This window comes from Cysteiniphilum litorale (genome assembly GCF_003428165.1).
Taxonomy (GTDB): Bacteria; Pseudomonadota; Gammaproteobacteria; order Francisellales; family Francisellaceae; genus Caedibacter; species Caedibacter litoralis.
Genome location: NZ_QLIQ01000005.1, coordinates 1 through 109,614 on the forward strand (window position 1 = coordinate 1; position 109,614 = coordinate 109,614).

The 109,614-nt window shown below is 36.6% G+C and carries 90 protein-coding genes; 68 read left to right on the forward strand and 22 right to left on the reverse strand.

Annotated features, from left to right (window positions below; translation table 11 throughout):
- Positions 1-63: 63 nt before the first annotated feature.
- Both DNJ75_RS15565 and DNJ75_RS15570 read right to left on the reverse strand, forming a co-directional pair.
- A complete protein-coding gene (locus DNJ75_RS15565) occupies positions 64-630 on the reverse strand; it encodes an ATP-dependent DNA helicase (RefSeq protein WP_206609087.1) in 567 nt (188 codons plus the stop codon).
- Positions 605-1,552 (reverse strand): helix-hairpin-helix domain-containing protein, encoded by a 948-nt coding sequence (locus DNJ75_RS15570; RefSeq protein ID WP_206609088.1) that lies wholly within the window; start codon positions 1,550-1,552, stop codon positions 605-607. The genes DNJ75_RS15565 and DNJ75_RS15570 overlap by 26 nt, the downstream gene beginning before the upstream one ends.
- Positions 1,553-1,697: 145 nt before the next feature.
- On the opposite strand from DNJ75_RS15570, the gene DNJ75_RS03380 reads away from it, so the two are divergent.
- Together DNJ75_RS03380 and DNJ75_RS03385 are read left to right on the forward strand one after the other, a co-directional pair.
- Positions 1,698-2,093 carry a type II toxin-antitoxin system VapC family toxin gene (locus DNJ75_RS03380; RefSeq protein WP_117001865.1) on the forward strand — a complete coding sequence of 132 codons (396 nt, stop codon included), beginning with the start codon at positions 1,698-1,700 and terminating at the stop codon, positions 2,091-2,093.
- A 1-nt stretch (position 2,094) separates the two neighbouring features.
- On the forward strand, positions 2,095-2,322 hold the full coding sequence (locus DNJ75_RS03385) for a hypothetical protein (protein WP_117001775.1): 228 nt from the start codon (positions 2,095-2,097) through the stop codon (positions 2,320-2,322).
- Between the two features lie 162 nt (positions 2,323-2,484).
- Here DNJ75_RS03385 and DNJ75_RS03390 read toward each other — a convergent pair whose 3' ends face one another.
- Complete coding sequence (locus tag DNJ75_RS03390; protein WP_117001776.1) at positions 2,485-2,715, reverse strand: hypothetical protein; 231 nt, start codon at positions 2,713-2,715, stop codon at positions 2,485-2,487.
- 179 nt (positions 2,716-2,894) lie between these two features.
- Here DNJ75_RS03390 and DNJ75_RS03395 point away from each other — a divergent pair, with 179 nt between their 5' ends.
- The 4 genes from DNJ75_RS03395 to dnaB are packed head-to-tail and all read left to right on the forward strand — an operon-like array spanning position 2,895 to position 7,650.
- The gene (locus tag DNJ75_RS03395; RefSeq protein ID WP_117001777.1) at positions 2,895-3,860 is read left to right on the forward strand and encodes a ParA family protein; all 966 of its coding nucleotides are present in this window, start codon (positions 2,895-2,897) and stop codon (positions 3,858-3,860) included.
- Between the two features lie 4 nt (positions 3,861-3,864).
- Positions 3,865-5,484 carry a hypothetical protein gene (locus tag DNJ75_RS03400; RefSeq protein WP_117001778.1) on the forward strand — a complete coding sequence of 540 codons (1,620 nt, stop codon included), beginning with the start codon at positions 3,865-3,867 and terminating at the stop codon, positions 5,482-5,484.
- 4 nt (positions 5,485-5,488) lie between these two features.
- On the forward strand, positions 5,489-6,295 hold the full coding sequence (locus DNJ75_RS03405; RefSeq protein WP_117001779.1) for a DUF2786 domain-containing protein: 807 nt from the start codon (positions 5,489-5,491) through the stop codon (positions 6,293-6,295).
- Positions 6,292-7,650 (forward strand): replicative DNA helicase, encoded by a 1,359-nt coding sequence (gene dnaB / locus DNJ75_RS03410; protein ID WP_117001780.1) that lies wholly within the window; start codon positions 6,292-6,294, stop codon positions 7,648-7,650. Before DNJ75_RS03405 ends, dnaB begins: the two co-directional genes overlap by 4 nt.
- Positions 7,651-7,674: 24 nt before the next feature.
- Here dnaB and DNJ75_RS03415 read toward each other — a convergent pair whose 3' ends face one another.
- The 3 genes from DNJ75_RS03415 to DNJ75_RS03425 form a co-directional block, all read right to left on the reverse strand.
- Positions 7,675-8,352 carry a hypothetical protein gene (locus DNJ75_RS03415; protein WP_117001781.1) on the reverse strand — a complete coding sequence of 226 codons (678 nt, stop codon included), beginning with the start codon at positions 8,350-8,352 and terminating at the stop codon, positions 7,675-7,677.
- A 1-nt stretch (position 8,353) separates the two neighbouring features.
- On the reverse strand, positions 8,354-8,869 hold the full coding sequence (locus DNJ75_RS03420; protein ID WP_117001782.1) for a hypothetical protein: 516 nt from the start codon (positions 8,867-8,869) through the stop codon (positions 8,354-8,356).
- Positions 8,870-8,943: 74 nt separating this feature from the next.
- On the reverse strand, positions 8,944-9,507 hold the full coding sequence (locus DNJ75_RS03425) for a helix-turn-helix domain-containing protein (protein ID WP_150468810.1): 564 nt from the start codon (positions 9,505-9,507) through the stop codon (positions 8,944-8,946).
- Positions 9,508-10,020: 513 nt separating this feature from the next.
- Here DNJ75_RS03425 and DNJ75_RS03435 point away from each other — a divergent pair.
- The 20 genes from DNJ75_RS03435 (at position 10,021) to DNJ75_RS03535 (ending at position 30,749) form a co-directional block, all read left to right on the forward strand.
- Entirely contained in the window at positions 10,021-10,407 is a 387-nt protein-coding gene (locus tag DNJ75_RS03435) for a hypothetical protein (RefSeq protein WP_117001785.1), read from the forward strand.
- Between the two features lie 164 nt (positions 10,408-10,571).
- Positions 10,572-11,594 carry an ATPase, T2SS/T4P/T4SS family gene (locus tag DNJ75_RS03445; protein ID WP_117001787.1) on the forward strand — a complete coding sequence of 341 codons (1,023 nt, stop codon included), beginning with the start codon at positions 10,572-10,574 and terminating at the stop codon, positions 11,592-11,594.
- Positions 11,585-11,920, forward strand: coding sequence for a TrbC/VirB2 family protein (locus DNJ75_RS03450; protein ID WP_157968183.1), 336 nt, complete (start codon positions 11,585-11,587; stop codon positions 11,918-11,920). The genes DNJ75_RS03445 and DNJ75_RS03450 overlap by 10 nt, the downstream gene beginning before the upstream one ends.
- A gap of 225 nt (positions 11,921-12,145) precedes the next feature.
- On the forward strand, positions 12,146-12,535 hold the full coding sequence (locus tag DNJ75_RS03455) for a VirB3 family type IV secretion system protein (RefSeq protein WP_117001789.1): 390 nt from the start codon (positions 12,146-12,148) through the stop codon (positions 12,533-12,535).
- Positions 12,536-12,551: 16 nt separating this feature from the next.
- The gene (locus DNJ75_RS03460) at positions 12,552-15,086 is read left to right on the forward strand and encodes a VirB4 family type IV secretion/conjugal transfer ATPase (RefSeq protein WP_157968184.1); all 2,535 of its coding nucleotides are present in this window, start codon (positions 12,552-12,554) and stop codon (positions 15,084-15,086) included.
- Positions 15,070-15,825 (forward strand): hypothetical protein, encoded by a 756-nt coding sequence (locus DNJ75_RS03465; RefSeq protein WP_117001791.1) that lies wholly within the window; start codon positions 15,070-15,072, stop codon positions 15,823-15,825. The genes DNJ75_RS03460 and DNJ75_RS03465 overlap by 17 nt, the downstream gene beginning before the upstream one ends.
- Positions 15,826-15,834: 9 nt before the next feature.
- Positions 15,835-17,154: a type IV secretion system protein gene (locus DNJ75_RS03470; RefSeq protein WP_117001792.1), complete on the forward strand. Its 1,320-nt coding sequence runs from the start codon at positions 15,835-15,837 to the stop codon at positions 17,152-17,154.
- Between the two features lie 52 nt (positions 17,155-17,206).
- Entirely contained in the window at positions 17,207-18,643 is a 1,437-nt protein-coding gene (locus DNJ75_RS03475; protein WP_157968185.1) for a hypothetical protein, read from the forward strand.
- Positions 18,644-18,658: 15 nt separating this feature from the next.
- Complete coding sequence (locus DNJ75_RS03480; protein WP_117001794.1) at positions 18,659-19,501, forward strand: type IV secretion system protein; 843 nt, start codon at positions 18,659-18,661, stop codon at positions 19,499-19,501.
- 15 nt (positions 19,502-19,516) lie between these two features.
- Positions 19,517-20,161: a hypothetical protein gene (locus tag DNJ75_RS03485; protein ID WP_117001795.1), complete on the forward strand. Its 645-nt coding sequence runs from the start codon at positions 19,517-19,519 to the stop codon at positions 20,159-20,161.
- An 18-nt stretch (positions 20,162-20,179) separates the two neighbouring features.
- On the forward strand, positions 20,180-21,208 hold the full coding sequence (locus DNJ75_RS03490) for a TrbG/VirB9 family P-type conjugative transfer protein (RefSeq protein ID WP_117001796.1): 1,029 nt from the start codon (positions 20,180-20,182) through the stop codon (positions 21,206-21,208).
- 10 nt (positions 21,209-21,218) lie between these two features.
- Positions 21,219-22,478: a TrbG/VirB9 family P-type conjugative transfer protein gene (locus DNJ75_RS03495; RefSeq protein WP_117001797.1), complete on the forward strand. Its 1,260-nt coding sequence runs from the start codon at positions 21,219-21,221 to the stop codon at positions 22,476-22,478.
- A gap of 10 nt (positions 22,479-22,488) precedes the next feature.
- Complete coding sequence (locus DNJ75_RS03500) at positions 22,489-24,702, forward strand: TrbI/VirB10 family protein (protein ID WP_117001798.1); 2,214 nt, start codon at positions 22,489-22,491, stop codon at positions 24,700-24,702.
- 26 nt (positions 24,703-24,728) lie between these two features.
- Positions 24,729-25,340, forward strand: a complete 612-nt coding sequence (locus DNJ75_RS03505) for a S26 family signal peptidase (protein ID WP_117001799.1) — start codon at positions 24,729-24,731, stop codon at positions 25,338-25,340.
- Positions 25,341-25,363: 23 nt separating this feature from the next.
- Positions 25,364-25,834 (forward strand): hypothetical protein, encoded by a 471-nt coding sequence (locus tag DNJ75_RS03510; protein WP_117001800.1) that lies wholly within the window; start codon positions 25,364-25,366, stop codon positions 25,832-25,834.
- A gap of 108 nt (positions 25,835-25,942) precedes the next feature.
- Complete coding sequence (locus DNJ75_RS03515; protein WP_117001801.1) at positions 25,943-26,215, forward strand: hypothetical protein; 273 nt, start codon at positions 25,943-25,945, stop codon at positions 26,213-26,215.
- A 1-nt stretch (position 26,216) separates the two neighbouring features.
- Positions 26,217-27,311 carry a hypothetical protein gene (locus tag DNJ75_RS03520; protein WP_117001802.1) on the forward strand — a complete coding sequence of 365 codons (1,095 nt, stop codon included), beginning with the start codon at positions 26,217-26,219 and terminating at the stop codon, positions 27,309-27,311.
- A 2-nt stretch (positions 27,312-27,313) separates the two neighbouring features.
- A complete protein-coding gene (locus DNJ75_RS03525) occupies positions 27,314-27,622 on the forward strand; it encodes a hypothetical protein (RefSeq protein WP_117001803.1) in 309 nt (102 codons plus the stop codon).
- A 156-nt stretch (positions 27,623-27,778) separates the two neighbouring features.
- The gene (locus tag DNJ75_RS03530) at positions 27,779-28,291 is read left to right on the forward strand and encodes a single-stranded DNA-binding protein (protein ID WP_117001804.1); all 513 of its coding nucleotides are present in this window, start codon (positions 27,779-27,781) and stop codon (positions 28,289-28,291) included.
- A gap of 25 nt (positions 28,292-28,316) precedes the next feature.
- Positions 28,317-30,749 carry a type IV secretory system conjugative DNA transfer family protein gene (locus tag DNJ75_RS03535; protein ID WP_117001805.1) on the forward strand — a complete coding sequence of 811 codons (2,433 nt, stop codon included), beginning with the start codon at positions 28,317-28,319 and terminating at the stop codon, positions 30,747-30,749.
- A 302-nt stretch (positions 30,750-31,051) separates the two neighbouring features.
- On the opposite strand, the gene DNJ75_RS03545 is transcribed toward DNJ75_RS03535, so the two are convergent.
- Complete coding sequence (locus tag DNJ75_RS03545; RefSeq protein ID WP_170137185.1) at positions 31,052-31,327, reverse strand: hypothetical protein; 276 nt, start codon at positions 31,325-31,327, stop codon at positions 31,052-31,054.
- Positions 31,328-31,701: 374 nt separating this feature from the next.
- Here DNJ75_RS03545 and DNJ75_RS03550 point away from each other — a divergent pair, with 374 nt between their 5' ends.
- The 5 genes from DNJ75_RS03550 to DNJ75_RS03570 all read left to right on the forward strand — a co-directional run bounded on the left by DNJ75_RS03550 (position 31,702) and on the right by DNJ75_RS03570 (position 47,981).
- Complete coding sequence (locus tag DNJ75_RS03550; protein WP_117001808.1) at positions 31,702-32,823, forward strand: AAA family ATPase; 1,122 nt, start codon at positions 31,702-31,704, stop codon at positions 32,821-32,823.
- Positions 32,824-33,019: 196 nt separating this feature from the next.
- A complete protein-coding gene (locus tag DNJ75_RS03555) occupies positions 33,020-34,522 on the forward strand; it encodes a response regulator (RefSeq protein WP_157968186.1) in 1,503 nt (500 codons plus the stop codon).
- Between the two features lie 32 nt (positions 34,523-34,554).
- Positions 34,555-41,016, forward strand: coding sequence for a non-ribosomal peptide synthetase (locus DNJ75_RS03560; RefSeq protein ID WP_117001810.1), 6,462 nt, complete (start codon positions 34,555-34,557; stop codon positions 41,014-41,016).
- Positions 41,003-46,318 (forward strand): type I polyketide synthase, encoded by a 5,316-nt coding sequence (locus DNJ75_RS03565; protein WP_117001811.1) that lies wholly within the window; start codon positions 41,003-41,005, stop codon positions 46,316-46,318. Before DNJ75_RS03560 ends, DNJ75_RS03565 begins: the two co-directional genes overlap by 14 nt.
- Positions 46,319-46,331: 13 nt before the next feature.
- On the forward strand, positions 46,332-47,981 hold the full coding sequence (locus DNJ75_RS03570; protein ID WP_117001812.1) for a PAS domain-containing sensor histidine kinase: 1,650 nt from the start codon (positions 46,332-46,334) through the stop codon (positions 47,979-47,981).
- A gap of 181 nt (positions 47,982-48,162) precedes the next feature.
- Here the strand turns inward: DNJ75_RS03570 and DNJ75_RS03575 are convergent, their stop codons facing one another.
- Positions 48,163-48,972 (reverse strand): helix-turn-helix transcriptional regulator, encoded by an 810-nt coding sequence (locus tag DNJ75_RS03575; protein WP_117001813.1) that lies wholly within the window; start codon positions 48,970-48,972, stop codon positions 48,163-48,165.
- A 347-nt stretch (positions 48,973-49,319) separates the two neighbouring features.
- Here DNJ75_RS03575 and DNJ75_RS03580 point away from each other — a divergent pair, with 347 nt between their 5' ends.
- Positions 49,320-50,090: a response regulator transcription factor gene (locus DNJ75_RS03580; RefSeq protein ID WP_117001814.1), complete on the forward strand. Its 771-nt coding sequence runs from the start codon at positions 49,320-49,322 to the stop codon at positions 50,088-50,090.
- Positions 50,091-50,098: 8 nt separating this feature from the next.
- The gene (locus DNJ75_RS03585) at positions 50,099-51,394 is read left to right on the forward strand and encodes a sensor histidine kinase (protein ID WP_157968187.1); all 1,296 of its coding nucleotides are present in this window, start codon (positions 50,099-50,101) and stop codon (positions 51,392-51,394) included.
- Positions 51,395-51,886: 492 nt separating this feature from the next.
- Here the strand turns inward: DNJ75_RS03585 and DNJ75_RS03590 are convergent, their stop codons facing one another.
- The 5 genes from DNJ75_RS03590 to DNJ75_RS03610 form a co-directional block, all read right to left on the reverse strand.
- The gene (locus tag DNJ75_RS03590) at positions 51,887-52,417 is read right to left on the reverse strand and encodes a hypothetical protein (RefSeq protein WP_117001816.1); all 531 of its coding nucleotides are present in this window, start codon (positions 52,415-52,417) and stop codon (positions 51,887-51,889) included.
- A gap of 24 nt (positions 52,418-52,441) precedes the next feature.
- The gene (locus DNJ75_RS03595; RefSeq protein WP_117001817.1) at positions 52,442-53,323 is read right to left on the reverse strand and encodes a hypothetical protein; all 882 of its coding nucleotides are present in this window, start codon (positions 53,321-53,323) and stop codon (positions 52,442-52,444) included.
- 18 nt (positions 53,324-53,341) lie between these two features.
- Positions 53,342-55,813, reverse strand: coding sequence for a TcfC E-set like domain-containing protein (locus tag DNJ75_RS03600; RefSeq protein WP_117001818.1), 2,472 nt, complete (start codon positions 55,811-55,813; stop codon positions 53,342-53,344).
- Positions 55,814-56,020: 207 nt separating this feature from the next.
- On the reverse strand, positions 56,021-56,515 hold the full coding sequence (locus DNJ75_RS03605) for a hypothetical protein (protein WP_117001819.1): 495 nt from the start codon (positions 56,513-56,515) through the stop codon (positions 56,021-56,023).
- A gap of 231 nt (positions 56,516-56,746) precedes the next feature.
- Entirely contained in the window at positions 56,747-57,511 is a 765-nt protein-coding gene (locus tag DNJ75_RS03610) for a hypothetical protein (protein WP_117001820.1), read from the reverse strand.
- A gap of 351 nt (positions 57,512-57,862) precedes the next feature.
- Between DNJ75_RS03610 and DNJ75_RS03615 the strand changes: the two genes are divergently transcribed.
- The 11 genes from DNJ75_RS03615 to DNJ75_RS03665 all read left to right on the forward strand — a co-directional run bounded on the left by DNJ75_RS03615 (position 57,863) and on the right by DNJ75_RS03665 (position 67,613).
- On the forward strand, positions 57,863-58,408 hold the full coding sequence (locus DNJ75_RS03615; protein WP_117001821.1) for a hypothetical protein: 546 nt from the start codon (positions 57,863-57,865) through the stop codon (positions 58,406-58,408).
- A 134-nt stretch (positions 58,409-58,542) separates the two neighbouring features.
- Positions 58,543-58,953 (forward strand): hypothetical protein, encoded by a 411-nt coding sequence (locus DNJ75_RS03620; protein WP_117001822.1) that lies wholly within the window; start codon positions 58,543-58,545, stop codon positions 58,951-58,953.
- A gap of 25 nt (positions 58,954-58,978) precedes the next feature.
- Positions 58,979-59,482 carry a DotD/TraH family lipoprotein gene (locus tag DNJ75_RS03625; protein WP_117001823.1) on the forward strand — a complete coding sequence of 168 codons (504 nt, stop codon included), beginning with the start codon at positions 58,979-58,981 and terminating at the stop codon, positions 59,480-59,482.
- Positions 59,482-60,228: a type IV secretory system conjugative DNA transfer family protein gene (locus DNJ75_RS03630; protein ID WP_117001824.1), complete on the forward strand. Its 747-nt coding sequence runs from the start codon at positions 59,482-59,484 to the stop codon at positions 60,226-60,228. Before DNJ75_RS03625 ends, DNJ75_RS03630 begins: the two co-directional genes overlap by 1 nt.
- The gene (locus DNJ75_RS03635) at positions 60,225-61,337 is read left to right on the forward strand and encodes a type IV pilus twitching motility protein PilT (protein WP_117001825.1); all 1,113 of its coding nucleotides are present in this window, start codon (positions 60,225-60,227) and stop codon (positions 61,335-61,337) included. Before DNJ75_RS03630 ends, DNJ75_RS03635 begins: the two co-directional genes overlap by 4 nt.
- 10 nt (positions 61,338-61,347) lie before the next feature.
- The gene (icmT, locus tag DNJ75_RS03640; protein WP_117001826.1) at positions 61,348-61,593 is read left to right on the forward strand and encodes an IcmT/TraK family protein; all 246 of its coding nucleotides are present in this window, start codon (positions 61,348-61,350) and stop codon (positions 61,591-61,593) included.
- Positions 61,590-64,037 carry a type IV secretory system conjugative DNA transfer family protein gene (locus tag DNJ75_RS03645; RefSeq protein ID WP_117001827.1) on the forward strand — a complete coding sequence of 816 codons (2,448 nt, stop codon included), beginning with the start codon at positions 61,590-61,592 and terminating at the stop codon, positions 64,035-64,037. The genes icmT and DNJ75_RS03645 overlap by 4 nt, the downstream gene beginning before the upstream one ends.
- On the forward strand, positions 64,021-64,329 hold the full coding sequence (locus DNJ75_RS03650) for a hypothetical protein (protein WP_117001828.1): 309 nt from the start codon (positions 64,021-64,023) through the stop codon (positions 64,327-64,329). The genes DNJ75_RS03645 and DNJ75_RS03650 overlap by 17 nt, the downstream gene beginning before the upstream one ends.
- Positions 64,307-65,368, forward strand: coding sequence for a secretion/conjugation apparatus DotM-related subunit (locus tag DNJ75_RS03655; protein ID WP_117001829.1), 1,062 nt, complete (start codon positions 64,307-64,309; stop codon positions 65,366-65,368). The genes DNJ75_RS03650 and DNJ75_RS03655 overlap by 23 nt, the downstream gene beginning before the upstream one ends.
- A gap of 187 nt (positions 65,369-65,555) precedes the next feature.
- Positions 65,556-66,110, forward strand: a complete 555-nt coding sequence (locus DNJ75_RS03660) for a tellurite resistance TerB family protein (RefSeq protein ID WP_117001830.1) — start codon at positions 65,556-65,558, stop codon at positions 66,108-66,110.
- Positions 66,111-66,131: 21 nt separating this feature from the next.
- Entirely contained in the window at positions 66,132-67,613 is a 1,482-nt protein-coding gene (locus DNJ75_RS03665) for a patatin-like phospholipase family protein (protein WP_117001831.1), read from the forward strand.
- Between the two features lie 3 nt (positions 67,614-67,616).
- Here DNJ75_RS03665 and DNJ75_RS03670 read toward each other — a convergent pair whose 3' ends face one another.
- The 4 genes from DNJ75_RS03670 to DNJ75_RS03685 all read right to left on the reverse strand — a co-directional run bounded on the left by DNJ75_RS03670 (position 67,617) and on the right by DNJ75_RS03685 (position 73,242).
- Positions 67,617-68,681, reverse strand: a complete 1,065-nt coding sequence (locus DNJ75_RS03670) for a hypothetical protein (RefSeq protein ID WP_117001832.1) — start codon at positions 68,679-68,681, stop codon at positions 67,617-67,619.
- A 159-nt stretch (positions 68,682-68,840) separates the two neighbouring features.
- A complete protein-coding gene (locus tag DNJ75_RS03675) occupies positions 68,841-69,863 on the reverse strand; it encodes a hypothetical protein (RefSeq protein WP_117001833.1) in 1,023 nt (340 codons plus the stop codon).
- 225 nt (positions 69,864-70,088) lie between these two features.
- Entirely contained in the window at positions 70,089-71,387 is a 1,299-nt protein-coding gene (locus DNJ75_RS03680) for a hypothetical protein (protein ID WP_117001834.1), read from the reverse strand.
- A 25-nt stretch (positions 71,388-71,412) separates the two neighbouring features.
- A complete protein-coding gene (locus DNJ75_RS03685) occupies positions 71,413-73,242 on the reverse strand; it encodes a hypothetical protein (RefSeq protein ID WP_117001835.1) in 1,830 nt (609 codons plus the stop codon).
- Positions 73,243-73,738: 496 nt separating this feature from the next.
- Here DNJ75_RS03685 and DNJ75_RS03690 point away from each other — a divergent pair, with 496 nt between their 5' ends.
- The 15 genes from DNJ75_RS03690 to DNJ75_RS03760 all read left to right on the forward strand — a co-directional run bounded on the left by DNJ75_RS03690 (position 73,739) and on the right by DNJ75_RS03760 (position 90,862).
- Entirely contained in the window at positions 73,739-74,899 is a 1,161-nt protein-coding gene (locus DNJ75_RS03690) for a hypothetical protein (protein ID WP_117001836.1), read from the forward strand.
- An 83-nt stretch (positions 74,900-74,982) separates the two neighbouring features.
- The gene (locus tag DNJ75_RS03695) at positions 74,983-75,582 is read left to right on the forward strand and encodes a hypothetical protein (protein WP_117001837.1); all 600 of its coding nucleotides are present in this window, start codon (positions 74,983-74,985) and stop codon (positions 75,580-75,582) included.
- A 292-nt stretch (positions 75,583-75,874) separates the two neighbouring features.
- Complete coding sequence (locus DNJ75_RS03700) at positions 75,875-77,212, forward strand: hypothetical protein (RefSeq protein WP_117001838.1); 1,338 nt, start codon at positions 75,875-75,877, stop codon at positions 77,210-77,212.
- Between the two features lie 155 nt (positions 77,213-77,367).
- The gene (locus tag DNJ75_RS03705) at positions 77,368-78,666 is read left to right on the forward strand and encodes a hypothetical protein (protein WP_117001839.1); all 1,299 of its coding nucleotides are present in this window, start codon (positions 77,368-77,370) and stop codon (positions 78,664-78,666) included.
- Positions 78,666-79,802 (forward strand): hypothetical protein, encoded by a 1,137-nt coding sequence (locus DNJ75_RS03710; RefSeq protein WP_117001840.1) that lies wholly within the window; start codon positions 78,666-78,668, stop codon positions 79,800-79,802. The genes DNJ75_RS03705 and DNJ75_RS03710 overlap by 1 nt, the downstream gene beginning before the upstream one ends.
- A gap of 147 nt (positions 79,803-79,949) precedes the next feature.
- Complete coding sequence (locus DNJ75_RS03715; RefSeq protein ID WP_224742218.1) at positions 79,950-80,783, forward strand: DotH/IcmK family type IV secretion protein; 834 nt, start codon at positions 79,950-79,952, stop codon at positions 80,781-80,783.
- Positions 80,776-81,903: a TrbI/VirB10 family protein gene (locus tag DNJ75_RS03720; RefSeq protein ID WP_117001842.1), complete on the forward strand. Its 1,128-nt coding sequence runs from the start codon at positions 80,776-80,778 to the stop codon at positions 81,901-81,903. Before DNJ75_RS03715 ends, DNJ75_RS03720 begins: the two co-directional genes overlap by 8 nt.
- Before the next feature lie 43 nt (positions 81,904-81,946).
- Positions 81,947-82,702 (forward strand): hypothetical protein, encoded by a 756-nt coding sequence (locus tag DNJ75_RS03725; protein ID WP_117001843.1) that lies wholly within the window; start codon positions 81,947-81,949, stop codon positions 82,700-82,702.
- Between the two features lie 18 nt (positions 82,703-82,720).
- Positions 82,721-85,711 carry a hypothetical protein gene (locus DNJ75_RS03730; RefSeq protein WP_117001844.1) on the forward strand — a complete coding sequence of 997 codons (2,991 nt, stop codon included), beginning with the start codon at positions 82,721-82,723 and terminating at the stop codon, positions 85,709-85,711.
- The gene (locus tag DNJ75_RS03735; RefSeq protein WP_117001845.1) at positions 85,712-86,158 is read left to right on the forward strand and encodes a type IVB secretion system protein IcmW; all 447 of its coding nucleotides are present in this window, start codon (positions 85,712-85,714) and stop codon (positions 86,156-86,158) included.
- Positions 86,155-86,781: a DotI/IcmL/TraM family protein gene (locus tag DNJ75_RS03740; protein WP_117001846.1), complete on the forward strand. Its 627-nt coding sequence runs from the start codon at positions 86,155-86,157 to the stop codon at positions 86,779-86,781. The genes DNJ75_RS03735 and DNJ75_RS03740 overlap by 4 nt, the downstream gene beginning before the upstream one ends.
- Positions 86,782-86,802: 21 nt before the next feature.
- Positions 86,803-87,240: a hypothetical protein gene (locus DNJ75_RS03745; protein ID WP_117001847.1), complete on the forward strand. Its 438-nt coding sequence runs from the start codon at positions 86,803-86,805 to the stop codon at positions 87,238-87,240.
- Positions 87,233-89,977, forward strand: a complete 2,745-nt coding sequence (locus tag DNJ75_RS03750; RefSeq protein WP_117001848.1) for a DotA/TraY family protein — start codon at positions 87,233-87,235, stop codon at positions 89,975-89,977. The genes DNJ75_RS03745 and DNJ75_RS03750 overlap by 8 nt, the downstream gene beginning before the upstream one ends.
- Entirely contained in the window at positions 89,961-90,155 is a 195-nt protein-coding gene (locus tag DNJ75_RS03755) for a hypothetical protein (RefSeq protein WP_117001849.1), read from the forward strand. Before DNJ75_RS03750 ends, DNJ75_RS03755 begins: the two co-directional genes overlap by 17 nt.
- A complete protein-coding gene (locus DNJ75_RS03760) occupies positions 90,149-90,862 on the forward strand; it encodes a hypothetical protein (protein WP_117001850.1) in 714 nt (237 codons plus the stop codon). Before DNJ75_RS03755 ends, DNJ75_RS03760 begins: the two co-directional genes overlap by 7 nt.
- Before the next feature lie 4 nt (positions 90,863-90,866).
- Here DNJ75_RS03760 and DNJ75_RS03765 read toward each other — a convergent pair whose 3' ends face one another.
- Positions 90,867-91,964 carry a hypothetical protein gene (locus DNJ75_RS03765; RefSeq protein ID WP_150468814.1) on the reverse strand — a complete coding sequence of 366 codons (1,098 nt, stop codon included), beginning with the start codon at positions 91,962-91,964 and terminating at the stop codon, positions 90,867-90,869.
- Positions 91,965-92,248: 284 nt separating this feature from the next.
- Between DNJ75_RS03765 and DNJ75_RS03770 the strand changes: the two genes are divergently transcribed.
- The 8 genes from DNJ75_RS03770 to DNJ75_RS03805 all read left to right on the forward strand — a co-directional run bounded on the left by DNJ75_RS03770 (position 92,249) and on the right by DNJ75_RS03805 (position 102,804).
- Positions 92,249-95,305, forward strand: a complete 3,057-nt coding sequence (locus DNJ75_RS03770) for a WD40 repeat domain-containing protein (protein WP_117001852.1) — start codon at positions 92,249-92,251, stop codon at positions 95,303-95,305.
- A gap of 153 nt (positions 95,306-95,458) precedes the next feature.
- Positions 95,459-96,064 carry a helix-turn-helix domain-containing protein gene (locus tag DNJ75_RS03775; protein ID WP_117001853.1) on the forward strand — a complete coding sequence of 202 codons (606 nt, stop codon included), beginning with the start codon at positions 95,459-95,461 and terminating at the stop codon, positions 96,062-96,064.
- Between the two features lie 354 nt (positions 96,065-96,418).
- On the forward strand, positions 96,419-97,555 hold the full coding sequence (locus DNJ75_RS03780; protein ID WP_157968190.1) for an SGNH/GDSL hydrolase family protein: 1,137 nt from the start codon (positions 96,419-96,421) through the stop codon (positions 97,553-97,555).
- A 298-nt stretch (positions 97,556-97,853) separates the two neighbouring features.
- Positions 97,854-98,636 carry a helix-turn-helix transcriptional regulator gene (locus tag DNJ75_RS03785; protein ID WP_170137186.1) on the forward strand — a complete coding sequence of 261 codons (783 nt, stop codon included), beginning with the start codon at positions 97,854-97,856 and terminating at the stop codon, positions 98,634-98,636.
- Between the two features lie 222 nt (positions 98,637-98,858).
- Positions 98,859-99,152, forward strand: coding sequence for a hypothetical protein (locus DNJ75_RS03790; protein ID WP_117001856.1), 294 nt, complete (start codon positions 98,859-98,861; stop codon positions 99,150-99,152).
- A gap of 90 nt (positions 99,153-99,242) precedes the next feature.
- Complete coding sequence (locus tag DNJ75_RS03795; protein WP_117001857.1) at positions 99,243-100,259, forward strand: HlyD family secretion protein; 1,017 nt, start codon at positions 99,243-99,245, stop codon at positions 100,257-100,259.
- A complete protein-coding gene (locus tag DNJ75_RS03800; RefSeq protein WP_170137187.1) occupies positions 100,256-102,340 on the forward strand; it encodes a peptidase domain-containing ABC transporter in 2,085 nt (694 codons plus the stop codon). Before DNJ75_RS03795 ends, DNJ75_RS03800 begins: the two co-directional genes overlap by 4 nt.
- A 254-nt stretch (positions 102,341-102,594) precedes the next feature.
- On the forward strand, positions 102,595-102,804 hold the full coding sequence (locus DNJ75_RS03805) for a hypothetical protein (RefSeq protein ID WP_117001859.1): 210 nt from the start codon (positions 102,595-102,597) through the stop codon (positions 102,802-102,804).
- Positions 102,805-103,246: 442 nt separating this feature from the next.
- Here DNJ75_RS03805 and DNJ75_RS03810 read toward each other — a convergent pair whose 3' ends face one another.
- The 4 genes from DNJ75_RS03810 to DNJ75_RS03825 are packed head-to-tail and all read right to left on the reverse strand — an operon-like array spanning position 103,247 to position 109,089.
- The gene (locus tag DNJ75_RS03810; protein ID WP_117001860.1) at positions 103,247-104,317 is read right to left on the reverse strand and encodes a PDDEXK nuclease domain-containing protein; all 1,071 of its coding nucleotides are present in this window, start codon (positions 104,315-104,317) and stop codon (positions 103,247-103,249) included.
- A 43-nt stretch (positions 104,318-104,360) separates the two neighbouring features.
- Positions 104,361-106,028, reverse strand: coding sequence for a DNA repair helicase XPB (locus DNJ75_RS03815; RefSeq protein WP_117001861.1), 1,668 nt, complete (start codon positions 106,026-106,028; stop codon positions 104,361-104,363).
- Positions 106,029-107,729, reverse strand: a complete 1,701-nt coding sequence (locus tag DNJ75_RS03820; RefSeq protein WP_117001862.1) for a hypothetical protein — start codon at positions 107,727-107,729, stop codon at positions 106,029-106,031.
- A gap of 4 nt (positions 107,730-107,733) precedes the next feature.
- Positions 107,734-109,089, reverse strand: a complete 1,356-nt coding sequence (locus tag DNJ75_RS03825; protein ID WP_117001863.1) for a hypothetical protein — start codon at positions 109,087-109,089, stop codon at positions 107,734-107,736.
- 275 nt (positions 109,090-109,364) lie between these two features.
- Here DNJ75_RS03825 and DNJ75_RS03835 point away from each other — a divergent pair.
- Positions 109,365-109,614, forward strand: a 250-nt coding sequence (locus tag DNJ75_RS03835) for a hypothetical protein (protein WP_157968192.1), incomplete at its 3' end; no start/stop codon positions are given.

Here is a 109,614-nt window from a genome sequence, read left to right on the forward strand (position 1 = left end):
ATTGCCTCTGTCAAGAAACTGCTAACCATCTTGCAACTAAAATAGGGGATAAAGTAGAAATTGTTATACATACATAATAGGCAAAATAATGTGGCTCAAATCAGGCAATTTAATTTGGCTCGTTACACTGTAATACTCAATACGCTCGGATAAGCGTGTTAAGCGGTTATTCTGTGTGACATTTCTTACAGCCATACCAATGGCCTTAGCCTCGCCTAGAAGAACCACTAGCTTCTTGCCACGTGTGACGCCAGTGTATAACAGATTTCTCTGTAATAACATGTAATGTTGCATAGCTACAGGGATAATAACTACTGGATATTCAGACCCCTGTGATTTATGAATGGACGTTGCATAAGCCAGATCAAGCTCATCCAGCTCATTAAAGTCATAAACGACTTCAACTCCCTCAAAATCCACCGTTACTTCAAGCTCAACATGATCTACTTTGCGAATTAATCCTAGATCACCGTTAAAAACCTCTTTGTCGTAGTTGTTAACGGTTTGCACAACCTTATCACCCATGCCAAACGTCCAGCCAAACTTGGTAATACTTGCCATAGGTTCTGGGTTGAGTAATTTCTGCAATTCGATGTTTAATGATTTAACGCCCAAACCACCGCGATTCATCAATCACTAAAAGATCAGTTTGCAAGGGATTTTCATCATTATGATTAAAGCTACCCTCTTTAGGGTTAAATTCTAAAAGACGATGAATAGTTTTGGCTTCAAGCCCAGTACTTTCGGACAAACGTTTAGCTGCTCTACCTGTAGGTGCACACAAGGAAACAGAGGCTTTTTTTGCACGTATAATACGGATAATACTGTTTACCACAGTGGTCTTGCCAACACCGGGACCGCCTGTAATACAAGCCACTTTGCTGTTAACTGCCATACCAACAGCATCTTTTTGTGAGGCAGATAGTTTTAAATGTGTGACCGTTTCCACCCACTTAAGTGCCTCAGGGATATTGATATCACGCCAGGGGCGCTCTGCATCTAAAAGACGGTTAATATGTCTTGCAACACCAACTTCTGCATAATAAAGCCAGTTAACATACAAACAGGGCTTGTCTTTGATTTCATCAGGAATCAGCTTTTCATCCTCAATTTCTGCGGCAATCGCCTCAATAATAATATGCTCAGGAATATCCAGCATTTCAACTGATTTACGAATCAACTCATCTTTAAAAATAGCGCAGTGCCCTTCGGTATTCATCTCTTGAATGACATGGACAACACCCGCTCTGGCTCTAATGATTGATTGAGAACCAATACCGAGCTTTGAAGCAAGATCATCAGCGGTTTTAAAGCCAATGCCGTGAATATCATTTGCCAGACGATAGGGATTTTTGGTGATTTTATCGATCGAGTCATCACCATAGGTTTTATAAATACGTGTTGCGCGTGAAGTCCCGATGCCATGAGATTGTAAAAACACCATGATTTCTCGCACTGCTTTTTGTTCATCCCAGGCAGAAGTGATTTTAGCAACACGCTTAGAACCAATGCCCTCAAGCTCAAGCAGCTTTTCAGGGGTCTGCTCAATCACATCAAATAGTAGAATATATTATAATTTTTTATACATCACGTAAAGTTGGAAGATTTTTACATTAACTACGTACAAAAGTACATATTTGACATTTAGATATTTGAATAGTACACTTGTACTTAATAAAATCTTTGAGAATATTAATTTGAAACTAATTGCCGACACATCAGTTATCATTGCAGTAATAACAAGTGAACATACAAAATCACAATTACTTGAATTAACATCTGGATATGAGTTGTATGCTCCTGCATCTATTCATTGGGAAATTGGCAATGCCATATCTGCAATGTATAAAAGGAAAAGCATTGGTAATAGAGATGGCTGTTTTATACTAAGCGAATACTCAAAAATACCAATCTCAACTGTTGGTATTAATATAGCAGAAGCATTAAGGATAGCCTATAACTTCAATATGTACGCTTATGATGCTTACATGCTTCAATGTGCTATTGAACAAAAAGCTGAACTCATCACACTTGATAAAAAATTAGTCGAAATTTCAAAAAAAATGAATATCAAAACAATTGAGGTAAATTAAGATGAAAGCATATAGCACCAGTGAATTTAGATCACACCTTGCAGAAGCACTAAAAATAGCTAAATCAGACGGCATTGTTAAAATATATAACAAGCGAGGCGATGAATTTACACTAACCCCATTGAAAAAGACAACTTCGCCATTTGTAAACGTCAATACCATTAATTTGAAAAATATTGATACTAAAGAAATTTTAGCTGCTATTAATGAAAGTCGAGAGCATCGTTAAAAATTCAATTTTTCATAACTGTAGTCGTCAACCCATGTAATTATTCAAAATTTAGCTTTGATTTATAACACGGAAACTTTACACATACACAAGCTTATAACTTCGTTGTTACAGAAAATTTAAAAAATGGGTAGTCAAACGATGGTTTCAATACACAACTTTTTATGGTGCTCTGCCCTTTTCATCGACGCTATCAATTCTTCTGACTAATTCCTTAACCGCTATTTTGACCATTGCGGTATTACCTGATTGTTTTGCTTGTCTGTAACATCGCGCTATTACTTCAATCAAACCAGTGTCTGACAACTTTTGTTCGCTGCCTACACTATCGAGCAACAATTGATAGTCACGCTCACGTTTGGCTTTCATTCTTTGGGTGCTTGATTTGGACATATAATTTTTATCCTCTTTCATCGTCACTGTGACATGATATAAATGTTAAAGAAAAAATTCTCAATATCAATAATAATTTTGTTGAAAATTACTATTACGCAAAAATTGAAATATTATAATTTGACTTTCAACGAATTTATGTTAAATTCTAAATATGTGTTAAAACAAAGGATTTTACAATGCACTTAAAACTTGCTCAACTCTCTGAAATAACAGGAATAAAAAGACATACTTTAAATGCTAGACTTAATAATTTATACAATAAAAATGAACTCCACAGGACGGCAGGGAACCAAATATTATTAACCCCTGAACAATCAAAAAATTTAATACATGATAAATTATGTTTTGAAGAAGGAAAAATAATATACATCGGTAATTTAAAAGGTGGTGTAGGAAAAACAACATTATCATTTTTGCTAGCAGACACTCTAAGTTCAATAGGAATAAAAACATGTATGATTGACTTAGATGTACAAGCAAATCTAACCAATCAATTTACTACAATACCACCTAATCAGCCTGTTTTTTATGACATTATACATGGAGCTAAAAAAGTTCATGAATGCATCGTTAATATAAGAACTCACTTAGACCTAATCCCCTCATCTCTTAAAAATAGTTTAATTGAAAAAGAGTTGGCATTACAATCACCAAAGCATTATCTGACTTGGTTCAACAAGCTATGCTTAAAATACTTAAGAAGTAATTATGATGTAATAATAGTTGATACACCACCAAGTCTTACTACACTAAATTCAGTATTCTCTCTATCTCTAACTGACTTCGATAACATTATCATCCCTGTTAATCCTGAAGAATTTTCAATAATGGGAGTCCAAATGTTTCTTGAAGATATTAATGACATTAGATCATCATATGAGGTCAAAAAAGATCCAAGTATTACCATTATGATGAACCGATTTTTTCAAAATCAAAAAACAAACCTAGAAATACTTTTGAAAATGGGAAATCTCTTTGGACAATCGTTATCTGAAAGTGTTATTAAGGACAGTGCCAAGCTTCGTGAAATGATTAATGAAAAATTATCAATATCTGAAGTTAAAAAAGGAAAGGATGTATATGAAACTGTCCGAGACTTATTAGTTGAGTTAAATATACTAGCACGGATCAACGAGGACTAATGGTATGTCACTTAAGCTTCAAGATTTATTGAAAACAGCAAAAAGCAAAGGATATTTAGCTAAAGATGATCAAACTTCAAAAGAATCAGTTGTAAAGCCATGGCAATCAGGAAATCTTAATCCTTTAAACAATGCAGATACAATACCGACACAAAAGGTAAACAATACAGATACAATACCGACACAAAAGGTAAACAATGCAGACACAATACCGACACAAAAGGTAAACAATGCAGACACAATGCCGACACAAAAGGTAAACAATGCAGACACAATACCGACACAAAAGGTAAACAATGCAGACACAATACCGACACAAAAGCTAAACAATGCAGACACAATGCCGACACAAAAGGTAAACAATGCAGACACAATACCGACACAAAAGCTAAACAATGCAGATACAATACCGACACAAAAGGTAAACAATGCAGACACAATACCGACACAAAAGGTAAACAATGCAGACACAATACCGACACAAAAGGTAAACAATGCAGACACAATACCGACACAAAAGGTAAACAATGCAGACACAATGTCGACGCAAGGAATTTCATATTTTAAACTAGTCGGTGGTCAAAAAGAGATTGTTGAATGGATATATGAGAATATCAAAACTAATAAGCAAAAATACACCAGTAGGCTAGCATTTCAAGACATCGTATCTAATGTAAACATTACTTCAAACAGTGTTAAAACAACAGTTCATCGGTTACTGAAAAAATTAGTTTTGCTTAAAGTAGATGAAAAGCGTGGAAGAAATGGTTGGATGATATTTTCATTAAATGATTCTGTTTATAAAGAACTAGAGTTACTGGATAAAGGTACACAATCATCTAACCAGAAAGATAAAAAGTCTCTATATAATAGTAATACTACTAATACTATAAACAAATATAGTAGCGACACAGAAGAACAAAAACCAACCAATACCCAGAATGATCAGTTAATCGAACTAATCAAACAGCAAAATGATAAAATAGCCGAACTCCAAAAACAATTTTTACAACAGGCTGCACAAGTTCAACCTGAAATAAAAAACGTCACTGTGATAGAGCCAACCGAAAACAACACCCTTGAATCAGACAATGACGACTGGGCTAACCTTGATTTTTCATCATTAACTGAATTTGGATTTACCAAGCGTCATGTTACCCAGATTAAAAACTTTAATAAAAACTTAGATGCTGATAACCAACTAACTGTCGATAGCGTCCAAGAGTCTATTGAGCATTATGCTTGGGCTTTACAAAACCGTTTAGAGGAAATGGCAAGCTATGCTCCTGCTAATAATCGCTTACGTGGATTGATAGGGGTGCTGAAAAAGGGTGGCAACTGGACGGAAGCTAATTACAAATCACCTGAAGATTTAGCGTTTGAAGCGTCATTGAAAGCAAAAGAAGAACGCTTACTTAAACTTAAAGAGCAAAAAGAGCGTGTATTTAACATTGAATTTGAACTCTGGCGTGAATCTTTAACTGCAACTGAACTTACTGACATTGAGGAAAATGGCGAACTTCAAGGCAAGATGCCACCCTCAGCTTTCAAGAATAAGGGTGACAACAAGCACTATGTAGCCGCGTTGAAAACGTACTTTAAAAACAACGTCTACAAGGGATAATAGTATGACAAATGATAAAATAAATCAAACTGAGAAAACTGACAAAACTAACAAATTAGACAAATTAGACAAACAAAAAGACAAAATCAGAAAATTGCTTGAATTATCCTTATCAGATAATGAAAACGAAGCCAGTATTGCTTTAAAACAAGCGATGTCATTGATGAACGCGCATAATATTACTAAAGATGAAGTGTATGGGCAAAATATGGCAAATAAAATCATTACAACACCTTATTACCGTATCCCTGATTGGTATGTAACGCTACATAATACGATGGCAAAGGTATCAGGCTGCTTTTCTGTGTATTGCAATGGTGATTCTTATGATGATACATTTGGCTATATTCAAATAACAGGACGACAACGTGACGTTGATAATGCGGAATATTTAATTGTTTTTCTAAGTCGAGAGATTGAGAAAAGCGTAAATCAATATAAAGCTCAGTTGAAAAAAAGAAACATTAAAACGCAAATTGCATCACGAGTAAAAGCCTATCGTATGGGTTTTATCAGCAAAATTTATAACAAGATGTATGAATGTCAAAACCAGTTTTTCAGTCGTGCCAATACTGAAAACGAAACAGATCAATCAAAAGGCAGTGAGATTATTTGTATTGATATAGCATCAAGAATTAATGATGCTAGAACTTACTATACCAATGTTTTAGGTCAGACATTTTACAGGGCATCTTCTCAAGCAAGGTATTTAAACAACTCAATGAATGACGGCTCAAAGGCAGCCGAACAGTTATCAATTAATCAGGCAGTGAATCAGCAAGAATCAATCAAAGGGTTGGGGATATTATGATGAACACCAATCCAGTTAATACTAATAAGCTTAATAATGACAGCTCATTATCAGCCGAAAGATCAGTGATTGGCTCATTGATCTTAGATAACGATGTCTATGACCGTATTAGTGATATATTAACACCACAGGATTTTTTCACCCCTGCACACAAGATTGTCTATCAACATATTCAAAAAATGGCAAACGAGGGTAGGGCATACGATTTAGTCACACTTTTTGATTCCTTGCAAAGTGAAGACTTAGGTGAGTTAGCAGGGGGATTACATTACTTAGCTGAAATCGCAAAAGATACACCCACGACAGTTAATGCTAAAGCCTACGCTGAGATTGTCAGAAACAAAGCCATTAAACGCAAACTGTCCAAAGCACTGCTTGAAGCTAATGAGATGTTACAGGGGCAAGGCTTATCTGAGGAAGATGTTTTAGATAAAGTTGAGCAAGCGGTTTTAATGGTACGTCAAGATATAGACAGTGGTGATAATGATTTTATTTCGGCTAAGGCAGTGATTCCACAAATCATTGATTACCTTGATGAGCTTTCTGATAGTGATGGTTTAGCAGGTCTACCAACTGGCTTTATTGATTTAGATAATAAGCTATGCGGCTTACGTGAAGAACAACTGATTATTGTCGCAGGTCGTCCGGCAATGGGTAAAACAACCTTTGCGATGAATATAGCTGAAGCGGTGTTAACACAAACAGATAAATCGGTTTTAGTGTTTTCAATGGAAATGTCAGCTAAGGATATTATGATGCGTATGGCATCATCATTAGGAATGTTGCCATTTTCAAGAATACGATCAGCACAACTAGAAGATGACGACTGGGCTAAATTAACCTTGGCATTTACCAAAGTGGAAAACATGAAATTATCGATTGTTGATAAAGCAGCGTTGACACCAACAGAAGTAAAACACAAGGCACGCAAATTCAAACGTGAAAATCCAGACTTAGGTTTGATCGTGATTGATTACTTGCAACTTATGCAAAGCCCTGCGTATCAAAATAACCGTAACCTTGAAATATCCAACATATCAGGGCAGTTAAAAGCGTTAGCCAAAGAACTTAAAGTACCTGTGATCGCTTTGTCTCAATTGAATCGTGGTGTTGAAGATCGTGCAATTAAAAAACCGATGATGCGTGATTTAAGGGATTCAGGAAGTATTGAGCAAGATGCTGATGTGATTATGTTTGTCCATCGTGAGGAAGTGTATAAGCCTGATGATTCAGAGTTAAAAGGCTTAGCAGATATTGTAATTGGCAAGCAAAGAAATGGTGAAATAGGTGATGTTGGCTTGATGTTTAGAGGTGAATTTTGTAAGTTTGCTAATAGAGAGTATAGGTTTTATTAGGAGATAGAAAAAACTGGTCATATTTCATGAACTCATATACTTATTTGAGCGGGATGATTTTTTATAAAAAGAAATAAAAATTTGCACCAGTAAAGCATATATTACGACTAAAATCATATTTAAGAAAAGTCCTGTGAATATTTTTTCCCACTGATCATCAAAGGATTTTAACATTTGATGATCAAGGATTATATTATGAGTAATAAGAATAATCGATACAGAGAAAATGGTAGATACTGCAAAATTTTTAATTTTCTTTAATAAAGTTGTAAAAATGATTACTTCAACAATAGCTGTAACCAATGAAGCGATTATCCCATTATGCCATAATTTAGGGAGTTGTACCGCAATGTGATTGATAGCAAGAGTATTATGTAAATCTTCGATATCATTTGCTGTAAAGTTAGGTATTATCGTTTGACTAGCAAAATATATGACATAAGAAAATATACCATCACATAAAGTAGCTGTAATAATAACTATAATTGCTATATATCTTCCTTTCATAAATGCAATCATATCTGATAATGCATATGTTGAAGAAAATATAGTTGACGATGCCATCGACATAAATGAATGACCAAAAAATGATATTTCTATAGTCCTGAAAAACAATGGATCACAAGCTAGTTTTAGCGTCATATACAAAAGTAATGTTAAAATATAGTAAAATTCTTTCGATTTTGATAATATTTTAATCATATTATTTAATTACTCTCAATTTTGGTGATATATTTGGGTTTACTTTTAACTGGCGCTTCATTGCGTTTAAAATAGTTATATAGTCATTATTATCTAATTTTGCAAATATATGTTTATTTGATATTATTTCTAACCAATGACTATTTTCTGATATACCATTAGCAACAACCATGAAATGATCTGGTGAGTTTGATTTTTTCAGAAATACCTGACAGTTATCATGCGGTTCATTCAATAAAATATATCTTATGATATTTATCAATTGATCTTTATCGAGAGCATAAATATTTCTTGAGGTTATAAAATCAATTATATTGTACTCGTTAATTTCATCAAAAACTTTATGTTTTATAATATTTATACCATCAACTTCATCAAAGTAGATAGAGCTTTCTTTTAATTGAAAAGAAAGTAGCTTCAGCGATAATTTATGAAGCATGAGTCCAAATATACTCATAAAATATCGATAGCCATCCAAGATAGTCTTGGCTTTATGATTGTTAACAGATTTGTTCAATTTACACCCCAATACATTATTTGACAAAAGTATTATATAGGTTTAAAGATGTATTATATAGAGTTTATTTTGTTCTATAAGTGTATTGAAATGCACTTGCCAATAAGTGTGGCGTTCGCTAGATTTATCTCAAGATGATTGTTTTTAAACAAGGTTATTTTATAATCCACTATATGATGTAAGTTTTTATACTTCACTAAACATATATCATTAAGCTTCAGTAAAGATATATTTTCCATTGGTATAAATAGAGCTTTTGTACCTTCTTGCAATGAACTTTTAGCAATTGATTCTGTGATTATAATAAAGAATGAATCTTCATTGGCATCCATATCAATATGGAATAGTTCTTCTTTATTTTTATAGGACTCTATTGTATATACTGGGATTTTATGACCTTGTTTTGAGATCCCATCTAAGTAATATAAAGGTAAGTTTAGCTTAGTTTCGATTTGACGCGCATTGCTTTCATTTAATGTTGTTTTTCCTGACATAACTAAACTTAATTTTGACGGATCTATCCCACTTAATTCAGATAATTTTTTAAGAGAATTAATGCTATATTCTTTCATGACATTCCTTAATATATCAGAACGTTTTTTAAATATATTATCTAAAATATTTTTTTGTGCCGTCATAATGTTATATCTATATGTTGGTTGTGTTTAATATCTATAGGATTATACATTATTAGCAGTAAACTCACCACAAGAGTGTGTTTAAGCAATTTGAAATGTTTTTTAAAAATTAAAAATGTTGAATTTACAATTTATTTTATAGTGATATAATGTAAAAAGTTTAAATAACATATCCTCTTTCCATGCTTAACCTTGATGCATCTTTAAATTATTACTCCATGATAGTGGATGATATATCAGGAAGTAAGTGTGCACTATTAAATAAGCTTACTGTTATTTCAGCAATTGAAGAATTTAAATTATCAATCAATAATAATAATAAGACTGAGGCATTGCCAGTGATTAGAAGAAGTATACTTTTAAGCGTTGATTTAATGACTTCTAGTTCATTGTACTTTTCATTTTATCCTGTCTTGTTGTGGTCAATATTAGCTAGATTGTTGCGCATTAAGATAAATAGTATTACAAAAATTTATATAACGCATACAGCCTAACCTAGTAAAAGAAAACAATATGAAAAACACAAACACTAAAAAAATAACACTATTAACCACTCTGGTAGCATCAACTATGTTATTAGGCTGTGCTTCAACAAACTTCGATGAAGTAGAGCGTGGTTATATCACTAGCTTAATGGGCGCTAAGCTTCTGCCGACTAAAGCGGACAAGGTAAAGCTGTTTTACAAAGATCAGCCTAATCAAACCTTGCCATGCAAGAAGTACGACACAATCGGTAGTGTGATTGTAAATACTTATGATTCGTTCATTGGCTTAGATAGATCAGAAGATTCAATCGATAATTATTTAAAAGAGGGTGGTGCGAGTTTAGGTGCAGATGCTGTGATTAATATTTCAGAAGTAGATCAGCAGCAAACTGGTTACGCCATTAAATGTAAATAATTGGAAAATGGATAGTAAGTCGAATAAAAATGCAAAGTAAGATAAATTTGATGTATTTAACAATTCTTATGAGCCTAGTCATATGGTGATTTATGGTTCAACTGGCACAGGCAAAACCACTTTGTTAATCGATTTATTTGAGATAACTAAAAAGGTAAATTTCAATGACTAATGATAATGACATTGTGTTATTAAAGGAAATTCTGGGCAATGAAATTATGTCTGCATTTGCCGATGAGAATATCTTTGAAATCATCGTAAATTCTGATGGCAGATTAATTGTTGAGGATAACACTGGTAAACATCATATTGCCGATTTAGAGCCTGTAAGAATCCGTAACGCTATTTCTGTTATTTGTCAGGTGACAAATCAATATGTTTCTAAGAAAAATTCTGATGTTTCTTTAGAGCTGCCTAAAATTGCACCGTTTAATGGAGCCAGAGCGCAGCTTTTAATCCCACCTACGGTTAAAGCAGCGTCAATGACGATTCGCAAACATAATGTTGTATCGCTTACTTTGCATGATGCACTTTCATCTGAGGTTATTGATGGTGATGTTTTTAACATTCTGAAAGAAGCCATTAGCAGTTATCGCAATATTATTATTTGCGGTAAAGCGCAAAGTGGCAAGACAACTTTAGTAAGAGCAATGCTCAATAGCTTAAAGGAGTTTTCCAATCACAAAGACCGTATTTTAATCTTGGAAGAAACAAGAGAAATTGAATTAGATGTTGAGGACAAAGAATATTTACAAACGACCCAAGGAATTAGGACAATGACTGATCTTGCCAGTAAGACCGTTAGAATGCGCGGGAATCGACTTATTGTTGGTGAGGTAAGGGATGAATCAGCATATGGCATGTTACAAGTGTGGAATACAGGGTGCCCTGGTGGTATTTCAACACTCCATGCTAACTCACCTGAAACTACACCGCAACGTTTAGTAGACTTATGCTCGCCAGTGTCATCACAACCGCATGCTTTAATTGCTATTGCAGTTGATCTTATTGTTTTTATTGAACATGACAGCACAGTCAAAGCAGGGCGCAGAGTAAAAAAGGTTGTTGAATTAGTAGACTACGATTCAATAAATCAAAAGTTTAATTTCAACACGTTATATCAATCAAACAAAAATAATCAAAATAACCAAAGTAATACAACACAATGGAGTCAATTATGCGTCTAACTCAAATTCTTAAAAAGTCAGTCAATAAAGTGTCACTGAGCTACTTTTCACTGATGTCATTTGCTTTGTCAGCTAATGCAACTTCAGTTGGTGGATCATATCCGTGGGATGCCTTTATGCAGAAAATCGTTACTGACCTTCAATCTAACTTTGCCATTTTTCTTGGCATTGTTGGTTTAGTTGTTTGTGGTGGCTTTGTGATGTTTGGTGATTTACAAGGTGGCGCACGTAAAGCCTTTAATATTGGGCTTGGTTTGTCCATTATGCTGAATGTTGGCACGGTTTTAAGTGCATTGTTTGGTGCGAGTGGTGCTGTCATTCATTAAGGTTTTTACGATGAATTATTTAGGCGCACATTTTCAAAGCATTCAATCATTTACCATCGTGGAATTTATCCTTTTGATGTTATTTGACTGTCCTGTTGTAATTGGTGGATTAAAAGGAACTATTCGGCAATTATTTCATATCTGACTTTTTTCCTTGCGGTCATCTTTAACTTGGTTGTGATGATCACCTTATGTGTAATGAATATAAATTAACTTGGAGCATCTATGTCGCAAGAAAACTATTCAATACCTTTTAGAAAATCACTAAATGTTCGAGTGGTCATTTTAGGTGTTGAACGTAGATTATTCTATTTTGAACTGATTTTAATTTTAAGCATGGTGAGCGCAACACGTTTTAGTTTCTACCTCTGGTATGTGCCATTAGCTGCACTGTTTTTACATGGGTTTTTTATGTATGCAACCAAAGCTGACCCGATCATCACCAGTGTCTTTCGTAGAACATGGCGTAATCGTTCTAGTTGGATAAGACCGAACTATCACCCATCACAGCCAACAATGGGCTATGAGCCACCTAATAGAGTATTAAGCTCATTTCCTGATGTTGATGATGTTAAAGTTGGCAAAAAAGCCATTAGCAGCCGATTTAAAAAATAAGTACTTAAGGTGTATCATGTTGAATTATGACTTTAAACTATTGCGCAGAATCATGTACGGCAAGGCATCTGCAACAGATAAGCTTTGCTATGCGATGATTGTCGGTGATAATGATGTTGTTATGAACAAAGACGGCTCATTAGCCATGAGTTTTCGTTTCTTTGGTGATGACATACAAGTGATCAGTGAGTTACGCAAGGCTCAAATTTGTTTGCGTTATAGTCAAGGGGCAGCAAAGCACTGGCATGATAATCTGATGATTGAGACTAACTTTATGCGCTCACAAGCTAAAGATAATTTAAGCAATGGCGAGTTTCCTGACGCAGTGTCCGAGTTAATTAATATTGAACGCACCTTACAATTTCAAGAAGCAGGGAAAGTTTACGAGTCAGAGAGCTACTTTACCTTTACAGCAAAAGAGCCACCAGAGATAAGCACGGGTATTAAAAACTTAATGTACGAATCTGATGATGAGATTGTCGAACGCACACTCGATCAGATGGTCGCAAGTTTTAAATCTAACTTACATCAATTTCTTTCTTTTGTCAGTTACGGCAGAACAAATCAGTTTGAATTACTCAAAGGCGATGCGTTAACCACTTATCTTAATTCAACCATAACAGGTGATATGCGGACAATCAAAGCGCCAAGTCATAAATATTTTTTGGATAGCTACTTAGCTTATAATGACTTTTTAGCAGGTCATCAACCGGTGATTAATGGCAAACATGTTAAGGTAATTGCTGTTGATGCTTTGCCGAATGATGTGTATCCGATGCTAATGAATGAATTAAGCAAGATGTCTATGGAGTTTAGATACAACACACGCTTTTACCTCTTATCAAAAAATGAGGCGGCTGTTTACCTAAAAAGATTACAACGCACATGGTCATCTAAGGCAATTGGTATTTGGGGAATCCTAGTAAACGCAATGGGTGGCAATCCCAAAAAAAACGAGGTAGCCGAAGCCAATAATTTTGAAGTTCAAGGTTGCATTGCTGAAAATGAATCCAAAGAAGTAAAATTCGGTTGGTATAACATGAATTTCATTTTAATGGATAGTGACAAGGAAAAATTAAACCAGTCAGCACATGACTTGATTACAACCTTACAGAACTATGATCTTGTGTTAAGAGAGGAGACAATCAATACTACGGAAGCCTATTTGGGCTCGTTGCCGTCTCATGGTGGCTATAATGTTAGAGTCACCTTAATGGATTCTAACCTTTGGTCTTATACTTTGCCTTTATCGGCAATTTATGCCGGTGAAAAATACAATCCAAATCCATATTATCCTCAACATTCAGCGCCATTGATGTATGCCTTAACAGATCAAAACAACATATATCGTTTTAATAACTGTGTTAAAGATGTCGGACATACCGATATTGTGGGTCCAACAGGTTCAGGCAAAACAACACTCTTGAATCTTTTTATCGCGCAACACCGTAAATATCCTAGCTCACGCCAAATTGTTTTAGACTGCAATAATTCATCTTACATCTGTATCTTGGCTATGGGTGGCAGATACATCAATGTTGATGATGATGGAAACTATTCAACTGATGATAGCGCAAACAGTCAATTTTCACTGTTTGATGGCATTGAAAGCAACACACAAAAAGAAATAATTATAGATTGGCTGATTCACACTTTCGAGCAAAGTGGCGTAAATATGGATGTAGAGCAGCGTATCGAGGTCAGAGACGCAGTAGAGCGTATCACATATCTTAAACCGTCAATGCGTAGATTTAGCAATCTTACTTTTGATACGCCAGAGCTAAGAGAGGTATTCCAAGAATTAAGACAAACAATATTTGGCAACCTTATCGATGGCACAGAGGACTTTTTAGGTTCCAATAATCTGTTGGGTGTTGAGATAGGTAAACTCGTTAATATTTTACCACCAAAATATTTACAGCCCTTGGTCTTATTGTTGATTTATCGCTTGACTAAAATGTTTGAAGATCGAGTGCCAACGCTCTTGATTTTAGATGAAGCATGGTTGTTTTTAGATGCGCCTATTTTTGCTGCCAAAATTAAAGAATGGCTAAAAACTTTACGTAAGATGAATGTATCTGTTGTGTTTGCAACACAAAGTTTAAATGACAAAAAAACATCGCCTATTTCGCCTGTATTGGTGGAGTCATGTCCGACCAAGATATATCTACCTAACCGTGATATTATCGGCAACAAGAAAATCTTAGAGCAATATATTTCTTTTGGTTTGACCGAAGAAGAATGTTATCAGGTCGCGAATGCTACGCCTAAGCAGCACTACATGATTAAACAGCCTAACAGCTCAAGAGTGATTGATTTTAATGTGGGTGAGCTTGCCTTGCAGTTTATCTCACTGGATAAAGAAGAAGATCGCAAGCTGTTTCTTAAGCACTATAAAGCCAATGATCAGCGCTATCTTGTTGACTATCTTAATGAGAAAGGACTGCCAGACGCAGCGAACTTGATTGCTAATATTCTTAACGAGAAAACAGACAACTCAAAAGTATTAGGAGCGCTAGAAAGTGAGGTGTGTGATGTTAAGAATCATTAAGCCAATAGCGATAGTAGCGGCTTGCACATTATTAAATAATTTTGGTTATGGTTGGTATATTGTTCATGATCCAATGAGCTATCTTGAGCTGCTTAAAGAAGCCAGTAATACTGAGACACAAATTAATAATCAAAAAACTCAAATCGGCAATCAAGTAAGGAATATTCAAAATCAACTACAAACCATAAGCAACCAAGAGCGTATGCTAAAGGATAACCCCATAACGAGAATTAGTGATTATGCTGCTATCTCTGACCAGGCTAACCAAGCAGCGCAAGTAGGTACGTCAATTGGCTATGAAACCATAGACTTAGCGAGCAAGTTTCAACAGAAATTTGGGAAGAAACAGCAAAATCAAACCTATCAGCAGTACAGTAATAACATGCTACAAACACAAGTAGATACCGCACAAGGCACTTTACAAGCAACACAAGTGCAAATGAATGATATGAAAAATCAATCTCAGAATATGAGTCAGATTGCTAACAACAATAACAGTTTAGACGGAACAAAGGCTGAATTACAAGGCATCAGTCAAATGTTAAATGCAAATGGGACACAGCTTCAGGCGATAGAACAATTGCAAGCCCAGTCTAATGCACAGCAAGCCGCTTCGATTGCAGCGGTAGCAGCGAAAGAGCTACAGGGAAATCAGGCAGACCAAGACTTGTTTAATTATTCTGTTGACTACCCAACGTATGCCGATAACGCGCAACTTTCAAAGATACCAAGTATTTAGGAGCAAGACATGAGCCTTTGGGGAAACAACTCGCTAGATAATATTGATATTCAGTTTTTGAATGCCTTTGTTAGTGATGCGAATACCTTTGTTCACGCTGGGATGAATTTAGGTTACTTTTTAGCATTAATGAGTATATTAATTTCGGTTGGCATGATGATGTTAAGAGGTGAAGAAACGCATGCAATGTTTTCTAAGATTATTCAGTCTGGTCTTTTATTTGGGTTGATGTTTGGCTTAATTGAGTATGGCGGTCAATGGATACCTGAGATTTTAAATGGCTTCATTTACGTTGGTCAGCAGGCATCTGGCATGCAATCAGTCAGTCCATCAAGTGTTTTTGATCAAGGTTGGTATATTGCTGGGCATATCATTCAAGGCGCCAACAATGCAGGGATGTTTCATATTGTTGCGGCATTAACTGCGGTTATTTCTGCTTTTTTCATTATTATTGTTTACGGATTTATTGCCGGTTCTTTGTGTGTTCTACTGGTTAAGGCATACGCGCTTGTATTGGTTGGGCCATTAGTGTTCGCATTAGGTAATTTAGATGTCACCAGAAGCACCGTTCATAATTATGTGCAAAAAATTATCGGCATGGGTTTTAACCTTGTTATGTTTTACATTCTAGTTGGTGTTGGGATTAAGCTAGGAAACCACTGGGCGGATGTAATTAAAAATGGTGGATTCTTAGATTTATCGGTTTTCATAATGATTATTGGTGGTTTGATTGTTTTTTATCTCATTATGCAAAACGTACCCTCATTTATTGCAACCATTTCAGGTGCGGGCGGTTTTAGAGATTACGGACAGGCTGCCGTAGCAGCAGCAATGACAGGTGCTGCTGTTATGGGTCAAACGTATATGAAAGCAATGACAATGGGTAAAGGCGGTATTGCAGGGGCGGGTATGGCAACAAGAGCTGCGGTATCTGCGGGAAAAGGTGCAGCAGCAGGCTGGAATGCTGGTGGCGCTACACCTGGTGCTTTATCATCTGGAATAGGTAGTGCAGGTGGTGCGTTTCAGAGTTTTATGAATTCACCTGCTCAAAAATCTGCGGCAACGCCAAACACAGGATCATTGCTTAAAGGATATAACGCAGCTAAATATGGTGGAGCAGTTGCGGCAAAAACAGGCGCTCAAATGGCGCATGCCGCTACGCAAGGTGTTGGTGGGATGCTTAATAATCCTGTTGGACGTGCTGCAACAAGAGTCATGGGTGGATTAACGGGTGCAGCGGCAGGGCTTGGTAAGCATGTGACTCAACATGGCGTTCAACCTAAGATGCAACAGGCTGCGGACATTTTTAAAGGCAATAAACCAAAATAGAAAAAAGATAGGGATAATAAGCATGTCACATCAATTATCACAAGCATTTGGTTTGTATCAATTACAAGAGCTAGGATTATTTATCTCATGGCTTTGGATGCACAGCTTAGGTTTAATTACATACTCAAGCATTATGAGTGGTATTAGTTCGATGGGGTGGTGGTCATTATTGGTTTATTTGCCGGTACTTTGGATTTTAGCATTAATGGCAGGACACCCAAAAGCAGTCTATGCATTTTGTTTTGATATGTTAAAAGGTTTATATGCTTGGATATTCCATCACTATAAGCCTAATAAATTTTATGGTTTAGGAAGTCGCTTACCCTTATTAATTCAGCTACGAATTAAATATTTTTCAAGCTATCGTGGTGAAACGCGTTCACTCACATTTGATTTATGGCTTATTGCCTTGGGGTTAATGTTTTTAATATGGGTCATTCCGTTTCCTTTTGGCAAGTTTATTTTATATTTTATCTTGATTTGTATTTTGGCGGTGTATTGTTCACAGGTGATGAGGTATGGGTATATGAGACCGTCACTAATATTATCTGGTATCATATTTTCTCATGCGGCGCTGTATTACAATTTACATTTTGGTTTTATCCTGCAACCTCACCAAAAAGAGTTGTGGTTTATTACGGTTAACCCAACAGATTACGTCATTGATTTTAGTAGAATATATTTTGCAATTATGCTTTTCTTCAGTTACCTAGGGCTGTTTAAATATTTATCAAACTTTATACATCATTGGTTATTGCCTAAATCATTCTTCCCTGATTTTTACGAAAGACAAGCGGGGTATCAAGCATTTGGACTTATAAAAGTTACTGAGTTGACCGATAGAGAGTTGAGATTTTGGAATACCCAGCCGGAATATTTGTTTGATACGTTCTTGTTTTCTATACCGGTCTTTATTGTGGGTATTGTTATTCAATTACCTGTGATGCTTATTTTAGGTCTATTGTACCCTTTCTTTTGTGCATTACGGTTACATTCGCTACATCGTAAATTACTCAATATAGTCCAGATAGTTCCAACTAAAAAAATTGTAAATCGCTTTGTTGGCGAGTGGCGCTTAGACCCATCTATTGATGGCGAAAACGCATCTGAAAAAGTGATTAACCAGAGGTTTGATAATTTTTTAATCTATGTTAGAGAGAATTTGCAAGAAGATGAAGTTAAGTTAAAGGAGTTGTTACTATGCAAATTCCCTGATTTGCAGCAGTTGAAAATAACTCAGTTTGAGGAAGATAAACAAGAGGTTGTAGCACAGTCTGATGATATTGCTATAAAGCAATCGTTCCCTGTTATTAAGCTAGAAGATATACAGGCAGCTTTAGCAGAGTTCGAATGCAGCCTTGAATCAATCAAAATGATTAAAGGAAGATTCAATACACATGCGATCTCAGAATCCATCCACCGAGCGAGAAACCACGATGGAGACATCACCCAGAAACGGCGAATTTTATTTCAAACATTAGAGTCCTAGAGGAGTAAAAAAAACATGACATCAAAGACCGAATTGCGCCCTGAAAACGGGGGAAATGGCGAGAACAAGCCAAAAAGCAATCAAAATGCGCTAAAAGCAGGTAAAGAAAAACTGCAAAAATTAAAGGAATTATACGAGCAAAAAAAAGCAGATAAAGAAGCGGTGATTGATTCACTGGATAAAGCATCAACCAAAGATGAAGCTTTAAAAGGGCGTTTGATTTTTGAGAAGATTTATGACAATCGCACCAAGCAGATGAAGTTATTGATTATTGCCGTTGTTGTGCTGTCAATCTATGCGATTTGCAGCTTGTTTATCATGCGTAATTTAGCTTATGACGCTAAGGTTTTACCATATATTGTCAGAGTTGATGGTAATAACAGAATATTGAGCATTGATGAAGCTAAGTCCTCTAATTTTGATCAAATGAAGCCTTATTACACGATTAAGCTTATTCATGATTTTATTCGTAATGCTCGATCTGTGTATGTTGATGGTGATTTAAATTATGCTGACATGAAAAGCGCGAGTGCCTATACCACAGGAGCTGCAACTAAAGTTTACCAACAGTATATTGAAAAATTAAATCCGAATGCGCTTGTTCATCAAAAGCAGGAATCGATTGATGTTGTAATTAATAATACGATTGACGGATTAAATGGCGTTGCGAATACCGTTCAAGTGATTTGGACTGAAATTAGACGTAATGCCAATACAGGCGAGATTATCTCACAAGATCAGTATACAGGTGTCTTTAGTTATCAATGGATGGGAACGCCAAAGGCAGCCAATGTGAGCGCTTTGAACCCAATTGGCTTCTATATTACTAATATTTCATGGTCAAAAAATAGCAATTAAAAAGTAGGTAGGGTGATGATGATCAAACGTAAAACAAAGCAAATTATTCAAGTTGCTGTAGTGGCTGGTTGTATTAGTACAGTAACGCTTTTATTGCCAAATATCGTAAATGCCGAAAGGCAAGATATGGCTGTGAATGGGGTGTTTAATCAAGAGTATATGGGATATCAGACGGCATTAAACCATAACAATTTTTTAATGGTTAATGGTGGCTTTAGTGTTTTTGGTACGCCTAGTGGTGCTAATAGCAGTAGCCAGATCCCTTTAGCATTAAATATCGGTGGTGGTCAGCGATCTAAGTTAACAGATCGCATTTATTTGGGATATGAGCTTGCGCTTGGGCACTTGGGGTCTCAAAAGGTCACAACAAATGACAGCCACACTATGCATCAGTTTGAGTTAAGCGCTGTCGCTACGGGTACATTCTTTTTCAATCCTTACTTGGAAATGCACCTTAAAGGTGGTTTAGGATATCAGTTAAATTTGGGTTCACCCTCTGCAATGAAAGGCGTTAATGTCGTACTGGGTGCAGGAAGTGGTTTCTATATCAATAGTGATAATGTTGTTACGGCTGATTTAACCTATTACAGCGGCAGCAATGCGTTAGATTCAGCACAGCGTTTCACAACAATAACTGTGGGCATTAGCCATTATTTTTAAGGTGAGGGGTTAGTTAGAATGAAAACAAACAAATTACGATTTATAAAAGATAAAAAAGCCTTTAGCATAACGACAAACGTTGCATTAGGTGGCGCACTACTCATGTTGTCAGGTTGTGCTTCGATGAATCAAAATGCACCACTTGATTACCATCATCTGGATTATGTGCCATCGGATAGTGCTGCACTTTTAAATCAAGCCAATCAAGATGAGCAAAGCGTGAGTTTAATAACGCCAAGTTATAACTATTTTTCAGCAACAGGTTTTGCTAATTCCAAAGATATTGCTAAGGCGTTTGAACTGTATAAAACCAAAGGGATCATGTCACCCATCGTTGGTACTGGGTTTATCACAGAGCCATTTGATGCATATAGCAGAACCATTATTTCATGCTCACCGAATCAATCGGCAGAAATCATGCTTGAAGCAGGGGAGAAAATACAGGGCGTTCATATTGATAATGCTGGTAATTGGGAAATATCACAAATGAAAACAGGCGCAGTAAATGGCTCGATTATGTTGATTATCACCCCTAAAAACCTTGATGATTCAACTAACCTCACGATTGCAACAGATATGCGTACTTATAGTATTGGCTTGGTGTCACATAAAGCGGTTGTGCCGATTATTAATTTTTGGTATCCAGACCAGATTGAGGCAGACTACAGCCAACAAATCCAAGCAGCACAATCACAAAAAGAGCGCCTGCTATCTAATACGGTTTCAACAACGAATGACTATGCAGAGCTTGATCATTTGAATTTTAATTATCAGGTCAAATCCCTTGGTCAGCCATTAGAGAATATGCCTAAAAATATCTATTCGGATGGCAAGCAGATGGTGTTTGACTGGTCAGGTTTAAACGCAGATAACTTACCAGAGGTACACGCTTATCTATTGGGTAAAGATCGTGTGATGAAGTCTAAATATTCAACGCCTTATTTGTATGTTGCGGGTGTATACCCCAAAGTCACAGTGACATTTAAAGATATGCCGCAAAGCAAGCTTGAAATCACTAATGACTCATTAAACAAAGTAACAGGTTGAGGTGATCGTGATGTTAAATAAAAATAAACTCAAGCTATTTAAATCAATCATTATTACGCTGGCACTTTGGTGTATCACATTACTTGAAAAGGTCATATTTAGCACCAAATGGCTGATCAATAAAGCCAAGATATCACCTAAAATATTCTTTGGTTTAATGCTTATTGTCGTTGCTGTTATTGTCACTTTTTTTACTTTCCTTTCACTGTCACGATATCATCAAGTAACAGGAGCGCAGAAAGACCCAACACTAACACATGATGCAACCTTTTCTACTGTTGATGCTGCCCCTCAAAAAATAAAGGTGAGTCAATCGGTAATTACGCACGATGATTTATCTGGCAGCACTCAGACTCAAGGGAGCCAAAAGACGAGTGATAACGCCTATCTTAAAGCATCTGAAGATTTGGCACAAAAATACAATGAGCAAATCGAAGGTATTGAACAAGAAAATGCCAAACAGAAAGAAGTTGTTGCTAAGGCAAAAGATAAAGAAAAAAGCTTATATGATCTATATTCAGCCTATCTAAACAGCAATGTTAAAAACACACAGAGTAAGTTTGTAAAGATTGTTAGCTATGACGCTAACAGCAGACCACTGATTCAGTTCGCACCGATGCAAACTGGGATGATTAATCTACAACAAGGCGAACGCGTCACGAATATCTCTTTAGGTGACACCTCGCGCTGGCTTGTGACCCAAAGTTATGTAGGCAGCACTAAGCAAGGTCACGTTATCATCCTGATTAAGCCAACGACACCGAACATCGTAACAAATCTTGTGATTATCACCAATAAGCGTATTTACAATTTTAATATTACATCACAAGCCAATGTCTTTACACCTGATGTCAGATTCCTGTATCCCAGTGATGCCACACAAGCCTTTGTATCAGGTAACAACAGCGATAGCAGTAATCTATTTGCAGCAGATAATAATACAGCAATGAATTCACTGAACCCAAATACTCAAACCGTTATTAATGCAACAAGGTTGCGTAGTAATTACAGTGTCGCTGGTGATACCCCTGATTGGATGCCGGCACGTATTTTTGATGATGGTACACATACGATGATTGCTTTTCCACCGATGACTGATCGGGTTAATTTGCCTGTGCTTTTTGTCTACATCAACGGTCAACCATCGATGGTTAATTATCGCTACCATCGCCCTTACATGATTATAGATCGACTATTCCAACACGCTGAGTTGGTCAGTGGCAAAGGGGATAATCGCGAGGCGGTTCAAATTTACAATAATAATCATTAAGGAGTAGACGATGTACGGTGGTCTTGATAAAAACAACAAGCAGCTAAAAAAGAGCAAACTGCTTGATAAAAAAAATGCAAAAGAGAGTGAAAAAGCAAAAAATGGAAAAAAAGTAAGTAAAGACAATCCTGAAATAGCAGAGAATCAACATCGTATTCCTAAAGGCGCAGGATTTAAAAACACGTTCTATATCTTTGTGATGGGGCTAGTGCTTGGGCTTGTGGTTATGGTGTTTGCCTTTTTAGAATTATCGCACAAGGACGAGCAACCTTTTTCGGTTGCAGATAATCCAGACCAAGACCCATCAGCTAAACCGTCAAGCTTGATCCATTATTTAGATAGTCAACCAACACAGGAAAACCTTTTAGGTGGTGCGGGTAATTATGTGATCAACAGCAGTGAATTTGAGGGTATCAGTTTTGGTGGTCACAAACTGGGTGAGGGGGATTACATCTTGAAAAATGGCAAGCTTTATACCATTGGCAAAAATGGTAAGTTACACCTGGTAACAAAACCACCTAAAGAGGGTGTGTTGGCGTATGAAGATGGGCAAAAAATGATGTACCACAATGGTCACTGGGTGGCAGTCGCTGATGGTGACATGCAGGCAGGGCAGTATGTTGTCCACAATGGCAAATTATACAAGGTGGGCAAAGATGGTCAGCTTATTCCTTATGATGGAAAACTACATAATGGTGATGTTGTTTGGAAGCATGGCAAGAAATATATGTATGAAAACGGTCAGCTTGTTCCTTATTCGGATTCAGGTTTGGATACCACTTCATTAACTGGTCCCCAAGCGGGGGATTTGGTGATGAAAGATGGCAAGCTCTATAAAATGGGAGCTGATGGCAAGTTGCATCTTTTTCACGGTACACCTAAAGAGGGTCAAATCATCTGGAAAAACGGCAAAGCGTATATTGTTGGTAAAGATGGCAAACTCAAGCCACTTGAAAATGGTTACCAACGTGTGATTAATGGCAAGCCTTATGTCTATGAAAATGGCAAATGGGTACCACTGGCGGCCAAAGGATTAAAGCCTAGCGATTTAATCGAAAAAGATGGCAAGTATTATCAGGTCGGACCTGATGGCAAGCTATATCCTTATAACGAGTCATTAAAAGCAGGGCAGATTGTTTGGAAAAATGGCAAGCCTTATCTTGTTGATAAAGATGGCAATCTTACTGCTTTAAAAGATGGGCAAACCTTTACCGGTGCAGATGGTAAAAAGTATCGCTATGTTAACGGTCATCTTGAAGAAGTGACTAATGATGACAGTAGTAAGTCACCATCAACTAATAATGGTGGATTAAGCTTTTCAAGCGGCAGTGATAGCGACAAAGCGTTGCTTAAAGCCTATTCATCAGAAATCTTAGCAGCTAACACCAATACAGCAGTTATCCCAAGTGATAAAACAGGGCAAAATATCGATGGTCAAATGGGACGTATTAATGGAGCCCCTAATGCGAATAATGCGGCTTTAAATAGTCAGATTAGCGCATACTCAAGTGAGTATGATCAGGCAAATGCTCAAGCCGAAAAATCAACCTTTTTAAATGGTGGTCATCATGCCGCAAAACCATTGCCATTAGATGAAATAAAGCCAGCAACACCTTATACGGTAACAGCAGGGTCAATTATTCCCGCAACGCTTGTTTCAGGGATTGATTCTGATTTGCCAGGACCCATTAAAGCAACGGTGAGTCAAAATGTTTATGATTCAGTGACAGGCAATTATCTATTGATTCCACAAGGCTCAGTGCTAAATGGTGTCTATGATTCAAACGTCAGCTATGGTCAAACCAGAGTGATGATGGTTTGGTCGTCTATTACTTTCCCTGATGGCAATACGGTTAATTTAGGGGGAATGCCCGGCGCTGATTTACAAGGGTATATGGGTAGCATGGATTTAGTAGATAACCACTACATGAAAGTATTTGGCTCTGCTCTATTGTTTAGTCTATTTGGTGCAGATTCTCAGTTAACACAACCAAGCAATAGCAGTGGCCAAGGTCCAACAACCTCACAAGTTGTTTACGCGGCAGTCGGTCAGCAGTTAACACAGACGGCACAGGCTTATTTGCAAAAAGACCTAAACATTCAACCGACACTTAAAATAAGACCGGGCAATAATTTTCAGGTGTTTGTCACACGCAACCTTTCCTTTAAAGGACCTTATCAGTTTGCGAATCAAATGCCAAGCAATGCAGTATTAAGCAATTAATACTAAAAAGCTAGGGATAATAAACCATGATTAAAATGAGTAATACAGTTAAACCAAGCAAGTATAACCATAAAAAAATGATCTGTTTTTGTCTTGTGATTGCTTTGCCTATGCTTGTTTTGTGGCTAGTGGTTTATCCCTATCTTAAATCATGCGGTTACATCATTAATGTTACACCATCAATGCCTTATGGTCTGTACAAAGAGGTGAGCTTTAAAGCTAATCAATCTGAGCATATCAATATTGGCTCAATTGTACTTTCGTGCTTACCCGATCAGGCAGCAAAAGTAGCTGTAAATAATGGTTATTTAGTTCATAGCTCACGTTGTGAAAATGGCTTCGAGCCAGTATTAAAAGAAGTTATTGCCGTATCAGGCGATAAGGTATTTTTGCACCAGGGCAGTATTAAGGTTGTTACAGATAAGGGCAAAATCGCTTTTTATCAGGCACCTGTTTTGCGCATAAGCCCGTCAGGATTAAAGGTACCGAGTTTGATTAAGGAAAACCATTTTAGCTTAACAAATCAAGTGTGGCTGTATGGTAGTTACGATTACCAATTGTCTTGGGATTCTCGATACTTTGGAACTGTTAACATGCAGGAAGTGATTGGGTTAATGGAACCAATATTGACGTTTTAACTAAAAAAGGATTAGGAGCATTTATGAATACGTACACTAAACAAAACGATCATACAGTGATCACTGATCAGCGAGTGGATTTTGTTGGTTGCCATCACATTGAGTCAGAAGACGGTTTGTCTGTGTGCGCGAATATGGAAAGCACAATCGCGTTGTTAAATGAAAAAATTGAAGTCTTGCAAGCGAAAGGATTTGAGGTGGTGAGTGTATCCCCTGTGATTAGTGGCACGTCAACCTATGGACAGTTTCCAGTTGCTCATCAACAGCCTCAAAGACAAGGTTTTATCTCACATTTTATTGATGCTTGCACTGAAACAAGGCGACAAAAGAAGCTTAAAAAATCAAACAATCCTCAGCATGGGAAAAATATGGGCGCTAGCCATTTGTTACAAGCGCAGTCATCATTAGGTATTCCTTACAGCATGGGTTTTAGCTATACGCAAGGGTTTACTATTTTTTCCAAAAAAACAGTAAGAAATTTGAGTGGGGAATGAAAAACATTAAAAAAAACTTGGATTCCAGATAGCACTGGTTTTTCCCAGTAAGCCAAAGAATAGAAAAAAAATAGAAAAGAATAAAGCAAAAACAAGGAGTTTATTATTATGAAGCGTCAATTATCCATCACGCAACATATCAAAGTATTATCAGGTGGGATTTTATGTTCCACAATCTTAATTTCGGGGTGTCAAGCAGCGCCTGTTAGTAGTGCCGATTTAAAAGCATGCGCTAATAAGGGCACAAAATCGTGTATGGTAACCTTTAAAAAGGCACAAGATTATTGCAGCAATTTAATGTCTCAAGGTAAGGATGGTAAAGAAAAGGCTGAAAGTAGTGATGTCTGTAAAACACTTATACAAGTAGAGTGGGGTGAGTGATATGACGCGTTCCAGCTTTTGTTCAATTCCTTTGGTGACGTTATTAATGTCTTCAATGCCAACAGGGGTGGTATTTGCTCAAGATCATGGTTCAACAACATCTAAGGTATTGTTTGATCAGGCTGATAAGATGCTTAATACGATTAATGATGATCAAAGCAATAATCAAGCGCAATCATTGCAGCAGATAGCAACAATGAAATCAACCTTGCAGCCGTTATTAGCAAAGCATTCCGGTTTGGCGTATCTGAAACTAGCACAAGGCTATGATAAGCTAAAACAGCCATTACTTGAAAATGTGGTCAAGTACGGATTACATGCTGCTGAGTATGGCTATCCAGAGCTAGGCTATCAGATGGTTGCTAAAGCCTATGGTCAATATGGCACAACCGATGCACTGTATACCTCATCGTGTTATAGAAATTTAGCCAGTATTACACCAAATCAAAATTATATTTCAGAGTGTATTGTTCACTCGGCTAATTTCCAAGTCATGAGCAATAAAGGGATGCAAACATGCTACGAAGCTCATCAAAAAGCAGCAGCTATTTATAGTAACTTATGCCAACACAAGCTGACGTATGCCTTTAATTCACGGATTGATCAAGCAACCATTAACGTATTTACTGCGCTTGCCTGTGATGGTGATCATGCGAATAACGATAAAGCTATAACCGATAGCAAAGGTAACCAGAAGCTAAAGAAAAATGACATTGTTATGGTTGATAAAAAGCTGTATGTCAATTCTAATAATCATGTATTGATCCCTTTTAAAGGTGAGTTAAGTGCAGGGATGCTCGTTCAGGTGAAACAGACTGAATATGTTACTTATTTATATAATGGTTCAGAGCTTGAGATAGCTAAAAACGACACTTTTGTGCGAATTAACGGACAAAGCTTTTACTATGAAAACGGTAAACTGGTTGCTGATCGTCAATCACAAACTAACGCTCAAGTATCTAAGAAAGATACAAATGATAAAAAGGGGCAGACAACTTCAAAAGAAAAAATGTCAACAACTACAACAAAATCAACTCAGCAAGTGAGCGATAAGCAAAATCAAAAAAATCAATCACCAATACAACGGGGGAGTTAAGTATGAATAACATCAAAACATATCTACAGGCTGCAATAGAGGGCATATTAAGTGATGTAAAAAGAATTTGGATTAATCCATTTGTTATTGCATTTTCTTTATTGTTTTTTTACACCGATGGATTACATGCTCTGATTGGTTTTCTGGTTGTTTCAGCCATTATCTCAGTGATTTATTATGGTGTACTTGCTTATATTAAAAGCGACCAAAATACCAAGGCAAAAAACACTCAAACCAATACGACTGAATCTACAGAAAACAAAGAAAACAAAGAAAATAAAGAAAATAAAGAAAATAAAGAAACTACATAATCCACGAGTGAGCAAGCTGAAAAATATTAGCTTAGGTGATATTGCAGTTTTCTCGTCTATGACGCCAACCCAACTATTACGCGAGTGTTGAACTTTACATCATCAAGACACATAGTCAGATAAATCAAATAAGCAAATAAAAATAGGAGAAGCAAGATGGCTAAAGGTACAGTAAATGAAGTAATACTATTAGGACGTTTAGGTGCTAATGCAGAAGTGCGTTATATGCAAAACGGCACATCCGTTGCCAATTTGTGTGTTGCGACAAATGATGGGTATAAAGATCGCCAAACGGGTCAGTTTATTGAAAATACGGAGTGGCATAGCGTTGTTTTTTTTGGGAAATTAGCAGATACGATTGCCCAGTACACCACTAAAGGCAGTTTGATTTATGTTAAAGGCAGACTGCGCACCAATCAATGGCAGGATCAAAACGGGCAAACGCATTATACAACTGAAGTTGTCGGTATTAGCTTTCAGTTAGTCGGTGGCAATCCTCAGCAAAATACCCAAGCACAGCAACGGGAGTTGCAACCTTCAAATGCACAAGTTAATAATGGCACTAACTCCCCAGATTCAAGAGCTACGACTGAGCAGGGACAACCACCTGTACCTAGTTATGAGGAATATGCACAGCAGCTTAATAACTCAGATGAAGTGCCTTTCTGATGTCTGAAATAAAAGGAATGCGCTTATGATTCTGCGTAAACTTACAAAGTTTGGATTAGATAATCACCCTTATTCTGCTTTGAATGAGTTATCTATTTTTCTGTTGATGATGACTATTTTTGTTGGTTGTCTTGCATTGATGGTCTATCAGTCATTTTTTGAAGCGATGTACTATTTGGGAATGAACGTGATTGTTTTCAAAAAGTCTAATTGGCAAGCTCTGGTTATTATTGGGTTATATGCTCTTATTTATTGGTGGGGTTATAACCGACTCCTTAATGAAAAAGGTAATATTATGCTGATTGCATTAAATACGGCAATATTTAGCTCACTTGTCTTAGGATTTGTGGGCGATCTTGTCTTAAATGCTGTTATTGCCTGGAAGGTTAAATCACTTGGATTTTTTACTCACTCCCAAGGCATGGCATCATATCTTAAAGGTTATTATCACTTAGTGATGGCTAAGAATCTTTTTGCTGGTAGCATTTTAGTAATCAGCTTGATTCATCTTTTAATGAGACGGACACCTAAAGAAGACGTTAAAGCCTCATCAGGTAAGCTAGGAAGTGCCAAGCAAGCCGATGTGCCTTATCTTAGAAAAATGGCTTTTGTGACTGATCGATCTAAGGCATTATCTGGTGATGATTATGCGATAGGCAAGTTGGATGGTGAGTATATTGCAATTGAAAAACCAATTAATACACTGGTGATTGCACCACCTAGAAGTGGTAAGGGTGTCTCAGCAGCCATTCCATCCATCTTAGATGCTAAGCATAATATTTTTGCTTTAGATATTAAATCCGAGCTTTTTTTGACAACGTATGAGGATGCTATACGCAAAGGCAAAAAGCCTGTAGCGATTGACCCTTATCGCGTCCTTGATCAGTATGGTGATTTTAAAGGTTTTCAGGTGTTTCATTATGATCCTTTAAATCCAAATCATGTTAACTTAAATGATGAGCTGACACGTGATCGTTATATTGCCGCATTAGCAGGCGCGATGATTGTGGAAGGGAAGTTTGAAACCGATCACTTTAAAGAAACTGCTAATTCAATATTACAAGCTGCCATTGATGGGTTTTTAGGGACGGGTAAATCATTGACTGATTTATATGATACGTTTGCGCCATTAGATAAACCAGGCACCATCAAAGCACTTGAATCCTATCAAAAAGAAAATAAAAGTCGAAGGATAGTTGCTGGTATTGGTATGCTTAAAAAGGTAGCTGATAAAGAGGCTGGTTCTATACTGTCAACACTTTATCGCTGCTTTGATTATGTTGCCAGTCCCGCATGGGCGCGCTTTTTTAGTCAAAAGGGTTTGAATATCCAAGACTATGTTACAGGCAACAGTGATCTGTATTTCATTATCCCTGAAGACATGGTGCCACGTTATCCTAAAGTTATCAGGATGATTTTATCGATGTTGGCAACGCACTTATCAATTACGCCTTCTTATCAGTTACATCCTTGCTATCCCATCCAGATTGATGAAGTTGCACAATTGGGACCTGTGCCTGAGATTCCCATTCTGTATGAGATATTTGGCGCCAAAGGAGTGAGACTTTCTTTATATTTTCAGTCAGTGGACCAAGTGGATCGATTTGAAAAAGCGGACATGATTAAAGGCTTTGATTTAATCAGAGTCTTTGGTGCTAATGATACCAAGACCATTGAGTGGATTCAGAAGCTTGGTGGTTGTCAAACCATTATTGTTGAAAGTCGCAATGAATCAACCTCTAAGAGTCGTGCTACACGTGCAGGGCTTTTAACCCCTGGTAATGTCAGCACATCAATTTCAACCAGTGAGCAAGAAACTGCGACGGAATTATACCATACTGATGTGATTAGAGAACTCGATCGATCAAAGCAATTTGTCTTTAAAAGTGGTATGCGCTCATTTATCTGTGATCGCATTTTTCACTATGACGATCAGCGCTATAAAGGACGATTTGGCATCAATTATGTTGAGAAAAAAGACCTCATCAAAAAGCCCATCGACAGTAAGCTAAGTCACATGCACGAAGGTAACCGGGAGCATTCGGCTATGACGGATGAATCTGGTGAAGTTGAACAGCTTACTTTTAGTGATGAGCAATTTTTTAATCAACCAACAGGCACGCAGTTTATTGATGAAAAGCCATTATTAAATCACTTAAAAAAGCAGGTGCGTCTATTAATTGATGAGGTCATTGAAAATGATGATTTGGTCAATCAGCACATTTTCACCGATATGGTCAAAAGGTATATAAGCTCAGTGATGGTTGAGCAATTAGCTAATGATAGTCGTTTAAGTTTAGATATCTATTTGAAGATTATGCGCAATCATCATTTATTAGGAGAAGTTGAAGAGAGTAATGGCACCGCTATGTATGAGCTTCTATATCAGGTGAAACTTCCAGAGGATAGGCGTTTTTTAATGCGTCAAACAAAAGAAAAAGCAGGCGCAGAAAGCTAGTGAAACAACAATCAATCAAAATATAAGGTGAGATATGATTATAACAAAACCACTAAACTATTATGGTCAACAAACAACTATTGAAGTCGAACATACTAAACGGAATAACAAAGGGCAGGTATGGAAGCTCAACGGGGAATATACAACGATTGAGCAAATCTCTAAAGCATTATCTTACCCAAGCGTATATGTGTTAAGGCGTCGGATTACAAATGTAGGCCAACATCGTGCTTTTACCGAGCCTTTCCAATAGGTGTTTATATTATCCTTTGTATTAATTCAAAAATCTTAGCATCTAAGCTTTATGAGCTTTCTTTTTTATCGTCAATCAATTGAATCCGTTGATTAAGTTCCTTGAGGGCTATTTTCAAAACACCCGTATTACCATTGTCTTTTGATTTACGGTAACATACGCTAATAACTTCGATTAAACCAGTATCTGAAATATTTCTTTCACTTCCTGCTGAGTCAAGCAGCAAAGCGTAATCACGCTCACGCTTATTACGCATACGTTGGGCATTGGATTTTGGCATGGCAATAAAGAATTTTTCGTTACTGTGACGATAGTATAGACACAAAATTAAGTCCGTACCATTAATATTCTTAGTTGGTGATCTGTGAGTTTATTAGTTTCAGTTGACACTGAACGAAATCGAGGGGAGGGAGGATATAGATACGCTCAGTGCAACGTGAGTATATTATAGTAAAATACAGATGAAATATAGCGTTTACATAGGCTGAAAATTATTTATTGGTTTTTTTTAAAAAAACATAAGTGATACGAAAAATTAACATATAGTGTGTTGATGCTTTTATTAGGGGCTTTGAGATTATAATCGTCTGTGCGCTGTTATTATCAATCAAAGATAGTAACCAATAATATCATAATTACACTTGAGTATATTACATATCAATATATAATATACACATATGCAACATGTGAGATTGCTTTATGGCACAACGCTTTACGCTAGCAATTGCTAAGGGTGATAGTTTTTGTAATAGAACCAGAGAAAAAAATACTTTAAGCAAGAATATAGAAAATGCTGAGCATACCGTTATTATTGCGCCACGACGCTATGGAAAAACAAGCTTAATTAGCGAAGTAATAAGACTTAATGAGTACAAACATGTTTGGTTTGATTTTTTAAAAGCTATCGATGCCAACGATGTTATACAGGTGATATGCAAAAAGCTTTCTACACTCATTGGTGAAATGACTAGCGATATCAACAAGATAAAAGGATTGATTTATAAATTTTTTGAAAACTATAAGCCTGAGTTTATATCCAATATGTATGGTCAAAGTGTAAAACTTACCCTACATGAAAAGAAATCTTCACCGGAGGATGTGTCGGAATTATTGCTTGCTATTGATAAGCTAGCCGTTGAATTAGACATAAGCACCGTGATTGTTTGTGATGAGTTTCAGCAAATGTATGATATTGATAAAAATGGCGTTATTCAGGCAGCTATTAGGCATGCTGCCGAGCGATCAGAGCGAGTGGCTTACATTTTCTCAGGCTCTTCAAGGCATATGCTTGAGGTGCTTTTTATGGATAAATCTAAACCGCTGTATCGGTTATGTAAAATTATGAAGCTCAGCAAGATTCAACTTGAGCATTATTATAGCTTTCTGAAAAAGGCAGCTGAGGAGCGTTGGGGAGAAGCTATGCCAGAATACGATATGTATAACCTTTTGGTACGAATGACAGAACGCCATCCATATTATGTCAACTATTTATGTCTCGAGCTTTGGGATCAATTTGATGCGCTTCCAAAAATAGAGCAGATTAGAAAAACATGGGATCAGGTAACACAGCAAACAATGCCGTATATTAAAGAAGAGGTGAAAGGATTAAGTGCAAATCAAAAGCGCCTTTTAAAATATCTGGCTCACGCGACTGTTGGTAAAAAACTTGATCAGAATCTTTTAACTGAAATTGGGATTAGAAACTATAGCAGTGCTAAACAGGCGTTGGAATATCTCATCTCAAAAGACTTAATTTATTACGAAGAGCGTGATCAGTTTTACGATATATATGATCCGCTACTTAGAAAGTATTTTGCATAATATTAAAGCTCAACTAATAAGGGCTTAGTGGTTACTGCCCTGCATGCATATTCGCACCGATCGTGAACAATGATTCGCATGCAGCGTAGATGCATTTAAATACATTTGCAACACAACTGAATTCATCTAATAGGTGTTATTTATCCTTCATATATGGAACCATATTGGGTGTGTTTGAATGCTTTGGAAGTACATAATGGATGTGTCGAAGGGTTGTAGTGTAATTTCTTTGGATGGATTCGGTGGTATTGCTTATCTGCTTGATCAGAGTGGGCGTGTGGTTGACTGTAATAAGGAAATGGAGATTGCTATTGGTATTACTAGAGAGGATATTTTATTTCATCGCTTTGTTGACTTTGATGCCAATACTGGGGTTTTAATAGATGGGTTACACGATACCATGCTTGGAAATGTTGAAGAAAGCGTGGCATCACCAATAGTAGGTTTTGGTTCATCTTATGCTCAGGTGGTTGATCTTCTTGATCTTGATTGTGGAGATCGTCGATTGATGTTGAGTATGGAAAAGAGACTCATAAAGGATCACAATGGTAATAATTTAGGATTGTTGAGTGTTGGTTTTGATCTGGAAAATGCTAAAGATGAGGTCATTGAATTAAGCACGTTTAAAGAATTATTAAGTGAGCATAAGCAGTTATTGGAAACTATTTTGTACAAGGCACGCATGGCTGCATCAGTAGCGGCTGATCAGGATGAAGCGCTAGTAGACGCTAGTGAGAAGGATAAGTTTGCCAAATTCAAAATGCATGTAGATCAATTTAGCGAAGATTTAAGTTTGTCATGTTCAAAACTAAATCGAATCTCAGTAGATAAGTTTGTTGTAAGTCAGGTTAATAAAGGTCAAGGCTTATTTTATTACAGGTTATTATACGTTTCAGATCATGGTCCTTTGTCAGCATATTACAATGAATTAGTGTCTAATGAATGTTTTAACCCCTATGTGTGTAGTGTTGAAGAGTTTGAGGATGAGCTTGTATTTTGGTCGAAGCTAGGGAGTGGTTTCTTCGACTTGCTAATTGTGGAAGCTTGCAACAATAGGATACCTTCTTGGACATGGAAAGTGAGTGATCGTTGTTTGGTATTTGTGGTCGGTAATTCTGATGAAAGTTCTAAGAACAATATTTTGACGAATAGAGCATGTTTTATTAGCGATGAAAATGAAGTTGGTGTAGTTGATCAAATTTTTTCTCAGTGGAATATTTCCAAGGTAGAACATGTTCGTGAAAGGGTTTGGAAACAAGGTTGTTTCAACGTGTTGATTGTTGAGGATTATGCTGAATCTAGAGAATCTTTGGCGGAACTTGTTGATGTTTTATTGGAGAGTTATGATTTGGATTTTGCTACTAATGTTGTAACAGCGGTTAATGGCAGTGAGGCATTTAATTTTGCGGTTAATATCACGTTTGATTTAATTATATTGGATCTAGGGTTGCCTGATGTAACTGGCTTTGAGGTTGCAAAAAAGCTCAGAAGTTTAGAGCAAATCGGCAACCTAACCTATAGCTATATTGTTGTCAATACTGGGCATTGTTTTGATCTTGTGATGTCTAATGAGCGGGTACAAAAATACGGTTTTGATCAGGTATATCTTAAGCCGTCACTTGCGAGCAGTATCGATGGAATACTAAGACAGTTTGTTGATGAAAATGCACGATGCGTGGAAGCTGAATGTGGAGTGTGAAAGAGTAATAAGGCAATAAGTTGGAGTGTGTCATGCAATATTTAATTGCTTCCCCTTATACGAGGTTTTTTTGGTATGAGTATCAGCTTGACCGTCATCGCTGTGATTACAATATTGTCTTCAGGAACCACATTCAAGGTGCTTTAGATGTGAAGCGCTTGTCAGTTGGACTTAGTCGTTTTTTAAAGGACTATGATTTATTTAACAGGCGTCTGACTCATAATAGTAGTGGTTTAGTATGGGCTCAGGTTGGTGACAAACAAAGTCGCGAAGCGTTACTCGAGGTCGATTCTGGTAAAGTGAATAATTTTATTAGAATGCCATTTAATATAGAGAGAGACTGTTTGTGTCGCTTTGGTTTGGTCAGATTGGGTGATGCGGAATATCAGTTTATTATCGTAGCTCATCATGCACTATTAGACGGTAGTCAATTTGATCAGTTTATTGGCGAAATTTCTAGATATTACAATGATGACTTTGCTAGCAAAGAGATTGAAGAGCGTTGTAATAAATCACAACAAGAATTCTTACAACTGCTCTATCATCAGCAAGGAGAAAGAGTTAAAAGACTTGTTGCAAGTAATAGCAAGAATATCTGGGCGCGTTATTTAGGCGATGACAATGTCACCAATGGATTACCTTATTTGAGATCTGTGTTGCAAAGCGATCATGACAATCTTGAAGTGGGAATGCAGGTTTTTAAAGTCAATGAAACGCTCATTAATGAACTGAGAGATGAGTTTAATATATCGGTATTTAACCTATTGTTGGTGACATGGGGTGTTTTAATGGGGCGACATATGGGCAGTTCTAGTTATGTTAGTTACCCTGTTGCGATGGAAAAAAATGTCAAAAGCAATCACTACTTTGGTGCAATGATCAACACATGTGTGCTAAAAATCCCGCGAGAGAATGGTCAAACTTTTGAGGATATTATTAATCAATGTGGTAAAGCATTAGAAGGGTTGGTCACAAAAGAGGGTGATATCGTTCTTAAGCATACACAATTACCAGTGACAGAAACTCTTGATGGACGCGCCAACCAGAAGTTGAACTTAGGATTTGCGCAGACAAACCTTAGAAAAATGCCAGTGAATTTTGAAGGGTGTCGATCACATGTGATTGCTGATGGATATGTCGATATTTATGGATATGAATTGTTATTGGAATATCAAAAATTTGATAGTGAGTATTTTTTTCGATTGAAATATCGTGATGATTTATTCTCATCAGAGCAAGTATCTTATATGGCTGAGCAGTACGCTGATTTATTGAGAAAACTCTTACATGAAGGTGCTAGAGCTCCAATCAATAAGATTGCTATTATAAGTCAAGAGGAATATCAAAGAATGTTGATGTGGAACGCCACAGATAAATCTTTTCCGGATGGTCAAACCGTATCTCAATTATTTGAACGTCAAGCATGTAAAACACCTGATAGAAAAGCCTTGTTTTTTGAGAATAACAGCTTAACTTATAAGGAGCTTAATGATAGAAGTAACCAGTTAGCACACCATATTCTAGAGCATTATTGGCACACATCTGTAGAGGACTCATCATCGGCAGACTGCTTGCTAGTAGCCATTTGCTTAGATCGTTCGCTTGAAATGATTATAGCGATTCTTGCTGTATTGAAATTAGGTGCTGCTTACGTGCCTGTTGATCCTACGCTTCCTGATTTTAGAATTGATTTTATTTTGAAGGATACCAAAACTAAGCTTATCTTGACTCAGTTGGATTATCGAAGGAAACTATCAAGCTTAAGGGAGGATTGCGATTGTGTTCTGGTAGATGATCAGACGATTTATGCGAATGGTAACGGGGGAAAATTATCGTTAAATGTAAAGCCAACCGATTTAATGTATGTTATGTATACATCAGGAACGACGGGGCAGCCAAAGGGCGTTATGATAGAACATCGTTCTGTAATCAATACAGTCTATAGTTTATTTGATGTCTATTGTCTGACGAGTGAGTCGCGCGTAACCACATATGCTGCTTTTTCTTTTGATGTGTTTGTCTCTGAAGTGTGGGTTACTTTGTTGCAAGGAGCTTTGTTATATATTATCCCTGAGAACATTCGCAGAAATATGGTCAGGTTAGCCGAATATTTTGAACATCATTTCATTGAATATGCTTTTATTCCACCTGCTGTGCTGTCGTTGCTACCGCGTGATAGAAGGTATCAGTTTAAGAGTATTGTTGTGGCAGGGGAGACTTGCAGCGAAGATAGCGCACAATATTGGTCGAAGTGTTGTCAATTGTACAACTACTATGGTCCTACTGAGGCAAGCATTTATGCTTCAGGAAAGTTAGTGAGTGATGGCTATGCAGTCGTTAATAGTATAGGAAGCCCAATCAGCAATACCAAGCTGTATGTCTTAGATGAGAATTTAAATATTCAACCTATAGGCGCTGTTGGTGAGCTTTATATCAGTGGTATTGGTTTAGCCAGAGGGTATTTAAATAATGATAAATTAACAAAGGAAAGGTTTATTGACAATCCATTTGCTCCAAAAAATGGATTAAGTTGTGGTTATGCCAAACTCTATAAAACAGGCGACCTTTGTCGATTTTTACCCGATGGTGAGATTGAGTATGTTGGCAGAAGTGATACACAAGTTAAGATCAATGGGATGCGAGTGGAATTAGGTGAAATTGAAAGCGCCTTAGGGACGCTTGAAGGAGTTAATAAATGTGTAGTTGTGATAAAAAAAGACTCCCAAAATAAGGCGACTAGTCAACAGAATCTTCCAGCTATGCTTATCATTGCCTGCTATGCTGCTGATACAGCCATCAAAGAGGATATTATCAGAAACCATTTAGCCTATTTATTACCTCAGTATATGCAACCAAGCGTTTATGTTCATGTGAAGGATTTGCCAATAAGTGCTAATGGCAAGACCGATCGTAAGGCACTATTAGATGAGATAACGATCAATGATATAGGTGCTAAGGAGAGCTTGTTGCCGGAGAATGATGTACATCGAGAGTTACGTAAGATATGGTCGGACATTTTAGGAGTGGCTATTGATGAGATAGGCATCGATGATAGTTTCTATGCTTATGGAGGTAACTCGATAAATGCAGTTGATATGTCAGTAAAAATTAACAGGATACTGGCAGTTGATATTTCTCCGTCTGTGATTATGAATATGGGAACAATAAAAAAAATAGCAGCTGAACTGATTTCACACCAGTTAAAAAACCATTTAAATAAAAAATCCAGTGATGAGGTATGCGATTCGTTTGATGGTGATGGGGATAAATCTTGTGGTTTCCCATTGTCTCGTGAGCAGCAGGGCATCTATTTGGCAGAACAATATAATGAGTCTGCTGTAGCTATTTACAATATTCCGATGCTTCTGAAGTTGACGGATAAAGTCGTTTTTCATTACATGGAGAGGGCGTTACGTGAGGTGATTAAGCGGCATGATATTTTATCATGTTGTATTGAACAGCAATTGGCGTCTTCTGAATTACGACAAAGCCAAATAGATATTGATTGGAGTGTTAGGAAATATCAGTGTGCGAATCAGGCAGAGTTTAGATGTAAAATGACTGAAATTGCAAGCATGACGCTCATGGGATCAGATAAATTGCCGTTTAGTATGAGCATGTTTTCTGTAGGTGGTGGCTACTTAAGTCGATTTATGCATGGTGTGGAAGATTCTCAGATGTATATATTCATTAATATGCATCACACCGTGTTTGATGGATGGTCAATCAAGATTTTTTTGAGTGAATTAAAAGAAGCATATGACGCATTGAGCAAAGAAGGGGTCTTGAGACTTGCAAAGGTCGTTCAATATCGCGATTACGTTCATTATCAGCAAGGCTATATAAGCAGTGATAATTACAGCAAAAAACTTAAATACTGGTGTGAGCGGTTATCTGGTTATGAAAACTTGAACTTGCCGTTGGATAAGCCACGGGAAGCGAGCATTAATTATCAAGGTAAAAATGTTAACTTTACTTTGGGTGCTCGTTTAACAGATAAATTAAGGAAGTTAGCCCAGAAAGAAAAGATAACAGTCGGCGCGCTGCTGTTAGGTGCTTACTATCTACTTTTGAATAAATATACAGGCAGTGATGACATTGTGATCGGTGTGCCGATGATGAACAGGCAACATGCTCATTACACACAAACCATCGGATGTTTTGTCAATATGGTAGCACTTCGTGAATATCTAGATAGTGATTTATCTATTGGCGAGTTTATTAGACAAATTCAGCAATCACTTGTTGAGGCTCAGATGCATCAAGATATTCCTTTGGAGTCAGTCATTCAAACTTTAGGGATAGAGCCACAGTTGGATACGCACCCACTGTTTCAAGTGGTGTTCAATATGCAACCATTTGAGTCTTTTCAAGTGGCTTCTGATCTATGGGATTTTAGCATTGCGCATGATGTGTATTCAGTCGCAAAGTTTGATTTAAGTTTGTTGATCGATGATAGTGGCAATAATATTCACGGTTATTTTAATTACGCTACTGCGCTATTTGAAGAGGAAAAAATAAGACAGATATCACGGCACTATCACAATGTTTTACGGAAGCTCGTTAGTTGTCCTGAAACTTTGATTAAGGATCTCTCCGTGTTAAGCAAGAAGGAATATGAAAAGATTGTATATAAATGGAATCAAACGGATAAGCCATTTCCAAAAGACAGAACTATTCATCAATTGTTCGAAGAGCAAGTAAGGAAGACACCTGATAATATTGCACTGGTGTGTGAAGCAGACACTATGTCTTATAAGGAACTAAATGAGAAAAGCAATCAACTGGCGCGCTTTATTCGAGGGAAGTATCATGAAAGTGTGGGACAAAGTTTGGCGCCAGACACATTGATCGCCTTATGTCTTGATCGTTCATTTGAAATGATTATTGCTATTATTGCCGTGTTAAAGGCTGGTGGTGCGTACGTTCCTATTGACCCACTAGTGCCCGAGGAGCGATTGCTTTATATTTTGGATGACACGGGTTGTCGATTGTTGCTAACGCAATCTTATCTTAGACAAGTGCGTGGCTATTTATCTCATAGCGATAAGGTTGATCCTGTTATGGTAGATCAAGCGGATATCTATCAGGGAGATAGTGATAATTTAAACATAGATATTAAGAGCAGTCATTTGATTTACGTTATGTATACCTCAGGAACTACGGGTAGACCAAAGGGGGTTATGATAGAGCATGGTGGTGTCGTTAATTTGGTCTATGCACAAAGATCGTATTTGTCGATTGATCAAGATAGTGTTGTTATTCAATTTGCACCGTATGTATTTGATGCCTTTGTTTGGGAAGTGTTTTTAGCAATTTTGTTTGGTCAAAGACTTATGTTATTTTATGATCTTTTAGATGGGTTTTATCGTAATATTACAGGTGGGAGAAATAGCATTATCACTTTGCCTCCGAGCTGTTTTTCTGAGTATTTTATTAGTAATGAAACTACCCCTTCGGTGAAATTTAGATCAATTATACTTGCTGGTGAGAAATGTTCTCAGACTGTGCTTGAGCACGCACACGATCTGGGTGACGTGGTTTTTAATGCTTATGGTCCCACGGAGAACACAGTATGTACAACAATTTCTAGGGATAGTAAGGTCAGTACAAATATAGGGAAACCTATCTGGAACGTAAAAGCATTTGTAATGGATAAATTATATACATGCGTTCCTATAGGGGTTATTGGCGAGCTGTATATAGCAGGTGCTGGCTTAGCTCGTGGTTACCTAAATTTAGCTAAAGAAACTAGAGAGCGATTTATTAAAAATCCTTTTGTGACCGATTTAGATAGGAAAAATGGTTTTACTAGGCTCTATAAAACGGGTGATTTGGCAAGATGGCTTCCAAATGGCGAAATTGAGTATATTGGGCGTAGTGACTTTCAAGTTAAGATCAGAGGTTTTAGAGTTGAACTATCGGAAGTTGAATCAGTGCTAAACAGGATTGACGGTATCGACAGATCCGTAGTATTAACTCAGCAAGATAAAGATAACGGTCATATTATGCTGGTGGCATATTACGGTGGAGATGCTGCTATATCAGAAGTGGTAATACAAGCACACGTTGCTCGGTATTTGCCTGAATATATGCGCCCGCAAGGGTATTGTTATATTAAGTCGTTTCCTTTGACAACAAATGGTAAGCTTGATAAGACAGCTTTGCCAAAGATAGTTATGGGTAGCAGAGTGGATGATTTTAGGGCAGCTAAAGGCATTAAGCGCTTGGTTTGTAAGGTTTATGCTGACGTTTTGGGTTTAAAATTAAATATGATTCCGTTTGATAAGAGCTTTTTTGAGTTAGGAGGAAACTCATTAATGCTTATGCAGTTGAAAAATTTGCTAGCAGCTGAAGTACCTGAAGCCGTCGATCTTAAAGTAAGTGACCTGTTTGTGTATCCGAATGTTGATGCCTTAAGTCGCTACCTGCAAAATAAAGAAAATATTAAGAGACAACATAAACCAAAGGTTGATCTTTATGTCGAACAATAATATTGCAGTAATTGCGGTTGCGGGGTGTTTTTCTGGTTGTACTAATGTTGAAGACTATTGGCAAATGATCGCAAATGCCAAATCAGGACTTCGGCGTTTTACTAAAGAAGAATGTCGAGAATTAGGTGTTCCTGAGCATATTCTGCAGGATGAAAGGCACATTCCTGTGTCAGGTCATGTTGAAAATATGGATCAATTTGACGAGCTCTTCTGGGGGTTATCGGCACATGAAGCGCAGATTTTAGATCCTCAGATTCGCAAACTACTTGAGCAAACTTGGTATGTTTTAGATGAAGCAGGTTACGCAAGGGACAGAAATCAACATGCTATTGCGGTTGTTGTTGGTAGTTCCAATAGTATTTACTTACATGACAATCTTTCAAATTTCATAAAAGATGATCATGTTGATTTTTGGGAAGCTAATATTGCTAACAACAAGGACTCAGTGGCTACTAAGCTAAGCTATTTACTGGGACTAAAAGGTGAAGGCGTAAGTATAAATACTGCATGTTCTACGGGTTTAACTACAATTATTGAGGCTTGCTATAAACTCAGTAGTAGACAGTGTGACTTAGTTGTAGCAGGCAGTACAAGTTTACTGTTACCACATCAGGTTGGACACTTGTATCAGCAAGGGATGATTATGTCCATGGATGGACATTGTCGTACATTTGATCGTGGTGCATCTGGCACGATCAATGGCTCTGGTGTGGGGGCAGTTTTATTGAAGCGCTTAACGGATGCGGAAAAACATAAAGATAATATTATTGCAGTGATCAAAGGTTATGCATTAAATAATGATGGTGATCGTAAGATAAGCTATACAGCGCCGAGTGTCGAAGGGCAGGCTGAGTGTATTGCAAAAGCTATAACAATGGCAGCGGTTGATTCAAGTGATATCGGTTATGTTGAGTGTCATGGCACAGCAACCAAACTTGGCGATCCAATTGAAGTGGAGGCACTTAATGTTGCTTTTACGGATACATCACTTAAAAAACGAGCACATAGATGCCAGCTAGGAGCAGTTAAGGCGAATATAGGTCATGCGGATTCAGCAGCAGGTTTGGCTGGTTTTATTAAAGTGTGTCTTATGTTGAAACACGGGGTTATTCCAAAACAAATTGATTATAATGTAGCAAATCCAGATTTACACCTTAATGATACAGTTTTTGAGGTCAGTGATACAACGAAAGAGTGGGTTAAGGATAATGGCAAAAGCAGAATTGCTGGTGTGAGTTCGTTTGGGATTGGAGGCACAAATGCTCATGTTGTATTAGAAGAATATGCAAAAGGTGATCATATTATGGGACTGTCACAGCAAAAATCTCAAGAGGAAAATGGCAGCTATATATTGCCAATTACAGCAAAAACTAAGAAATCTTTGGAGTGCTATGTTAGCATTTTTACCGAGTATTTAATATCATCAAAATCATCTTTGCATGATATTATCTATACCTTACAAAAGCGCCGATGTGCTTTTGCATATAGAATCGCAATTGATTGTAGAGACAAAGAAGAAGCTATTGACAAATTAAAGTCACAGCCTGTAGTCAAATCAAATCTTATCGCTGCGGATGCGATGACAGTTTTTGTATTTCCTGGTCAGGGAACACAGTATGCAGATATGGGGCTTTCTTTGTATCAACATGATCGTGATTATCAGCAAGTTGTTGACCGGTGCATTGATTATATTAATCGACATATAAAAGAAGATTTTAAGGGTATTTTATTTCCTTCGCTAAACATGCAAGGTAATTGTGAGCTGATTCATCAAACTAAGTGGGCGCAACCGGCTTTGTTTGTGACATCTTTTGCGTTAGCAACTTTGTTAGAGAAAATGGGTGTTAAGGCCGATTGCTTCATTGGTCATAGTGTTGGTGAATATGTTGCTGCAGTTCTATCTGGAGTCATTAGGCTTGAAGATGCGATTGAAATTGTATTGCTTCGTGGTATGCTGATGCAGCAAATGCCGATTGGTGCGATGTTATCGATTAATTTGACAGAGGATAAGGTCAAAGCAATTGTTGAGCAGTATGAGTGCGAGATTGCTGTAGTTAATGCCCCAAATTATTGCGTAGTTTCAGGGGTGAAAGACAAAATCATAGCACTTAAAGAGCACTTTGATGGACTTGAGATATCTAGTTCAGTACTCAAAACTTCTCACGCATATCACTCAAGCTTAATGGAGAAGGCAGCTCAAAAATACAAGGAGGCGATTGACAAGATAACTTTTTCACTGCCAAAACGTGAATTTATTTCCAATATAAGCGGGCTAAAAGCAGGTGTTGAGGTTACCTCTGCTGAGTATTGGGCGGAACATATTCGGCGACCTGTGCAGTTTAGTAACAGTATAGCAACGATTATCTCAAATACTACTGAGGTTGTATTTGTTGAAGTTGGCGTCGGAAACGCGTTGACAACGTTTATTCAAGCACATAAAGATGACTTTGGTCGTCAGCTTATAAGTATAGATTTGTTACCATCAGCTAAAGATGTAGCAAAAGCAAGTGTAGAGCATAGCAAGCGTCTTGGATTAAAAAACAAGAACGAATTGATGGCAAGGCTATGGTCTTATGGATACCCAGTTGATTTTGTCTTACCTAAGATTGGGGATGTAGTTAATTTGCCCTATTACCAGTTTGAACGGAACGTTCATTGGATAGCATTAAGTGAAGAGCGTGCAAAATGCAAGCTTAGTACAAATGATGATATGTTTTATCTACGTTCTTGGCAAACAGTGGCAGTGCAGCCACAGGGCTCTATGCGATCAAAATGTAGAACACTTGTTATTGTGAATGGCAAAAGGTATCTCCAGCAGGCAAGAGAGTTTTTGACTAAGCTTGATCGTGGAAATTTTGACGTTGTTTTTTTGATCTTGCGAAAAGGCAATAAGTTCAAAAGGAAGCGAAATGTGTGTCATATGGATATAGATAATCACTCACATATACGATGGCTGACGTCATTTTTGAATACTATAAAATTGTATGAAAATATATCACAGAGTTTCTATTTTTCTTCTCATCAAGTGGACGAAGCCTGTGCCTTTGAACGTATTTTCGGTCATATTTATAGAAAAATTTCAAAGCAACATACGTTTATTTCAATAACTTATGATAACTATGATGTTGTGGATAAGGAAAACTTGGTGGGTTCCCCATCAGTTGTGGCTAGCTTTAATATGGCGATGCCTATTGAAAATTCTAATATATCAGCTTGTCATCTTGATTTGGCTTTGAATGATCCCAACGATTTATCTCAGTATATTGACATTATTGATGTGCTTCAAAAGCAGGGAGATATTTATGCACTGCGCTATGGCAAAGTTTGGCGGCTAAGCTATGAGAAATCGCAGACAAAACCTCAGGATTTAAATAATTTCTCATTGTTTTGTAGGAGTAATGCAAATTACTTAATTACCGGTGGGTTAGGAGGTGTAGGCTATAGTATTGCAAAAACAATTTGCCACCAAGCATCAGATGCCAAAATTGTACTTATTGGTAGAAAAAAGGAAGAGCAGCTTAAAGGCAATGCATTATCAAGACTGAATGACCTACAACACAACGCCAATAATAATCAGATTTATTATGTTAATTTTAATATTGGTTGGGATCCAATAGCTGAATTGGTATATCAGTTGAAAGACAGAGAAGTTGATCGCTTGTTTTTGCTCTTGCATGCTGCGGGAGTGGCTGCTCAGAGTGCCGTCAAAGATGTAGATTTAGAGCGTGTTCGAGAGATCACTATGCCAAAGACTTCTGGTACAATTAGCTTGCTGTCATTAGTTGATTTTATTCCAAGTGATTATTTTATTGCCTGTTCTTCGTTAGCGAGTGTTGTGCCAAGTTACGGCAATTGGCGATATGCTGCGGCAAATTCATATTTGGATGAAATTTCATATAGGCATCATGAGGGTGTTGGGCGATTTTTGACGATTAATTTCAATCAAATATCAGATATTGGTATGGCGTATGATTTCATCAATAAGGAACAAAAGCCTCAGTTGTTTAGTCTCAATAGCATTAAGTCATCTGAAATCAGCACTGCAATTGACAATGCAGTTTGTTTAGATGTTAACCAAGTTGTTTTCTCGAAATATGACGTTAAACAATTAGGAAATCAGGCTTACTGTGTAGAGACATTGAATATGTTAGAGTCAGGCAGTGTGGCGGTATATGAGTCATGTACTGATATACAGCGACAAATCGCGGAGATTTTTTGTCAGGTATTGGCTATTTCAGCGATTAGTGTAGAAGATAATTTTTTTGATCTTGGTGGAAATTCTTTATTGGCTATTCAGTTAATCTCGATATTGCGGCAGCGATTAAATATCAATATCTCTCTTGCAGATATCGTACAACACAATACGGTGGCAAAAATTGCTACGTATAGCGGAGTAATTAGCGATCAAACTAAAACAGCGGCTAAATTAACTCTAAACCAGAGTAGTATAATGTTAACGTTAATGGATAATCAGGCTGATCAGAATGTTTTTTTTATTCACCCAGTGGGTGGGACTGTGATGTGTTATATGCCACTTATTAGGGAGTTACCAATAACTTATAATTATTATGGATTGCAAAATATCAATATTTATAAGTCAGATCAGCTAAGGGTTGACTCATTGGAAGAGTTGGCAGAAGTTTATCTTAAGGAAATATTGAAAATACAGCCAACAGGTAAATATATTTTAATCGGTGCTTCTATGGGCGGTACGATAGCTTATGAAATAGCACTTCAGTTACAGAGAATGGGGAAAACGATTAAGCGGGTTCTTATGTTTGATACGTGGATCGTATTTGCTCCATGTTTTTATAACAAAGACAATTTGAGTAAGATGTTATCTAATTGTAGTGCCGCATTCTATCAGATATCATCGTTACAAATTAAAAATGTGATGTCAGCGAGTTGTCATATGATGCAGTTAAACCTTGATTATCAGCCAAAAGATCACTCTAGAATTCCGGTTACTTTGTACAAAGCAGCTACGTTAGATGAGAATCATGCTCAGAACGGTAATCATAAGGATAATGGCTGGTTGACTTATACTTCAGGGTTACGGATTAGAAAAGCCCTTGGTGATCATTTGAGTATTATCAATGAACAAAATTCGCAGAAGTTAGCACTGCAAGTTGTTAGGGAATTAAAAGACAACTTAATGCTTAAGTTATTCATCTGGTTTAGCGATTGGATTAAAAATAACCCGTTAGCAGCAATGACAGGTATAATTGGTGTTGTTATTTTAGCCCTTGATGTTTTTTTATTACCACTATTATTATCAGAATGGCTTGCAGAAATAGAATAATACTTGGAAAGTGATGATGGATGATTTAGTAAAAAATGATGGCTTGTTTGGTGTCGATTTTGAGGCAATAAGTCTGGAAGAGGAAAATAAAATTTTAAAGGAGAGATTGCGGTTTCTTGCGGAATCAGTTGATTCTATGACTGGCGTATACATTCGGTGGAAAGATAAAGATGGACGATGCCTTGGCTGTAATAGAGAATTTTCCATTCTTTTAGGCAAGCAAAAGAGAGATATTATAGGAAAAACTGATGCTGAATTATACCCTGAAAGTATGATTGAGCTAGTTGAAACTATTAAGAGGCATGACTTTATTGTAATAAGAAGTCGATCAGGTCGTGTATTCACAGAGTATTATAATTTTGGAGGATTATTCAGCATTTGTATTAAGTCTATAAGAAATCCATTAGTTGATGATAATGGAGAGGTTATTGGCGTTGTTGAGATTTTGGTCGATACATCAGAGGAGGAGGATAGTTTATTGCACCATCAGTTTAGTAGTGATTCAAATAAGATTGATTTCCAGCAGGTTCTTGACGCTATTGACGCTCATGTATATTGGAAAGACGTAACAGGAAGATATCTTGGCTGTAATAGCTCAGTATTATCATTTAATAAATTTAAAAAGATCAAAAATATAGTTGGAAAAACAGATTATGATATTTTACCTGAGAAAATGGCTGATCAGGCAATTGCTAATGATGCTGAAGTGATGAGGGATGATAAAACTGTGATAGTAGAAGAGTTTTGTACGGATAATAGTGGTCGTGTTTTTATGTCATCAAAATCACCCCTTCTCGATCGATTTGGACAGGTCAAAGGTATAGTAGGAGTCTCAATCGATATTACTGAGCGTAAAAAGTTGGAGAGGGAGGCAGAAAGACAAAATATATTAATGAAAAAGCAAGATCAACTAAAAACACAGTTTATTAGAAATTTCTCTCATGATTTGAGTGCGCCAATTAGCAGTTTAAAGAGTGATTTTATTTTACTGCGATCCTTACTAAAGGAAGATGTTAAAGTACAAAAACTGGTTCCACGATTTAGCCGAAATGTGGACAGAATTGAGACTATGTTTCTGGATATGCGGCGGGAATTTTTGTCAGGTGTGTGGGATGTTAATATCCGTGAACAGAATTTTTGTTTGAGCAATATGTTGAATCGTGAATTTGATTTATTACAGAGCTGTCTTACGATTGAGAAATCGGAAAAATTAGTATTAAAGCTTGCAATAGATCAGGCGATACCAGCGCAAATTACCGGTGACTCAGTCAAGCTGGGCATGATTTTACGTAACTTGTTAGCAAATGCAGTTAAGTATACTAATGAGGGATATGTTGAGTTAGCCGTTGAACTAATCGAAAAGATAGAACATGATGAAGACCGAACTGCTACTCTATGGTTGAGTTTTGCTATTGTAGATACTGGAATAGGGATTCCAGAAGAGCATTTATCTGATATATTCTGTCTGGGGTTTAGAGTAAATTCAAGCTATGATTCTAATAATGCCCCAGGTAGTGGATTAGGTTTAAGTATTGTGAAAGATTATGTAGACCTATTAAAAGGTGAGATTATTGTTGAAAGCACTCTCGGAAAAGGGAGTAAATTTCTTGTTAAGTTATCATTTTCGAGTGTTGACGACAAAGAAAATCATGAAAATACATAACAATACATTATGTCCATTGATGTTGCTAATTCGTGAATGTACCATGGCTGCAGTCGCTTAGGTAGTTACTTTGTTTGCGTGTGGGTTTACTCCTTATCCCTCCTATCCCCGGATCCCACCGAGCTTGAAATGCGCTTGAGCGACTTTATTTATTCAGCTAAGGGAAGACTAAAGACAAAACTCACGTAATGATACGTTTATACAGTAAGTAGCGCATTAAGGATTGTTGACCAGATATGTACATGAGAAATTCGTACTTAGTAGGAAAACCTAGTTTTTTCATCAAGGCATTGAGTTTATCCTCAACTGTGCGATGCGATAGTGCGATCATTGGAGCAATTTCTTTTGCGCTGTGAATACCTTGATATAAAAACCAGATAATCTGCAGCTCTTTGATTGACAGCTGTTGAATAAGGGGATGGGTAAGCTCGATGCCTGTTGGTTTTTGAAAGTCATGACCAGAGAACTCTTCTGAGATTAGAAACTCAGATAAATCGTAAAAATGAGTTGTAAGCTTTTGATAGAAACATTGTATACGATGTTTAAGCTCGATATATTTATCCATGTAGGTAACTTGTTTCTTTTTATCATTGAAGCAAAGCGTGAGTTTTGAGATATTACCATCCAAGTGATAACAAAAAATCATTAAAGCATCGTCACCTGTATCAAGAATTGAGGCTATAAAGCGTTGTTCTTCTTGATCATCTTTACACACAAAATGACAAATATCTGTATATTTTGTCAAAGCTGGCAGCAGGAGCACATTATCATAAGAATGCACTGGGTTTGAGTGAGTAGGTCGGTGCTCAAGATATCGATATGATGAATCTATAAGCCGAATTGGAACCTCATAAACTAAACCACTTCTGAGCACGATAGTGTAGACGATTTCATCTGCATCTATACCATGCAATTCTTCTTGCAGGATGGCGGTAAGTAGTTTGTTATGTTTTTCATATAGCGTTGTGTAAATGGATAGAATGGATGACATTTTTATTTGTATAAATGATGATCTAAAATAATTAAGCTGTGTGCATTTTATGGAGTTTGAATGAAATATCAACTTTTTTGGGGTGATATTTTTAATATTTTACGAAACTTTTATAAAATACCGTAGCTGTACGGAGTGTAAGGTTAGCTATCAGCAGACTTCCTATTTTTGAACCTCAACAGACTAAAAATTTAAATGAATGTATTACGATACTTGTATTTAGATGTATTGCTTTGAATTGAATGTTGGTGGGTAGTTGAATATCGATGTTATGTTTCATTACAATTTGACGACTAAGACTACCTATTGCGACAAATTACAGCTTTTACTAACAGTAGGATATAAAAATGATGTTAAGTTCTGATAGTACGATACGCCTGTACGAAAATAAAGTATTAATTGTTGATGATGACCACGAAATGGTTGAGTTGCTTCAAAAACTACTCAAAAATCATGGCTTTTCAGTGAGCTTTGCGCATAGTTTATCAGGCGCATTGACTATTTTGAATAAAAAAGTGCCCGATATCATCCTCCTAGATGTTATGTTGCCAGATGGCAACGGTATTGATGCATGCCAGCAGATACAAAGAAATTATAATATCCCAATCATTATGTTAACGGCGCTTGATAGTGATGTAAAAAAAATACTTTCTTATGAGCTTGGCGCATGTCAATACATCACAAAACCTTTTAATAGTGACGTTTTAGTAGCACAAATCAAGAGTGCTTTGCGACAGTTTTCATTTGTAACAGAGGAAAATAGAAACAAACGTTATGTTCATTTTGGTCACTTGGTTTTAGACTTGTATGATCGTTATTTGATTAACGCGCAAGGTGTTAGCATTGAGCTTTCAAATACAGAATATGATTTATTAAGATTATTGATTGATTCTAATCGAAAAATATTATCGCGTAATGATGTGACAAAGGCACTTTTTCGTCGTGAATATGACGGTAGTGATCGTGCAGTGGACATTATTGTTGGGAGATTACGTAAAAAGGTAGAAGAGGATACTGCTAACCCTAAAATCATCAAAACCGTACATGGCTACGGTTATATTATGCTTGCAGATATTTATTATTCGGATCAAAAAATGCTTTTTGAGCACCATAAATGAAAGTCAAGATGAAAACAAGAATATATTTTTGGCTGGTACCAAAACTATTTATGGGTTTTCTGCTGCTCAATGCTGCATTTATAATTTTTTCATATAGAAATTATGAAAACAACCGTTATTATCAGACGATTTACTCACTAACTAATGCTGTATTGAATTTACATTATAAATTTCTGCCACAAGCATCCTATAAGCAGAATTTATCATTATATGTTAGTACTTGGCCTAATTATATTGGCTATGCTTTTTCAAATAATGGGATATTCTCCAAGAAGTTAGTACTAGATATCACTGCCTTGCAGGGCACCTATTTTTCACAGACTTATAGGGAAGTACGTAAGCGGATACAAGAAATATTGCCGGATATTGGCTACGGGAAAAAAGATATTTCAATTTGCTATAAAGACCTTGGTTTTTGCATAGATTTTTCAATTGATAATACCAACCGGATATACTTGTATTTGCTATTTGCAGTTGCTTCTTTATTTATTGCCTTTATTATTCCAGTGTATTTTGCATATACTGAGAAATTACTAAAACCCTATTTAAAAATGAAGATGCTTGCCGACAACTTGGGGATAGAAGTAGAAAAACATTCTTTATTCACGCCATTTTTTATGCAAAATGCCGCTGATTTGATGGTTAAAGTCAGTGATAAAGTACAAAAAATGCTAGACGATAAATTACAGCTGATATCAGCGTTGTCCCATGATTTGAAAACACCTTTGGCAAAAGCAAAGCTATATATGCAAAATATGATTCCAGAGGCATATCATCATCAATTATTGAAGTATTATGCTGATATGGAGTATTTGATTAATCAAATGAATGCCTACAGTGAAAAATCACATAAAATTGAAGCAATGCAACCAGTTAATTTGGTTGATTTTATCGATGCTGTTTGTCATGAGTATGAGATCAATGGTTTTGCAGTTAAATTCGAAAGCACGCTGGATTCAGCGGTATTGCCTTTGCAGAGAAAAGCGTTTAAACGAGCAGTGCAGAATATCATTGATAACGCCATCAAATATGCCCAAAGTGTTAATGTTACAATCATTAAAACAGTAAATGAAAATGCGATTTGTTTGCGATTTATTGACGAAGGTCCAGGTGTGGACCCAGCGATTATCGATCAACTATGCGAGCCGTTCTTTCGTGTTGATAACTCAAGAAGCCACAATCTCCCAGGATCAGGCTTGGGGCTATCAATAGTTAAAGAAATCGTTGAGCACAATGCCGCTACTTTGACTATATATAATAACCCCAACAAACGTGGATTGACAATTGAGATCAAGTGGAACTAACTCCAAGTCGTGACCTGTTTTTTAGAATGCGACAGACACTCGCGTTAATCAAAGAAAGTAAACCCTTAAAACATCGACGACCACCTTCATTATCCGATGAGCAAAAAAACAAAGGTGCATAATATAATCCCATGACAGCTCTCCTATATAATTAGTTAATAGTTACGGGTGCTTGCACTGCACCCATTGCCAGTGTCACTTATTATTTTAATGTAAGCTATAAACATTTTGTAACTTATCTTGCATTCATGTATTTAGTTGTGGTGGTTGTTTTTTTGGATTGGCAGCCCAAAAGAGTCACAATCTTCCAGGATTAGGCTCAGGGCTATCAATAGTTAAAGAAATCGTTGAGCACAATGCCGCTACTTTGACTATATATAACCATCCGAGCAAGAGTGGATTGGTGGCTGATGTTAAGTGGTGGTTGAAGTCATAGGGGGCATGATTGACATTGTTGGCTGAGCGCCAGTCGAAGCCATAGGCAAAAAGTGATTAAGCTGAAATGGTACAGGTAGTAGTGCTTGAGTGCGTTCCCGTTTTATAGTTAACGCCATTAGGTAATACAAAAAGCAACTGGAATGTTGTGGTATTAGAGTCATCACTCCTATCCCTATTAATTTCGACTTCTTCAGACATAATATCCTTGTACCCATTTACCGAATTATTTTGATAGACGTAGCCAATATATTTTTGACTACCCCCACCGTTTAAAGGTATACTTACACTATTGTCTCTGCATGAAATCTTATATTTTTCTAAATTAGCAATATTCGAAGTTATCTGCAGTTCATTCGATTTTCCGCTGTAAGCTGGGGCGGTTGATAATCCGTAAAGATTAGATTGATCACGAGAGAGTGCCGCACTCACCGTAACATTATTATCCTGATTATTTAATCTAATTCGTTGATCAACAGTAAGATATGCATTAATTTCCACATCTGCAGTTGAAGAGCCCAAACAGCAGTTACCTGCAAACAATAAAACAGGGAGCCCCAAAAGCATTTTTAAATAATTTCTAATCATTTTGTTGTTACCTTCATCATTTTTTTAAAAAGACGCTTCTAGTTTTAAATTGATTTTTCCAACATATTTCCCAGCTTTAGCATTGTCCATGTCACTTTGCTTGGTTTTAAGATCCAAAAGAAATGTATTGTTGATGTTTGCAAAACCTGATTTAGATATATGGTCACCAATCTTAATGTCATTATTCATATCATTAATATGAATCGGTATTTTATTATGATCATTCCGTTCATGTTTTAGCTGGCAGGTAGTGCCATCGTAATAATCACAATAGAATAGGGTTAACTTAACATTATTGGCATTGGTTTCAACAGGAATTTCGACTTGTTTTGTGTAATCGCCGGAGTCTTGATTTTCGGTAAGTTCAGCATCAATACTATTATTAGTGATGAGAATATAGGGTGCTATATTAAGTGTTATGTCCATATTAACTTCACCACTCTCACAATGCGTAGCAAGATCTTGTAAGCTTATGGGAGTGTTGGTTAGCGAACATTTTTGGATGCCTGTTTTATTAATTAATCCAGAATCCAGTGTCAAAGTAGGTGATATTAGTATCAGAGCTTTAGTTTGATTACTTCCAGACTTCAGATTACTTTTAGTAATATTAAGTGTGGCAGTGACAGTGTGGTTGCCACAATTTAAAGGAACTTGTTTGCTATAGGAAATTTCATCTTTAAGTATATATTTTTTCTTTTTTGTTCTTGAAGCTATTTCACGCTCAGGCAGAGTAATCATAAAGTTATTATTACTACTATCTTGCGCTGACTCTTTTATGATATCAAGCGTTACACTTGCATTGTAGTCTTTAATCTCTGCCAATGCCTCACCACCACAGAAACAACCCACTAAAAAAGCACAACATTGCGCAATCATTTTAATTTGCCTTGCTTGCATTATTTTCATTATCATTTTCCCCCTTGATTAAACAGTTAGTGCACCAATCCAAGCACCGGATTTAGCGTGCTCAATAGCAGTTTGGTTGAGTTGCAGTGTTTTGCTGTGATCTTTGATCAGTGCATAAAGCTTTGGATTTGTTTGACTGACCTTTATCACAAAATAGCCCATATCATCGGTATAAGTTTTGGCAAACTGATCATCACCACTGATAATGCGCGTGTGTGGCATCGCTTTACCTGAATGATCAACCAGCTGACCAATCACTTCAACCACAGGGAAAATGACTTTTTGTATTTGATAAATCGAGCCAGGGTAAAGATTAGCGCGCTCAATATTATCTTTAAAATAAACAGAACGTGCTTCATCGGCATGCTCGTGCACTGCGATTTCGTATTGTTTATAGTGTCGTAAAGGAATAAAGTTCTGCCCATTTTTTAAAGGATACTTTGCACCATTGATTTGAGCGGACATTTGATAACTATCATCTGGCATTTGCATATTAAGCATCACGCCTGATTTGGCAGTTTTATCTTTGTGCATCTTCAGATGATTCGCACCTAAAATAACATTACCTTTAAGGTTACCAGTGGCACTGTAATCGTGATCACTACCACGTCCAATTGAGGTAGTTGATAGATCACCTTCTAGCCATTCAGAGGTCAATCCAACACCTGCCATGGCATTATAATAATGCGTATGATAGTCAAGATTGGCATTAACATTACGTAGATATGAGCTATCGACTTTCGGCGAGAAGCTAAAGTTATTGGAAACCTGATTGTTTTGCTGTTGGTAACGCATGCGGTTATTCATCGAGCTGCCGTCACCAAAGAAGTAAGAGAAGTTAAGGCTTAGCGCATAGCCCTTATCAGTGGTAGTGGTGGAGCTACTAAAATAGTCATTGTAGCTTGCTGATAAGCTGACATTAAAGCCATGGCGGTTATACAGTGTGCGATAAAGATTAACTGAGATGCTGTCAGATTTATCGCGTAGATTATAGCTATAAGTGGTGGAAATCGAACCGATATAAAGCTTTTGCAAATCCAAATAAGTGGACAATCCCGTGCGATTACTTCTTGCTTTAAATGGACTATAAGTATTGTCACTTTTACTGTTGGTGTTATACCATAAATTGGTGGTGAAATAACTGCTCCATGGTGTGCTTAATTGTAAACTCACCCCATAATTAGCTGTCGAATCCATCGCCAGATTTGGCGTGAATTGACTGTTGAAAGGTAAATAGATTTCGTTGTCAATTTCGGTTAATACTAAGTTATTAGCGATATAACCGCCAGCATTAATAACCGCATTTTTAGTAACAGCTAATGCGTAATTACCCCCAAGGTAAGGTGCTTTGATGCTACTATCTTGATCTTTGCTGACCATTCCTAGCCAAGCACGATAGGCTTTATTATCACCATGGAGTTTAGTTAACGTTGAGGGTTTATTGACAATCGCTGTTTGTTTTTGAATGACACTACTACCCTGAGTAATCTCAATATCAATAGGGTAGATGCCTGAAGGGAAACTCTCGGTTTGCAGGTAATGATTGCCTGCAGTGAAGTTTTGCACCGAAATCAAACGCCCATCTTTATAGACATTAACCGTTGAGTTGGCGTCTAAAAATAGCGGGATAGGCACCAGTGCTGGTTTATTATTGACGATAGCCAAGTTGTCTGAACTGCCAAGCTCGGTTAAGATCCCTTTACCGTTAAAACCATAGCTTAAACGATAACCTGTCTGACCATCATAAAAGTTGACGTTGTTAAAATAACCGGCACGTAGATAGAGGTTGCGTTGGTCATTTTGCCAATAGACATTGTTCACGCGCGTTTTTTTCTGAGAATTACTTTGTAGAAAATAAAGGCTACTATTTAGGTGATTACGCCCTAAACCGGTGACATTATTAAGCTCAAGGTAATAATCGGTATTGCGATCATCACTATAGTTAAAGTTCAATTGGTAGCCAAATAATGAGTTGAGCATATTGCTTGATGGGTTACTTAAATACACGCCATTTTGTCCGGCGCTATATTCAAAAGCATCTTGGGCTAGAAAAAGGGCTAAGGTCATTTGCTCAAAGTCAATATGCGCACTTAAAAAAGGTTGATCTGCCTGACATAAACCGTGAGATTGAAGTATATCTGAGCAGGAAATGACACTATGTGGATTAAGCCCATCGCTAAAAACTTGACGTAAAATGGCAATCGTCTCAGCTTTTAAGTGAATTTTCTTATTGGTCAGTATGTCTTCGATATCAAAAAAAATACGCTCATCACGATAGGCAATAGGAAATTGTCCAAGTTTGATGCCACTGATGCTAATATTGACTTCAAACTGCTCTGACAGTGCTTGTCTAAATTCATTAGGAATCGTGTGATAGCCATGACTGCCTATGGCTGGCAATGAGGGTTGCTTGGTACTATTAGCAAAGTTCGCCTCTAGTGCAAATAGTTGCCATAAAGCGAGTGTTATCAATTGGTAGCGGGTTTTCACTTAAGTTAGTTACCTTTAATTATTGTTAATGTGCTGAACCGACAAACTTACAATTTGTTTTGTTTTAAAAACGCTTAAATTCAAGTCGTAAGTTGACGAATTGCATCCATTGCCTGCTATATTTCTCTTGCAAAAAAATTTTGCTTTTTGATATAAAGATAAAGAAAGAAAATAGCAGTTAATAAAATAAGCTTTGGTATTGATCTATTAAACCAGCTCAATCGTCATAGTGCCATTATATGTATAGGTTCCTTTTGGGGCGCCAGACATATCGAGCTCTTTAAAATTAATGTTAGTAGAATTATTCGTTGAATTGAGAGTAACAGTTACACCAGTATTAAAATTAGTATCATTAATTTCATCAGGAGCGTTATCTAGTTGAAGAACAAAAGAGTAGTTACCTGTTGAACCATCAGAAAGAACTGGTTGAGTATCCAAGGTTACTTTATAAGCTTGGTTGGTTGTCCCTGAGTAATTGATAAGGTCTTTAAGGATTTCTTTCTGGTCAATCTTTTTGGTTAGAGGATTGTAAGTGGGAGATGTGATTGCATTTGTGCTGTATGCTGTATGATCATTAACCTCAACTGATAGATTGAGAACAAAAGTTTGACCAATTGCCATAGCCGAAGTCGGTAATAAAGCGACGCTCACAATTGAGGCAGTGGTTAATCCAGTTAAGATTTTTTTCGTTAGTTTGTTCATATTTTTTCTCCATGTTTATTGAGTTTTTAAATTATTTTCTTGATTTGATTTGATTTGATTTGATGCTAATACTTCCTCATGTAACCCCCTGAGACTTATGTTTTTGTATTTTTTACTTTATTTTTGATTAAAATATTCTCTATTAATCAATGCTTAACATTGAGGGGCAAAGCCAAGGGCATGATGTTTTTTTATGTTGGAGAAAGATTGCACTTAACGTTGCCCCAAAAATCATACTTTGATCGTTCGACTAAAGGATTTGTCGTTATTTTCTATAATGTCAAAAGTGATCTCTGTGGCATGCGCTTTACTAATTTCACGTCTGTCATTTGGCATAATCCGTAGCTCTTGGCGTTTATACCCGTTGGTGCAGCCACTGATTTTAGGATCAGCACCAACCTTACAGCTTTGCTGCATTTCGACCTTAATCAAGTCATTACCCAGATTTGCAATAACGACATGCTCTTCTTGATCAAATATTTGGGTGTTGAATGTCGAGCTTGTCGGTTTTACAACCAATTGACTGACGTAGGCAATATTGATCGTGACACCTGCTGATATCTCTTTGACTTCCTCTAGTTGTTTGTTGGACAGCCCAAAACCATCACCTTTCTCAGGTGTCACCGGAGTTATCGCAATTTTATACAGTTCAGCTTTTTGGTCACTACGTCCTTGTGGTAGGCGAAAACGTATATATCGGCTTTGTTTGGGGGGAATGATTAGCCTTGTCGGTGTCATAAACACCGATTGGGACATTTCTTTTGCGTTAAGTAAACGCTCGTTTTTGTTGCCCACTGCATCGATATCAACATAACTTAACTCGAGCTTAACATAGGCTGTTTTGTCGCTACTGTCGTTATATATCGTTTTGACAAATGAGTCTTTATCAGAAGACCATACGTCGTATAGCGAATCAACCGCGATACTTGCATTCAATGATGGAATAAAGACCATTATAAGACAAACAAAAAGAGATAAACGCATTAGTAGTTTCATTTAATTAACCTTAAATATTTTTAGTATTGCTTGGAGGTTAATTTGCAGATTTTTGAGAGTGTAAGCTATATTTTGTATGTAGTTTGTTAGCCTAAGATGTATTGGGTTGTATTAAGCGTTTTTAACTTGAGCCTGAACACATATTGATAGCGATATGAAGTTATCCTACAACAAAACACTACGAAAATGGTTAAGTGCTGAAAAATTTGTTGTGTGTCAATGTGATATTACCGTGTTCTCCACAGAAATGAGCAGCTAGTTTAAACGTTTTCACATGAAGTTAGGTGGATGCTTGATGCAAGGATTTTTAGGCGTAATCTAGTGCTTAATTAAATCAACGCGAAAGTAAACATGGATCCACGATTAAAAGGTATTGATGTCACCGCAACTAAGCATATTGTCATTGCAATTGCTCAGTCGGTTTATCCTTTTGTGATTTGTGTTGCTGGCGGAATTGGTTTTATTGTGCTGTTAATTGGTTGTTTTCGGTTAACAAAACACGGTAAAGCGCAGCAGATGTTTCGCTATTATGCGCCATCTACAACATTTTTTATGATTTTCTCCGGTGTTGTTTTGGTATCGATTACAAACTTCTTTCAGATGTTGACTGCCAGTTTGTTTCCAACCACTTCACTGAATCCTCAAAACACGTTGTTACGTTATATGAATGACTTTTCAAATGTCAGTACTAATCAACAAACTGTCTATGTGCTCTATAGTGTACTGATGATTGTTGGACTGGTGTCCTTAACTAGATCCATGATTTTGCTGACAAAAGTATCAGAAGGTCAAGAGGGTCATCTTGGGCGCACGTTATCACACATGCTAGCAGGGATCATTGCCATGAATGCAGAGTTTGTTGTCAACGCGATCCAGAGTATTAAAGCTTTTTTATAGGTTGTGGTGAATAAGTAATAAAAAAAGAAGGATGAGTAGATGATATATTACGGTTTTTATTGGATGAGAAGAGCTCAAATAGAAAATAAAAATAAGCAAAAAAATACTATTTTATTAACAAACAGGAGTAGATGATGATCGATAACAAAGGAATAAAAATTGGTCTGGGTATTGCAGTTTTTGCTATTGCAATAACAGGAGCTTATGCAGCGGGAACTAATGGCTACAGTCAGAATGATTTTAAAGAATGGGCAAAGCACTTAATCGGTTTTATCTCCCAGATTGAATATTTTGTGCAAGTCGTTGCAACGCTTGCTGGGATGTGGTTTGTTTATAGTGGGCTGCAGCTATTTAGGAAGCATCATACTACGCAAGGGGCGCAAGGTGAGCATCTTAAAAACGGCTCTGGTCATTTGTTGATAGGTGTGCTTTTGATGTGCCTTGTTCCAGGGATACAGATGATTCAAGGATCAATTATGAGTGGAGCCGGTGAGAAAAATGCACAGACAATGTTCACTGTAAATGAAAATGCACTTAATCAGTAAATTTGATGATGGATAACAGATAAAAATGCATACAGTAGATAAATTATTTGTCATCATGGCTTTGCCAGTTTGTTTATGGTTATCGGGCTGCGCTAATACCAGCAATTTAAAAACGGTACAACAAGATGAGTACCTAAACAAAGTGGTTTTAAACCAAATCAAGGTATCAACCTCATCGATACAGCATTCATTAGAAAACTTAAATGCAATTGAACTGAGTAAATATGGGCAGCCAAAAATGCCATTTAAGCAGGTAAGATCCGAGGATTTAAGCAAAGATTTATCGATTACTTGGTATGGACCTATCGAGCCGCTATTAAAACAAATTGCTGACTCCGTTGGCTATAAAGTTGAAACCTTTGGTAAACAGCCACTGTTTCCAATTGTGATTTTATTGGGGAATTTAAATGCCCCTGTAAATGACTCAGCATTAAATATTTTGACCAATATTGCTGTACAAGCCAAGGCAAAAGCAGTGCTTTCAATCAACACTAAAGTGCGCGTAATCAGTATAAGGTATGTTGACTAATGGTAGCAGACTCACTTTCAAGTATAGAAAATTTAAATAAATCAAATAGCACAACGGCAATATACGCTAAAGATGATCTAACTATCAGGCAGCAAGCACTAAAAGAAGCTGCTTTGGCGTTAAGTTCACAAATGGCACTGTATCGAGTATCACAAACAGTGAATGCCAAATTGCAAACGCTATCTGGTATTTTATATCAGGCATATAACTTCAATGATTTGTTATTGCCTAATCATGTGCTGCCACCAGTTATCCAAACGGCTTATAATGTTTCGCAGTTGTCACCAGATAGTTTGACGATTAAAGCAGGTGCTGAAGTCTATCAAATTGTCAAACAATCAAAGTTTGTGACCGTGGTGCCAACATGGCGCGATTACTTATGGATGAATTATGCAAAACCTGAGATGCCGGACAAATCAGTTTTGCCGACTAATCAAAAGGAGCAGGATTTTTGGAAAGAGATCATTCAAATTGGTTGGCAAAGAGGGTATGAGCAAGGCATTGATATTTTTAAACAAGATATCAGTAAACTTAATCGCGACTTTAATGGCATGCTGCTTTACCGTCGTTTGGTATTAGAGCACAAAATATCACAACCTTATGTTAAGAAGAATGAATATGGCATTACAGGCAACGATAATAAACTGGTAATTGATAATCAAAGCTATCAGCTAAAATTATTACCTCAATTTCAGGTTAATAGCAGTCTATGGCAACCCGTACTCCAAGGGACATCTAAATCATGACACTTAGTATATTTCACCAAGAGCCCTCTTATTTAATAGAGCAGGATTATTACCACATACTAGAGCAGTGTTATTTGGCAAATTGCTCTGATATTACCTTGCAAACAGGTGCGCGTGTCATTGCAAATAAAGATGGTCTGGCGATGCCATTGACAAAACGCACATTAACCTATAATGAAATTGAGAATGCAGCCAACTTGCTTTATGGCAGTAATGCTGTGGCAAAAGTCTTAAGTGGTAGTGATCTGGATTTTAGCTATACATTACTGATGAAACAAAGGCAAAGGGTAAGATTTCGCGTCAATATTACGGCTTGTCATAGCATGAATGCTTCGGGCTTACAATTATCACTACGCATTTTGCCTGCTAGCCCACCACTATTAAATAAATTAAATGTTACAGATGATCTGTATGATTTGAGCTTAGTGCATGATGGTATTGTGATCGTTTGTGGTGCAACAGGCTCAGGTAAATCAACCTTATTATCTTCGATGTTGCAACATCGACTATCTAGGAATTTATATGGTGAAAAGTTAATTACCATGGAGTCACCCATTGAATACCTTTACTCTGTTGATGAAGATATGCCAGTGCCTGCCAGTGTAAGTCAATCTGAATTGCCGCGGCAGTTACCCAATTATGCTTATGCCGTAAGAAATGCCATGCGTAGAACGCCAACGGCGATCATGGTTGGTGAGTCTCGTGATCAAGATACGTTTTCAGCGGTGATCGAGGCAGCTCTAACAGGGCACGCGGTATACACAACCTTACACAGCAAAAGTGTTGCAGAAGCATTTCAGCGAGGCTTGATGCTTTTCCCAAAAGAACGCCAATGGACGATTAGGTATGATTTATTGTGCACGCTGAGAGCCATTATCTGGCAGAGCTTAATACCAACTCAAAAAGGTGGGCGAGTGGCATTAAGAGAGTATTTGTTATTCTCAGATGACAAAGTAAAAACATTGCTTGAGACGCCAGAGCATCAATTTGCACAAATGATAAACGAAATGATGCGGCAAGATAAAACCAATATAGATGAACATCTTAAACAGTTATACCAGCAGGGACATTTATTGAGTCCTAATTTATCAAAACATAGCATACATTAGGTAGGTAGTAATGAGTGATTTAGATGCACATTGGCGTGATTCAGCACGCACCCCGAAATTTTTTGTGATAGATGCACAAGTTTTTATTCCAATTGTATTATGTCTATTTCATTTTCGGTTATGGACGGTGTGTTTATGTGCTGTGGTTGCGATAATTTTGATTGTTTTAAATTACTTTAAACTCAACATAAAGGACTTTTTACAGTTGCTTAGAGAGTTTATCGTCGGTAGAGAAAAAATAGTATATAGAAGATGAAAACAATAAGATACAGAGGATTGTCGAAGGCGCAAGAATCAACGCCAAGCATGTCTATTCGTGACACAAGACCTTTTTTGCGCAGAACCTATGATTTTTGCTCATCACTTACCGGAAGTGTGACGTTGATTGGTGTATGTAGTATTTTGATTTTGTGTCTGCCACTGATCAATGATTTACTGTTCGTGCTTGTTTTACTGATCTTTTGGAATGCATTCTGGCAATTACCACGCCTACCAGTTCGCTTACCGATGGGTGCTAAGCATTTAGATGTTTCCAATAAAGATCCTAAGCATCATAAGCCGCAAAAAGCCAATGGTCTGTATTTTTTTGCTAATGAAATGAATACAAAACACGAGGTGTGGTTTTCAAATGATGATATGCGCACACACGCATTAATTTTGGGATCAACGGGAAGTGGTAAAACGCAATCGCTATTATCGATTGCATTTAACGCACTAGCGCAAGGCAGTGGATTTATCTATGTTGATGGCAAGGGGGATAATAGTCTTTTTGCACAGGTTTTTTCAATGGCGAGATCAATGGGACGCGAAGACGATCTGTTAGTGGTTAACTATATGACCGGTGCTGAGGATATCATCGGTCCGCAGCAAGAAGCACTTTCAAATACGCTTAACCCATTTGCTATTGGCTCATCGAGTATGTTGTCACAATTGGTGGTGAGTATGATGGGGTCATCAAAACAAGGTGGCGATGGCGATATGTGGAAAGGGCGTGCGATTTCTTTCGTCGAAGCTTTGATGCGTGTTTTAGTCTATTTGCGTGATCAAGCATATTTTAATTTAGATTCAGAATTAATTCGCAAATATTTTAGTTTGGATGTATTGGAAAACTTGCTACAAAATAAGGTTGCGATTGATCAGGATGAACATGAGATTTATATTCAAGAGACCCTGCCAAAAGAGGTATTGTCACCGCTTTATAATTATCTAGGGACATTACCAGGCTATCAGAAAAAAAATGTAGGCAAACAGTCAGATAAGACCTATGAGCAACATGGCTATATTACGATGCAGTTAACGCGAATATTTGGCTCACTTGCTGATGTTTATGCACATATTATGCGTACCAACTTGGCGGAAGTTAACTTCAAGGATGTCGTACTCAATCGACGTATATTGGTTGTGCTATTGCCAGCTTTGGAGAAATCACCAGATGAATTAGCGAACTTAGGCAAGCTAATTATCGCGTCATTAAAGGCCATGCTTGCTTCAGGTTTAGGTAGTAGAATTCAAGGGGATTATAAAGAGGTTATTGAATCGAAACCATCCAATGCTGAAACGCCATTTTTGTGTATTTTAGATGAGTATGGTTATTATGCGGTTGAAGGGTTTGCGGTGGTTCCAGCACAGGCAAGATCATTAGGGTTCTCAGTGGTGTTTGCTGGACAAGATATTCCAGCCTTTCAAAAAGCGTCCAAAGAAGAAGCAGCATCGATCTTTGCTAATACCAATATCAAAGTATGTATGAAATTGGAGGATCCAACAGAAACCTGGGATTTTTTCAATAAAACAGCAGGTGAGGCGTATGTCACTGTTGCCAAAAGTTATAACATGGGCAGTAATGGGCAAGCATATGGTTATCAAGATACCAAGGAAGCAACGATTGAGAAAAGATCAAGATTGGATTTGATGGATTTAAAAGATCAACTGCCGGGTGAGGCACATGTGTTCTTTCAATCGGGTATTTATCGTACTAAAATGTTTTATGCTGCACCGCCTAAAACCAGTGCAATACGTTTAAATCGATTTTTAAAGCTGGAGTCACTTAGTAATGGTTTTCTGCAATGCTATCAATTTGCCAATAAGCATGACCAATATCCGATAATTCAAGATGCCGTGCCAATCAGCTCAAGACGTCTATCACAGGCTTTACTGCAAAATAATAATAGCGATGAAGAAGATAAAGAAATATTAGAAGTAGAAGTAGCAGAAATAGAAGAAGAGCAATATGGCAAGATTGAAGATGACCAAAACATTGAGCAAGTAGATTTTACAGAGTCTAATGCAATACCTACTGACCTGACAGCGTTGGCTAGTGCCGAAGAATCGGCAGAGGATCATACGTTAGAAGCTAAAGAAGCTAAAGAAGCTAAGACAGCAACAAAGGTCGATTTATCCTTAAATACTGAAGAATCAGCGGATAAAAATATCTTAACTTGCCTGATTGCAGCTGATCATCAGGATCGAGGATCGCGTCGATTGATAGATATGCAAAGGCTATCTAGTTTGATTTATACCCTTAATATTATGCGTGGTAGAAATATGCGTTTGGCGAAAGAACAAGCGCAGGAAAAGGAGCAGAAATTGTTAAAACTGGGACAATATTATTTGAAAATCAAAAAAGGCAGCGGTCGTAGATTACTACATCAAAAATTAACGCATTCACTTAGTGGGACAGTAGGCAATGATCACATTAAGTAACCTTTTAAATAAAATGCTGGTAGAAAATGGTGTTATTTGCATTGAAAATGGACACGAGAAAGCATTTGATAAATTAAATCGCAAGGCCGTGTTGCTTAATCTATTGATTACGCAGGCGGAAGACCTTTATCACTATGTTTTTGGTGAATCAATAGTTGATATCAATGAAGAGAGCTATGACCTGATCCAATTACTTTTTATTTTTGATCAAGCTTTAAGTTTATGTGATGAAAATATTCTGGCGGTTGATAATGTGCTTGGGGGAGTTTATGAGTCAGCAGCAAACAAGTGATCATTCTGAAATGGGTGTTTTTTACGTGATTGCACTTTGCTTGGGAATAGCCTTACTCGTATATTTTGTATTTCATCAATATATTGTTGATGTTGTGTTTGGCATTAAAAAATTTGAGTTAAGTTTAATTATTTTATTCAATCATAAATATCAATTACTTATGAACTGGTGCAATCACGTATCACAGTCCAGAGTATCATTAGAAGACATGAAATATCTGGCATTAATTACGGGAGAAATAAGCAAGAAATTACTGTGTACTTTAAGTGCTGTAATAGGGATTTTATTATTATTATTTCATCCTGTTCGCAGGTACAAAAGCAGTTATTCTATGCGAACACTATCTCAGCGGATGCAAAAGTCATTTGCTGATGTCTATTTGCCAGAAAATCAGTGCAAAGATTTAATGAAGGGTGATTTTAGTATGGCGCTGTCACCCATTGAGTTTATTAGTCAGCATAATTTGCAAAGTCATGATAAAAAGCTCGATACCCATAAAAGCTATGGTGTGCTATGCCGTCAGCTTGGTCAGGTTGGCAGTGATGAACTTATCGATTCACAGGCGTTATACATTTTATACGCCGGTTTAATCGCATTTGTTGCACATGATCGCAAATTGGGGCGACGTATTTTGCAGTGTGCCACACAATGGTATATGAGCAGCAGTTGGCTAGATAAATACCGTTGCAAAAAACGTTTATCAAAGGCAGTAGAATCAAGTATTAGGCGATATGAGCATGTGGAAAAGGTCAGATCAATAGCTGCAAAGCATCATTATAATAGCACGTTGTTGTGTGGATTATTGGAGCATGCACGTAAAGGTGGTATTGTCCCAAATGCCTCTTTTTTATGGTTAAAAAAGGAATACAGAACCTTATGGTATGCATTAAATAATGTTGGCAGAGAAGCGGTTTTTGTCGAAGCTGCAGCAATTACTGCGCATTGGCAGGCTGAAAAAATGCTCAATACCAAGATCACGACACCAATGATCAAACCAGCAATAGAGGCCTTACAGCAAGAGATATATGTATATAGCTAATGATATAGAACTAAGTTAGTACCTTTGCCCTTGTGGGATTGCTCGTGCAGCTTAAGTTGCACGGGTGAGGGGGATTAAAGCTCAATTTATTCTTGATTCATTACTAGGTTGCTCAGAGTATTCTAAAAATTGGAAATCAAAAAAATTAAAATAATTAAAAAACAGCAAGAGGAAAAGAAATAAAACAATGGAATCACACATTCTCCTGCCACTAAAGTTAAGTGCTAAAAGTGGTAACTTTATTGAGTTTTACGCGCGTCAAAATCATGCGAGTTATATTAAAATCAAAGAGCAATTATGGAATGAGGCACCATACTGTCAATTTTGTGGTGCAACTGAAACAAGGCATTTGCATATTGTGAATAAGGATCTTGATTATAACGTTAATACATTGGGTAACTTAGCATTAGCTTGTCATTTATGTGCACACATCCAAATGCTAGATGACCCAGCTTGGGATTATAATGAGCAAGGTATTGTTTATCTGCCAAATATTTCACAAGCAACGCTTAATGGTTTGTATCAACAATGGGCAGATGAGTTAAAACAAAAAAACAATGTGTTTGAAATTACTGAGGCAATTTCAGAGCTGATGAGTTTTACCCAACAAATCAAAGAAGTATTGAATATCGAACCTAAATTTAGCGATTTACTTGGGCTTTTTGCGGTGTCATATAATGACGGTGAATTTATTGATTCATTGCGATGGGTTCCAAGTGTGCAGTTGTTGAAGTTATTTTAAGTTAAAGGTTGAGGATGTTTTATGGCTAAACCTAATATTGAGTATCTGGTTTTTAGTGGCGGAGGTGCTAAAGGTGTACTTTATCCTGGGGTTTACAAAGCGCTGAAAGAAAGCGGTATATTTGATGGTGTTAACATGTTATCAGGTTCATCAGTTGGTGCGCTATTGGCAAGTCTGATGGCATTTGGTATATCTGAACAAAAACTAATAGCATTGTCACAACAGGCTAATTTTATCGACTTACTGGGAAATCGGACACCTTATGCACTAATAGAACGTGACGGGCAAGCACTTTATGAGTTTATGGTGAACAACATTAAGAGTAGCATTGTAGCTTATTTTGACCAAAACAATACGCTAAACAAATCTAATGAAATCAAAGAGATCATTGCAAAATGCGCTAGCGATAAGCCCATCACTTTTGCTGATTTACTTAAGTTAAATCGATACGATAGCAAGACATTTAAGCTGTTGGTGGTAACAGCAGTTGAAAAGAAAACGGGTGATTTTCAGGTATTTAATGCCGAGGTTACGCCTGAGGTTGATGTTGCCTTGGCATGTAAAGCATCGGCTGCGTTACCCATTATCTTGCAATCGACCAAGATAGATGTTGGTGGACAGATTGTTGAATATATTGATGGCGGGTATTTCGACAATATGCCGACCGAAGATTTTATTATGCCAGTATTTGATAACAATGAAGCTCAAACTGCAAAGCAATATGCGGCATATACAAGAAGATTAGAGGATACTCGCGCGAAAACGCTTGTTTTTGGATTTAGTCAAGATAAGGCTGGGGATAATTTGTATAAGGCGTTAAAAACACAAGATCTGCCAATTGTCGATGTTAGTTGGCTAAAACGATTCGTTTTATATATCGTGATACATATTTTTGCAGGTATTCATAGCATCTACAGCTATCTTAATCGCAAAGAAAGTGTTTTTAGACGTTTGCGCGAATATTATCGTGATAAAACAGTTACCTTAAAACCAAAAGCAGTATCAACAATTTCCTTCACAGAAGCCAAAAAACAGGCAAAAAAAATGATTTTTGAAGGTTATTTTAGTACTTATGATTTTTTACATGATAAATATCAGAAAGAGTTGCCGCAGTTATATGTCTGGCAAAAATTTTATTTTCGGTGTTTTAAAGCATATCAAAAAGATTCAACATTTATGTCTCCCTATACAACAGATCTTGTGACAAGCTGGAAAGCACAAGCGTTAGCGAATTTTTTTGTTCAAGAGCTAAAGACAACACATATAGCAGACTATATCCACTTGTGTTGTTATGACAGAGCGACAGGCAAGCCTAAATCAACAACCCGAGCGGTTAGAAGCCTGATTAAAACACTTAATCGTTGTGATGATAATACGATAACTTCTCGTTTTAGGCATATATTAAGCGTGGCTAATAATGCTGATTTTACACATAATGATATTGAGAAATATATCAACTTGGAATTAGCTAACACCATTCCATCACTGCCTGATTCTATTTAGTGATTAATACTTAAAAGGTATAAAAGTCAGAATGCCTTCTTTGGAAATGTGCTTGGTGTCTATGGTATTTTGGTCTTTAACAAACTCGTCACATTTAGTATTAAGCTCCTTATAATAATCATTTTCATGATTCAGTGAATCTCTTAGTTTAAGTAACTGACGTCCTTGTTCAACCTCACCGCCAGTAACTGCCGATGAAAGAAATTGAAAACGACTAACCGACATGCATTCTTTATTATCTTGGAAATTGAGCGCCAAAAGCTCAAGAAATGTGTCATTATCATTGGATTTCAAGGAAGTTATTTTTGCATTTACTAACGTCTCCCATTCATTTCTTACATCCTTATCGTGTATGTGTCTTAATAAACGCTCAGATATAGCATCTTGAATAGTTTTTTTAAATTCCATTGCTTGCACGATTGTTTTTTTTTGAGCAACAGGTTCTCTATTCGACTGTCGTTGACTAGATGCTTCATATGGGTTAAAAGAAGTCAGTTTATTTATGAAAGCGCTTATTGTGCTATCCAGATTGCTATCGAGCTTAAATGTAAAGCCAAGCTTATGTATACTTGTATTTTTTGTTGCTGCAAGTTTTTGTGCTATTTGTTCAATAATGTATAGTTTTGCGCTGTTTCTTAAATCATCATCATTATAAAACTGTGGATAACTCTCAGCATTGAAGGTTATCTTTATTTTGTCTTTTAAGTCATCGCAAAATTCTTTATATGTATTGATAAGCATATTCACTACACCATAAAAATCTGATAATTGTTTGCTATGCTCATAACCTTTGTTTGTGATTTTAGGAATATTTAGAGGTTGTGTGTAAAGATACATATAAGCATCTACCAATCGATATAAAAAATCTTTGTGTTTAAATTCAAAAGGAGGTTGAATCTTTAACCGATGATTAAATCTACTTAATTGATCTGAAGTTAGCCATATTGATGATCGACTTATACTTTCTTTTAGTTTTGTTCTAAACACATACTGAAGCAGTTCATTAAGGTTAATATCTTTTCCATCCACTATTGTAGTTGCAAGCTTCGTAATCTCTGCCTGACCCACGATATCAACTGGTGGTAGCGGTTTAGGGTTAAGATTTAGAGGAGGAGGTGGTGGTGGGATATTTGGAATATGTGAGTTGCTAATATTATTTGGAGCGCTAAGTCTAAGTGCGTTTGAATCACTAGAAGGATTTGTGTTGCTAGGAGCACTAAGAGTATTTCAAGAGCTGGGAACATTTGGGTTACTAGGAGCACTAAAATTACTTGAAACACTAGGAGCAGTTGAATCACCAGGCGTACTTGGAGTGTAGCTACTTGAAAGATAACGTTCGATAACTTCCTTTAATATATTTCCAGTATTATTTTTAGATTGTACTAATACAAACTTACCAGCCATATCCCCTAATACAAATTCAGGATTATTATCATCACGTGTAGCAGTCACCGTTAAATCAGGACTATTAACAACTTCTGCTGCACCAATAACCTGAGAAGGAACACCTGTAAACTCCAATTGCTTATATGGCAATCCATACCTATCTGCAAATGTCGGTATATTTGTAACATCTGTGATATCAAAACCTGCATTGGTATAGAGAGATTTAATTAATTTATGTTTTTCAATACGACTTGTTCTATAGTCAAAATCAGAAAAAGTATCAAAGTGAGTGATTTCCTTTTTAACAGCCACATCTAGTTCAGTAGAGTGATCTCGTTGCAATAGGCTAGATGCAACAGCAAGATAAAGTGATTGTTCTAATGATTCTTCCCTTGAATCAGAGTGCAGAGGATCAACGATTAAAAAATAGTTCCCTTGACTTCTAAGCATGTAAGTGTAAGGTTTATCGGTTAAAAGCGTTACTGTCAAGGTCTCTAGAACGGCATTATTAACCAAAATATTAATCTTTACATTTCTGTCTTCACCGCTGGTATTAATATTTTTAATAGCTAGACCGCTATTTGTCTTCTTAACCTGCACCAAGTCATCGCTACCAATCACTTGATAGTGCCAAGGTGACATAACTGCAGCTTGAGCAATATTTGATATGCCTGATATCTCAATTTGCATATGCGTTTCGTGCTCAAATGGTAATACTTCTGGTGCATTTCTAAGATTAACCACTTGAGTACCACGCACATGCGGCATCTCTTGATACTCCGTCTCCGCGCCACCGTCACAACTACATAGACAAGCTGTCAACAACAAAGTACTGAGCTTTTTGTATAATTTATTGTTTGGCACGATTTTCTCCTTAAAATGTTTGTGGTTTGTTTATCGAAGCTTGCATTAAAAACATTAATCTACTGCTCATAGATGGTCTTAGGATCCCTCTTGATGTCGAAAATATGGCGAAATTGACAAGTTTGAGATTGTTAATCAACATAAACCTAACACTAACACTAACACCATTCCCTCTCCATCAGATTATAACTGATCACTTTACCAATAAATGTAGTTACTTATTGACTAGCTAGAGACATAGCATGCATAGGCAACTTGATGTCTATATTCATTTAACGCATTGATGATAAAACTATTTGTTAAAGAAGTATCATTGGCGAGTGTGGCAATGCTATTAGTTGAATCAAGATTCCTTAAGGAGTCAATCAATCGACCAGACGTATTCATCGTCAGTAAACTATGAATTGTAATTACTTTCGTGGCACCTAAATTTCCTTGATCAATAAAAGGATTACCTGATATGTTTGTTAGAATAGAAACAAGGTAATTATCCTCATTGCTCGTCGAGATTGTAATAAGATCTTTTAATCTATCTATATCCTCTACTCCAGACCAAGTAGAATCATGAGCAGATACATGGGTATGGCGAATTAAGTCATCTTGTCCAGTTTCTTTTAATACTAAAGTGCCATTTATTGATCTAGCTGAATTGAGAACCCCTGTAGTTAAACCATCAGCAATTAAAGGATGGTATTTCACCGTGACACTGTCACGATCATTTGACTCCAACCGCACTTGCTCTTTTTGTTGTGCGACAAAGTAGATTAAGGTGTTGCCGCAACGCGTTAACATTGCTAATGGTAACTTGTTGACATCGCCATAATAAGTGCGAATAAATGGGACATTATAACCAAAAACATATTGCTGAAAATGATCAGGATACTCCTCAGGTATTACTCGCCAGCTCGAAGGATCTTGTAAACTTATATTTTCAGTATGCCAACTTTGCTCAAGTAGGTCATGAAAATGATTCTCTGCTCTTTCTTCTTCTCTTTCTCTTCTTGGTCTTATGTTAGCAGCTAATGGATCCGGTAATAACGTGATAGGTAAAGTAGCAGTGATAACATCACCAGTGTTTATATTGGTTGCAGTAATGTTAACATCAGCGATTTCAGGCATATAGTCGTTGCTTTGTGTAGGTGTTGTCGTGACGTTGTTTACTAAGACAGTAAACTGGCAGCTCCCACCCAATCCAAGTGTTGTATTACAATGATTATCAGAAATACTGATATCATCAGAAGTAGCCAATATAGAAATAGCATAAGGATCCCCGCCCATTGACATAATCCCTTGTTGACGCATATCAATCGTATAAACATTACTTCTGTTATCTTGATTTGTTAAAAGCGCTTTATTATCACCGCTTATATGAATGCTTACGGCAGAATGCGGGGTAGCATCATCACTTGATGATGCTACCCCGCCACCGCCGCCGCCACATCCGCTTAATATTAAGATGCTCATAAAAGCGATAGACAAGCCACCTCTCTTAAAAAAGTTTTCTTGTTGATTGTTTGATGACATATAACTAAACCTTCTTCTGTTAATGTTATGTAGTAATTTCCGTATAGGTCGAATCAATATTGTTATATTGAATACCAGTCAGCGTATCTTGTTCATAAATAGGTAACAAATCGACATTGATTTTAAGCTCGCCAACTGTTTTAGATTCTCCGCTACCAAAGTCTTTTTGATTGACATGAAAGGAAAATTTGGACTTAGCCATGCGTATGCTGCCATCTTTATTATGTTCAATTGTAAAATGACTAAAAGATTGATTAGATGGCTCTTTAATTATATAAAAATCATTGTCATCTCCAATACTGGGAGGCATCATCTTGTCGCCATAAAAAGCAGCAGAAAGCCCTTGATGCAGCTGTTGTATAAAGCATAGATTTTTAGCCTTTAGATTATCAGTAAGTGATGCATATTTTTGATTTATCGCTTTAATAAAGGTATCAAAATGTGTTGTGCTATAGGTGGTACCATTAAAGGTGTATTTGTTTTGACGTTCATAATCTCTTTGCAATTGCTCAAGAGTATTGCTGTATCGTGTTGAGTAGTCGACTATGTAACCACTATTGCTTAATAAATTAGCTTGAGCTTGATAGATGCTAGCCAGAGGCTCATAGGCGGTATATGCTTTTGCCTCCAAAGCCTCTGTTGCATCAATAATGTCCCAGTCATCGCCAATGTCTGCTGATGTCTGGTTAAGTGGAGGTGTCTCATGCGTTGTCTTATGATTATTTTGCTTAATCGGTGCCAAGCTAAAATCACTTGTTGTATTGTCGGTGCGATTAGCATCAGCTGAAATATCGATGACAAACGAGCCATTACTACTTTTATCACCCTCGCCATAATAGCCTGGTTTTGTTTTATAGCTGCTATCGAGTTTAGACTTGACATAGCTAAGCGCATGACCAAATTGACTTAAATAATCATTAAAACCATATGATTCAGGCTTCAAGCGAATATAAAAGGGCTTATCTACAAAGCGATTGTCATTGACATACTGTGCTACCTCATCAATGCTCGGTATTTCGCTGGTAAGTGATGAGCCATATTTGTCGAGATCAAGATCACTATCATCATAAGGCTTGGGCATTGAAAAAAGAACATGTCTAAATGTTTCAATCGGTGTCTGAATATAACTATGATCTGGTAGATCAACTCCCCACACTAAGTCGCCATGCGTTGAGATTCTTTGATATGATTCAGAACGTGTGGCATTATTCAAAAAGGCGTATATTTGTTTAGCCTGAGCTTGAGTTAATCCTTTGATTAAGATTGTTCCTCGCTCAAATCCACCACCTAACCCATTTGCACGGATCGCTATCGGCTCATAACCTAAAATGCTGTCTTTAATAAACTGAGCGATTTTAACTTTGTCAGTGAGCACAGTCTCAACTGCGATAGGTGCATTTAAATACTGTCCCTTATAGTCAAAGCTAGATGATGTTGTCAGGCTAGCAGGCATCAAATAATCATCTGCTTTGTTACCGTAACGTAGTTGATATAATTCATCATTGAGCGCTAATTTGAGTGGATAGCCATACTTACCATTGAGACCAAAATAGTTAAACGAAGAATATCTATCAGCTCGGGGCTCGATTGATTGCAAATCTTCATCGGCAATACCAAGTAATTTTTGGCATTTCTGACGCAATTGTTTAAGCGTATCGTCACTCATATCATCACTTTTAAGTAGATAATAACTTCCTTGGGATGAGTCAACTTTAAGCGCAGGTAAATCCTCTTTAAAGTAGGTATAATTACTCCTGCCATCATTAGCATAGCAATAAAGATAAAGCTCTTGGGAATACCCCAAACTACCTAAACAAGATAGACCTAAAGTAATGCTTCGAGTTAGTTTTTTCATAACGATTCCTTATTTTTATTTTTGTTGGTTAATAATCTCAAAGTAATAAACATCACAAAAGAAAAGCATTAATACTCAATCCATGCTTCATAAAATTCGCCCCAATAATCACAACAATACAGCTGATCGTATATTGATTACGGTAGTTATACTATGTTTTAAATGTAGGCATTTGTTTTCCTTAATAATTATCTTGATTGATATTTGCAGCTGATAGTAGTGCACAAAATGTTTGGTTATTAGCAGCAATATTAAGAAATATAGTGTGACTTTGATATACGAATGCGATAGATCGAGCAAAGCGCTCAAGAAAATGTGATTAATTGCCTATTTTGATGTGGTAAATACGTAAGCTAAAGCGCAATGATCGATCCATGAGTCAAAGGCTTAAATATCTAAAAAACTTGGTTATAGTGAACGCATCTGGCAGATCAATAGCTTGACTGGCAGAGGTGATAATTAACTTTTTATAAGACATTAAATAAAGGAGAATGAAATGGGTAGTTTGAAACAATTAATAGAAAATGCTAAAAACTTAACTTATACAGTTTTGGATCATGGTAAATCGAGGACCTTGAAGTTTGGAAATCGAAATAAAAATAAAAACTTATTTCAATCAATAAATGACGATATGACGCTAGAGAATCTAATTACTCTAAAAGATAAATTAACAGCCATAGGAAGAGGGCTTCTTTCAATAGTAAATTTAGATGTAGATGGTGTTACAAAAGAAGAAAAGGCAAAAATAGATTACTGTAAAGGCGAGTTAGATCGACAAATTGACATATTAGATCATTTTGAATCTTTACATAAGTCTTATACAGAGAACCTGACAAAATGGGATGCTGCTGCTGATGGTATGACTAAAGAATTTACTGTCTGTAAGGAGAGATATGCAAAATATAGAGAAAATTATAATGGTTTGTTTGAATCCTTATTTAAGGACTTAGTTACTGGAAGTCTGAATGAAGGTGATCTTAGAAATAAATATATTAAAAAGATAGAAAATTTACATGCTAAGCATGATCAAGCAGTGCATATAGAAAACAACACCTTCATGGATTTTCTGAAATCTATTGGGCAGAAAATTATGAATTTATTTAAAAACTTTTGTTATAAATTATCGCTTTTAAACCCTAGCTATGAAAACAGATTAAAAGGAGCCGTGGATTGTGTCTTACTAGATAAGAAGAGTGTTGATTATGTGGACAAAGGAGCTCATGAGAAATTTAATATTAACATTGTCAAAGAAGCTATTGATACATATGCTAAAATTGATGAAGCATCTAGAACTGATCTAGGACTTGCTAATGCTATATTAGAAGCAGCTAAAAAGCGTGCTACTACTGAAGACAAGAATAAACTTGAGAGTCTTGATAACGTTGATCAAGCTAAGGAGGTTGATATGGGGAGTGACCTGAAATTAACAGATTATATGTCATTGATAAAGGGCGCTGAGCATGACATAAAGAGCTCTACCCCATCTATTAAAAAGGATGTAAGTCATTATGCTATTAAAAATGCAACAGACAAACCGCAACCTGAGAAATCAGGAATACAAAAAGTTATTGATAATAAAGCACAAGAATTCCTTACGTTTTATATTAAAAATAAGGAACTAGAAAAAGCTCCTGAAGCTATTGTCAGTCATTCATAACCGTTGGGCTTTTGAGGCTTAGAAATCTCAAATCTATTCAGAGTAACAACAAATTCACTTGTAACAAATTAAGGGGGAAAAGTATGCCCACAATGACACAAAGCAGACCATCAAAATGGTGGTGTCTTTTTAAGGATTTTCTTTATCATGCGGATAATAAACAACAAAGGCTATTTGACCAAATAAATACAACCATAAATAGCCAAAATAAAGGGTTTTCGATGCTAGAGAGAAAGCATATTCAATTGCAAAAAAAGTACCCTGATATCATTAAATCAGCATATGACTGTGACACAGAAGCTCTTGGTGATTATTATAGAACTAAGTTTAAGTATTGTGATTTGATGAATAAAGAGCTTCAATCTTTAAAAGGTTTAAATGATTTAGCTATTAAAAACAGTGAAATAATGGCAAGAGAAAAATCAAATTTAACTGCACATCTTGATGATTTTGCGCGTGAAAAAGAGTTAAAAAAGAGCTATAAATCAGATATTCGTCAATGTATTTCTGCAATTGATATATTAACTTTTAAGCAATTTAAAGGGCGATATCAACAGCTTATCGAGCATTTTATAGCAAAATTAGAAAATTTCTCTAAAGGAATGCAACCTAATTTGCAATCAGTCATTAATAACAGTATTGCTGAGATAAGGGTCGATAATATTTCTGAATATGCCACGTAAGGCTTCAAAGTATGATTTTATACATTAAGAATGTCCAACTTTTTTATTTAACCCTCGGTATTACACGGACTTTTTATATTCCAACACCCCGCCTCGCAAGCTCGGCACCCCTCTTGAAAAGAGGGGAATATAAAATTACCGGTGCCTAATTCCCCTCTTTTCAAGAGGGGTGGCAGTCGTAGGCTGACGGGGTGTTTATAAAATCATGGTTTTCCTAAAGTGCGTAATTCCAGTTACCAAGTTTTAAGGAAGTTATAATTATATTAGTATTTCATGGGAGAGATAAACCGCAATGGGTCAAGAAATTGAATTACCAGACCTCACAGCTAAAACTAAGGCAAAGAAATTATTGCTTGAGAAAATTGACGAGATTCGATGTATTGCAAATACGAGCTATAGTGAGGATAAATTATTTATAATAAACTCTATAAGAGATTTGAATAATAGTTTACTTACGGATTTTAGAGCCATTAATACTGACAGAAGTAATGGTAATGAAGAGCAAAAATATCGAGTTCAGGGTATATATCAAATATTAACAGAATTGATTGTTAATCATGATTTAAGGAAAAGTCTAATTAACTATTACACTGTTTTGTATCTGTTAATTAACGAATGTAGATTGCTAAAAAAGGACTTACATGAGTTATCAGACTATTTAGTTAAAGTCTTACAAGAGTCACTAAAAAGTAATTTATCAGATGATCAAAATTTATCATTGTCAGTAATCAGTGAAAAAACTAAAGAGCAAGAAGATTTAGAAAGTTCTATAGAAGACAGCTATTTAGAAGGACTATATCAAAAAGTAATTAATGAAATGCCTGAAAGTCAACTGAGTAATTTAAAACCTCAGGAAGCAGAAAAGTTTCAATCATATTTCACAAATGATTTAGATTTTTCTAAAGAAAGTATAAAAGAGAGTGGTATAGATAAGCCCTTAGAAGAGAGCTTGAATATAACCCAACCTCTTAAGTTTACTCGATTAGAAAGAAGTCAATCATGTTTTGATTTGGGTCGAGATTTTAACTTTGAGAATAGTGTAAATTTACCAACAGAAGCACAAAAAGATAGTTTGCCTAACATTCATAAAAGTAGTGAGGGTAGCGAAAAATCTGCACACATGCCAAGTAAGTCTGGTCAAAAAATATTTATTGACTGGGAAAATATTGAGGCTTTAGTTAAAGAACTTGGTGGCACTTTAACAAATGAGCATGAGGCAAAACAGAATCAATCAGCTAAGTTTACAAAAGGCAGTGAACAATACACACTTTCTCAAAATAATGAAAATGGAGTGATTACGCTATCAGCGCAAAACAGTTCATTTAAGCAGTTTGCTAAAACTTTAACGGCTTTAGTGGCAGCAAAGATTCAATCACAACCTGGGGAAGGTGTGACGGTTACTTTTAAGCATGTCGGCAATGCCACAAAAGAGGAGTATCTTAGTGCGCTCGAAGAATTAAAAGCACTAGGGGAAAAATGCAATGTCACTATTAACAAAGATCCATCATGTGATAATGAGCTGTTTAATGAGGCGTTGCGCGCTATAGAGAAATCTAACGAAAAGCCGATGCCATTTAAAGAGAAAATTGAAAGCAAGCCTGCTGAGAATGATCCTGTACAAGAGACTTGATAGCAATCAATCAAAATTAAGTTGAGGTTCAAATTCCCCTCACCAACACAGCCTAAGTTGTGCGACCTCTCCCACAAGAGGAGAGGTGATAGCTTATGCAGTTTGTTTTTACATCATGACATAGTAACTCCAGATAGTAATAGAGAGAACCTAATATGAATAAGTATCGCTTTAATTTAAATAATGCACAAAAATTACGCGAAGAAAAAACGCTTCAATTACTGCGGAAAATGGTTGATGAGAATCAAGGTATAACGCCATTTGACAATATTGAAAAAGGAAAAATCAAAGAAGCAAAAAACCTTACATTTCCGGATAAAAAATTAGTAAACAAAGTAAACCAATTTATCAAGGAAAATAAAATTGAGTTTATGTCTTTTCAAAAATTAAGTGCTATAAATAGCAATCATAAAATTGAAGATACAATACAATCAAATGATGCCAAAAAAGCCCAAGAGTATACACTTTATAGTATTTATGCTGATCGAGTGTTTCAAAGTAGCGCTGATCGCCGCTCAGGCATAAGCAATTACTGGCTGCACAATGTGTTATATGATGATAAAAAGCTCTGGGAATCTGATGTGCATTCTAGCTCGGTTCTTGTGCCATATCAGTCAAAAATGGGAAAAAAGAGCATTATTGCTCAAACACAAAACAATGCTCGAGAAATTTACCAGCAAGATGACAATAACGCACCTCAATTAATGCTATATCAAACCTTGCTTAAGCCAGGCATTGCAGGGTTTGTTACAGGTAAAGAAAACCAAATGTTACACTATAAACATAAGGCGATAGATAATTTCAAGAATGTTTTGAAGGGTGTGACTGTATTGAGCACAAACCATTCGATTAATATGTCGCTATTGTGCAAGCTTAATAATTATCTTTGTAATAATTTTTTCTTTGGTGTAAGCCTGTGGCAGCGTAGGGAAGTTGTCAAAAGACTTCAGCAACTTAATGAAACTGAACAACCAGATAATAAATTGGTTGCTGATGCTTTAGCACAATATAAAAAAGCAATGAATACAACCTATCCAAATCGACGTGATATGCTATCACGTGCTGCTTATGAGCTTATTGCAGTTAACCACCTAGGTGGTAAAACACATACAACTTGCAAGTCAGGTAAAGATCGTGCCGGAATGGTAAAGTTATTTGCAGATGCTTTGTTAGTCTGCTATCAAGAGAAGAAGAGGTTCCCTAATCTTTATTCTAAAAGAGATCAAAAGCATTTTGCTGAGATATTTAAAAAGCTTTTCTACTCTGAGCATATGCAGCAAATTGCAGATATAAATTCACCAGGCGCTTATGGCTTGAAAAGTATGCAAGCTGTATTACCTAAGTTTTTATACGATAAATTGAAAAACCACAATCCGCAACGGTTTTCATTTTTTAAGCAGGCAGCGAAACTAAATAATCAATTATGTCAATTTAAACTAGGAGCACAGATGTAATGAAGAATCTGCAATTATATGTTTATAAAAATAATGCGTTAGTTGCTAACAAGAGCATATCTATCGAAGGCGACTGGAAAAAAATAGATAAAAATAACTTTTTTGTTTGCTCAGAACAGCAAGTTGATGAATTAGTTAATGCATTCTGTAGAAGTCACCTAGGAGAGGGTGCAGCAGTTGAGCTAAGAGTTGGAAGGCAAGGCTTTATGTCATATGGCGCTGATCTATTTAAAAAACAAATGGGGTATCCATTGTGTTATCACAAGGATGGTCATTATGTGCGTGCTCGTAGATATGGGTTTAAGTCTGCTGAGGATATGATCGTTCATAATCTTGATCGTTACTTTGCTGACAACTTAGTGCGAATTACTCCAAGTTCTTTTTTCACCCCTATAGCTCAAACCTATTTTAGCGTCATGCGTTATACTGATCGTATTAGCGAGGGAGGGTGTACAGCGAATTATGTTAATGCATTTGTTAAAAAAAATGGCAACTCAAACCTGTTTCAAAAAGGTAAGAGTCATTATTATTTATTCTCTATGGAGAACGGTGAAAATATTAGCGGGTATCAGGATAAAGAAGGACTTTTGATATTACCTTGTGACTATGCTTTTGGAAGCGGCAAACATGCTGTACTTGTGACAATAGATAATACTAGACAGGACGGAGATATAAAGATCTATAATTCATTATCGCATTACATGGATCCTATAAACTATGATGAGTTGAAAAATAATCTATCGAAATACTTTCCGGGTCGTGAAATTAATACGGTTGATTTTGGTGTGCAATTGCCGTATCAAACTGATTGTACGCGTTATGTTGCTATCTGGATTTCAGCATTGCTTAACCATGTACGTTCAGAGCTTTTAGAGAATATAGACTACAGAACAGTACTAAATAAATATTTTGACCCACATCTTGATAAAGATAATTTTTATGACCCAGAGCAGGAGATAATGAAATGTCATGAAGTTGATGAAGAAACTGACATCCTACTCAGCAGAGAAAGCCTGTTAACCTCAGAACAAAATGCAATAGATACGACTAATAATTCCAATGTTAATCATCGGTGCTTATTTGCGAATCAAAGCTTAAATTCAAATACTGATTTTCAATCAAACCAAGAGCCATAGAACGTTAACCATCCTTTGATTAACTCCCGTTAAACTACTGTAAATTAATGCCTAAATAAACGTTTAGCTGAATTCAACACTTAATTTTTGCAAGTGCTGTAGTGCTGCATTATCTTCGTGACAAAACACAAAAATAATCAATTTCTGATGAGAAGAATACATATTTTACTTGGTATTACCTTTGGTTTTTTGACGCAGATATCTTTTGCAAACACAAATGATATTGATCAATTAGTCAGCTCGATGTTTCCGCTAACACCAGGTCAAATTAAGGAGATTAAAACGGATGTTTCTGCGCGTCAGAAAGCAGCATCAACGGTGCCAGCAATGTCAGGAACGCAAGGAGTATCACGCGTATTAATGACAAGTCTTAATCCAACTAAACATATTACACCACCAAATGTTCGCTTGGGCGTTGGCGTGGTTACCTCGCTTATTTTCACAGATGCCAATGGCAATGTTCTGCCAATTGGCAGTTATGTCATTGGTAATAGTGGTGATTTCAAGGTGGATTGGGATAAGAAAAATAACGTCTTAATGATGCAAGCAATAAAGCCGTATGCTGAGACGAATATGGCCGTTATGCTCAATGGCTTATCAATTCCCGTGACGATCACGTTGTTATCAACACAGTCGCAATGGGACTATTTAGACTATATTCGTGTGGTTGACTCTAATGGACACAGTGACAGTGAGCTGACTCAGTTAGATAGCGGTGTATTGGTTGATTTACTGCACGGCATCGTGCCGGATGAGGCAAAAAAGTTAACTGTCTCAGATAGTGCGCTTAGTGCATGGCATTATCAAGGACATTATTTATTAATCACCGAAGGGGCGTTGATATCACCTTCATGGACTCATCATGCTGAGGATAATACGACTGCACATATGAATGCTTATGAAATTAATCCAACTTCGGTGGTACTGGTTTCAACAAATTCAGGTCTAAAAAAAGTGATGATTGGGGATAACAATGCTTAAGGCAATGCTGAAATTTTTTGCGCAACACCCTAGAATCAAAATTCTTTGTGTTTTTCTTGGTAGTGCAACGGCAATTATTATTGGGATATCTGTCTTTTCAAACAGCTCTAAAACCTATTTGTCATCATCTATCGATAATGAGATTGCACCAAATCAGCCAAATAACCTACATAAAGGCGCATATGACAAACTGATTCAACAGCAAAATAAAGAAGATATTTCTCAGGCAAAACAATCTCAAGATAGTTATATAGAAAATATTTTTAGTACGAACGGGCAAGATGATCATCAACAAGCATCTAAAAGTGAGGATCCTAAGTCATTTTATCAGCAGCAAGCAAATGAGAAGGATAAAAATAGTCTATCCTCAATAGCATCTCAGGGACAAGAGTGGTCAAATAGTGATAATTCATCATCTTTACAGGCAGAGCAAAATAATTTTCAGCAGTTAATTAATGTATGGAATAAAGTGCCTACCATGCAGCAAGTGATTATTAATAACGGTGATAACACAGCAACTGATGCATCAACTGCGCAAAATGGTTCCGTATTGTTAAAAGCCGGTGATATTTTATTTGCCGTCTTAAACACAGCGCTTAATAGTGATCAGGCGAATACTCCGGTATTAGCGACGATAGTCGTTGGCAACTATAAAGGTGCAAAATTATTGGGTAATTTTGAGCGTCAAGAAGACAAACTGGTGGTTAAATTCACACGGATGTCGATTCCTAGTGACAGTAGTAGTATGGCAATCAACGCTTATGCGATTGATCAAAATACAGCACAAAGTGCCATGGCAACAAGTGTTAACCATCACTATTTGTTGCGCTATGGAAGTTTGTTTTCGGCTGCATTTTTACAAGGGTTCGGAACTTATTTTTCAAATGGACAAAATAGTGCCTGCCCGCCAAATGCAACAATCTGCATTAACACACAAAAAAACACACAAAAAGCAGAAGTGACCACCCAAAATGCCGCCTATGCGGGCTTAGGTCAGATTGGTAGTGCATTGAGTAATGCAATGGCACAACAGTTTAATATGCCGCCGACAGTAAAGCTCGCGCAGGGTTCTGCTATTGGCATTTTAATTATGGATGATGTTCGTCCGGGGAAAGTGTAATCACTGATTACACAGATGCAAAAATTATTTGGAGATTAATACTATGCAAGAGGATGTTTTTAAAAGTCAAAATGATCAAAATGAGCATGGAGAAAATTCATTGACTCAAGATGCGTCATATTCATCAAAAACGCTATCAACCAAACCACAACGGTTTAAATTTGAGAAAATACATATTGCTTATGCAGTCACTGGCATTGCGATGATTTTTGGTGCTTATTTATTACTTAGTCCGCTTTTTTCGTCAACACATCCTAGTCAAAAAGATCTATCGAGTAATCAAGTGCCTGATCAGCAGTGGCAACAAATCGACTCACCTAGCTTACCTGTTAGTGGCAATAATTATCCTGCCTATAGACCACAGCCATTAAATCAAAAGCATGAAACTGTGACAGAGGGACAGTTGCAGTCATTAGTCACGATGCAGCAGCAAACACAAAAAGAGTTAAAATCAAGCTATTTAATTTTGGCACAACATATTAAATCAATAGAAGCTGACCTTGGCACACTAAAAGAAGGTATAGCGAAAATGACACAAAATAGTGATGCAATGCAAAAAGCTCAAACCGCACTAGGCAATATTGAAAACCAATTGCAAGCGATGAGTGCAGCGAGAATGGCGAGTATCGATAAACTTAATTTAACGGCGATTGTTGATGGGATTGCTTGGCTTGAGGATCAAAATGGCTATACGCGTACAGTTGTCAAAAATACTGAGATTCCAGGTTATGGCAAAGTGCTAAAGATAGATAGTACTCATAATAAAGTCTTTATGTCATCTGGTTATGTATTTTCATAAGCACATTGGAGTATGGTTATGTTAAATCGCTTGTATCAAGGTGTTGAAGAATGTTTTGCTTGGCTTGATAAGTACAGTAAAAAGTCTTTAGCAAGCTACTGCGAACTAGAAAGCGCTGATGATGAACATACGCTGATCACTCAGGATGGCTCATTACTTTCAGTCATTGACTTCTCAGGTGTGAATAAATTAATTTCGGATCTTGAGTTCAAGGAGCTGTCAGGTCATTTGCAACAAGCGCTAACACCACTGTTACAAAGACAAGGGCATATTGTTAAATGTTTATACCGATATGATCCAAGCGATATTGGTGAGCAAATCGATAGGCTCCAACAATCAAGCATCCATACTGCAAAACGCCTTGATATTCCATTGTCAGATTATTTTACTAAAACTAAAGAACATCTTTCTCAGCAATGTAATTTTGAGCAGGTTTATTTGTGCATATGGACGACTTCAGCAATCATAGACAGTGCACAAAAAAAACGTGCATTCACGCATAAAGCCAAATCCATCAAAGATTTAGAACTGAAGCTTTCTGCTAAATCACAGCAGTTTTTAAATGTCCTGCCTGAGATAAGACTGGCGCATCAATCAGTGATGTCACTGATCATCAATGCATTAAAAGTAATGCAAATTAGTATGAAACTACTGACAGTAGATCGCATACTATCGATCATCAAATGGCAGATAACACCAAATCATCAGCAAAAAACTTGGCAAGCTTTATTGCCAGGTGAAGCACACTATTTTGATACGAATAGCGATGAAAATTATTTGCTTTGGCCAAGTTTTTCACAGCAGCTTTTCACCGAAGATGGTATGAATATGTCAGTATCTGAAGCCTCTTTTGGAGAATACTGCTATGCCCCAGTTACTATTGAGTTATTTCCAAAAGACATAAAACCATTTTTCAATTTATTTAGAGCTCTGGTTGAAAGTAATATTCCTTGGCAAATGAGCTACAGTATGTCACATAATGGCATTAATGTTAGTAAAACAAAGTCAATTTTAGCGCAGTTTCTAAAGTTTTGCTCACATGAAAATCGCCTGATTTGTGATGCCCATAGATTATTAAAAGTTTTAGAAGAAAAAAGTGATGTCCCTGTTATTAAGCTGTCCGTTAGTTTGGTTACTTGGGCAGCTAAGAATGATCTTGATCGACTTATGCAACAAAAGTCAATGCTGATCAAAGCAGTGCAAAGCTGGGGTGGAGCACAAGTATGCGATAAATTTGGTGACCCAACAAAAACAGTGTGTTCAACTTTATTGGCGCTTGATAAACAGCATGTTCCGGGCGTTGTTGGTTGTCCATTAAGTGATGCGGTTAAATTGATGCCGTTATTTAGACCCGCTTGTTCATGGGACTCAGGATCCACTATTTTTAGGACACCAGATGGCAAAACATGGCCATACCAAAGTGGTTCTTCTTTACAGGTCAGTTGGGTTGAACTTGTGTATGCACGCTCTGGTGCAGGAAAATCAGTGTTATTAAATAAACTGAACCTTGGTGTATGTTTAAGGGCTGGGTTAGATGAACTTCCGTATATTTCAATCCTAGATATCGGCGAATCATCCTTTGGATTAATCCATCTTTTACAGCAACGTAGCAATAATGCTCAGGGTATAGCTCTTGCTCAAAGTTATCGATTTCACCTGTCTACTGAAGATGCAATCAATCCATTTGATAGCTATTTAGGTTCAAGAACACCAAACATTATGCATCGACATTTTCTAGTGAATTTCATATCTATTTTAATGTTAGAAAATATTACGCACAGCCTACCTGATGGGATGAGTGCGATGATCACAATGGTGATTGATATTGTATATCGCAATGCCAGTGATGAACATCAACCAAAGCTTTATTTAGATGGTATTGTCACCGAAATTGATGAATTTTTACAGCTTCATACTGACCATGCTATTGCATCCAATATAAGTAGTTGGTGGGATGTAGTCGATTATTTATTTATACATAATGAAATATCACTGGCACAATTGGCACAACGCTATGCCTCGCCGCTATTAGTTGATATGGTATCAGCAGTCCATCACCCATCAATTGTAGATTTGTACGAAAAACTTACCTTAAGCAATGGTGAAAGTTATATTGAGTATTTTTGTCGCAATATTGCCAGTTGTATCCGTAATTACCCAGGTGTCAATGTGGTCACTAAGTTGTCGGTCACCTCACGTGTGACAGCATTTGATCTATCATCAGTGGTAACAACAGGTAGCGCCAGTGATGAGAAGAAATCAGCTATTGCTTATATGCTAGTAAGACACGCAACATCAAATCAATTTTATTTAAAGCTAAGTGACTTAAATGGATTACCTGATAATTACAAGCACTATCACACCCAGAAAATTAAATCGATGATCAATCTTCCTAAACGTATTGTTTTTGACGAATTTCATCGCACATCGAATTGTTGGCCAATTCGCCAACAAGTAATCAAAGATATGCGTGAAGGCAGAAAGCAAAATGTGCAAGTTGTTCTAGCATCTCAGGCATTAGCTGATTTTGACCCAGTAATCCTAGAGTTTGCAACTTCTATTTTTATTTTAAGTGGGGGCAATCATAGTGCTCTGAATCAAACAGTCAAAACGTTTGGACTGAATGAGACGGAGCGCTATGCTTTGCAGCACTATGTTCATGGTCCTAGTGCCACAGGAATGACCTTTTTGTCACAGTTCCATACCAAGTCTGGGATCAATACACAGTTATTAAACTTAAGTTTAAGCGCCTATGAACTATGGGCTTTTACTACAACTGCTGAGGATATCTATCTTCGCGATCAACTTTTTGAGCACTTATCAGTAAATGAAGCGCTTTTGCAGTTATCACAAGCCTTTCCAACAGGCACAGCCAAACGTTATTTTGAAATACAGGCGCAGATTTATCCGAATAAAAGCATTTCGTTTTTATCAAATGCCTTTATAAAAAAAATGTTGATGCAAATATCTGGTATCACTGAAATTAACCTTGATGATGTGGAGTGTTAAATGTCTTTACACGATGAAATAAACAGCTATTGGACATCATTCTCAAATGCTTATATCAATGATTTATTAGATGCTTTTGAGCAAATTGAAATCGACGATAATGATTTTAGTTTCGATGACGGGGATTATCATGAGCTTGAGATTTTTTTTGAGCAAAGCTATATCTGGCCAGTAACTAAAGAGAACGTCATTAGAATTATTGAAGTGGCTAATATGTTACCAACAAAAATACTAATGTACTACATGCAGCATTTAGCAGAGGAAAATGCCGAGATGTTTAATGAGTTTTACACAATCATAAATGGTGAATCCAATAATGATTTTCAGTATTTGCTTAAGCGATGCATCTCTTTTGAAAAATGTCAGATTATTACCAAAATTATGTGTTATGAGCGTCTGCATATCTTAGAAAAAGTATTAACTCGCACAATGGATGAAGTGTCATGAAGCAAGATAATTTAAAACTCGTCATGCAAAATGCTTCATTCTATCGCGAGAATTTCAGATTGCTGATAAAAGTCATTATCGTTAGCGGTTTGTTTAATGTATTTTTATTGCTGGCATGTTGGTATTGCTACCATAGTAAACAAGAAAAGTTTCTAGCAGTTAATGACCATGGCGTGATCAAACAAATCATGCTAGCTGAGACACCAAGCATCAATAATCAGATGGTCATTAACTGGGTTAGCCAAAACATTGTAAAAGTTTATGCGTTAGATTTTCTAAATTATCGGCATGAGCTAAGTGGAGTTGAGCCACTTTTTACCAGTGATGGTTGGCGTAGTTTCAATAGCGCATTTACAAATACTTTAACGCAGATAAAAAATAAGAAAATTGTGGTTAGCGCGACACTAAATGATGTCCCAGTAGTCACGGCTGAAGGCTATCTATCTGGCATTCGTAGTTGGAAAATACAAGTCCCTTTACTGATAAGTTACTCCAAAGGGGATGAAGTACAAAACATTCAAGTAATACTACAAGTTACTCTTGAACAGCAAAAAGTCAAAGATGCTAATCAAAGTTTATTTGGCATCGCACAAATTATTCAAAGCAGTAACTTAACATTTTAATCGCGCGTAGAAGGAAGTCTGATGTTTAAGAAAAAACAACGTTTAAAACGCATGAGAAAGCTGCTGATGGTTGATGTACTGAAGTTGCAAAGCAAGGCAATTATCAGTCTTTTTAAAAACTTATTTTCAGTGCCAACATCGCAGTCAAATATTTGTTATGACGATCTGAAAAGTCTAGATATTAATGATGACAAGCTTATATTGATCACCACAAAATTGAGACTGATATACAAAGGATGTTTACTGGTTACCGCAGTGATATTTACGTATTGTCTGTGGTTACTATGGAGTAAGTTGTATTGGCTTTCGCTATTAGCATTCGCAGCGACTATTTTAAGTTTAGCTCAAGCATTTAAACATCATTTTTGGTTGTATCAAATTAAACAAAAGCGTTTTGGATGCGGCTTTAAAGACTGGTTGTTAGGCTTTACACATCAAAGGGAGAAAAAGAATGATTAGCTTTGCGCAATCAACAAATGATGCTTCATGGAAGGTACTCAATGAAATTTTTGGCATTGATGGACCGGCTAGTTCAATTAATGATACAACGCACACAGCTTTTAAAGCGATTATTTATCACTTTAACCTTGGGCTTTTGAGTGTGGTCATATTTATTTATGCTTATATAGTGATTATTGGCACCATAAACACGGCAAGAGATGGTACATTTCTAGGGAAAAATTGGGACTCTTATTGGATTCCTATTCGTAGTGTTTTTGGCAGTATGGCGGCAATTCCGGTTAAGTCTGGCTTTTGCTTTGCGCAGTATCTGGTATTTATGGCGTTGTCGACAGGGATCTATTTTGCCGACTATGTCTGGCAATCAGTTAATAATGATATCGCACACAAACATTTACCCCCTGTGATCAGCTCAGATATATCCTCTGGTATAAAGGATGATATTGGCACCTTTATGTTGGCAAACTTCGCGGAAAATATGATCCAGCAAAGTCAGAATTTATGTACACCAGCATCAGGTTATGTTAGATGTAACATGCCAATTAATGCAGAGGCTACCCCCGCTAATATCATTAATATTGCTGATTCGATTTTTGCAAGTTCAGTGAATGATTTTGCATCTTGGTCACCATTTTTAAATCAGGGTATGAATAAATGGTCGTTTTTAGATGGGGATCATTATCAGCAGGTAAAAATTACAGATGTGATTTACAATGGACTATTTGATGTTTATCCGCCGATTAGACAACAAAGTGATTTTACTGATGCGATTAACCAATATGCTAATGACGCCACTGATTTGACAACAATTGTTGATTACTCGCAAAATCCGCAAAGTATCAACCTAAACTCACAGGCTTTAATTAAACTCTCTGACAATATTATTAATGGGCTTGAAAAGAAAATAAAGCAAAGTAACCAACAACAGAGTGATGATAAGGTTGATACGACAAAAGGCTGGTGGAATGCAGATCAGCAATACCTTAATCTAGACAAAAGTTTTTCAAATAACCTTGAAAAGTTTTATAAAAACTTTAAAGTTTTTGATCAGTTGCAGCAAAGCAATGCAAACTCAATGATAGATATTAATCTAGATAAGGTCAAAATAAAATATCATCTAAACAACATTAGCACAACGGATCTTATGAGAGGCAATTACAAGGTAGGATTAGCAAATAAGGCAAGTCTTCACGAGAGTAATTGGTTAACATTAACCAAAGAGGATAGTCAGAACAAAAGTCTAAACAAATTAGGCTTTGATATGCGTAAAATTGAAGACACTTTGACAAAAGCGTTTCAAGGGAATGATAGATACTGTATATCCTTGGGACAAAAATTAATAGCGAGTGATAGTATTACTTCTTGTACGCAGCTGGTAAATAATATTGTGCCGATGAATATGTCCTTTCAACAAGGTAGATTTTTATTTCTAATCAGTAATTTATTAAGTGCAGATGAGAAAAGTAGTCAACCATCCTCTGAAAAAGATCAGCTAATTGCAACAGATACCTTGAAAATATTAACTTTCTTAAAAAATAATCAAGTCAGTTTTTTGCCAACGACTAATATCGAGCGAGATATCTCCTCACCAGCCTCGCAGTTTATCTCAACAATGCTAGCAAAAATGTCCGTTAATGATGATATTGATCAAAATGGCATCATGGCGCAAATTTATAATATCGGTAGCTCTGTGAATTCCAAAGGAACTAATGTGGTAGAGAATCATTTCTCGATGATGCAACAAATTCAAGGGGTGGGGCTAGCAATTATAAAAACAACCATATCAAGCTTATTTAGTATTTATAATGCATTTGATGGTAAGGTGTATGATTATAGGTCATGGATTGCGGTCGCATATAGCGGTGTATCAGCATTAGCAATAGGTTTAAGCGCTACACCGCTTACAGATATTGGCTCAACAACAGCTGCTCTTGGCATTGGTGGGATTCAAATAGGATTTGGCTCATTAATGCTTAAGATTATGAGTTCTTTTATCTGGTTACCTATTGTATTCTTTGTACTTATCACCCTTTTTGGTATTGGGGTATTATTTGCTTTAATTATTCCATTGGCACCATTTATTTTGTTTTGGGCGGGTAAAATTGCTTGGCTTCTGCTGGTCATTGAAGCATTGATTGCAGCACCAATTGTTGCCCTGGGTATTGTTTACCCTCAAGGACATGAAGTCTTTGGTAAAGCAGAAACAGGCATTCAAATTATGTTGAATATTGTATTGCGCCCAGTGTTAATGATCGTCGGCTTATTAGCAGGCATTGTCTTAACCTATGTTGTTATTAGTTTTTCGGCAACAGGCTTTCATTCTATTATGACTGAAATTAGTAGTATCTTTGAGGGTAGCTCAGTTTATGTCAACGGTACGTTTAGTTTGTTGTGTGTATTTCTGTATGCAAGCTTTATAGCCATCGCTTTTAATAAATGCTTTTCGTTAATTTATTTGCTACCGGATAAAGTAATGCAATGGGTCGGGCATAATGCCAGTGAAAGGGCAGGTGTCGAAGACTTACAAGAGATGAAATCAAATGTGTCACAAAATGCGTCAGGTTTGGCGCAATCAGGCACACAAGCTGAAGAAAAGGCCAATCAGGCACAAACACAGTACACAGAGTCTGTCTCTTCAGGTATGCAGAGCTTTACCTCAGCACGATCTCCTTATAAGTTCGGACAGTCGAAGAAAGCGAGTGAAGGAGAAACAGGGGCAGATGTGGGCAGCGAATAATTTAGATAAAGTTACAGGAATTTTAGGTGATAGATATACTACGGATGCTCAGCAAAATATCAGTGTAAAGCTGCGCGATAAATTCAAAGACACAGATACTGAAAAATGGTTAGTGATGGGTATAACTTTAGGTAGTCAGGTCATATCAATGCAAGCATATAAGGAGACTAAATGTTAAAGAAAATATACTGTGTATTCGTGGGAAGCACTTTGCCATTGCTTGGCTTCTCATCTGGGTATAATCCTCAGTTAAATGTTTCATTAAAAAACAATTGCCCCTACCCACTAAAAATAACTGTGGCACAGTTAAATGATGATTACAATGTGATTGCTGGCAAAGAAGTTACAACAACTGTCTTATCAGGACAAACAATAAAAAATGTGGCGACATATGGTACCCCCAATATAGAGGTTTCGGATAATAAAGGTGGCTATATGATTGTTAACTTATCAGATCACTACTCTGCTTGGACGGGATGGTGGGGACATGTAGGTAAAATAAAAGGCAATGACTATGCTGATCTTGTGCGTGGTGACTGGAGTGAGGATAATGATGGAGATATAGCCAATGCGCAAGCAACAGCTTGCAGTCGTACTTCGGTTTTGCCTATTGGGTTAGGAAATATATCAGTCAAAGAAAATGGTCAAGATATTTTTTATCGTGATCTTGATATTAATAATGGTGTTTATCAGGTGTTTTTTAGTGCTAGCCCGACTATGTGTACTATTAGTAAAGGTAATATAAATTGTGATAATACAAATGTTGGCTACACAAAGGTAGGAGATAGTGTGATATTTATTTGTCAACATAAAAATCAAGGATCTCCTGTTTGTAGTTGGCTATCCAATAAATCATCTGATATGAAGAGTATCTCTATTTATTAATACTTCAATACTGGTATGCTTGCCAACCTTCTTTCTTAAACTCATTACATTTGTTGGCATTATTAATGAAGTTAAATGTTATATCTTTAGTTAAATCTATGTTATCTGTTGTTGGAATATCTATCTTATCAAAATTAATTATGAAACATTCTTGAGGGTAATCTGACCAAAAAAGTGTGTGTTTTATATTATACTTTGTATCAAAAACACCAAGCTTAATGCCAAGAAATATATTTGCCTCATTGGTATTACTAACAATAAGTTGCATTTGACTTTGCCCTATTTGCATCGGGCATGAATAAGCATTTAATCCACCCGACATCAGCGGGTCTGGGATGGCGCTACATCCTTGCATACTAGGGGCGCTTAGAATGGTGGAAACTAGGTCGTCACCACCTTCCATGTTTATATATTTTTTAAAGACATCATCATTTTGTTGGCTAATCAACAAATTTTGCGATTGAGGAATGATTAAGGTAGTCTGATTGATGCCAATTTTGAAAGTAGGGATATTAACACTACTAGTGCTGATATTTTTGAATTGGAGATTGTACTTTTTATCTTGAGGAGGTGACGGCGAGGGTTGATTTGGCACCTGAGAGGACACCTTAAATAGTGCGCAGCTTTTACCATTTGAACACTCAAAACCAGAAGAATAATTAGGTTTAATTTCCCAGTTAATGTTGGAACTTCTTTCGCCAATCAACGCTGAGTTATCAGTAACGGTCCAAAAATAGCCTGTATTTGTGGTGCAAGATTTTCCAATACATACGTTAGGAATGTTTGCTAAGGAAAAATCAGACCGTTGACCGTTAATGTAAAGCGCAAAAGCTATTTGTCTATGGTTTTGAACATAAGTATTGATTTCTTCTCGTTGGCAGATTGTAGTATTAGCTGTGATAATTGAATTATCAAGATTGTGATCAGGGCGAGAATCACCATCCCAGTCTTCATTGGTCATAGTTCCTGTTTTAAGGTGAACGGGGAAAGCCAAGTCATTTTCAATGCATAGCGTGGTATCCCATGATGAGGCTATGACATTTTGTGTCACTAGATTGCACAAGAAAAGCAAACTAATTGATGGAAGTTTATTTATTATCATTATTATTAAATCATTTTGTGATTTTAATGTGATATGGATGTTGAGCTTTTTTTTGATCTATATCAAATAAAAAAATAGTTGAAATAATAAATATTTTATAATTGTATTCACCTTAAAGTTATTAATTTTGCCAGTTTAAGAGATATAAAGCAGTGGTTTCACGTAAAATATTAAAATTAATTTAACGTTTTGCTTATATTTAATCAATAAAGTTGTCCTTAATTTCTATTGGTCTACATTGATTCTGCTGATTTCAAATCACTAATTATTAGGAGAGCAATTACATGACAAAGTCTAATGATATAATAACAAGAAATGACAAACAAAATACCAAATTTAAATACAAGTTATTAACCTTGGGTATTCTAGCGACTATAGGCATGCTGAGTTTAACTGGGTGTGGTGGTGGAGGTTCGGGATCTAACTCCTCAAACCCCAATCCTCCATCGCCAAAAGTAGGGGTTACGATCGATAATTCTTTGCCAGAAACTGCGCTTGTACGCAATGATGCATTATTAGATTTAACTGTTCATAATGATGATACAAAATCCAATACATATTATAGTCAAACACAGACACAATTTGCTTTAGCGAACGCTTCGCAAACACTTCATATTCAGCACATCAATTTACCCGAAAGCAGCTCAATGCAATACAAGATTGCCAATGCACATCAACAAAACAGCTGTTGCAATACAACCGATGGAAGTAATTGTAATGTGACAGTAAGTGATGGTCATGCGTGTGAATTAAGTATTAATGTTTCAAGTGCAAAGCCTCAGCTACTGAATGACAAAATCGATATTGTCACAGATAAACAAACTTATTCGATTCCAGTAAAAATTAATTATCTGGCTAATGATTCTAAGTATCAATTCCCACAGTTAGCTATTAATGGTCAAGTAACCATAGTGCCAGGAAGTACCGTTAGTCTTAGCGTAAAAAATACAGATCAACATCAAGCCATTAATGATTTGCAAGTTCATTTGCCAAGCTGGTTAGTTAAATTGGCTAAAAATATGCAATTAACAAGAGTCAATAATCTTGCACCTGGTGAATCACAGACTTTTAGTTTTGCACTGGATGCTAATCAAGCAACCATTGATGCATTGAAAGCAAATTTGCAAGCGCTAAATGCTAATCAAACGACCCATCAAATAAGTATTACTGCAGCAAATATCAAAGCTATTTACCCACAGATTAGTGCCAGTATCGACCCTGTAAACTTGAGTGATCAAATTGATTTTAATAAGCCCGCTGAGCAACAAATTAAGCTTATGAATGGTGCTAATCAACCAATCAAAATAAGCACGATACAATCAACTTTACCAAACGGTGTGACTATTAATACTAAGGGCTCAACATGCCAACAAGGTAGTGAGATTAAAGCAAATAGTCAATGCGAATTAGCCATTGATGCAGGTGCTGATGCCATTGGGCAAGGAAAAATTGTATTTACGTTTGGTCTGAATGCTTACACTTTTAGCAAGGCTACAGCAATTAACATTGGCAAAGTAGCGATCAAACCTCATTCAACCATGATTAATATCCCAACCACAGGGAGTGAGCAAACAAAAATGACTGTGATCAACACCGGAGCTTTCGCTTGGCAGCCGAGTACACAAGCGAGTGATTATCTTATTACAGCGGATCCAGTTGCTAAAATATCACCCAAAGGGTTGTCAATTGTGAGCTCAAAAGATGCTGATAATTGCCTGTCTGGGAATCTGGTCTCTCCTGGAAAAAGTTGCAGCATTGTGTTTAATGCAGACAGCACGCTTAAAAATGCTATTTACAATTTTACGATTAAAGCAGCAAATAATTTAGATAAAGAATCGACAACGACATTAACGACGACGGGTGTTCATGCTTATATTGATACATCATATAACATGTATCAAGGGGTAAAAAGGGTAGTGCTTGCGAATGATAGTAACAAAGATGTCAATTTTACGACGCAGACTTTGAAGCTATTTAGCATATACAATGGCAAAAATGCCAACACGGATAAAGGTCCATGGTGCACCAGTATTACGTGCCCAAATAGTTGCGTCAGTGATGCAAAGGATCAAAATACCTATGAATTAAATGCAGGTAAATCATGCTATCTATATCTGCACAGCAATGCTGAGGCACCTATGATTAAAGTAGGAAACTCTGATAGTGAAACACTGTCTATCACAACCAAAACTGATAAGTTTGCCTTTTCGCTACAAAGTAAGCCTGTTTTATATGTTGGCGGAGCATTTACTGCAACCGATCAAGGAAGACAAGCTATAAATAATATTGCTATGTGGGATGGGCAGTCTTGGCAACCTTTGGCGCAAGGTGTCGATAATAGCGTTAATACCGTAAAAGTTGCTGCAGATGGGAACGTTTATGTTGGTGGGAAATTTGATTATTTTAATGCGGGTAAGGTGCCAGCAAATCTAATTGGTCAATGGGATGGGCATCAATGGCAAACGCTAGATGGTGGTCTAAAAGGTGCTAATGCTAAGGATGCACAGGTCTTTGCCATGGATTTTACGCCAAATGGTAGTTTATTTGTTGGAGGAAGCTTTAATGATTCCAACAATACGAAATTAAACAATATTGCTCAGTGGCAAAGTAACAAGTGGATACCTTTAGCAAATGGTCTGAATGGTCCAGTTTATACGATATCATCTCTAGGTAAGCTAAATATTGCTGATCACCCTCAAGATGATGATATTCTTATTGGCGGAAAATTTGTATTGTCATCTGGAGATCATGTAGCACAAAACATAGCAACTTGGGCTCAGGGTAAGTTTATTGATTTTGGTGGTGATGTCAAAGTAACTGGTGGATCAGTAAAAGCGATTATTAGTAGCAATAAAGATAATCAACTGCATGCAATCATTGGTGGTGAGTTTACAGGCATTAATAATACAGCAGATACAAACCATATATTCTCTCTCAGCTCTGCAGGAATACAGTCGATGACAAAGGATGCTGCAAATTTAGGTAATGTATATGCACTGGCAGGGGATCACCATCAGGATGTTTATGTAGGAGGGGACTTTTTAAACCTAGGCGGTGAGCAGCTCAATCATATTGCTGTCATCCAAGATGAAGCTTGGCATCAATTGGGTAGTGGCGTTGATGGGCAGGTTGACGTCATTGCACCCGAGTATTTTAACAATACCGCATCATTGTATGTTGGCGGTAAATTTAAACATGCTGGGGAAAGTTCCGCACAAGGTATTGCACTATGGGATGGTGAAAGTGACATGTGGCAATCAGTTGGTGGTAGTCTTAATGGTAATGTCAATGCATTGGCTTATGGCAATATTATGCAAATTAAGCCTATTGCGGCAGGTTAGTAATTCTTCTAATCCTCATCACAAGATCATTTGTGATGGGTGATTTAAGCGACAGTAATATGGGCAAATTATCACGTATTCATACGTGTTGAGTTAGAAATTCTGTAATTGAATAATATAACGCCTAAACTCTAGCTCTATACAGGAATAAAAATGGACAAAATATCTTTCTTTGAACTCGATAATGAATATCGTCTAATCAGTATGAACCAAAGATTCATGGATGATATCAAATTGAAAGAAAAAGACCTTCTTGGTAAGACTGCTCTCGAAATCCCATCAAAAAAGGCCTTTCAACAAATGTATGACCTTGGTAATCAGGAGGCCATTTTATCAAAAGGTATCTCTGTGCGAAAGGATATGGCATTATTTAATGATGGCGTAAAGCCCATTATTACCACAAAGAAATATATCAACCACAATAATATCTATATTCGAGGATTTTATTTTCCTTTTGAGCAAAACGCTACTGAGGTATCAGGTAAAAAAATTATCATTAATAATTATTTAAAAGAGGTTAAACTTTCTGCACTCAATTTTTATGTACTGTCATTAAAATGTTCTGGCATGACGAACACGGATATAGCACAACGTGTTTTTAGAGCCGAATCAACGATACGTAATATGATTTTAGATATGTTTTGCACCTTTGGAGTATATGATATTGTTACGTTATCCAGATATTACTTTCTGGGGGAGTGGCTTAATCATACAAGTATCAAATTTATGCAGCAAAACCTTAATACTCTAAAAGGATAAAGTTATTCAAATTGTCTGGAATCAAATATGTGCCAAGAAAACAACTTGATACGCTTTCCTACAATTTGATTATTTATATATCTCTATAATATATCCTATGATTGGGTTTGGGTCTGTGGAAGATACAAGAATGAGAGGGTCATGAGGAGGCTCACAGTACAAAAATGTTGGCGTGGAGTTATATGTCTTATTATATCTTCTCTTATATCATCGATAAATGCTAACGAGAATTTTTATATTGTACTTGAAAACCGTTGCCAAGCCGATATATCAATAAATATAAAACAACACGCAGATCATGTGTCAAAGTATAAGCGATATACTGTTGGTACTCTTTCTTCAAAAACTATAGGCATGTTTGAAGCAGAACCGTATCATCTGTGGATTCGTATTCATAAGCATTGGCGACAACTACATTTACAACCTCATCATCGATATATTGGAGCTGACTGGCTTTCCGTAATTGGAGTGGCGTTACAGCCAAAAAGTTACGTTAGCTGGCATTGGTGGAATCCTTTTCCATCATTTACCTTACTATTTTGCCCTGAGGCGATTGATCTTGATAACAATAAATTATTCGACAGCGTGGATAAAGTTTTATTTTTAGGAGACAGTCTCAGTGACAAGGGAACTTTGCACAAATTTACACTAGGAAGTTTACCCAAATCCCCACCATACTATAACGGTGCTTTCTCCAATGGGCGTCCATGGACAGTGCGTTTGGCTGAGGATTTGCAAATGCATGATATTGCCGCAGAAAATTATGCAGTTGGTGGAGCATCGGCACGGTGGCATTTATGGCATGGACTTCCATATTCGTTTGATTTTGAAATTGATACATATCTTTTTAACAATGAACCAAGCATACGCAATCGGCATATTGCTTTTGTTTTGGTTGGTGCCAATGACTATCCAATGCAGCAATATACTGACAAGCAAATAAAAGAGATCACAATTGAAACCATCAATATAATTAATGCAGGACTCGATCGATTACTACGTGCTGGAGTGACACGTTTTGTGATTTTAGGATTGCCTGACTTAGGACTTACACCAAAAGCACGGCAACTTCATATAACTCAAAGCATGAGCGCTGTTACTAAAGAACACAATCGCCAACTCGTGAGTATGATTGAACGGTATCGTGCACAACATGCCACGTCTGATTACCAATTTCACCACATTGATATATTTGATATGTTATCTGAACTAGTGAGTGATCAGAGTCAAATTAATGCACGATATGGATTAGCAATTGAAAACCTAATGGAACCTTGTTGGAATGGAAATTATAGTACCTATTCGACAGAATCAGTAATTAATGGAGGGGTGACCGTCGCAACAACTGAAATTTGTGCTTATCCTGAACATCATTTATTTTGGGACGAGATGCATCCCACGCAAACAGCACATGATCTACTTTACCGATATATTCGTGAGAAACTAGGAATTAAAGCGCATACAACAAGAGATGAAATTGAGGTTTGTTAATATCAATGCTGAAACTTGCAAAAATAAAATTATTATAAAAGTTAAGTCCACGCAGTTGCCATTTATACAATGCACGATATCATAGCCAAATCTGTCGATTGTACTCGTCATAAGCCATTTTGCAGTGTCTGGTTGTTAAGTGATTTGTGATGGATATAACCAATAGATGATAAGATATAGTGGGTATATTTGAATAAATTTCAAAATTTAATCTTTTCGATGATGAGTAATCCTTAATGAAAAATTTGCACCATAAAGCATGGTGCTGTGTCAAACCGTATATATGGGAATTTATATCATGAACTTATGTCGCATAGCTGAGTCACTGGGGCTATATGGCCATGTTGAGCCAATCATTAAAGTGCTAAAGTGCGCTGGAATAGATTATTCTACAACCAGCGATGCTGGGGCATGGTGCTTACCTTTATATCACCATCGTTATGCCAACAGAATGCACTTAAACACGCTATATCGATTTCAAGATCCATATCACAATAATAGCTATATTGATTTTTTACCAAAAATATTATCATTAGCAGATATTGCTACATTATCTGATCAAAGTGAACTTTGGAAACCGCTACTCAATCCAATAAATAGCGATACGCCACCTTGCTTTGCAATGTCTTTTGTTTTTAATTATGAATATGTTAAGCATCGCTTTGTATTCTACTACACTGATTGGAAAGACCTGATTCACTTTTATGTTAACCTGATTAATATTCCCCAAAAAATTATGCCTGTAATATCGATTTTAAAATCAACTATGCTTGAAAATTTTACGCCATTTTTTATTGCTAAAGATAAACTTAATTCTCTTAATTTGAGCCATTATGCTCTATCATTATCTGAAAATAGCAATTTGCTAAATACTGAGAATAAATTAAATAATAATGAACTCAATTTACTTAGGTTATTAGCGCTTGGCATTAATAAGACCAGTGAATTAGCCAAGCAACTGCACGTATCGGTAAGAACTATCGAAGATTATACACAAAATATCAGGAAGAAATTAAAGTTAGTCAATCGTTATGAGCTACATGATTATGCTAGAAAGTTTCAAATACTGCAGTCGAGCTGAAAGTAATTTAAGCAAACTTATAGACCTCTTCTCACTGAAAATACCTGTAATATCCACATTAAACGAGATATAACACAGCGTTTTGATAAGATATTCGATTTATTATCTATATATGGATCAAAATATGATTTTATACCGATGCGCAACATTTAGCGCACTATGACGTTAGTTTAAAAACGATCATATGTAATAAAATTTAAATATCAAAAAAAGGAGATTAAAATGAGAGATTTAAATACTGTTGAATTGCAAGCTGTTGCCGGTGGAGCTGGTATTATTGATGGTGGCAATAAAGTGATTGATGGTGCTGGTCATGCTATTCATGGTGCTGTTACTTGGTTTTGGGATACAATAACTGGTGATAGTAAAGATGCAGCTACTGCCGCAAAAGAATTCAATGGTGGCATTTCAGAAGCAGCCGATGGAACGCATGAAATACATGACTCTGTTTTTGGTAATAACACTAATCCTAAAACACCGAGTACCAATGGCAATAACTCAGGCAGTGCCTTTTAGTTTTTAATTTGTTTCTTCCATACTCATCACAAGCCATAGCATAAACTTATGGTTATGGTGAGTATACATCTTTGGATTATTATATAAACCATGAGTGACTTATTTCGCAAAGAAGCTCTCGAGGCTAAGCGACAAAAAACGTTTGGTAAAACAACACAAATCCTTCCTATATCATTAACACTCTGGCTGTGCTTTTTTTTTCTCATTGGTGTGGGCTTAGCTTTTTTTGTTTGCTTAGGCGCATACTCAAAAAAACAAGAAGTTGTTGGCTTTTTAAAACCTAACAAAGGAATCCTACTGCTTTACCCTCATACAACAGGGACAGTCAAAAGTATTATGGTTAACCAAGGGCAAAGTGTTAATAAAAATCAACCATTACTCACTATAGAGTCAAATAATAATGGTATTGATGGTGTAGATTTAACTCAAGCCTCTGAAAAAGAAATTAAAGATCAACTTGATTTACAACAGAACATTGTGAAGAATCTTGAATCAGAACTCGGTCGTATGCAAACACTATTGAATAACAATTATATTTCTTTCAGTGACTACCAAAAAAAATATACTCAACTACTAGATGCAAAAAATGAGCTGGATCAGTTAAAACGTCAACAAATAGATACATCAAGAAGCAAAGGATACACCATCACCGCACCAAGCAGTGGAATTATTGCCTCTCTGAATGCTTTACCTGGTGATAGCGTCAATTTACAAAAGCCACTGCTAAGTATCCTTCCTGAAAATAGTCACTTAACTGCTGAGCTTTTTGTGACATCACAAGCAGCAGGTTTTGTGCATGTTGGTCAAAAAGTATTATTAAAATATCAAGCTTACCCTTATCAACAATTTGGTGTTTATGATGCTGTTATTACACAAGTTGGCAAAACGATTATGACATCAGATCAAATCTCGGCACCGATTAAATTAAATCAGCCATTTTATCTTGTCACTGCTAAACTATGCTCGCAATATGTCTCTGTTTATAACGAGCCACATTTACTTCAATCGGGGATGTTGCTTGATGCACAAATAATAGGTGAAAAACGCACGATTTTACGATGGATTTTGGATCCTATTTACAGCCTAAGAGGAAGTTTAACAACATGAGCATATTAAATTTTAGCTTACGCCGTTCTTTGCCTATGATTTTGCAAACAGAGGCCGCTGAGTGCGGTTTGGCATGTATTGCTATGATTGCGCAATTTCATAAAAAACCAGTTAATTTAAGGGGGTTAAAAACTAATTTTGATAGCTCATCTGCTGGCTTGAACTTTCAAAATCTGATCGATATCAGTGCGAGCATAGGCTTTATGGCTCGACCATTGAAATGTGAAATTAATGAGCTTAAGTTATTGCGTAAGCCTGCACTTCTGCATTGGGATTTAAATCATTTTGTTGTGTTAAAGAAAGTAACCAAAAACAAGATTTTTATTCATGATCCTGCCGTTGGTGCTGTTAATATGAATCTTGATGAGGCATCTCAACATTTTACAGGAGTTGCTCTAGAGATAACCCCGCAAACCGAGTTCAATCTTCTAGATGAAAGTAAATTAAGATTAAAGCATTTTTTTAATGCGCTTCCTGGGCTAACAGGCGTTATATTTCAAGTTTTCATTGTATCAATAGCACTTGAGATATTTGCGATATTATCGCCATTGTTTCTACAGTTTGTAACGGATGATGTATTGGTTACAAGAGACTATCAGTTGCTTGAACTATTGTGCATTGGTTTTTTCTTATTATTAGTCATGCAGGTTTTCGCAGGATATGCCAGAAGCATTGCAGTACAATATCTTTCAGCACGATTAAACTTGCAATTAAGTAGTAACTTATTTCAACACTTGCTGAAACTACCCATTCAATTCTTTGAAAAACGTCATTTAGGTGACATTATTTCACGTTTTGGATCAATGAAAACAATTCAGTCAAAAATAAGCACAGATATTATCGAAGGACTGCTAGATGCCATCATGGTGCTTGGTACATTTGCTATTATGTTTATTTATAGCAAATTGCTGACTGCTATTGTCTGTATTGCATTGTTAATGTATGTGATATTAAGGATGATATCGTATCCTTATTTTCGGCGAATGAATGAAAAATCTTTGCATCTATCAGCAAAACAAAGCTCTATTTTCATGGAGTCTATTCGGTCAATTTTACCAGTTAAGATATTTGCTAAGGAGCTTGAGCGACAATCACAATGGCAAACCAGTTATGTAGATACGGTTAACACTGGTATTCAGATCACCAAGATATCACTATATTATGGCTCATTTAGTCAATTAGCAAGTGGTATAGAGTATATCATCATCATTTACCTTAGTGCTATTTCTGTTATGAATAATACGTTTTCTATTGGTATGATTATTGCCTATATTTCTTATCGAACACAATTTATTGCACGAGCAAAAAGCTTGATTGATAAAATACTTGACTATCGAATGATATATCTACATTTAGACAGAGTATCTGATATAGCATTAGAAAAAGCAGAAGTTGATATTGATAAGACAAGTATTTTAAATACACAATTGCAAGGACATATCACTGTGAAAAATCTCAGTTTCTCTTATTCTAGCTATGAGAGAAAATTATTTGATGAGCTTTCTTTTGAAATTCACACTGGAGAAGTGGTTGCAATTATTGGCGCTTCTGGAATGGGTAAAACCACATTGATGAAATTAATGTTGCAACTCATACGCCCCTCCAATGGTGAAATACTCTATGATGGTAAAAATATTCATAAAATAGGCTTAAAGAATTTTAGAATGCAAAGTTCTGCAGTTATGCAAAATGACGCACTACTTAGCGGAAGTATCATTGAAAATATAACCTTTTTTGCTAATACGCCTGATCTTGAGTTTGCACAAAAGTGCGCGCAATTTGCTTGTATCCATGAGGAAATTATACAGATGCCGATGGGTTATCAAACGCTTATTGGAGATATGGGGAACATTTTATCGGGTGGGCAAAAGCAAAGATTGCTGCTTGCAAGGGCATTGTATGCCAAACCAAAAATTCTATTCTTAGATGAAGCGTCTAGTCATCTTGATGCAACAAATGAATCTTATATTAATCAGAATATAAAACATCTAGGCATTACTGTTGTTATGATTGCACATAGAAAAGAAACCATCAATATGGCGGATCGAGTGATTGATCTAGGAAAGTTACAACCAACATAAACAAGGTTTAATCCCTGTTTAAGCAAACAAATTATAAGCAATCTGCTTGATTTTAAACATAACTATTGTCTAATGCCTGTAAAGTCTTTACGCTGTATCTAACTTAAGCACTTGTGACTAAGATCAAAAACATATTATCTTGATCACAACCATTTTAACCATATTTTTTTGCTTAAGGATAAAATAAAAAAGTTAAATTACGTACAGTGTTTTTTAGGATAAACAACACTATTACTCAATAGGGGGAAGCTACTATGGGAACAACTACAATAATATCACAACAGCAAGTCATCGCTTGTGTGGAGGATATGTTTGCATGCAATCAGAAAACAGCAGTTATTAATGAAATAAACACAAGATCAGGCAGTGAGTTCAAGAATCTATCGCCAACACTAAATTTTAAAAGCCGTGAATTTCATAATACATTGACACACAAGAACACTTTGGGTAGTAAATTGCGGTAGTTCCGCAAGTCCGGTTCTACGGAGGGGCTGACTGAAGCAATTTGGTCGGTCTACTCACCCATAGCCCGTTTTAGGGGAATAAGCTCGACTAGTTCTTTATTGTTAAAGCGTTTTACAGCAATTCGATACATTTGACGTAAATATTTAGTCGTGTTTTTTCGATACTTTAGACCTCACGGGAATTAAAAAACTCGTTAAGCTAAATCGATGGGTTCAATATGCAGGAAATAAAATTTATTGGGAAAAGGTAAAGAATGACAAAAAGATGGAAAAAAGCAATACAGGCAAAAAGAGTGAAGAAACTAAAGAAGCTAAGGAAAATAGGACAGTTCAAAAGACTCAGATAACAGGAAGCAGCATATCTCGACTAATCGTTTGCTGTGAAGGTCGTAAACACATTGATCACACTCATAGCCAAAATATGCAAAATGAAACTTACAAGTTATTTTTTATCATCTTGATTAAGCAGCTTTTTCATTTCCTGATATTCACGTTGTATCTCAACCTTTAACTCCTCTTGTGTGGGAAGGTGAAATTGATATTTACGTGCAAATATCTGTTTATTATCCTCTGGCAAAGTGTATTTGACTGCTGCCTCATTTTCTCCAGCACACAGTAGCAAACCTATGATCGGGTTATCATCTGACTGCTTGATCTCTCGGTCATAATAGTTAACATACATCATCATTTGACCAACATCGCCATGATTAATACGCTTACCCGCCTTGATGTCAATAATGCAATAGGCTTTCAAGATAGTGTGGTAAAACACCAAATCAGGTCGAAAGTATTCGCCATCCATTGTGATGCGCTTTTGCCTACTAACGAAAGCAAAGCCTTTGCCCATTTCAAGCAAAAACTCCTGCAAATGATCTAAAATAGCTGACTCTAAATCAGATTCAGTATATTGATGATGTTCTTTATATCCTAAAAAATCCAACACTACCGGACTCTTAAGTGCATCTTCTGGTGTTTCAATAACTTGCCCTTGATTAGCAAGTTGTATTAATCCTTTTTCATCTTTACTGGCAGCAAGTCGCTCATATAAGAAGCTTGTCATCTGGCGCTCTAATTGAGGTGTTGACCAATGATTTTTAGCTGCTTCAATCTCATAAAAATCTCTGACTGATGGACGGCTTTCAGACATAAGCAACCGATAGTGTGTCCAACTTAAATTTGGATTAAATTCAATATATTGAGATTGGTCACGAGCCTCGTGACTAATTCGATTGTGATAGGTTAAATAAAACTGACGAATATATTTAAGATTGGAAACACTAAACCCTCGACCAAAGTGATGGGTCAATTTCTCTGACAACTGCTTTATTAGGTAAGTCCCATATTGTTGGCGATCTTGACCTTTTTGCTCCTCCATAACGATATGCTTACCTATGTGCCAATAAGCAATAACCTGTTCATGATTAACTGCTCTTAAAACATTCGATCTAGCTTTTTTAATGTGTTCTGCAATTTGATCGTATAACGCTTCTATGTTAACAACGTCATTATTCATTACATTCATTACTCCATTTCATTAGATGATATAGTATCAACTATTATTCATAATAACGGATGTTATATTGATATCCTTGTTCCACCAAAAACATCTGACGATTTTGACTGAAGTCTTGCTCATCACTATTTTTTGTCACCAAGGTATAAAAATGCGAAGGTTTAGTCTTTGGTCGTAAAATGCGACCTAACCGTTGCGCTTCTTCTTGACGTGAGCCATAGGTACCTGATACTTGTATTAAGACATTTGCATCAGGTAAATCAACAGCAAAATTAGCCACTTTAGAAACCAATAAAACAGATAGCTCACCACTTTTAAACTGCTGATATAGTACCTCTCTGCGCTGTTGACTCGTTTTCCCTGTGATAATCTCAACATTAAGTGCCTTTTTAATCGTATCCAATTGCGAAATATACTGGCCAATAATAAGCACCTGGTCCTTGGCGTGTTTCTTCAATAAATCCTTTACCAAAGTGATTTTATGTTTATTTTCAGCTGCGATGCGATAGCGGCTGCGCTTGTCCGAAAAAGCATATTCTTTCTCAAGGGTTTTACAAAATGGCACACGATACTCAATACAATGTGCTTCGGCAATATAACCACGTGCTTCCAATACTTTCCAGGGCACGTCATAACGCTTAGGACCAATCAGCGCAAAAACATCGTCCTCAAGACCATCTTCACGAACCAGTGTCGCCGTTAGCCCCAGTCTTCTTTTAGCCTGAATAGCTGTAGTCGCACGAAATACTGGTGCAGGCAACGTATGGACTTCATCATAAATAATTAATCCCCAATTCCTCTGTGTAAACACTTTCATATTATGCATGGGATCATATTTCGATGCGCGGTACGTCAACATCTGATAAGTGGTAATAGTGATTGGTTTAATCTCTTTATGTCCGCCAATATACTCACCAACATGATCCTCAGTTAAGTGCGTTTTTTGTAGGATTTCATGGCGCCATTGATGAACTGAAGTGGTATTAGTCGTCACAATTAACGTATGATTGGAAATACACGCCATCGTGCCAACGCCAATAATGGTTTTGCCTGAGCCACAAGGTAGAACGATAATGCCATTACCACCAGCATTACGTCCATTTTGATAAAAAGCATCTATAGCATCAAGCTGATAATCCCGTAAGCTAAATTTTTGATGCTCCAACGTCACATCACGCAATATGATCTCAAGCTGTTCACCTTTAATATAGCCACAAAGGTCATTCACAGGATAGCCAGCCTTAATTAGTGCATGCTTAACATTCCCTCTATCAGAAGCCCTCACAACCAGTGCTTTTTCGGTAGTATCATATTCATACCAGAAAGTTTTTAACGCATCATCATGGGTTATTTTATCGAAGATATACTCATCTGTTACCGATAACAGCAGATATTCTTCGTCATCTGACTTCTCAAGCACTAACTTACCATACTGCTGATACCAATCGGTCATTGATTGGATGACTGGAGCAGGTAAAGGATACTTAGAGAATTTAGCCATATTGTCGAGAATAGACTCAATCTCAATACCTAATGCTGCGGCATTCCATAGTGATAGAGGTGTCGTTCGATAGGTATGCATAAACTCTGGTGACTTAACCAATTCAGCAAAGCTCACCAAAAAATCACGACATACGGTATACTCTGGATTTTGCACTTCTAATAAAAGTGTATGATCACTTTGGACAATTAAAGGGGCTAAAGGATTCAATTATTTTTCCTCTTCTACGGCAAACTGATAGTTTTCAGCTGCTTTTAATGATTGTTTAAACGCTTGCTCATAATTTTTGCTTAAACTGATTGTTCTGTTGGACTCATTAACACCAATAATAATGTGCTTGGCAATCAAATCATCTTTAATCAAATTAAATGCTTCCTCATCCGCAAAGTCATAAGAAAGCATCGTTTGTTTTTTTAGTTTAACTTTCCGTTTAGGCTGAGATTTTTTTGCTTTCTTTACGCCATCTTTTGGTAAGGAAGTTGCATAGGATTTAGGTAACATCTTAAATTTGTCATCATTATGCTCAATGACAAGAGAAACATCTTCATGCGCATCAAGCTTGTCAATAACTGTCTGATAATCACCAATAATAAAGGTATTTTTATCGACTGTGGCGGTCATATGCTCAGTAAGAAAATCATGGGTATATTGTGATTCTAATAGCACGCTATTGGTGTAGAGCTTAAAGGCATCTCCTTGATGGCACCACTCTTGCATGTCTGTTTCAACGTTTTGTGGCAATCCTTGAACACTTAATTGTTTTAACAGTTTGATCACATCAAGATTAGGCTCATTTGCTGCTAATTGAATAATATTATTCTTATCGATTTTAACTTGTGATATTGCTCCATGATTACTGAACTCGCCAAGCTTCATGAGCTGATGCATAAGCCCTACTGGATAAATGAGCGATTCAACTGTAATTTCATAATTGGGTAAAACCTTCACAGTTGGCGCTGGGATAGGGTTAACATACAATAGATAAAATAACTGCGTCACCTTGAATGCTTTTAAATGCCCTAAAGATGGGCTGACATCGCTATGATATTCTTTGTCATAAGCTAGCTCTACCCACCCTAAGCTGTAAGGAAGTGTTTCTAAGAATCGCTCAACAAAGCGTCCTTCGACACGCTTAAAAGCATCGGTCATACTTTGATCAATGGTTGTCGTTTTATATTTGTCTGTCGATGGATGCTCATTGAAATGAGCATATCTATTAGCTTTCCCATAAGAATGCCTTGATGGCTTCATCTTTTCTGGAATCAATGCGTAACAATGGTGCTTATGTAAGTAATCAACCAGTGTATCGACAGAGTACCATACCTCTGGTTTAAGCGTAGCTAATGCATCAATAATCGCTAAACGCGCCGCTTCAAAATTAATCTGACTCACCACGTCTTTGGCGTAATAATACTCCAATGGGAACTTGTTTAATATGCCTGCACCATAACCCTCAGACTGAAATAACTCATTGCTCTCTGGCACCACAGATATGCAAAGTCTCTTTACAAGGGCTTTATAACGTTTATCTTCATTCGTTATATTCAGATAATCTTGATAGTCCTCTTTTGAGACTTTAATGATATTGTTTTTATAGAGTCTTTCATCTGAAGTATAACCATAAGAACCGCGCTTATCATATTGAATCCAATGCATCGCATAAGCAATACGATCTGCTTCATCAATATATCGTCTATTATTTTCGCTATCTTCCTGATTAATGCTTTTACATATTCTCTTATAATCAGCATCGGGAATATGATTGCCTCGATAACTTCTTTTAACTTCTCTTAAGCAAAGGTAATCCATATAAGCATGCAACCATAATAAAATACGGGTATCAGGAATAATGTGTTTATATTGATCTGGATTAATGTCGATGTTTGTTTGAATATCACTAGTCACTGTCATAAGATTAATTTCCGCTTTGTTCTTTTACGGCATAGCCTGCTTTTTCAACAAACTTTTGCACCACAGGTAATTTATTCTTCGGGAATACCATATAGTCATTAGCTAAAAATTTAACCTGATCATCATATTCAAATGCCTTGATGCACTGGGCTTTTAATCTCAAGTCCGATACCTTGGCAATCAGCAAATTTTTATGTAGTAGTATTTTGCCATGCTTCTCCATGATCCGATCAAATGACTGCTTAAGCGAAGGAGATTGGTTACACATCCACTGTACAAGTGGTGATTCAAGCAAAGATAAATCCTGCTTTGCCAAACGTAGCATATCAGGGACAACCATTATCTTACGTGTCTGATTACCCTTTGCTTTTTGTACTTTAAAATGACAGATCGATGTCAGTGTCTCCAGAGTGTGATACGGCACTTTAGTCATATCAACAATAAAAGCATCTTTCTCAAGCATCAAATACTCGTCTGGAGTGTTGGCATAGACAACATCATAACCACGCCCATAATACACTTTATTATTATGATATATTTTACTAAACAGTCCAAAATCGGCAGCAGCTTGGCATACATTTGCCGTCTTAAGCTCTCTTTTGGGATCTGGTAAAAAATGAATCAATGGGCTAATATCCCGTTCACTAAAAAATTGACCTGGTTTGAGTTGCGCTAAAGCAGTATTAAGGACATCAAACATGACATCAAGTTTGGGTTCAAAATTAAGGCGATGATGAAACTGAGGATAGCATATCTGATTCATCTGCCGGCGCTGCCATTTATTAAGCAAGTCTAAACTAAAACATTCTTTACCAATTTTAAGGGTATTATCACTTACTCTCAAGCTATAGGTGCTAAGTTTGGGAGCACTCCCCTGTGTAACTGCCATTGCCGTAATATGTCCACGTAAAGCAGTATCGGCAGGTAATGGTGTTTCATTTATTTCAGTTAATGTTTTAAATGGCGCTGGAATAAAAGAATAGTAAAGGCTTGGAACTTCAAAACGCCACCGCTCTAAATTGGTATCTGCATAACGCTGAGTAACAGATAGCAACCCTTTACGTACGAGGTTTGCCCATACTTTTTTAAATAACGCACCATAGCTTTGCGTATACGTACCATATCTGCCGACATCCTCAGGATATAAAGGAGCAAAAAAGCTGACATCGACTGTCTTGTCCCCTATATACGAAAGGAATATGCGCTCACGATCAGTTAGAGACTCAATCGCATCAGGTAAACCTTGCGTTGAAGAAAAACTGGTTTCAAATACATCTTTTGATTTTGCACATTTAGCGTCAAACTGTCTTGCCTGACAAATATGCTTCATATCTGTCGCATTTAAATAATCTGTGATCATTTATTTATCCTTTGCCAAATAACTTCATCATATCGAAATCTGCCTATAGACGTCAATTTTAAAGCACTTAATTGACAATTTGACACACCTAGTTTCAATGACTCTATAATTATGTATTTTCCGTTTATCTTCCGTTTTTTAACCACGATCGTGGTCGCAAAACAGGAAATGAGTGTGTTAGCCATCAATGATCTTTTAGCAAAAAGGATTAAGCATACTCATTTTGGTCAAAGTCATATATAATATAGCTTTGTAGGTTAATTAGGTTAATATTTTTGGCAACCAAGAAGAAAGCAAAGACGCGTAATAAGTCAGGGAAAATTAAAGCCTGGCTGTGTCATCTCAACTGCAAATTCTCAAAACCAAATGATGCCAATATTTATATTGAGCGTTGCGCTATCAAAGTAGGATTAAGTAGTCTGGCTGAGGCGAAAGAAACAATGGCTTTGCATGAAGCTATTGTTGATTGGATAGAGATGCTTAAAGCTGAATCTGGCTATCATAAAGATATTGAGCTTAAAGTAG

Coding starts and splice junctions, on each gene's coding strand:
- DNJ75_RS03680 (WP_117001834.1), bottom strand. CDS start 71,387: ATGTCATCAAACAATCAACAAGAAAACTTTTTTAAGAGAGGTGGCTTG.
- DNJ75_RS03530 (WP_117001804.1), top strand. CDS start 27,779: ATGGCTAAAGGTACAGTAAATGAAGTAATACTATTAGGACGTTTAGGT.
- DNJ75_RS03760 (WP_117001850.1), top strand. CDS start 90,149: ATGTTAAAGAAAATATACTGTGTATTCGTGGGAAGCACTTTGCCATTG.
- DNJ75_RS03555 (WP_157968186.1), top strand. CDS start 33,020: ATGGATGTGTCGAAGGGTTGTAGTGTAATTTCTTTGGATGGATTCGGT.
- dnaB (WP_117001780.1), top strand. CDS start 6,292: ATGATGAACACCAATCCAGTTAATACTAATAAGCTTAATAATGACAGC.
- DNJ75_RS03825 (WP_117001863.1), bottom strand. CDS start 109,089: ATGATCACAGATTATTTAAATGCGACAGATATGAAGCATATTTGTCAG.
- DNJ75_RS03500 (WP_117001798.1), top strand. CDS start 22,489: ATGTACGGTGGTCTTGATAAAAACAACAAGCAGCTAAAAAAGAGCAAA.
- icmT (WP_117001826.1), top strand. CDS start 61,348: ATGAGTGATTTAGATGCACATTGGCGTGATTCAGCACGCACCCCGAAA.
- DNJ75_RS03580 (WP_117001814.1), top strand. CDS start 49,320: ATGATGTTAAGTTCTGATAGTACGATACGCCTGTACGAAAATAAAGTA.
- DNJ75_RS03630 (WP_117001824.1), top strand. CDS start 59,482: ATGGTAGCAGACTCACTTTCAAGTATAGAAAATTTAAATAAATCAAAT.
- DNJ75_RS03665 (WP_117001831.1), top strand. CDS start 66,132: ATGGCTAAACCTAATATTGAGTATCTGGTTTTTAGTGGCGGAGGTGCT.
- DNJ75_RS03655 (WP_117001829.1), top strand. CDS start 64,307: ATGAGTCAGCAGCAAACAAGTGATCATTCTGAAATGGGTGTTTTTTAC.
- DNJ75_RS03490 (WP_117001796.1), top strand. CDS start 20,180: ATGAAAACAAACAAATTACGATTTATAAAAGATAAAAAAGCCTTTAGC.
- DNJ75_RS03785 (WP_170137186.1), top strand. CDS start 97,854: ATGAACTTATGTCGCATAGCTGAGTCACTGGGGCTATATGGCCATGTT.
- DNJ75_RS03395 (WP_117001777.1), top strand. CDS start 2,895: ATGCACTTAAAACTTGCTCAACTCTCTGAAATAACAGGAATAAAAAGA.
- DNJ75_RS03515 (WP_117001801.1), top strand. CDS start 25,943: ATGAAGCGTCAATTATCCATCACGCAACATATCAAAGTATTATCAGGT.
- DNJ75_RS03385 (WP_117001775.1), top strand. CDS start 2,095: ATGAAAGCATATAGCACCAGTGAATTTAGATCACACCTTGCAGAAGCA.
- DNJ75_RS03450 (WP_157968183.1), top strand. CDS start 11,585: ATGCGTCTAACTCAAATTCTTAAAAAGTCAGTCAATAAAGTGTCACTG.
- DNJ75_RS03595 (WP_117001817.1), bottom strand. CDS start 53,323: ATGAAAATAATGCAAGCAAGGCAAATTAAAATGATTGCGCAATGTTGT.
- DNJ75_RS03520 (WP_117001802.1), top strand. CDS start 26,217: ATGACGCGTTCCAGCTTTTGTTCAATTCCTTTGGTGACGTTATTAATG.
- DNJ75_RS03800 (WP_170137187.1), top strand. CDS start 100,256: ATGAGCATATTAAATTTTAGCTTACGCCGTTCTTTGCCTATGATTTTG.
- DNJ75_RS03705 (WP_117001839.1), top strand. CDS start 77,368: ATGAATAAGTATCGCTTTAATTTAAATAATGCACAAAAATTACGCGAA.
- DNJ75_RS03650 (WP_117001828.1), top strand. CDS start 64,021: ATGATCACATTAAGTAACCTTTTAAATAAAATGCTGGTAGAAAATGGT.
- DNJ75_RS03770 (WP_117001852.1), top strand. CDS start 92,249: ATGACAAAGTCTAATGATATAATAACAAGAAATGACAAACAAAATACC.
- DNJ75_RS03405 (WP_117001779.1), top strand. CDS start 5,489: ATGACAAATGATAAAATAAATCAAACTGAGAAAACTGACAAAACTAAC.
- DNJ75_RS03550 (WP_117001808.1), top strand. CDS start 31,702: ATGGCACAACGCTTTACGCTAGCAATTGCTAAGGGTGATAGTTTTTGT.
- DNJ75_RS03755 (WP_117001849.1), top strand. CDS start 89,961: ATGTGGGCAGCGAATAATTTAGATAAAGTTACAGGAATTTTAGGTGAT.
- DNJ75_RS03690 (WP_117001836.1), top strand. CDS start 73,739: ATGGGTAGTTTGAAACAATTAATAGAAAATGCTAAAAACTTAACTTAT.
- DNJ75_RS03620 (WP_117001822.1), top strand. CDS start 58,543: ATGATCGATAACAAAGGAATAAAAATTGGTCTGGGTATTGCAGTTTTT.
- DNJ75_RS03565 (WP_117001811.1), top strand. CDS start 41,003: ATGTCGAACAATAATATTGCAGTAATTGCGGTTGCGGGGTGTTTTTCT.
- DNJ75_RS03730 (WP_117001844.1), top strand. CDS start 82,721: ATGTTAAATCGCTTGTATCAAGGTGTTGAAGAATGTTTTGCTTGGCTT.
- DNJ75_RS03715 (WP_224742218.1), top strand. CDS start 79,950: ATGAGAAGAATACATATTTTACTTGGTATTACCTTTGGTTTTTTGACG.
- DNJ75_RS03415 (WP_117001781.1), bottom strand. CDS start 8,352: ATGATTAAAATATTATCAAAATCGAAAGAATTTTACTATATTTTAACA.
- DNJ75_RS03535 (WP_117001805.1), top strand. CDS start 28,317: ATGATTCTGCGTAAACTTACAAAGTTTGGATTAGATAATCACCCTTAT.
- DNJ75_RS03750 (WP_117001848.1), top strand. CDS start 87,233: ATGATTAGCTTTGCGCAATCAACAAATGATGCTTCATGGAAGGTACTC.
- DNJ75_RS03820 (WP_117001862.1), bottom strand. CDS start 107,729: ATGACAGTGACTAGTGATATTCAAACAAACATCGACATTAATCCAGAT.
- DNJ75_RS03465 (WP_117001791.1), top strand. CDS start 15,070: ATGTTAAGAATCATTAAGCCAATAGCGATAGTAGCGGCTTGCACATTA.
- DNJ75_RS03400 (WP_117001778.1), top strand. CDS start 3,865: ATGTCACTTAAGCTTCAAGATTTATTGAAAACAGCAAAAAGCAAAGGA.
- DNJ75_RS03425 (WP_150468810.1), bottom strand. CDS start 9,507: ATGACGGCACAAAAAAATATTTTAGATAATATATTTAAAAAACGTTCT.
- DNJ75_RS03790 (WP_117001856.1), top strand. CDS start 98,859: ATGAGAGATTTAAATACTGTTGAATTGCAAGCTGTTGCCGGTGGAGCT.
- DNJ75_RS03435 (WP_117001785.1), top strand. CDS start 10,021: ATGAAAAACACAAACACTAAAAAAATAACACTATTAACCACTCTGGTA.
- DNJ75_RS15565 (WP_206609087.1), bottom strand. CDS start 630: ATGAATCGCGGTGGTTTGGGCGTTAAATCATTAAACATCGAATTGCAG.
- DNJ75_RS03480 (WP_117001794.1), top strand. CDS start 18,659: ATGACATCAAAGACCGAATTGCGCCCTGAAAACGGGGGAAATGGCGAG.
- DNJ75_RS03740 (WP_117001846.1), top strand. CDS start 86,155: ATGAAGCAAGATAATTTAAAACTCGTCATGCAAAATGCTTCATTCTAT.
- DNJ75_RS03765 (WP_150468814.1), bottom strand. CDS start 91,964: ATGATAATAAATAAACTTCCATCAATTAGTTTGCTTTTCTTGTGCAAT.
- DNJ75_RS03685 (WP_117001835.1), bottom strand. CDS start 73,242: ATGAAAAAACTAACTCGAAGCATTACTTTAGGTCTATCTTGTTTAGGT.
- DNJ75_RS03390 (WP_117001776.1), bottom strand. CDS start 2,715: ATGTCCAAATCAAGCACCCAAAGAATGAAAGCCAAACGTGAGCGTGAC.
- DNJ75_RS03560 (WP_117001810.1), top strand. CDS start 34,555: ATGCAATATTTAATTGCTTCCCCTTATACGAGGTTTTTTTGGTATGAG.
- DNJ75_RS03700 (WP_117001838.1), top strand. CDS start 75,875: ATGGGTCAAGAAATTGAATTACCAGACCTCACAGCTAAAACTAAGGCA.
- DNJ75_RS03510 (WP_117001800.1), top strand. CDS start 25,364: ATGAATACGTACACTAAACAAAACGATCATACAGTGATCACTGATCAG.
- DNJ75_RS03455 (WP_117001789.1), top strand. CDS start 12,146: ATGTCGCAAGAAAACTATTCAATACCTTTTAGAAAATCACTAAATGTT.
- DNJ75_RS03695 (WP_117001837.1), top strand. CDS start 74,983: ATGCCCACAATGACACAAAGCAGACCATCAAAATGGTGGTGTCTTTTT.
- DNJ75_RS03525 (WP_117001803.1), top strand. CDS start 27,314: ATGAATAACATCAAAACATATCTACAGGCTGCAATAGAGGGCATATTA.
- DNJ75_RS03610 (WP_117001820.1), bottom strand. CDS start 57,511: ATGAAACTACTAATGCGTTTATCTCTTTTTGTTTGTCTTATAATGGTC.
- DNJ75_RS03720 (WP_117001842.1), top strand. CDS start 80,776: ATGCTTAAGGCAATGCTGAAATTTTTTGCGCAACACCCTAGAATCAAA.
- DNJ75_RS03625 (WP_117001823.1), top strand. CDS start 58,979: ATGCATACAGTAGATAAATTATTTGTCATCATGGCTTTGCCAGTTTGT.
- DNJ75_RS03470 (WP_117001792.1), top strand. CDS start 15,835: ATGAGCCTTTGGGGAAACAACTCGCTAGATAATATTGATATTCAGTTT.
- DNJ75_RS03615 (WP_117001821.1), top strand. CDS start 57,863: ATGGATCCACGATTAAAAGGTATTGATGTCACCGCAACTAAGCATATT.
- DNJ75_RS03495 (WP_117001797.1), top strand. CDS start 21,219: ATGTTAAATAAAAATAAACTCAAGCTATTTAAATCAATCATTATTACG.
- DNJ75_RS03570 (WP_117001812.1), top strand. CDS start 46,332: ATGATGGATGATTTAGTAAAAAATGATGGCTTGTTTGGTGTCGATTTT.
- DNJ75_RS03660 (WP_117001830.1), top strand. CDS start 65,556: ATGGAATCACACATTCTCCTGCCACTAAAGTTAAGTGCTAAAAGTGGT.
- DNJ75_RS03710 (WP_117001840.1), top strand. CDS start 78,666: ATGAAGAATCTGCAATTATATGTTTATAAAAATAATGCGTTAGTTGCT.
- DNJ75_RS03575 (WP_117001813.1), bottom strand. CDS start 48,972: ATGTCATCCATTCTATCCATTTACACAACGCTATATGAAAAACATAAC.
- DNJ75_RS03805 (WP_117001859.1), top strand. CDS start 102,595: ATGGGAACAACTACAATAATATCACAACAGCAAGTCATCGCTTGTGTG.
- DNJ75_RS03445 (WP_117001787.1), top strand. CDS start 10,572: ATGACTAATGATAATGACATTGTGTTATTAAAGGAAATTCTGGGCAAT.
- DNJ75_RS03780 (WP_157968190.1), top strand. CDS start 96,419: ATGTTTGAAGCAGAACCGTATCATCTGTGGATTCGTATTCATAAGCAT.
- DNJ75_RS03735 (WP_117001845.1), top strand. CDS start 85,712: ATGTCTTTACACGATGAAATAAACAGCTATTGGACATCATTCTCAAAT.
- DNJ75_RS03585 (WP_157968187.1), top strand. CDS start 50,099: ATGAAAACAAGAATATATTTTTGGCTGGTACCAAAACTATTTATGGGT.
- DNJ75_RS03460 (WP_157968184.1), top strand. CDS start 12,552: ATGTTGAATTATGACTTTAAACTATTGCGCAGAATCATGTACGGCAAG.
- DNJ75_RS03810 (WP_117001860.1), bottom strand. CDS start 104,317: ATGAATAATGACGTTGTTAACATAGAAGCGTTATACGATCAAATTGCA.
- DNJ75_RS03605 (WP_117001819.1), bottom strand. CDS start 56,515: ATGAACAAACTAACGAAAAAAATCTTAACTGGATTAACCACTGCCTCA.
- DNJ75_RS03485 (WP_117001795.1), top strand. CDS start 19,517: ATGATGATCAAACGTAAAACAAAGCAAATTATTCAAGTTGCTGTAGTG.
- DNJ75_RS03795 (WP_117001857.1), top strand. CDS start 99,243: ATGAGTGACTTATTTCGCAAAGAAGCTCTCGAGGCTAAGCGACAAAAA.
- DNJ75_RS03645 (WP_117001827.1), top strand. CDS start 61,590: ATGAAAACAATAAGATACAGAGGATTGTCGAAGGCGCAAGAATCAACG.
- DNJ75_RS03505 (WP_117001799.1), top strand. CDS start 24,729: ATGATTAAAATGAGTAATACAGTTAAACCAAGCAAGTATAACCATAAA.
- DNJ75_RS03590 (WP_117001816.1), bottom strand. CDS start 52,417: ATGATTAGAAATTATTTAAAAATGCTTTTGGGGCTCCCTGTTTTATTG.
- DNJ75_RS03745 (WP_117001847.1), top strand. CDS start 86,803: ATGTTTAAGAAAAAACAACGTTTAAAACGCATGAGAAAGCTGCTGATG.
- DNJ75_RS03635 (WP_117001825.1), top strand. CDS start 60,225: ATGACACTTAGTATATTTCACCAAGAGCCCTCTTATTTAATAGAGCAG.
- DNJ75_RS03725 (WP_117001843.1), top strand. CDS start 81,947: ATGCAAGAGGATGTTTTTAAAAGTCAAAATGATCAAAATGAGCATGGA.
- DNJ75_RS03775 (WP_117001853.1), top strand. CDS start 95,459: ATGGACAAAATATCTTTCTTTGAACTCGATAATGAATATCGTCTAATC.